The sequence below is a fragment of the Bryocella sp. genome (assembly GCF_058498515.1).
In genome coordinates, this window is the sequence record NZ_JBMHYI010000060.1 from 1 (window position 1) to 115,343 (window position 115,343).

General features: G+C 59.1%; 86 protein-coding genes, 1 tRNA gene and 3 riboswitches (1 of these 90 running past the window's edge). Of the genes, 49 read left to right on the forward strand and 38 right to left on the reverse strand.

Translation table 11 applies throughout. From position 1 onward, the window contains the following. Positions 1 to 296: 296 nt before the first annotated feature. Complete coding sequence (locus AC5E6W_RS17330; protein ID WP_491753584.1) at positions 297 to 626, reverse strand: hypothetical protein; 330 nt, start codon at positions 624 to 626, stop codon at positions 297 to 299. Between the two features lie 401 nt (positions 627 to 1,027). Further along, positions 1,028 to 2,047, reverse strand: a complete 1,020-nt coding sequence (locus tag AC5E6W_RS17335; RefSeq protein WP_491753585.1) for a LysR family transcriptional regulator — start codon at positions 2,045 to 2,047, stop codon at positions 1,028 to 1,030. Between the two features lie 291 nt (positions 2,048 to 2,338). On the opposite strand from AC5E6W_RS17335, the gene AC5E6W_RS17340 reads away from it, so the two are divergent. Next, positions 2,339 to 2,650, forward strand: a complete 312-nt coding sequence (locus AC5E6W_RS17340; protein ID WP_491753586.1) for a helix-turn-helix domain-containing protein — start codon at positions 2,339 to 2,341, stop codon at positions 2,648 to 2,650. Positions 2,651 to 2,787: 137 nt separating this feature from the next. Here AC5E6W_RS17340 and AC5E6W_RS17345 read toward each other — a convergent pair whose 3' ends face one another. Continuing rightward, positions 2,788 to 3,933 (reverse strand): tyrosine-type recombinase/integrase, encoded by a 1,146-nt coding sequence (locus AC5E6W_RS17345; protein WP_491753587.1) that lies wholly within the window; start codon positions 3,931 to 3,933, stop codon positions 2,788 to 2,790. 188 nt (positions 3,934 to 4,121) lie between these two features. On the opposite strand from AC5E6W_RS17345, the gene AC5E6W_RS17350 reads away from it, so the two are divergent. The 18 genes from AC5E6W_RS17350 (at position 4,122) to AC5E6W_RS17435 (ending at position 27,376) form a co-directional block, all read left to right on the forward strand. Continuing rightward, positions 4,122 to 4,186 (forward strand) — tRNA-Ser (locus AC5E6W_RS17350). Between the two features lie 1,015 nt (positions 4,187 to 5,201). After that, positions 5,202 to 5,395: riboswitch (cobalamin riboswitch) on the forward strand. 22 nt (positions 5,396 to 5,417) lie between these two features. Then, positions 5,418 to 6,350 carry an ABC transporter substrate-binding protein gene (locus AC5E6W_RS17355; protein WP_491753588.1) on the forward strand — a complete coding sequence of 311 codons (933 nt, stop codon included), beginning with the start codon at positions 5,418 to 5,420 and terminating at the stop codon, positions 6,348 to 6,350. After that, positions 6,347 to 7,114 carry an ABC transporter ATP-binding protein gene (locus AC5E6W_RS17360; protein ID WP_491753589.1) on the forward strand — a complete coding sequence of 256 codons (768 nt, stop codon included), beginning with the start codon at positions 6,347 to 6,349 and terminating at the stop codon, positions 7,112 to 7,114. The genes AC5E6W_RS17355 and AC5E6W_RS17360 overlap by 4 nt, the downstream gene beginning before the upstream one ends. After that, a complete protein-coding gene (locus AC5E6W_RS17365) occupies positions 7,111 to 8,118 on the forward strand; it encodes a FecCD family ABC transporter permease (RefSeq protein WP_491753590.1) in 1,008 nt (335 codons plus the stop codon). The genes AC5E6W_RS17360 and AC5E6W_RS17365 overlap by 4 nt, the downstream gene beginning before the upstream one ends. A gap of 2 nt (positions 8,119 to 8,120) precedes the next feature. Continuing rightward, complete coding sequence (locus AC5E6W_RS17370) at positions 8,121 to 12,476, forward strand: cobaltochelatase subunit CobN (protein ID WP_491753591.1); 4,356 nt, start codon at positions 8,121 to 8,123, stop codon at positions 12,474 to 12,476. Beyond that, on the forward strand, positions 12,473 to 14,197 hold the full coding sequence (locus AC5E6W_RS17375) for a VWA domain-containing protein (protein WP_491753592.1): 1,725 nt from the start codon (positions 12,473 to 12,475) through the stop codon (positions 14,195 to 14,197). The genes AC5E6W_RS17370 and AC5E6W_RS17375 overlap by 4 nt, the downstream gene beginning before the upstream one ends. A 34-nt stretch (positions 14,198 to 14,231) precedes the next feature. Further along, positions 14,232 to 14,401, forward strand: a riboswitch (cobalamin riboswitch). A gap of 58 nt (positions 14,402 to 14,459) precedes the next feature. Beyond that, a complete protein-coding gene (gene cobU / locus AC5E6W_RS17380) occupies positions 14,460 to 15,095 on the forward strand; it encodes a bifunctional adenosylcobinamide kinase/adenosylcobinamide-phosphate guanylyltransferase (RefSeq protein ID WP_491753593.1) in 636 nt (211 codons plus the stop codon). Next, positions 15,095 to 16,486 carry a cobyrinic acid a,c-diamide synthase CobB gene (locus tag AC5E6W_RS17385; protein WP_491753594.1) on the forward strand — a complete coding sequence of 464 codons (1,392 nt, stop codon included), beginning with the start codon at positions 15,095 to 15,097 and terminating at the stop codon, positions 16,484 to 16,486. The genes cobU and AC5E6W_RS17385 overlap by 1 nt, the downstream gene beginning before the upstream one ends. 36 nt (positions 16,487 to 16,522) lie before the next feature. Continuing rightward, positions 16,523 to 16,690, forward strand: a riboswitch (cobalamin riboswitch). A gap of 10 nt (positions 16,691 to 16,700) precedes the next feature. Further along, the gene (locus AC5E6W_RS17390) at positions 16,701 to 19,202 is read left to right on the forward strand and encodes a TonB-dependent receptor (RefSeq protein ID WP_491753595.1); all 2,502 of its coding nucleotides are present in this window, start codon (positions 16,701 to 16,703) and stop codon (positions 19,200 to 19,202) included. Positions 19,203 to 19,273: 71 nt separating this feature from the next. Continuing rightward, positions 19,274 to 20,320, forward strand: a complete 1,047-nt coding sequence (gene cobT, locus AC5E6W_RS17395; protein ID WP_491753596.1) for a nicotinate-nucleotide--dimethylbenzimidazole phosphoribosyltransferase — start codon at positions 19,274 to 19,276, stop codon at positions 20,318 to 20,320. After that, positions 20,317 to 21,096, forward strand: coding sequence for an adenosylcobinamide-GDP ribazoletransferase (gene cobS, locus AC5E6W_RS17400; RefSeq protein WP_491753597.1), 780 nt, complete (start codon positions 20,317 to 20,319; stop codon positions 21,094 to 21,096). Before cobT ends, cobS begins: the two co-directional genes overlap by 4 nt. After that, positions 21,093 to 21,677, forward strand: a complete 585-nt coding sequence (locus tag AC5E6W_RS17405; RefSeq protein ID WP_491753598.1) for a histidine phosphatase family protein — start codon at positions 21,093 to 21,095, stop codon at positions 21,675 to 21,677. Before cobS ends, AC5E6W_RS17405 begins: the two co-directional genes overlap by 4 nt. Further along, positions 21,674 to 22,480 (forward strand): hypothetical protein, encoded by an 807-nt coding sequence (locus AC5E6W_RS17410; RefSeq protein ID WP_491753599.1) that lies wholly within the window; start codon positions 21,674 to 21,676, stop codon positions 22,478 to 22,480. Before AC5E6W_RS17405 ends, AC5E6W_RS17410 begins: the two co-directional genes overlap by 4 nt. Further along, positions 22,477 to 23,052 carry a cob(I)yrinic acid a,c-diamide adenosyltransferase gene (locus AC5E6W_RS17415; protein ID WP_491753600.1) on the forward strand — a complete coding sequence of 192 codons (576 nt, stop codon included), beginning with the start codon at positions 22,477 to 22,479 and terminating at the stop codon, positions 23,050 to 23,052. Before AC5E6W_RS17410 ends, AC5E6W_RS17415 begins: the two co-directional genes overlap by 4 nt. Continuing rightward, positions 23,034 to 23,720: a 5,6-dimethylbenzimidazole synthase gene (gene bluB, locus AC5E6W_RS17420; RefSeq protein ID WP_491753601.1), complete on the forward strand. Its 687-nt coding sequence runs from the start codon at positions 23,034 to 23,036 to the stop codon at positions 23,718 to 23,720. Before AC5E6W_RS17415 ends, bluB begins: the two co-directional genes overlap by 19 nt. Before the next feature lie 14 nt (positions 23,721 to 23,734). Beyond that, complete coding sequence (locus AC5E6W_RS17425; protein WP_491753602.1) at positions 23,735 to 25,294, forward strand: cobyric acid synthase; 1,560 nt, start codon at positions 23,735 to 23,737, stop codon at positions 25,292 to 25,294. Beyond that, entirely contained in the window at positions 25,291 to 26,262 is a 972-nt protein-coding gene (cbiB, locus tag AC5E6W_RS17430; protein ID WP_491753603.1) for an adenosylcobinamide-phosphate synthase CbiB, read from the forward strand. The genes AC5E6W_RS17425 and cbiB overlap by 4 nt, the downstream gene beginning before the upstream one ends. A gap of 1 nt (position 26,263) precedes the next feature. Next, positions 26,264 to 27,376: a pyridoxal phosphate-dependent aminotransferase gene (locus AC5E6W_RS17435; RefSeq protein WP_491753604.1), complete on the forward strand. Its 1,113-nt coding sequence runs from the start codon at positions 26,264 to 26,266 to the stop codon at positions 27,374 to 27,376. A 205-nt stretch (positions 27,377 to 27,581) separates the two neighbouring features. On the opposite strand, the gene AC5E6W_RS17440 is transcribed toward AC5E6W_RS17435, so the two are convergent. The 16 genes from AC5E6W_RS17440 to AC5E6W_RS17515 form a co-directional block, all read right to left on the reverse strand. Beyond that, on the reverse strand, positions 27,582 to 28,301 hold the full coding sequence (locus AC5E6W_RS17440; protein WP_491753605.1) for a cupredoxin domain-containing protein: 720 nt from the start codon (positions 28,299 to 28,301) through the stop codon (positions 27,582 to 27,584). Then, positions 28,301 to 29,914: a hypothetical protein gene (locus AC5E6W_RS17445; protein ID WP_491753606.1), complete on the reverse strand. Its 1,614-nt coding sequence runs from the start codon at positions 29,912 to 29,914 to the stop codon at positions 28,301 to 28,303. The genes AC5E6W_RS17440 and AC5E6W_RS17445 overlap by 1 nt, the downstream gene beginning before the upstream one ends. Continuing rightward, positions 29,895 to 31,790 (reverse strand): ATP-binding protein, encoded by a 1,896-nt coding sequence (locus AC5E6W_RS17450; RefSeq protein ID WP_491753607.1) that lies wholly within the window; start codon positions 31,788 to 31,790, stop codon positions 29,895 to 29,897. The genes AC5E6W_RS17445 and AC5E6W_RS17450 overlap by 20 nt, the downstream gene beginning before the upstream one ends. Next, positions 31,762 to 32,502 carry a response regulator transcription factor gene (locus tag AC5E6W_RS17455; RefSeq protein ID WP_491753608.1) on the reverse strand — a complete coding sequence of 247 codons (741 nt, stop codon included), beginning with the start codon at positions 32,500 to 32,502 and terminating at the stop codon, positions 31,762 to 31,764. The genes AC5E6W_RS17450 and AC5E6W_RS17455 overlap by 29 nt, the downstream gene beginning before the upstream one ends. Before the next feature lie 406 nt (positions 32,503 to 32,908). After that, a complete protein-coding gene (locus AC5E6W_RS17460) occupies positions 32,909 to 33,736 on the reverse strand; it encodes a methyltransferase domain-containing protein (protein WP_491753609.1) in 828 nt (275 codons plus the stop codon). Positions 33,737 to 33,883: 147 nt separating this feature from the next. Further along, positions 33,884 to 35,167, reverse strand: coding sequence for an O-antigen ligase family protein (locus AC5E6W_RS17465; protein WP_491753610.1), 1,284 nt, complete (start codon positions 35,165 to 35,167; stop codon positions 33,884 to 33,886). A gap of 39 nt (positions 35,168 to 35,206) precedes the next feature. Beyond that, on the reverse strand, positions 35,207 to 35,530 hold the full coding sequence (locus AC5E6W_RS17470) for a c-type cytochrome (RefSeq protein WP_491753611.1): 324 nt from the start codon (positions 35,528 to 35,530) through the stop codon (positions 35,207 to 35,209). A 149-nt stretch (positions 35,531 to 35,679) separates the two neighbouring features. Then, the gene (locus AC5E6W_RS17475; RefSeq protein WP_491753612.1) at positions 35,680 to 36,042 is read right to left on the reverse strand and encodes a cupredoxin domain-containing protein; all 363 of its coding nucleotides are present in this window, start codon (positions 36,040 to 36,042) and stop codon (positions 35,680 to 35,682) included. 231 nt (positions 36,043 to 36,273) lie between these two features. Next, the gene (locus tag AC5E6W_RS17480) at positions 36,274 to 37,563 is read right to left on the reverse strand and encodes a hypothetical protein (protein WP_491753613.1); all 1,290 of its coding nucleotides are present in this window, start codon (positions 37,561 to 37,563) and stop codon (positions 36,274 to 36,276) included. Then, complete coding sequence (locus AC5E6W_RS17485) at positions 37,553 to 37,711, reverse strand: FAD-dependent monooxygenase (RefSeq protein WP_491753614.1); 159 nt, start codon at positions 37,709 to 37,711, stop codon at positions 37,553 to 37,555. Before AC5E6W_RS17485 ends, AC5E6W_RS17480 begins: the two co-directional genes overlap by 11 nt. A gap of 212 nt (positions 37,712 to 37,923) precedes the next feature. Next, positions 37,924 to 38,751: a WecB/TagA/CpsF family glycosyltransferase gene (locus tag AC5E6W_RS17490; RefSeq protein WP_491753615.1), complete on the reverse strand. Its 828-nt coding sequence runs from the start codon at positions 38,749 to 38,751 to the stop codon at positions 37,924 to 37,926. Between the two features lie 498 nt (positions 38,752 to 39,249). Beyond that, positions 39,250 to 40,470, reverse strand: coding sequence for a glycosyltransferase family 4 protein (locus tag AC5E6W_RS17495; RefSeq protein WP_491753616.1), 1,221 nt, complete (start codon positions 40,468 to 40,470; stop codon positions 39,250 to 39,252). A 5-nt stretch (positions 40,471 to 40,475) separates the two neighbouring features. Further along, complete coding sequence (locus AC5E6W_RS17500; RefSeq protein WP_491753617.1) at positions 40,476 to 41,816, reverse strand: lipopolysaccharide biosynthesis protein; 1,341 nt, start codon at positions 41,814 to 41,816, stop codon at positions 40,476 to 40,478. Beyond that, positions 41,813 to 43,126, reverse strand: a complete 1,314-nt coding sequence (locus tag AC5E6W_RS17505) for a GumC family protein (protein WP_491753618.1) — start codon at positions 43,124 to 43,126, stop codon at positions 41,813 to 41,815. Before AC5E6W_RS17505 ends, AC5E6W_RS17500 begins: the two co-directional genes overlap by 4 nt. Next, a complete protein-coding gene (locus AC5E6W_RS17510) occupies positions 43,123 to 43,560 on the reverse strand; it encodes a hypothetical protein (RefSeq protein WP_491753619.1) in 438 nt (145 codons plus the stop codon). Before AC5E6W_RS17510 ends, AC5E6W_RS17505 begins: the two co-directional genes overlap by 4 nt. Before the next feature lie 26 nt (positions 43,561 to 43,586). After that, positions 43,587 to 45,809, reverse strand: a complete 2,223-nt coding sequence (locus AC5E6W_RS17515; RefSeq protein ID WP_491753620.1) for an SLBB domain-containing protein — start codon at positions 45,807 to 45,809, stop codon at positions 43,587 to 43,589. Positions 45,810 to 46,076: 267 nt separating this feature from the next. Between AC5E6W_RS17515 and AC5E6W_RS17520 the strand changes: the two genes are divergently transcribed. Next, a complete protein-coding gene (locus tag AC5E6W_RS17520; protein ID WP_491753621.1) occupies positions 46,077 to 46,295 on the forward strand; it encodes a hypothetical protein in 219 nt (72 codons plus the stop codon). A gap of 466 nt (positions 46,296 to 46,761) precedes the next feature. On the opposite strand, the gene AC5E6W_RS17525 is transcribed toward AC5E6W_RS17520, so the two are convergent. Further along, positions 46,762 to 48,078, reverse strand: coding sequence for a nucleotidyltransferase family protein (locus tag AC5E6W_RS17525; protein ID WP_491753622.1), 1,317 nt, complete (start codon positions 48,076 to 48,078; stop codon positions 46,762 to 46,764). A gap of 330 nt (positions 48,079 to 48,408) precedes the next feature. Here AC5E6W_RS17525 and AC5E6W_RS17530 point away from each other — a divergent pair, with 330 nt between their 5' ends. Together AC5E6W_RS17530 and AC5E6W_RS17535 are read left to right on the forward strand one after the other, a co-directional pair. Next, a complete protein-coding gene (locus AC5E6W_RS17530; protein WP_491753623.1) occupies positions 48,409 to 49,395 on the forward strand; it encodes a hypothetical protein in 987 nt (328 codons plus the stop codon). A 2-nt stretch (positions 49,396 to 49,397) separates the two neighbouring features. Further along, on the forward strand, positions 49,398 to 49,745 hold the full coding sequence (locus tag AC5E6W_RS17535; protein WP_491753624.1) for a hypothetical protein: 348 nt from the start codon (positions 49,398 to 49,400) through the stop codon (positions 49,743 to 49,745). 227 nt (positions 49,746 to 49,972) lie between these two features. Here AC5E6W_RS17535 and AC5E6W_RS17540 read toward each other — a convergent pair whose 3' ends face one another. Further along, positions 49,973 to 50,821, reverse strand: coding sequence for an HPr kinase/phosphorylase (locus tag AC5E6W_RS17540; RefSeq protein ID WP_491753625.1), 849 nt, complete (start codon positions 50,819 to 50,821; stop codon positions 49,973 to 49,975). Positions 50,822 to 51,281: 460 nt separating this feature from the next. Then, positions 51,282 to 52,472, reverse strand: a complete 1,191-nt coding sequence (locus tag AC5E6W_RS17545; protein ID WP_491753626.1) for a putative sugar O-methyltransferase — start codon at positions 52,470 to 52,472, stop codon at positions 51,282 to 51,284. A gap of 390 nt (positions 52,473 to 52,862) precedes the next feature. Between AC5E6W_RS17545 and AC5E6W_RS17550 the strand changes: the two genes are divergently transcribed. From AC5E6W_RS17550 to AC5E6W_RS17570, 5 genes are all read left to right on the forward strand, one after another. Beyond that, on the forward strand, positions 52,863 to 53,870 hold the full coding sequence (locus AC5E6W_RS17550; RefSeq protein WP_491753627.1) for a phytanoyl-CoA dioxygenase family protein: 1,008 nt from the start codon (positions 52,863 to 52,865) through the stop codon (positions 53,868 to 53,870). 7 nt (positions 53,871 to 53,877) lie between these two features. Beyond that, positions 53,878 to 55,758: an ABC transporter ATP-binding protein gene (locus tag AC5E6W_RS17555; RefSeq protein WP_491753628.1), complete on the forward strand. Its 1,881-nt coding sequence runs from the start codon at positions 53,878 to 53,880 to the stop codon at positions 55,756 to 55,758. 82 nt (positions 55,759 to 55,840) lie between these two features. Continuing rightward, the gene (locus AC5E6W_RS17560) at positions 55,841 to 57,124 is read left to right on the forward strand and encodes a putative sugar O-methyltransferase (protein WP_491753629.1); all 1,284 of its coding nucleotides are present in this window, start codon (positions 55,841 to 55,843) and stop codon (positions 57,122 to 57,124) included. 76 nt (positions 57,125 to 57,200) lie between these two features. Further along, a complete protein-coding gene (locus AC5E6W_RS17565; RefSeq protein WP_491753630.1) occupies positions 57,201 to 57,959 on the forward strand; it encodes a DUF2306 domain-containing protein in 759 nt (252 codons plus the stop codon). Between the two features lie 70 nt (positions 57,960 to 58,029). Then, positions 58,030 to 59,061: a hypothetical protein gene (locus AC5E6W_RS17570; protein WP_491753631.1), complete on the forward strand. Its 1,032-nt coding sequence runs from the start codon at positions 58,030 to 58,032 to the stop codon at positions 59,059 to 59,061. A 322-nt stretch (positions 59,062 to 59,383) separates the two neighbouring features. Here the strand turns inward: AC5E6W_RS17570 and AC5E6W_RS17575 are convergent, their stop codons facing one another. Further along, entirely contained in the window at positions 59,384 to 61,528 is a 2,145-nt protein-coding gene (locus AC5E6W_RS17575) for a glycosyltransferase 87 family protein (RefSeq protein ID WP_491753632.1), read from the reverse strand. A gap of 283 nt (positions 61,529 to 61,811) precedes the next feature. Between AC5E6W_RS17575 and AC5E6W_RS17580 the strand changes: the two genes are divergently transcribed. From AC5E6W_RS17580 to AC5E6W_RS17615, 8 genes are all read left to right on the forward strand, one after another. Then, on the forward strand, positions 61,812 to 63,320 hold the full coding sequence (locus AC5E6W_RS17580) for a B12-binding domain-containing radical SAM protein (protein WP_491753633.1): 1,509 nt from the start codon (positions 61,812 to 61,814) through the stop codon (positions 63,318 to 63,320). 130 nt (positions 63,321 to 63,450) lie between these two features. Further along, positions 63,451 to 64,881 (forward strand): B12-binding domain-containing radical SAM protein, encoded by a 1,431-nt coding sequence (locus tag AC5E6W_RS17585; RefSeq protein ID WP_491753634.1) that lies wholly within the window; start codon positions 63,451 to 63,453, stop codon positions 64,879 to 64,881. Next, complete coding sequence (locus AC5E6W_RS17590) at positions 64,882 to 66,291, forward strand: B12-binding domain-containing radical SAM protein (RefSeq protein WP_491753635.1); 1,410 nt, start codon at positions 64,882 to 64,884, stop codon at positions 66,289 to 66,291. Continuing rightward, positions 66,291 to 67,103 carry a class I SAM-dependent methyltransferase gene (locus AC5E6W_RS17595; RefSeq protein ID WP_491753636.1) on the forward strand — a complete coding sequence of 271 codons (813 nt, stop codon included), beginning with the start codon at positions 66,291 to 66,293 and terminating at the stop codon, positions 67,101 to 67,103. The genes AC5E6W_RS17590 and AC5E6W_RS17595 overlap by 1 nt, the downstream gene beginning before the upstream one ends. Further along, positions 67,100 to 68,092: a class I SAM-dependent methyltransferase gene (locus tag AC5E6W_RS17600; protein WP_491753637.1), complete on the forward strand. Its 993-nt coding sequence runs from the start codon at positions 67,100 to 67,102 to the stop codon at positions 68,090 to 68,092. Before AC5E6W_RS17595 ends, AC5E6W_RS17600 begins: the two co-directional genes overlap by 4 nt. Further along, positions 68,089 to 69,552, forward strand: coding sequence for a B12-binding domain-containing radical SAM protein (locus AC5E6W_RS17605; RefSeq protein ID WP_491753638.1), 1,464 nt, complete (start codon positions 68,089 to 68,091; stop codon positions 69,550 to 69,552). The genes AC5E6W_RS17600 and AC5E6W_RS17605 overlap by 4 nt, the downstream gene beginning before the upstream one ends. A 20-nt stretch (positions 69,553 to 69,572) precedes the next feature. Further along, positions 69,573 to 71,516 carry a methyltransferase domain-containing protein gene (locus AC5E6W_RS17610; protein WP_491753639.1) on the forward strand — a complete coding sequence of 648 codons (1,944 nt, stop codon included), beginning with the start codon at positions 69,573 to 69,575 and terminating at the stop codon, positions 71,514 to 71,516. Then, positions 71,506 to 72,534, forward strand: coding sequence for a radical SAM protein (locus tag AC5E6W_RS17615; protein WP_491753640.1), 1,029 nt, complete (start codon positions 71,506 to 71,508; stop codon positions 72,532 to 72,534). Before AC5E6W_RS17610 ends, AC5E6W_RS17615 begins: the two co-directional genes overlap by 11 nt. A 127-nt stretch (positions 72,535 to 72,661) precedes the next feature. Here the strand turns inward: AC5E6W_RS17615 and AC5E6W_RS17620 are convergent, their stop codons facing one another. The 7 genes from AC5E6W_RS17620 to AC5E6W_RS17650 all read right to left on the reverse strand — a co-directional run bounded on the left by AC5E6W_RS17620 (position 72,662) and on the right by AC5E6W_RS17650 (position 83,677). After that, positions 72,662 to 76,147, reverse strand: a complete 3,486-nt coding sequence (locus tag AC5E6W_RS17620; RefSeq protein WP_491753641.1) for a TonB-dependent receptor — start codon at positions 76,145 to 76,147, stop codon at positions 72,662 to 72,664. 336 nt (positions 76,148 to 76,483) lie between these two features. After that, complete coding sequence (locus AC5E6W_RS17625) at positions 76,484 to 78,136, reverse strand: carboxylesterase/lipase family protein (RefSeq protein ID WP_491753642.1); 1,653 nt, start codon at positions 78,134 to 78,136, stop codon at positions 76,484 to 76,486. Beyond that, entirely contained in the window at positions 78,133 to 79,419 is a 1,287-nt protein-coding gene (locus AC5E6W_RS17630) for a spinster family MFS transporter (RefSeq protein WP_491753643.1), read from the reverse strand. Before AC5E6W_RS17630 ends, AC5E6W_RS17625 begins: the two co-directional genes overlap by 4 nt. 74 nt (positions 79,420 to 79,493) lie before the next feature. Then, positions 79,494 to 80,669: an acetyl-CoA C-acyltransferase gene (locus AC5E6W_RS17635; RefSeq protein WP_491753644.1), complete on the reverse strand. Its 1,176-nt coding sequence runs from the start codon at positions 80,667 to 80,669 to the stop codon at positions 79,494 to 79,496. 11 nt (positions 80,670 to 80,680) lie between these two features. After that, positions 80,681 to 81,469, reverse strand: coding sequence for an SDR family oxidoreductase (locus AC5E6W_RS17640; protein ID WP_491753645.1), 789 nt, complete (start codon positions 81,467 to 81,469; stop codon positions 80,681 to 80,683). 56 nt (positions 81,470 to 81,525) lie between these two features. After that, complete coding sequence (gene kce, locus AC5E6W_RS17645) at positions 81,526 to 82,575, reverse strand: 3,5-dioxohexanoate:acetyl-CoA acetone transferase (RefSeq protein WP_491753646.1); 1,050 nt, start codon at positions 82,573 to 82,575, stop codon at positions 81,526 to 81,528. A gap of 76 nt (positions 82,576 to 82,651) precedes the next feature. Then, positions 82,652 to 83,677, reverse strand: coding sequence for an AraC family transcriptional regulator (locus AC5E6W_RS17650; RefSeq protein ID WP_491753647.1), 1,026 nt, complete (start codon positions 83,675 to 83,677; stop codon positions 82,652 to 82,654). A 346-nt stretch (positions 83,678 to 84,023) separates the two neighbouring features. On the opposite strand from AC5E6W_RS17650, the gene AC5E6W_RS17655 reads away from it, so the two are divergent. From AC5E6W_RS17655 to AC5E6W_RS17695, 9 genes are all read left to right on the forward strand, one after another. Continuing rightward, positions 84,024 to 84,878 carry an SDR family NAD(P)-dependent oxidoreductase gene (locus AC5E6W_RS17655; protein ID WP_491753648.1) on the forward strand — a complete coding sequence of 285 codons (855 nt, stop codon included), beginning with the start codon at positions 84,024 to 84,026 and terminating at the stop codon, positions 84,876 to 84,878. Between the two features lie 46 nt (positions 84,879 to 84,924). After that, complete coding sequence (locus AC5E6W_RS17660) at positions 84,925 to 85,623, forward strand: CoA transferase subunit A (protein WP_491753649.1); 699 nt, start codon at positions 84,925 to 84,927, stop codon at positions 85,621 to 85,623. A 3-nt stretch (positions 85,624 to 85,626) separates the two neighbouring features. Then, positions 85,627 to 86,283 carry a CoA transferase subunit B gene (locus AC5E6W_RS17665; protein WP_491753650.1) on the forward strand — a complete coding sequence of 219 codons (657 nt, stop codon included), beginning with the start codon at positions 85,627 to 85,629 and terminating at the stop codon, positions 86,281 to 86,283. After that, on the forward strand, positions 86,280 to 87,452 hold the full coding sequence (locus tag AC5E6W_RS17670; protein WP_491753651.1) for a thiolase family protein: 1,173 nt from the start codon (positions 86,280 to 86,282) through the stop codon (positions 87,450 to 87,452). Before AC5E6W_RS17665 ends, AC5E6W_RS17670 begins: the two co-directional genes overlap by 4 nt. Positions 87,453 to 88,230: 778 nt before the next feature. After that, entirely contained in the window at positions 88,231 to 88,794 is a 564-nt protein-coding gene (locus AC5E6W_RS17675; protein WP_491753652.1) for a sigma-70 family RNA polymerase sigma factor, read from the forward strand. A gap of 32 nt (positions 88,795 to 88,826) precedes the next feature. Next, positions 88,827 to 92,039, forward strand: a complete 3,213-nt coding sequence (locus AC5E6W_RS17680; RefSeq protein ID WP_491753653.1) for a protein kinase domain-containing protein — start codon at positions 88,827 to 88,829, stop codon at positions 92,037 to 92,039. Between the two features lie 15 nt (positions 92,040 to 92,054). Then, on the forward strand, positions 92,055 to 92,417 hold the full coding sequence (locus tag AC5E6W_RS17685; protein ID WP_491753654.1) for a hypothetical protein: 363 nt from the start codon (positions 92,055 to 92,057) through the stop codon (positions 92,415 to 92,417). A 49-nt stretch (positions 92,418 to 92,466) separates the two neighbouring features. Next, positions 92,467 to 93,993 carry a hypothetical protein gene (locus AC5E6W_RS17690; protein WP_491753655.1) on the forward strand — a complete coding sequence of 509 codons (1,527 nt, stop codon included), beginning with the start codon at positions 92,467 to 92,469 and terminating at the stop codon, positions 93,991 to 93,993. 100 nt (positions 93,994 to 94,093) lie between these two features. Further along, positions 94,094 to 95,053, forward strand: coding sequence for an MBL fold metallo-hydrolase (locus AC5E6W_RS17695; RefSeq protein ID WP_491753656.1), 960 nt, complete (start codon positions 94,094 to 94,096; stop codon positions 95,051 to 95,053). Positions 95,054 to 95,401: 348 nt separating this feature from the next. Here the strand turns inward: AC5E6W_RS17695 and AC5E6W_RS17700 are convergent, their stop codons facing one another. From AC5E6W_RS17700 to AC5E6W_RS17710, 3 genes are all read right to left on the reverse strand, one after another. Continuing rightward, entirely contained in the window at positions 95,402 to 96,010 is a 609-nt protein-coding gene (locus tag AC5E6W_RS17700; RefSeq protein ID WP_491753657.1) for a hypothetical protein, read from the reverse strand. A gap of 274 nt (positions 96,011 to 96,284) precedes the next feature. Beyond that, entirely contained in the window at positions 96,285 to 98,270 is a 1,986-nt protein-coding gene (locus tag AC5E6W_RS17705; protein ID WP_491753658.1) for a M56 family metallopeptidase, read from the reverse strand. Between the two features lie 18 nt (positions 98,271 to 98,288). After that, positions 98,289 to 98,672: a BlaI/MecI/CopY family transcriptional regulator gene (locus tag AC5E6W_RS17710; RefSeq protein WP_491753659.1), complete on the reverse strand. Its 384-nt coding sequence runs from the start codon at positions 98,670 to 98,672 to the stop codon at positions 98,289 to 98,291. A gap of 168 nt (positions 98,673 to 98,840) precedes the next feature. Here AC5E6W_RS17710 and AC5E6W_RS17715 point away from each other — a divergent pair, with 168 nt between their 5' ends. Further along, complete coding sequence (locus tag AC5E6W_RS17715) at positions 98,841 to 99,959, forward strand: 3-deoxy-7-phosphoheptulonate synthase (protein WP_491753660.1); 1,119 nt, start codon at positions 98,841 to 98,843, stop codon at positions 99,957 to 99,959. On the opposite strand, the gene AC5E6W_RS17720 is transcribed toward AC5E6W_RS17715, so the two are convergent. From AC5E6W_RS17720 to AC5E6W_RS17735, 4 genes are all read right to left on the reverse strand, one after another. Further along, a complete protein-coding gene (locus tag AC5E6W_RS17720; protein ID WP_491753661.1) occupies positions 99,943 to 101,088 on the reverse strand; it encodes a hypothetical protein in 1,146 nt (381 codons plus the stop codon). The genes AC5E6W_RS17715 and AC5E6W_RS17720 overlap by 17 nt on opposite strands. 60 nt (positions 101,089 to 101,148) lie before the next feature. Next, positions 101,149 to 103,869, reverse strand: a complete 2,721-nt coding sequence (locus AC5E6W_RS17725; protein ID WP_491753662.1) for a TonB-dependent receptor — start codon at positions 103,867 to 103,869, stop codon at positions 101,149 to 101,151. Positions 103,870 to 104,017: 148 nt separating this feature from the next. Further along, positions 104,018 to 104,260 carry a Gfo/Idh/MocA family oxidoreductase gene (locus tag AC5E6W_RS17730; RefSeq protein WP_491753694.1) on the reverse strand — a complete coding sequence of 81 codons (243 nt, stop codon included), beginning with the start codon at positions 104,258 to 104,260 and terminating at the stop codon, positions 104,018 to 104,020. 482 nt (positions 104,261 to 104,742) lie between these two features. Next, positions 104,743 to 105,381 (reverse strand): Crp/Fnr family transcriptional regulator, encoded by a 639-nt coding sequence (locus tag AC5E6W_RS17735; RefSeq protein WP_491753695.1) that lies wholly within the window; start codon positions 105,379 to 105,381, stop codon positions 104,743 to 104,745. Between the two features lie 445 nt (positions 105,382 to 105,826). On the opposite strand from AC5E6W_RS17735, the gene AC5E6W_RS17740 reads away from it, so the two are divergent. The 4 genes from AC5E6W_RS17740 to AC5E6W_RS17755 all read left to right on the forward strand — a co-directional run bounded on the left by AC5E6W_RS17740 (position 105,827) and on the right by AC5E6W_RS17755 (position 113,172). Next, positions 105,827 to 108,481, forward strand: a complete 2,655-nt coding sequence (locus AC5E6W_RS17740) for an Ig-like domain-containing protein (RefSeq protein WP_491753663.1) — start codon at positions 105,827 to 105,829, stop codon at positions 108,479 to 108,481. A gap of 80 nt (positions 108,482 to 108,561) precedes the next feature. Next, positions 108,562 to 109,935, forward strand: coding sequence for a hypothetical protein (locus AC5E6W_RS17745; RefSeq protein ID WP_491753664.1), 1,374 nt, complete (start codon positions 108,562 to 108,564; stop codon positions 109,933 to 109,935). A 371-nt stretch (positions 109,936 to 110,306) separates the two neighbouring features. Then, positions 110,307 to 112,589, forward strand: coding sequence for a sensor domain-containing phosphodiesterase (locus AC5E6W_RS17750; protein WP_491753665.1), 2,283 nt, complete (start codon positions 110,307 to 110,309; stop codon positions 112,587 to 112,589). A 199-nt stretch (positions 112,590 to 112,788) separates the two neighbouring features. Next, positions 112,789 to 113,172 (forward strand): nuclear transport factor 2 family protein, encoded by a 384-nt coding sequence (locus AC5E6W_RS17755; protein ID WP_491753666.1) that lies wholly within the window; start codon positions 112,789 to 112,791, stop codon positions 113,170 to 113,172. Positions 113,173 to 113,483: 311 nt separating this feature from the next. Here the strand turns inward: AC5E6W_RS17755 and AC5E6W_RS17760 are convergent, their stop codons facing one another. Further along, on the reverse strand, positions 113,484 to 115,343 hold the 3' portion of the coding sequence (locus AC5E6W_RS17760) for a DUF6298 domain-containing protein (RefSeq protein ID WP_491753667.1). It continues 1,221 nt past the right edge of the window; 1,860 of the gene's 3,081 nt are visible here — the last part of the coding sequence; its start codon lies beyond the right edge, outside the window — the gene reads right to left on this strand; the stop codon is at positions 113,484 to 113,486.

A 115,343-nucleotide genomic window follows, 5' to 3' on the forward strand; every position in this document is an offset into this window, starting at 1 on the left:
CCTGACGAAGCAGGTTCACCACCTGCTCAGGACTATGCTTCTTCCTTCGTGCCATCACCAGCTCCTTGAGACCAAGTCTCTATCATTGGAACTGGTTCAAAAATGGCCGGGCACTCCAAAGGGACACGAGGCCCGTGCGCTGGAGCGGGCAATGCAACTCCAAGGTGTCCGCTAAAGCCGGACCGCATCGACGCTGGAATAGAGTTGAGTGCTTGGTGCCCGCGGTCGCGTGCAAGGGAATGGAATTGGCGTGCTCCTCTGCCAGTTGCAGATTCTGCGCTCTGCGGGCACACTGACTACAAAGAGAGAGTCACCCTGCCTTCGCCGCCGAAAGTCCCGACGAAGCCTCTAGCGATGTTCGCAACTCCCCACGAGAGCCACACTGAGGAGAAGCCGCTTTGCATCGACAAGTTTCCCGCAGTGACATTGTTGATCGGGTTGAGCGCCTTCGGGGTTTGCATCGGCAGAATCCCCCGACGGACGAATCCGAACGGATCGTGTACGAGCGGCGGGAACAGAAGACCAAGGATCTTCTTTCCAACCTTCGGCGAACGAGTGATCGCCCAACGCTCAGTCTGATCAAAGAGTTCGGTGAGTTGAACGCTTTGACGGTCGATGGTGCCCATCGGCTATTTGGATATGATCTTGATGCCGTTCGAGACTATGACTTGCTCTTGAATGGCGGGCGCACACATATTGAATGTTTGCATTAGGGTCTGCGCACCAGAGAAGTCCATCGTTCCCTGGGCATGCGCAACGGCAGTGAGTGTGAGAGGAAGGAGCACCGGCAATGCGGCGCGGACGAGCCGCGCGATGTGCCCATGAGAGGAGGACAGAAAGGATCCGGTGATGCCGGCGTTCCTTCGGCGGAAGAGGGACGACGATCGATGTGCCATTGAGACCTCCGGGTGACCGTGCATCAGTCACGTGATGGAGGGATCATGGCTGGCATCCTTCGCCTCGTCCAATTGTTCGTATTTATCGGGTGATTTACAGGATTTATCACTTTGCCGGAAGCCTTTTCGGCTCAGCGAATTCCATCAAGAAGTTCCAACTGAATCGGCTGGGATTTCTCTTGCAAAGTTGGCCGTTCAACCTTCGTTTCGTCGTTGGCCGACGAAGGAACTAGCGTCGCAACACTTGTATGCTTCAGAGCGTCCTTGAGAAGGCTGTTGAGTTTCTTCGCTAGGATCGGCACCGTCTTGGGGTGGCGATCATGGTGATAGATGAGAGCGGTATCCACCGTCCACCCGACGCCAGCGATGGGACGCGTGATCAAGTCGGGATCGATTGATGCTCCTTCCCGGATCAAGGTGAACCCATATCCGTCCTTGACGAGCATCAGCATGTCGGAAAGAGTGGAGCCGCGCGCGTATTCCCGGAAAGAGAGTCCCACTTCGTAGAGCAATTCGAGGAGACGAGTGTGCGCCGAGGGATGCCGCTGTGGGTCGTAGAGGATTGGTAGACGGTCCCTGAGGTCCGCCGGGCTGAGGGTGAACTTTGTTGCAAGCGGATCATTCTTGCGGATGCAGACCACCAGCCTGTCGCTCTGAATCTCCTGGATCTTCAGAGCTTCGTGCTGCAGTGGTAGCGTGATCAAAGCCGCGTCGAGTGAGCCTTGCGCTACCTCGTCAGCGAGTTGCTGCGTGTCGCCGTACATGGGATGAATCGAACATGACGGCACGATCTCACGATGGAAGTCGACCGCGCTTCGATAGAGATCAGGATTTACCTGCGGGGAGCAGCCGAAGCGGAGCTGGCGAAGTTCGCCGCGACCGATCTCGATGAGCGCGTCGATTACGTCATCACGGGTCTCAAGCAGCAGCCGTGCCAGAGCGATGAATGCCCTTCCCGACTCTGTCGGTCGAATGCGCCTGCTCTTTGACTTGTGAAAGAGCCGGATGGAGACGGTCTCTTGAAACTGCCGCGCCTGGATACTCAGGTTCGGCTGCGTTGTAAAGAGTTGCTCCGCTGCAGCGCGAAACCCCTGCTTCTCGAGGATGGCAAGCAGATAGCGGAAGTGTCTGAACTCGGCCCAATCGTACATAGAGCGCAACTCGATATGGCGATGACTTCATACGATCTGATCAGGGAAGCTCCAGGATAGAGAGCCTCCCACAGTGCCATCGTGCCCCGAGGGAGCGCTATCCACAACGAAAAACAGACACGGTGGCCAAATTTACTCTTCGTAAAGCGCGCCACTGCCTCACATCGCGAGACCGATAAATGCCATATATCGGGTGATAAATACGAACAATTGGACGGCACCCACCAACAGCCTCATGCAGGTCGACAGCGGCGTGGCCGCTTGCCTGACTCGAGTTCTAGGGGAGGTCGTATGGCTGATAGATTGTTGATCCCACGTGTTGCTGGTCGAGATCAGGCGCAGAGTCCCGGACATGCCCCGAGCGCGGAAGAGCCTCCCGTGACCAAGAAGCGCCCCGGCAGAGTAGGCCTACCCTCGCAGAGCAAGCTGCTCGTCGGCCGAGATGAAGCGGCCGAGATGCTGTCGATCAGTCCACGAGCGATTGACTACCTTATATCGACCCGGCGTCTGATCGCGCGGCGCATCGGCACTCGCGTCCTAATCCCCACAACCGACCTGGAGCGCTTTGCAAGAGCTGATCATCCGGAGCGTCTCGCCGGATGATGTAGCGGAGTAATCACTAGGAACGACGAGACATCTTCACTAATACCAACCTTTGTCTTCTGGCACCAGCACCTAGCGACAACATGCCGCGATCGATTGAGCGCCGACCACGTCACGCGGGGTGGTCTGATACCGATTCAACTCTCTACCCGGTTGAGAATAGCCATAGCGTTGTGAAGCGTCGTGTGATCCATGTGGGCGTAGCGGGCCGACATAGAGATTGTCTTGTGTCCTGCGGCTTCCTGAATGACTTTCAGGCTGACACCGGCTTGGGCCAATCTGGAACAGAAGGTGTGCCGCAGATCGTGCCAGCGGAGATCTTTGATCTTCGCTTCATTGAGAGCGGCCTCCCACCATTTCTTGTTGTCCCCTATGCCGAAGACCACATCGTCCGGTGAAGAATTCGGCCGATCGACGGCTCGATCTTTGCGTTCTAGCGAGAGCTTTCGCAATTCTTGAAATGCACGCACCACATCTGCAATCATTGGCACAGTGCGACTCGACTTGTTTTTTGTATCGCGTAGAAGGATGACCTTCTGCTTGAAGTCGATATCCCTCCAGCGGAGCCCATACTGCTCCCCCTTTCGCATTCCGGTACCGAGCGCAATGTCCAGTTCGAAGATGCGGTGAAGCAGTCTCTTCCGTCGCCGCTCATTCTGTGGACCACAGGCGTCGACCGCACTCTGTAGAACTGCGCGGAGCCGTTTCTCCTCGTCGGGTTTCAGATAACGAATGATGCCGTTATTGACCGGATGCTGACTGACATCCCGTACCGGGTTTATCTGGACCTTGTCACGCTGCTTGGCGTACCGATACACGGCCGAGAACGTTGCCTTGTACCGGTTCAGTGTCGCCGGCTTCTTATCCATCGATTCGAGCCAGTCCATGATCTCGAAAGGCCTTACCGTCGAAGCAGGTCGGTGGCCGAACTGCTTCTTGATGAGTTCGAGGCGAAAGGGCGGGTTCCTTTGGTCCTTGTAAACATCTGGCTTGCTCTTGATGTGGCGCAGAAGATCATCACAGAGTTCCGCGACCGTAACGGTCGAGACCGACAGTTCCAGCTCCGTTTTCGTCTTCGGGGCGGCTTTGGCTGTCGAGGGAACGAAGCCCTCGCCCGTGCGCTTCAAGGGCCGCGCTTTTTCGACGTAGGCGACCGCAGCGGCGCGATTGCGACCGAATGATTTGCGGACGAGCTTTCCGTCCTGCCTGTAGCGTGCGTGCCAAATTCCAGACCCCGGAATTCTTTCGTAGACTCCTTCAACGTACGCCGCGATCTTTGCCATCTAGGGCCCCTTTCGGAAATAGTGCGAAGGTCTCCTCTGGGGCAATTCTAAAGGCTAGTGTGATACAAGTGTGATACACCTTCACGTCATTCCATGCGTTTCGGTGCGACGATAACAAGGCAACTGATTGACATCTAACTGTCCTATAAACAGCGAGATGCATCGCACAGAAACGCACGGAGTTGCGCGGACTGGAAGCTGTAAAATCGCACTCCTAACGCGAAGGTCGCAGGTTGGACTCCTGCCCGGGCCACCGTCTATCCCATTCAAAATCATTTACTTGCAGCACTGACGCCGAAGTTGCAAAAGTGGCCGTTTTGGAATTGGGATACTTTTGGGATACTTTTCCAGTTTTTCCAATGCAGGCCCTTGCAACGCCCTGCCGGGCTCGTCTGTTTCACGAACAAACTCACAGTGATCCCTCCAGACAGCAAGAAGCCGCAGCGGATCGCTACGGCTTCACAATTTCACCCTCCAAACAGGACGTCGGTGCTACGCGGGGTTTGCGAGATGCTGGCCTGTCCGCGTAATCGCTAAACTTCGAAAAAGCGGGTTGCAGCAACCTCCGTAAATGGAAAGAGTCCAACCTTCGTTCCAGGTGAAAGTTCGACAGCACCGAACCTCTCGTGGCATTCAGCAGTGATGCCGAACGGGCACGTATCACAACCGCAGACACTGACATCTGATCCGTCAGTTCGAGAGGCCGCGAGTTCCTGTACTCTTCGTTCTTCCAACCGGATTGCATTCAAGTATCTTGCGATGAAGCGCGACAATTCGCTTGGATCGTCTACCCCCGCTCAGCTTAGAGCAGAATGCAAACCTCGCGACGACACCCGTCGAAGAGCTTCTACTGCTGCCCTTTCTTCAACCCAATCAAGTCAAGGACTCCCTGCATGCCTACCAGCTCTCCAAGCGCGGAAACTCCTTGCGCGTCATGGCGGAGGCGGTTCGCTGGGCAAGCGGGGAGCAAGAGTGAATACGATCAGTCCCGGCATCATCATCTATGGGCGCCGAAGGCGCGTTCGTTACGGGCAGCGACTTCCTGATGGATGGCGGAGTGACAGCTGCTTATTGGTTTGGTGACCTTGCACCGAAATAGGAATTGACTGCAAATGCAAGGAACTTCCAAATGCCCGGCCTCTTGGCAATAGAGCTTCGCCATCTGCGCACGAAGGACTGGACTCTGGAATGACAATTCAGGCGCCGGGGCAAAGAGTACAGCCGTGGATAAGGTGCGGTGTTGCTGGAGCGTTCGGCGCGGCGTGGTACTGTTGATCTTGACCCAAGGTGCCCACAGGGGGCTTAAAAGGGAAGTCCGGAGAAAAACCGGCGCGGTCCCGCCACTGTAAACAAAGATAAGTCGCTAGTTGAGCCACTCGATGGATTGATCGGGGAAGGAATAGCGACGGATACGCGAGTGTCGTCTTTGAGCCAGGAGACCTGCCAGGGGTTCAAACTGCAACTTTCTGCGGAGAACAGAAACCTTGCGCCCGAACTCTGGCTCGCTCGAACGTAACTCGCATGCTGCTGTATTGACACGCCGCCAGTTCCTCCGGAGCACTGCGTTCGCGGCGGTCGCCACGCGGCTTTCCGCCCAGCAACGACCGCATCGGATCGTATCCACCGCTCCCAGCATCACGGAGGCGCTTTTCGCTCTAGGATTGGGAGACGAGGTCGTCGGAGTCTCGCGCTTTTGCGACTTCCCTGCCTCCGTTCTAAGACTTCCCAAGGTGGGGACGTATCTTGCACCGGACGCGGAAGCGATCGCGCGCTTGGCCCCCGACCTTGTGATCCTGCAGCGGCTTTCGAGCGAGTTGACCAACCGGCTGCAAGCCTTGCACATTGCCTTCATCGAAGTTCCGCATGGAACATTAGGCGATGTCTATACCGGGATTTCTCTGATTGCGAAGGCAGCAGTTGTTCCGGAGCGCGGCAGCCTGCTGATTGATCGAATCAAGCAAGAACTGGCAGCAATTCAAACCAAAGCGAAGAAGTTGCCGTCGCCGCGAGTGCTGATGATTGTGAACCGGCGGCCCGGGATGCTTGCGGACCTGACAGCGGTCGGCCCTGAAAGCTATTTGGAACAGTTGCTGGAGGTGGCGGGCGGAACGAATGTGCTTGCCAAGCCCGGAATCCCGCTGTATCCGCGCATCTCGTTCGAAACGGTGTTGCGGGAAGACCCGGATGTGATTCTCGACGTCAGTGGCCAGCAGGAATCGGAGGCGGAGCGCCAAGCTGCCAGTTCGCAGGTGCTGGCATTGTGGCGGCAATACCCGCAACTGACCGCGGTTCGCAAACAACGGGTTCTCGTAGGTACATCAAATGCGCTTCTGGTTCCAGGACCCAGGGCTCCGGAAGCGGCGCGGCTACTGTTTGACGATCTGCACAGTTCCGGAACGAACGGGCGTGCGAGTTGAGTTCCCTGCTTGAAGTCGTTAACGTGCAGCTCTCCTATGAAAGGCGGAACGTCCTGCGCTCGGCGACGTTTCGCGCAGACAGTGGCGAGTTTCTTGCCCTGGTTGGAATCAACGGAGCGGGTAAAACCACGCTGCTTGACATCATCGCCGGCTTCCGCAAGCCGGCTACCGGAACAGTCTCGATCGCCGGTCGCACTTGCGGAGAATGGAATCTGCGCGAGTTCTCGCAGCGCGTCAGTCATCTGCCGCAGGCGGTCCGCGCCGACTTGCCGTATACAGCGGAACAGCTTGTGGCCATGGGACGATACCCCCATATGGACCGGTGGTTTGAGTCGGAGAAGGATCACAGTGTCATCCGCGAAGCCATGCTGCGGACACACTGCTGGGAGCATCGCCAACGGAACTTCGGATCGCTCAGCGGTGGCGAGCGCCAGCGCGTTCTACTTGCAGCCTGCCTTGCCCAGGACGCTTCCGTCCTATTGCTGGACGAGCCTTCAACCTTCCTTGACATTGAACAGCAGCTGCATTGCTTTACCGTGCTGCGCGAAGAAGCGAAGGCCGGGAAGTTATGCATCGCGGTGACGCATGATCTCAATCTGGCGATGACTTACTGTTCACGCATCATCGTGCTGGCGGATGGGGTTGTCGCACACGATTTGTCCGCGCCCAGGGCTCGCGAAGAGGATGGATGGCTGCACCTCTTCTCCTCTCGCCTAAGGATGGGCACCACTCCTGCCGGAACACCGTGGATCTGGTATCAATGACAACGCACGAACACAACACTGCGGCGGCGCGGAGAAGCCTTATCCTTCCGCTCTGTGTCTTCATCACCTGCGCCATCCTGCTGCCATGGGTGGGGGCCGGCCCGATCAGCGTGGCCAAAGTGCTGCATCGCCAGACGCCGGACTTCGAGATTCTGGTTCAGCTTCGCGTCACACGCACTCTGCTTGCGCTGGTTGCCGGAGGAGCGCTCTCGTTGGCAGGTTCGCTGTTTCAGGCGATGTTGCGTGATGCACTGGCGACGCCGTATACGTTGGGGATTTCCGCCGGAGCATCGCTCGGAGCCGTTGTGGTGATCGCTACCGGCTGGCAGATGATCTGGAACATTCCGGCAACCTGGGTCGGAGCCCTGGTCGGCGCGTTCGTTGTGCTGGCGCTGGTTCTGGGTGGCTTCTCCAAGCGAAGACAGATCTCAGCGTTCAGCCTACTTCTCACGGGGATCGCGATCAACAGCGTTTGTGCTGCGTGCATTATCGTCCTGGGCGGATTTGCCGGTATGTCGAGAACGTTCTCGATTGCGCGCTGGCTAATCGGCAGTGTCGATTCAACGAGCTACACTTCTCTCAGTTTCCTGAGCGTGGTTGTGGTGGTGCTTGCTGTGTTGATCGTGTCGCAGGCACGCAGCTGGAATCTGATCGCGGTGGGCGATCAATGGGCTGCATCCCGCGGCGTGCGGGTTCCCGCGCTGTTGAGGACGGGCTACATTACGGGATCCATTCTGGTCGCGGGAGCAATCGCCGTAACTGGCCCGATTGGCTTTGTAGGGCTCATCGTTCCACATCTCGTCCGATCGAAGATCAGTCCAGACCATCGCGTTCTGCTGCCGAGCGCGTTCCTCTTTGGAGGCTCGTTGCTTGCCGTCTGCGATGCTATCGGACGCGTTGTCATGCCGCCCGCCGAGATTCCAGCCGGCGCGGTACTTGCGCTGATCGGCGGACCCTACCTGGTCTGGGCCATCCGCCAAAGAAGACCCGCGGAGGAGATGTAGCTATGCCGCCAACGCATCGTCAACGTGTCATCCGTGCGGACGGAAGAGCCTTCAATATCGTCCAGCATCGCGCGCACCTGACCTACTGCTACAGCGGATGCTGCTGCGGCATCACCGAGCGCGGATATGCCGCCGTGCCCGTGGATGTTTACACGGAAGAATGGTTGAAGCGAAAAATTCGCAACGATGTGCACCTGACCAAGGGCGGATGCATCGGTCCTTGCGCGCTGGCCAATGTTGCCAGCCTGGTGTTTGATGGCAAAAGCATATGGTTCCATTCCGTCAATAACGAATGGCTTGTCCGGCAGATCTTCGAGTACATCGATTCCATGCTGAAGGCTGACCGATTCCTGCAACCTCCGGCGGAACTGACCGAATATGCCTTCAACTTCTACGACTGGGATGTTCGCCTCCCAAGCTCTTCCGATGGACTAAATCAGCTTGAACTGGCGCAGCCGAACGGCGGCATCATGCTGCTGTCGCATGCGGACACAGACATGCTCACGCTAATCAAGGCGTCCGAAACTCTTCCGGCCGAGCTGCGTGTGAGTGCGTTTTCACTGAACGCGCTGCGCACGGAAGATCAGATGGACGCGTTGATTGCAGGCGAACTTGGCAAGGCTAAAGTGATTGTAGTGCGCTGCCACGGACCGTTGAGCTGCATCCCTGGCTTCAGCAGGCTGAGGGCAGCGTGCATCGACCGCGGCCATTCGCTTGTGTTGGTGAGTGGAACCGGGGACAACGCTTCGGAGTTCGCGGAGACAATCAATGTGCCGGCGGATGTGATGCACACGGCCTCGGGGTATCTCGATTTTGGAGGTGTCGCCAACTTCGGCGAGCTCTTCCGCTTCCTGTCAGATCGCCTGATGCTTACGGGTTTCGGCTACACCCCACCAAGCCCGATGCCAGAGCACGGCATCTACCTGCCCGAGGTCGAAGACGCAACCTTCGAGGATTGGCGTGTGCGGGCGGACCCGGCACGACCGACCGCGGCGGTGCTGTTCTATCGTGCGCATCGCATGAGCGGTAATACCTCCTTCATCGATAAGCTGGCCGACGCTCTCCGAAGCAAAGGCATGAACGCGCTCTGCGTTTTCACTTCAAGTCTCAAGACGAAAGAGGATGGCCGGCCCGCCGCGTTCGCATCGATTGATGGCCACGCCGACGTTCTTATTTCAACGCTGTCGTTCGCACTCGGAGAGGTGAATACCGGCTCGGTAACAGTTGCTGGAGAGTCCGTGAACTCCTGGCAGCGACTTGGCATCCCAGTCCTGCAGGCGATTGCGAGCGGTATGCCACAGGGAGCCTGGGAGGGTTCACGCCGCGGCCTGAACTCGCTTGATACAGCTGTGAACATCGCCATTCCAGAGTTCGATGGACGCATCATTACCGTTCCTGTCTCGTTCAAGGAGCGGAACGCAGAGAATCTGTACAATGCGCACGACGAGCGCGTTGAGCGCGTCGCGGGTATTGCGGCGAGGCTTGCCGCTTTGCGGCACACGCCGAACAGCGAGCGGCGAATTGCGTTTGTGCTGACCAACTCCGCCGCCAAGGCATCGCAGGTCGGCGGGGCGGTTGGCCTCGATTCTCCGGCAAGCCTGCTGACAACACTGCGGGCGATGCGGGCGCGTCGCTATGACATCTCACCGCTGCCTGCTACCCCGGACGAACTGATGCAGGAACTTCTGCAGCACGGTACGTACGATGATCGCTATCCGCTGGATCCAGCGCAGGCGAAGCGCTTTTCGAGAGCCACTTACCGCAGGATCTTCGCTGCATTCCCGGAACGTCCGAACCGCAGAATGCAGGACTTCTGGGGTCAGCCACAGGATCGCGGCGCAAGTATCATGCCTGCGAAAAAGACCGACAAGAAGCTGCTGCCGACCATCGGCGGCAAAGTGGTTTCGATCGATCAGCAGGAGCCGTGGGGGGACGAACACGACTACCTCTTTGCGGCGATCGAGTTTGGCAACGCGCTGATCGCGCTGCAGCCGCCACGTGGCTATGGCATCGATCCTGACGCGATTTATCACACTCCGGATCTTCCGCCGACGCACCACTACGCTGCGTTCTATCGCTGGCTGGGAACGCCGCAGTCTGATGGAGGCTGGGGCGCCGACGCGATCGTGCATATGGGCAAGCATGGGACGCTGGAATGGCTTCCGGGCAAAGGCATCGGACTCTCAGGCGAGTGCTATCCCGACCTGCTGCTGGGCGATCTTCCGCTGGTGTATCCCTTCATCCTCAACGATCCCGGTGAAGGCAGCCAGTCGAAACGTCGCGCTCACGCGGTCATCGTCGACCACCTTACGCCTCCCATGACCACTGCCGAAACGTATGGTCCGCTCGCGGAACTGAATCAGTTGGTAAATGAGTACTACGCCGTGGAGAAACTGGATCCCGCCAAACTGCCATATCTTCAGCAGCAGATATGGGACTTGGTGCAGCGGAGCAACCTCAAGACCGATCTCGATACCAAAGCCATGCTTACGCGCGAGCGTGGTGATCATACGCATGAGTGGGACGATGCTCTGACTCCTGAGGGTGTTCCCACCACGCTCGCGTCGATGACCGGCAATGAAGTGGCGCACTTGATCGAGGATCTCGATGGTTATCTTTGCGAGCTCGGCATGGCACAGATACGCGACGGCCTGCACGTCCTGGGGCAGATGCCACCTCTGCCGGAGATGCTTCGCTCGCTCACGCGCCTAGCGAACCTGAGCGCGCCAAGCCTGCAGGGCGCGCTCGCTACTGTGTTCGGCTTTGATCTCCCTGTGCTTCTCGACAGGCCTGGAGGACGCCTGGAGGCAGCACGATCACTAATGGGTCAGACTTGTTACACCCACGCGGACGTGCTTGAGGTGCTGGATCGCGCGGCGTTTGATCTCTTCACCATGCTCGAGACGCTGGGCTTCCGCACCGAGGCGATTGGTGAAGTGCAACGAGCGACGCTTGGTGTCGAGACAGAAACAATCTCGCAGGCGCTGCTGTTTGCCTGCACCGAGCTGGTGCCGAATCTTGAACAGACAGGCGACGAGATTGAACACCTGCTGGATGCCCTTGAAGGCAAGTACATTCCCGCAGGACCGGCTGGTGCGCCGACGCGGGGCATGGCGCATGTGCTGCCCACGGGCCGCAACTTCTATGCTGTCGATCCACGCGCTCTGCCCTCGCAGGCGGCGTGGCGGGTGGGACAGCAACTGGCCCATGAGGCAGTAGAGCGCTTCCGGAAGGAAGAGGGCAAGTATCCCGAGATGATGGGCCTGAGTGTGTGGGGGACTTCGCAGATGCGAACGCATGGCGACGACATCGCTGAGGCTTTCGCGCTGCTGGGGGTTCAGCCGGTCTGGGATCCCTACTCGCGTAGGCTGGAAGGCGTGTCGGTAATTCCGCTCGAAGATCTAGGCCGGCCACGCGTCGATGTAACTCTACGGATCAGCGGATTCTTCCGAGATGCCTTTCCCCACCTCATCGATATGTTCGACCAGGCAGTGTCTCTCATCGTTGAGCTGGACGAACCGGCTGACAAAAATTATCCACGCAAGCACTATCTTGCCGACCTCGCAGCCCACAAAGACCTTCCGGAACATGAGGCGGATGCGCAGGCCCGCTACCGCATCTTTGGATCGAAACCGGGATCGTATGGAGCCGGAATTTTGCCTCTGATCGAAAGCGGCAATTGGAATGGCGACAAGGATTTCGCGCGCGCCTTCCTGACCTGGGGCGGATACGCCTACGGGAAGGGCGCGGATGGTGTCGATGCCCAGGGTGTCTTTGCTGAGCGGCTGAAGTCGATTCAGGTTGCGCTCCATAACCAGGACAACCGCGAACACGACATCTTTGATTCAGACGACTACTTTCAGTTCCACGGCGGCATGGTCGCCTCGATTCGCGCCCTCACCGGCAACCCGCCGAAGGCGTACTTTGGCGACAGCTCCCGCCCGGAGTCGGTGCAGGTACGCGACCTGCGCGAAGAGGCTTTGCGGGTCTATCGCTCACGCGTCATCAATCCGAAATGGATTGAGAGCATCAAGCGGCATGGCTACAAGGGAGGACTGGAGCTGGCCGCGACGGTAGATTACATCTTCGGGTTCGATGCGACAGCGCAGATCGCTCCGGACTTCATCTACGAAGGCCTCGCCGAGCACTACGCTTTGTCACAGGAGATGCGCGACTTTCTGGGAACATCGAATCCGTGGGCATTGCAGGCAATTGCGGAACGTTTGTTGGAAGCGGCTAAGCGAGAGCTATGGGAAAAACCGTCCCCGGGCACGCTGGAGGCTCTCCGGGACGTTCTGCTGGAAAGCGAGACTCTACTGGAAGCTCAGGGCGAGCGGAGGCGTGAGCCTGTCCTATGAAACATCCTGTCTATCCTTTCGCTGCCATCGTTGGACAAGACGAGATGAAGCTGGCGTTGCTGCTGGCAGCAGTGGACTGGCGCATCAGCGTCGTTCTGCGTGGCGATAAGGGCGCCGGCAAGACCACCGCTGCGCGTGGACTTGCGGCACTTCTCCCGTTACCATCTCCCTTCATCAACCTGCCGATCGGAGCGACGGAGGACCGTCTGTTGGGAGGTCTGCACCTCGAGCGAGCTCTACAGGGCGATCCTGTGCTCAAGCCGGGACTTCTTTCCGAAGCCCATGGTGGGGTGCTCTATGTCGACGAAATCAATCTGCTCCCTGCGCACCTTGGCGACGCGCTGCTCGACACTGCATCGAGCGGAGTTCACGTGGTCGAACGCGAAGGGCTTAGCGCCTCACATGCGGCCGAGTTTGTGCTGCTGGGAAGCATGAACCCTGAAGAAGGTACGCTGCGCCCGCAGCTACTGGATCGCTTCGCACTGGCAGTCGATGTCATGGCTACGCTGGATCCGGACGCGCGACAAACGGTAGTCGAGCGGCGCATCGCCTTTGAGCAGGATCCTGCGGGGTTCCATAGGGAATGGTCGGCCATGGAACAGCAACTCCGCGATCAGGTTAGTAGGGCTCGCGAAAGCTACACTAGCGTTCGTTGCTCAAAAGAGATTCTCGCGATGGTCAGTACCGCCGTGTGCGCGGCGGGAGTGCGTTCGTTGCGCGCGGACCTTGCGGTGGTGCGCGCTTCGATCGCCTATGTCGCGCTGGCCGGAGATGAAATCGTCCGCCCGGAACATGTCGAAGCCGTTTTGCCGCTGGTACTCGCCCACCGAACCCATGACCGCCCCCCGCCAACTCCACCCGGTTCCCCATCACAAGGACCTCAACTGCCGAAGGAGATGACCGAAGCAAAGGATCACCCGGTCCCCGGCGACGCGCTCGCGAGAATCTTCGCCCCGCGCAAGGTGGACGCCTTCGCGCTGCGTCCGGCGTTCCAGGCAGATGCGCGTGGGGTCAGTGCGGCGGTTTCCGCTCCGCAACGTGGCCAGGTGACTGGTGTGCGCCGAACGGAAGAACCCAAGGAGCTCGACCTTCGCGCAACCTTGACTCACACACTGCTGGACTCGGGAAACCTGCAGCCGAGGGTGCAGGACCTGCACGAGCGAATCCGCAGGCCAGCAGCGGGAACGCGATATCTTTTCGTGATCGATTCGAGCGGATCGCATGCGGCCCAGGAGCGCATGCGGCTGGTGAAGGGCGCTGTAGCCAGCCTGCTTTCGCGCTCCTTCAGGAGCGGCGATGAGGTTGCGCTCATCGTCTTCCGCGGGACTTCCGCACAGGTCTTGCTGGAGCCTTCAAAGTTGCTCTCCGAGGCCAACCGCGCGCTCGAGTATCTGCCTACAGGAGGAAGGACACCGCTGGCCCATGCGCTGGATCTCGCGAGGAAGTACATTACGCCATCGACGCTGCTCATCCTCCTCACAGATGGGCGAGCCAATGTGGCTCTTGGAACTGGCGACCCCTGGCAGGAGGTACTGGACATCGCTCGCCAGATCAAGACATATTGTCTCGTGATCGATACGGAGAACTCCTCCGAACGGCTTGGAAGGCCTCGGGAGCTCGCCGAAGCGATGGCTGCTGAATATGCACACTTGGATGTCTCGGGAGGAAATGACGAAGTCGTTGGCGCTTTACAGCGTCTTCCGCTCGCAACGGCAGGATAACGGATCGCTGCGATTGACCCGCATCCGCAGGAACGGTATAACTTTGCTATCTGGTGTTCGGGAAGACGGTGCGAATCCGTCACTACCCCGTAACTGTAAACGCTGAGAGCCTGGCATGAAGGGTCACTGGGATGAAAGTCCTGGGAAGGCCGCCTGGTTCGATGAAGCGTAAGTCAGGAGACCGGCCAGATGAAGATCGGGCTTCATTCAACTTCGCTGGGAGAGTTGAAGAGCATATCCACGCGTCATTCGATCGAATGCCGTGGCATCCGCCTATTACCAATCCCGCTCATTGTCCGGCAGCTTCGTGCGTCCGGATGCAAGGAGCGTTTGTATGCAACAACCTCAGACCACGGCGGCGGTGACGCTCGTGCTCGGCGGCGTCCGCAGCGGTAAGAGCCGGTTCGCGCAAGGCCTGGCCAAGCGTGCCAGCCGTGTCGCTTTCATTGCGACGGCAGAACGCCGCGACGATGCCGAAATGCATGCGAAGATCGAACGTCATCGCGCCGAAAGACCCTCTACATGGACGACCATCGAAGAGCCACTCGATATACCGCGAGTTATTCGCACAGCAGGGCAGGAGTTTGACGTGCTGCTTATCGACTGCCTCACCCTGTTCGCGTCCAACCTGCTGGAAGCGTGCGGCGAAGATGCTGCCAGGCTGCAAGGCTACATCCACGAGTTGTGTGCCGCGCTCAACGCTGCGCCTTGTTCCATCGTCCTCGTGTCAAACGAGGTTGGCAGCGGTGTGGTTCCGGCCTACGAACTCGGGCGGCGCTACCGCGACCTGGTCGGCGAGATCAATCAACGCGTCGCTTCCATCTCCGACACGGTGCTGTTGATGGTCGCGGGACTGCCATTGCCTCTGAAGGGTTCCCTGCCGGAGGCAACCAGGTAATGAGGGGCTTCCTGATTGCCGGCACAGCCAGCGGCGTGGGTAAGACCACAGTCACACTGGCGCTGATCGCTGCCATGCGCCAACGCGGTTTGATCGTTCAGCCCTTCAAGGGCGGACCGGACTTTCTCGATACGGGTCATCACACGCGCATTGCAGGGCGCAGCGCGCGCAACCTCGATACGTGGATGCTGTCTGCTGATTCCAATCGCGACGTGCTGTGCGAGGCCGCTCGCGGTGCCGACGCGGTGATCGTGGAAGGCATGATGGGACTCTTCGACGGTAAGGACGGTGCCACGGAAAATGGAAGCAGCGCGGAGATTGCGAAGCTGCATAAGCTTCCGGTGGTGCTTGTGCTCGATGCCGGAAAAAGCGCACGCAGTATTGCCGCTACCGTGCTTGGCTTCGAGCTCTTCGATCCAACACTTCCCTTAGCGGGTGTGATCCTCAACCGCGTCGCCAACGAGCGTCATTTCCAGATGCTGACCACGGCGATTCTTGCTTCGTGCCGGACACCCGCGTTGGGGTGGCTTCCCCGAGAGCCGCTTATCGCTATCCCCGAGCGGCATCTTGGTTTGCGTACCGCGGAGGAGTCTGACGAGGATGGCGGGGTTGAGCAGCAAATCGAACGGCTCTCGGCCCTGGCGGAGAAGCACCTCGATCTCGAAACGTTGCTTTCTCTTGAATGCGGGCTGGAGTGTTCGCCGGTCCCACAGCTTGACCCTGAGACAAGAGAACCACGCATCCGCGTTGGCGTCGCGAGAGACCGCGCCTTCTGCTTCTACTATGAGGACAACCTCGACCTTCTGCGCCAACATGGGGCCGAGATCGTGCCGTTCAGCCCCATGCTGGATGTTTGCCTTCCGGAAGATCTGGACGCCCTTTATCTGGGGGGCGGATACCCGGAACTCTATGGTCGCAAGCTCAGCGAGAACGGGTCGATGCTTGCGTCCATGCGGGCCTTTGCAGCGACCGATCGTCCGATCTATGCGGAGTGCGGAGGGATGATCTACCTGGGTCAGCAACTCACCACCACCAACGGCGAGACGTACACGATGGCCGGGCTGCTTCCGCTTGCAACTGGGTTGACCGCAAAGCTGATGCACTTCGGATACGTCACTACGGAACTTACTCGCGATTGCCTGCTCGGCGCTTGCGGCACGGTGTTGCGCGGTCATAGTTTTCACTACTCGTGCATTACGCGGACGGAGCCGATGACAACCAGCTACCGCGTGCGGTATTCCCTTTCCAATCGCGAAGAAGACGAAGGCTTCAGTCTAGGCAACATCCTCGCGAGCTACATTCATATTCACTTTCGCGCAGCGCCCGATGTGCCACGGCATTTCATCGAGGGCGTGCGCTCAATCAAAGCGAAGGAGAGGACGATCGCTTGAAATCAACTTGAGCCGATGCATCGCGATCGGCCCACAACGAAAACCAAACAGCAGGGTGCCGGGAAGAGCGGTGAGAATCCGCCACTACCCCGTAACTGTAAGCGCCGAGAGACATGCAGAAACGCCACTGGAGCTTTGCTCTGGGAAGGCAGCATGGATCGATGAAGCGTGAGTCAGGATACCGGCCCTGCTGCCACCTATCCCGAGGGGGAACATGAAAGCCGTAACAAAGCCATCAGCACGTCCCATGAATGCCGCCAAGTCGAAAGCGGCACTGCGCTCCACCCATTTGGCACTCGCATTCGTCCTCGCCATTGCCGTCATCATTTCACCGTCGTGCGCGCAGCAGCCAAAGACACTGCGAGGAACGGTGCATGATCCTCTCGGCGCACTTGTCGTCGGCGCTTCCGTGGATCTCCTGCAAGGCGAAAGTGTTGTCGCAAGTTCGACATCTGGACCGGACGGCACGTTCCATTTTGATGTTCCTGCTTTCGGACGATATCGCCTTCGGGTTACGGCGGCCTCCTTTGAGACGACGATCACGCCTCCGGTCAATGTCAGCGGGACCGAAGTGCCCCGGTGGGAGGTGACGGTTACGACGAAGACTCTTACGCAGCAGATCACGGTGACGGCCACGGGAACGCCCACGCCAGAAGCGCAGACGGGCGCCTCGGTGACCGTGATCCCCGCGGAGGATTTTCGGCTCATGCCAGAAGTACAAGACCCTCTTCGCCTCGCGCCCGGCTTGCAGGTCACACAGACCGGCCAGATGGGCGGGACCAGCGGCCTTTCGATCCGCGGCGGCGGGACAGATGCCAACAAGGTCCTGATCGATGGCGTCCCTGCAAACACCATCGGGGGGGGAGTTGAGTTCGCCAATCTTGCTAGTGCCGGCATCGGCTCCATTGAAGTGCTGCGCGAGCCGAACAGCGCTCTTTACGGCTCGGATGCGTTGGCCGGCGTGGTGAGCCTCACTTCGGTTCGAGGAACGACTCCCCTGCCTCTCTTCACCTATGCCGGCGATGCGGGCAACTTCCACACCTACCGCAATGAGGTGACTGCCGGCACGGTTTACCATCAGTTCGATCTTTACTCAGCGTTTGCGCGCATCGACACAGATAACAATCTTCCCAACGACGAGTTTCACAACGCGACGTACGCCGGCAATTTTGGCTGGACGCCGAATGCCGCGAATGACCTGCGCTTCAACGTGCGCCACGTCGTCGTCTCCGCCGGGCAGCCGAATGCTGTTGCCTTCTTCGGCGTTCCGGACAATGCCCAGCAAAAGGAACAGGACAACTACTACAGCGCCGTCTGGAACAACCAGACCAACGCGAAGTGGCACAACCAGATTCGCTATGGCGGGCTGAGGCAAAACGGAGACTTCAACGATTTTGCGATGGTTGGCATCCCCGACGGATTTGGAGATACCGATGGCGCGCCTGTCACCATTGCAGGAGCCAACGGCTACCGCGTAAGCGGGCAGGCTCTGTTTTACTTCGCAGGCACAGTTCTCTTTCCGGACCAGTTCCATACCGTCGCCAGCCGCGACTTCGTCTATGCGCAGAGCGATTACCAGGTCACGCCGCACCTTCTTGCCCTCGGCGGATTCAAGTACGAAAATGAGAGCGGCTTGTCTGGCGAAAGCGGAACGGGGATCCTCGCTGCGCCCGAGACGATTCAGCGCGGCAATTACAGCTACACCATGCAGTTCTCGGGAGAGGCGCTGCATCGTCTGTTCTATAGCTTCGGCACCGGGCTTGAAGACAACGGGCTCTTCGGCTTCGCTGGAACGCCGCGCGCTTCGCTCGCGTATTACCCGTTCCGTCCGTCGTCCACCGGCCTCTTCAGTGGCACGAAGCTCCATGGCAGCTTTGGGAAAGGCATCAAGGAGCCGAGTATCTTTCAGCAGACAAACTCGCTGTATGGCACATTGCTCATGCTCCAGGAACAGCAGATCATTCAGCAATTCAATGTGAAGCCGCTTGGCCCGGAGAACTCGCGTACGTACGATGCGGGCATCGAGCAGCAGTTTCTGGATGGGCGCGGACGTGCGGGGCTGACGTACTTTCACAATGAGTTTACGAATGGCGCGCAGAATGTGCCGCAGAACATTCTTTATCAGTTTGGCGTGCCTGCTGGTCTTGCCGCCGACTTTCCTTTCGGAGCATACCTCAACGGCGCAGCCTTTCGCGCGATGGGTGCGGAGCTCGAGACGGAGTACCGGTTCAGCAGTCACTTCTTCGCGCGTGGCGGCTACACCTATACCGACGCGGTCGTGCAGCAGTCGGTGGCAACTCCGGCGAGCTTCACCTCCTTTCCGAATATCGCCATTGGAGCCTTCGCCCCCCTGCCGGGAGCAAGGCCATTCCGCGTAGCGCCACACACGGGTTACTTTGGGATCAACTACACGCGCCCGAAATTTTATGGCTCACTCACTGGAACGCTCGTAGGAAGGCGCGACGACAGCGACTTTCTTACCGATTCGAACTTCGGCAATAGCCTTCTGCTACCGAATCGCAACCTGTTGGGCTCGTATCAGCGGATTGAACTCGGTGGCGGGTATCAGATCTCAGGTCGCGTGAACTTGTACGCCAACATTCAAAACCTGCTGAGCGAACACTACTTCGAGGCGTTCGGATTTCCAGCGCTGCCACTTACTTTCCGTACTGGAATCAAGTTGAACTTTGGAGGAGAGTCATGGACGCTGCGCTAGGAATTGCAACAGCAGGGGGCACATCCAACGGAGAACTTCCGGAATCGATCGGCCCGCAAGAAGTTGACCGTTTGGTCTCTGCAATTGTGCCCCCGAGCGAAGTCTGGCGCGGCAGGGCTCGCGCGCATCTCGATACCCTTACGAAACCCATCGGAAGCCTGGGGAGATTGGAAGATATTGCGGCGCAGATCGTTGCGATTCGGGGGGACAGCTTTGCTGAGAAAATCAGCAAAGCCGTCTACATCTTCGCGGCAGATCATGGAGTCACCGCCGAAGGTGTAAGTGCGTACCCCCGTGAAGTCACTTATCAGATGGTGATGAATTTTCTGCGCGCGAGTGCCGCCGTCAACGTGCTTGCGACGCTTCATCACGTCGCACTGCATGTCGTCGATGTCGGCGTGGACGCAGACTTCGAAGGGATTGCCGGCCTGCTCCATCGCAAGATCGCCCGAAGCACACACAACATGTTGCATGAGCCAGCTATGTCCAATGAGCAACTGGGGCAAGCTCTCGCGGTCGGCTCAGAGATGGCTGCGAGCGCAGTCGCGGCAGGCACAACGATGGTCGCCATCGGAGAGATGGGCATTGGCAACACGACTTCGGCCAGCGCGATCGCCTGCGCTCTTACGGGCGCGAGCGCAGCGTCGGCAACCGGACGTGGCACCGGCCTTAATCCCGAGGCGCATCTGCGAAAGATCAAAGTCGTTGAAGGTGTCCTTCGCAGACACTTCGAAGGCACCGCCGATCCATCGCCGGTTGAGGTGCTGCGCTGCGGCGGTGGTTTTGAGATTGCCGCCATGGTGGGCATGATCCTGTCTGCGGCGCAACATAGGCTGGTGATCGTCATCGATGGCTTCATCTCAACCGCAGCGGCAGCTATTGCCGTCGCGATGGCGCCCGCCGTCCAGGGCTATCTCATCGCCGGGCACTGGTCCGAGGAACCGGGCCACCGACTGCTACTCGATCGCCTGGGGCTGACGCCAGTGCTCACCCTGAACATGCGGCTTGGCGAAGGCAGCGGCGCGGTCCTTGCGATGCCGATTCTCGAATCGACCATGGCCCTCTACAACAACATGGCCACCTTCACTTCGGCCGGGGTAAGCGAGCGATCCCTATGAGTCGTGTAGCCCATCTGCAAAGAAGCTGGTCAGATTTCCTTGCGGCCGTACAGTTTCTCACGCGCGTTCCGGTGCCGTCGCAACCGTACAAGACCGACTCGCTCGCGCGCTCCGTCGTGTTCTTTCCGGTTGTCGGGTTAGTCGTTGGGGGAGGAGCCGCACTGCTGCATGTTGCGCTGACTCCCCATCTCCCCAGATTGGCCGCGGCCTTCGTAGTGCTGCTGTACCTCGTGGTTATCACGGGAGGTTTTCACGAAGACGGGCTAGCCGACACCGCCGACGGTTTCGGAGGCGGAACGACGCGGGAGAAGATTCTCCTCATTCTCCGCGACAGCCGCATCGGCAGCTACGGAGGAATAGCACTCACGCTGAGCCTGGTCGGCCGTCTTGTGCTCATCGCTTCGCTCCCACTCGCTCAGGCACCGCAATATCTCATTGCGGCACACGTGTTGTGCCGATGGACGACGCTTCCCCTGAGTTATTATCTAGCGCCGGCACGCAGCCCGGACTCGCAGCAGATGGACGGCCAGGGCGCACGGATCGCCCGGCTTACTTCAACGGGCACGATGATGGCCGGGACGATCTTCAGCGTTGCCGTCGTTGCTCTATTGCTGAGGATGCATGCGATCGCCCCGATCCTCAGCACCGTTGCGATCGCTATTGTTACCGGCCTTTATTACAGGAGCCGCATCGGCGGGGTGACTGGCGATTGCTTTGGGGCGACGAATCAGCTCTCTGAGATTGGCGTAACTCTGTGCGGAGCGTGGATCCGATGAACGGCCTTGTTTTCATCCGTCATGCCGAAACCGATCTCGCGGGCCGCTTCTGCGGGCACTCGGACCCAGGCATAAATGCACGTGGGCGTGAGCAGACCGACGCGATGATCTCGCGCCTCCAGACCGCCAGCTTCGACGCCGTCTACAGTAGCGACTTGCGCCGAGCCACAGAGACTGCAGCGGTGCTGGCAGACGCTCTCGCTCTTCCTGTCACCACGACGGAGCGGTTGCGGGAGATCGATTTTGGAGATTGGGAAGGCCTGACTTGGACCGAAATCGAGCGCAAGGACCCCACACATGCACGCCGCTGGGTTCAGGGCTTTCCAGCCTTGTCCGCTCCGCGGGGCGAACCAGTGGAGCGCTTCGAACAGCGAGTTCTAGCGGAGCTGGAGCATCTTCTAGTCCTCGCTGAAGGCGAGCGAATTGCGGTTGTCACCCACGCCGGAGTGATGCGCGTGGTGCTGCGAGCGCAGGGTTGCTGCAGCGAAGAGGAGACCTGGGCTGCGACCGCGTCTTACTGCTCGTCGTTCGAATGGCCAATGGGCGCGCGGGTCTGCGCCTCTAGCGAGGCAGTCCGATGAACTATGCTCCTGTTCACATTCGAGAGCTTGCTGCGTGGGGCCTCGACGAGTACGAATACCGCCCCGGATCCTACGCATCCAATGCATCGTTGCGGGCACAGTCCGCGCCGTTCGAGCAGGCAAACGTTGTGCTCGAAACTCAGACGGAAGCACTAGGCGGGATGCTTGCGCCGCATGCAGAGCGTCCGGACTTGCTCGCGGAGATGGCTGGGCTTTCGTGGTCACTGGGAATCGTCGATCTGCGTCCTCTGCTCGCGTTCCAGCGCCGGCTGTTCTTCCATCCGTCGGTGGTTCCGGTTCAAGTTCCCGCAGCGCAGGATTGGGCTGCCCTGATCGCGCTTTGCTTCGGGCGCACACGTCCGATCGAGTGCGAGACAGCACACGACTCCTCGACCGGGACGCTGCTCTTTCGTTCCAACAATCCGAATCTGCATTTGCGATTCACGGGAAATCCCACCACACCGATTTGTCTGCATACCGGGAGCCCATTCTTCGAGGTCGCGTGCTTTCGCGGCCGCTGGTTTCTCCGCGACGGATATCATCGTGCATACGCTTTGCTGACGGCGGGAGTATTCCAGATACCGGCGGTCATCGTGCACGCAGCGACGATCGAAGAGCTTGGCGCAACACAGCCATGGTTCTTTTCGGAAGAAGTACTCTTCTCGGAGGATCCGCCCCGCGTGACGGACTTCCTCAAGGACCAACTGGTCATTGCTTATGAGCGACCTCCGCTCATCAAGACATTGCGCATCACCATGCAGGAAACCCTCACACTCGCAATACCCATAGGAGAACCATCATGAGTATCTCAACGAAACGCGGCGATGGCGGTGAAACCGGGCTTGCCGGCGGAATCCGTGTCTCGAAAGCTGACCTACGCGTCGAATCCTACGGTTCCGTGGATGAACTGAACACTGTCCTTGGTTTTGCACGCAGTATCTGCCAAAACAAGGAGATTGCCGCATGGACAGAGACCATCCAGCGAACACTCTTCCGTGTTGGTTCTGCGATCGCCACTCCACCAGAGAGCAAGAAGCAGCCTCCAGCCATCTCGACGGAAGATATCGACATGCTCACCGATCTGGTACATAAGATCGAAGCCACGGAAGGAATTTTGTCGGACTGGTCACTACCGGGCGCGCATACCGAGTCTGCAGCATACGAGGTGGCTCGAACCGTCTGCCGCAGGGCTGAACGCGCGGCCGTGCGTTTCGTCGAGAATGGCGGAGTAATACAGCCGACGGTGCTGCCATATCTCAACCGGCTGTCCGACGTCCTATGGCTGTTCGGGCGGCTGATCGAAGTCAACGCGGGGATTGAATCCCGCCTGCGTCCCGAATCCAAAGGCGGCCCGAAGTGGTCAAGAGCCTGGTAGATCCGGCAGAGTTGGCCTTCAGCGAGCCCGATCGCGCGGCCGTCTATCGCGCTATTGACGCGCGGCGCGATGTGCGGCGGGGCTTCGTCGATCGCCCCTTGCCCGACGAACTGCTGCAACGGCTGCTGGCCGCTGCCCATCGCGCGCCTTCGGTCGGCCTGATGCAGCCGTCCCGCTTTATCGTGATTCGCAACCTTGCTACGCGCCAGGCCGTGCACGATATTTTTCAAGAGGCGAATGCGAAGGCCTCCGCAATCTACGCAGGGGAGCAAAGAGAACGGTACGCGGCGTTGAAGCTCGAAGGTATCCTCGAAGCGCCACAGAACCTCTGCATCGTGTGCGACAGCCAGAATGAACGCGGGCACGGGCTGGGGCGTCAAAGCGTACCTGAAACAGCCGTCTACTCGACTGTTTGCGCGGTGCAGAACCTTTGGCTCGTCGGCCGCGCGGAAGGAGTGGGCGTCGGATGGGTGAGCATTCTCGATCCCGTGCGCCTGCGAGCCTTGCTCCATATTCCTGAGCACATCCTTCCAGTCGCGTACCTCTGCCTTGGTTATGTCGACAGCTTTGCCACCGAGCCGGAGCTCGAACGCGCGGGGTGGGAGAAGCGCGTGCCGCTGCATACGGCCATCTGCTATGAGGCTTACAGGGAGAGCGAGACCTCGTGAGAGCTCGCGCCATCATGGTGCTCGGAACCAGCTCTCACGTTGGCAAGTCGCTGCTGACGGCGGCGCTTTGCCGCATCGTCGCACAGCATGGCTATCGGGTCGCTCCCTTCAAATCTCAGAACATGTCGCTGAACTCGGCGGTCACTCCTGAGGGACTTGAGATCGGCCGCGCCCAGGCGCTACAGGCGGAAGCCGCCGGCATTCTGCCGTCGGTCCATATGAACCCGATCCTGCTCAAGCCATGCGGAGACATGACGTCCCAGATCGTCGTGCGCGGCAAAATCTGGGGCAGGCTCACTGCGTCTGACTATCACCTGCGTCGCGTCGAGGAACTATTGCCGATCATTCGCGAGAGCTACGAGATTCTAGCTTCCGCAAACGACGTGATCGTGATCGAAGGTGCTGGCTCACCCGCAGAGATCAATCTGAAGCAGCACGACATCGTGAATATGCGTATGGCTGAACTCGCCGATGCCGATTGCCTGCTGGTCGGCGACATCGATCGTGGCGGCGTCTTCGCATCGCTTCTGGGTACGGTCGAGCTGCTCGAACCGCACGAACAGGACCGTATTCGCGGCTTTCTCATTAATAAATTTCGTGGCGATGTTCGACTGCTCGATCCCGGCATTCGCACGATGGAAGAACGGCTCGGAAAACCATGCCTCGGAGTTGTGCCTTATCTGCCTCAGCTCACGCTCGATGAAGAGGACAGCCTTGGTCTGCCACCGCCTGACACGGAGTCCAACGCCTGGTGGCAGATCTCTGCTGATCCAACGAGGCCCATCCGTATTGCGGTAATTGCCCTTCCTTCTTTTTCGAACTTCACGGACTTTGATGCGTTGCGCAACGAGCCTTGTGTCTCGTTGAAGCTTTGCCGCACTCCGGAAGAGATTTCCCATGCCGACGTCGTCATTGTCCCTGGGAGCAAACAAACTGCTGACGATCTGCTATGGATGCGCGCGCAGAAACTTGATGCGGCCGTGATCGATCATGCTGGTAAGGGGCCCGTGGTTGGCATCTGCGGCGGCATGCAGATGCTGGGTAAGGAGATCATCGACCCCAACGGAATGGAGCATAGCGAAACGACTCGAGGCCTGGGACTACTGGCCATCGAGACGATCATGCAACCGCAGAAGATCACTCGAAGCAGTTCCGGCCGACTCGTTGCGACTTCGCTCTTCGGCCAGCCCTTGCCATCCCTGAACATCGCCGGATATGAAATTCATATCGGCGAAACCCGCTATCTCGATGCAGCCGAACCTTTTGCTCTACTCGATGCTGACAGCAACGGGGATATCGTCCCCGATGGGTGCGTCGCTGCCGGCGGAATGGTCTTCGGCAGTTATCTGCACGGACTATTCGACGATGATGAGTTTCGGCACGCCTTTCTTCACGCCGCCCGCTCCTACTATCGCCTCTCGACTGCCATAAGGTTGGAAGACTGGAAACGAAAGCGCGAGGGCGCGTTGAACCGTCTCGCCGATGCGGTGCGGGCGTCGCTGGACCTGCGAACGATCTTCTCGTGGTCTGGCCTCACGTATAAGGCAACGCCCGAGGAACCGACGAAGCCATGAATCGCAGCCTGCTGCTTCCCTCCGCGTATCTGCTCGATCAAATTGCCGGAGATCCAGAGTGGTTTCCTCACCCTGTCCGTCTTATGGGCGCAGGAATTTCGCGCGCAGAAGCTGCACTCCGGCGCGCGGGACAAAGCAACGGCATGGAACTCGCCACGGGCGCGGCTCTCGCCCTCATCACCATTGGGGCGACCTACTGGACAACTGCGACTATCCTGCGGTTCACGCGCACGCACTCCAGCCTCCTTGGAGACGCGACGGAACTGGTGCTCGCTTGGACGTGTGTGGCTGGCCGCAACCTGGAGCAGGAGGCGACTGCTGTCACCAATGCTCTCCAGCATCGCGATCTCCCGCCCGCGCGACAGCGGGTCGCACGCATTGTCGGTCGCGACACCGCAGACCTTGATTCGCAGGAGATCAGCCGTGCAGTGATCGAGACCGTCGCGGAGAGTGCGTCGGACGGAGTGATGGCGCCGATGTTCTACATGGCTCTCGGTGGAGTTCCTCTGGCCATGGCCTACAAGGCGGTGAATACGCTCGACTCCATGATCGGCCACGCGGACTCGAGGTACTTCTTCTTTGGCAAGGCCGCCGCTCGTTTCGACGACGCCGCAAACTTTCTGCCCTCGCGGATCACAGCCCTGGCGCTCGTCGCAGCGGCGCAAATTCATAGCTGGTCCGATCCACAGGCTGCATGGCACACGTGGCTTCGTGATCGATCGAAGCACAAGAGTCCCAATGCCGGCCAGCCGGAGAGCGCGATCGCAGGTGCACTTCATGTCTCCCTCGGCGGAGATAACACCTATGCGGGTGAGCTTGTTTCGGCACAGCGCATAGGAGAGGAATTTCCTCGACCCACACCGGATCATGCCATCCGGGCGATCCGCCTCGTTGCCACAGCATCGTTAGTTGGCCTGGCGTTTGGTGTCCTGTTCGCCACCATTTCGCATTCAAAGAGGCGCGGCTGATATGGCGAACGTTGAAGCGTACCCTTTGCATGGCGGACAACTGAAACAGATCGCAGAACGCTTTGGCATTCCGGTCACCCAGCTTCTCGACTTCAGCGCCAACATCAATCCCGCCGGCCCACCGCCAGCTGTCGCCACGACCTTGCGCGAGAGCCTCGAAGATCCAGCAGCGCTGATCGAGTATCCCGACCTCCAGCTGACCGAGCTCAAACGTTCGATCGCAGACTATGCGGGGATTGGCACACAGAACCTCAACGTCTCCAATGGCTTCGTTCCGTTGCTCGAAGTCGCATTGCGTATGCTTCCCATTCGGCGCTGTTTGGTTCCAGTTCCCGCATTCGTGGAGTATCGGAAAGCGCTCGAACGTGGCCGCGTGGAGACAGTGCCCCATCCGCTTTCTCCTGACTCCGATTTCAAGTACGACTGCGACGCGATGCTTGGGACACCTGTGGACGCTATCTTGCTCGCCAACCCCCAGAACCCTTCGGGGGTCAGTTGCAATGCCGTCTCCATGCGCGAGCTTGTTGCAAGGGCGGCCACAAGAAAGAGATACGTCTTGCTGGATGAAGCCTTCGTCGACTATGTTCCCGAGCGCTCTCTCACAAGGGACATCAACGAGTTCCACAACCTGATCGTCTTTCGATCAGTCACGAAGTTTCACGGGATTCCCGGCCTGCGGGTCGCCTATGCGGCCGCGTGCTCAGCTCTCTCGACGCTGATTGGCGACAACCTGCCGCCATGGCCGGTAACGACACTCGCCGCTCGGGCGGTGATCGCAGCGCTTGGCGACCGTGCTTATGCCGATCGCTCGATCACTGAGAACATAGAGAGACGAACTCTGCTGGAGCGCGACCTAGAAGGGCTTGGCCTCTGCATATATCCTTCATCGGCGAACTTTATCCTGTTCCGGCTGCCAACAGAAATCGCCGCCGAGGACGTGTGGCGGCGCATGATTCTCGATCACGGGATTGTTCTTCGCGTCTGCACAAACTACGAGGGGCTGCAGGATCGACATCTCCGTGCCAGTGTCCGCACGCCTGGCGAGAATGAGCGGCTCGTTAAGGCGTTGGCTGATGTTCTGGCCATAGCTCGACTGCATGGCAACCACGCCTGACCGTACTCGTCGCTGCAGGTCGTGTTCAGTTGCCTGACCACTGCGAGTAGACCTTACCGGCGATGATTGCGGCTCCGGCGCCATTTCCACCTCTGCGTCGACCCAGCGATGGGCCCCCTCGCGAAACCGTATCGGTGGCTCCCAGCTACGGCTCTCGAAATCAACGAGCTATCTTCGCGTCATCTGCGCGGCGCCGCTCCGGGGCCTAATACGGCGATTTTGGGCTTTGATCATATGCCCGGCCAAACTTGTTTGTGTGCGTCATCGGGCCGGTTCCACTCATAGGAACGATCACATCGCCAAGGTCGATCGGTTTTCCGGTGACATGCACCTGTCGGGCGAACTTTTCCAGCGTGGACTGCGGGACACCCTCAACCCAAAGCTCCATCCTGTAGGCGCCGGGGGGAATATTGTGGATGACTAACAAATCATTTCCATCGGCGACTGCGTAGAGTGGGGAGGAAAGGCTGAGCACAACCGCGCTCATCTCCGGATGGATGTTGCAGAAGATATACGAGACGCCCTCTCGTGAGAAGGTAACCGACTTACTCGATCCGGCCTCGTAAAGGCCAAGATCGAAGCGTTTCCCATCGAAGAGCGAAAAAACATTGTGGAAAAACGGATCTGCGTTCGGAAACTGAATCACGCTCCCGACAGGAATTACCTGTAAATGTGGGATAAAGGTGCGATTTTTCTGCAGCAAAATGTAGCGCCCGACCTGAGGAAATGGGACGGCGGGCGTTCCGGCCAGCGGTTCGAGCCAAACAACGGCCGGAACATTGTGGTGCTTTCCCGGGCGAGGGGAAGTGAGATGAAGGCGCAACTCGGCGACGGGAGTGTCTGGAGCCGGGCCCAATGCCGACAGGTTTCCTGCCGCCAGAACGGCCGCGCTCATCATGCAAAAGCTGAGGTTCTTGAGCTTCATCAGAACTTGTATCCGACAGCTACACCGACGATATTTGTTCTATAAGGAGAGCCCCTGACAGGCCAGCTCTCCAGGTTGCGATATTCCAGGGAAAACATGAGATAGGCGGCCGGGCTAAAGATGAAATTGCCGGTATAGGTCTGATTTCTCGAGAGATTCTGAAACACCGTTCCGCCAGGGACGGCATAGCGTCGGAGCTCTCGGGCGAAATCGGTATCGAGTCCGAAGGCCGCATTGAATTCCAGCTTCTCGTTAAACCTCTCTTTCAGCTGCGTCCAGCCACCCACATCACTGAGGGCACGGAAATAGTATTCGGAGGAAACGCTATCGAGCCGATAGCCATAATCTTTGTAGGCTCCTCCGCCGAGCCCCCCCAACCCGAGTCCTCGATAGAAGCTCCCGGTCAACTCCAGTCGACCAGGAAGAGCCAAACGGGCATCGAGCGTGCCTGCCCACGCATCGAAGCGATGTCCCGATGGCAAGACGTGGGGAGCGAAGTATCCACCGACGCCAAAATGATTGCCTTCCTCATGTTGCTTTGAGCCAAGCCATGCTATGCGGGCTTCGAGTCCAGGCCAACGGCTTTGCTCCGCAGATGTGGGAAACGTCGTAGGAGAGGTGGGGCTCGAAACCCCTGAAAGTGATATCGGAGCATCCCCGACATCAATCAATGCGGCCTGAAAGCGAAGATCGTGGGAGCTAGGCAGATCGAAGTCCTGTGTCACACCCACTTGAGGATTCCATGTCCAAAGATTTCCTGACCATGCCAACGCCGGCTCCGCCACGGCCGCCAGCGATGTAGGGGTGTCGGGGCTAAAGAGCGGGCGGTCGAGGGAGAAGTACGCTTCCGTGTGATCCCATTGCAGCCCTGCGTGCGCGGTTCGGAGGCGTAGAAAGGTGCCGTTGTCACTGTAGTATCCCGTATAGGAACCCACTGTGGCGGCGGATTGGGTTGTGCCGTCGAAGTCGACGCGTAGGTCCGCATAACTGCGTGCCCCAAATACATGGGGACCAAGGGCATCAAAGCCCAGTATGGTCTGGCGTATTGAGGCTCCGGTGCTCCCGGAGCCAGGCAGAGCTATTGTCGGCGTGGCCGGCTTGTCCACGGCGTTCGTGTTCACGAAACCATTGAGTAGCACAAGGCCCGTGAGCTTGACTGGGAACTTCGATTCACTCTCCACCTTGGTCTGTTCGTGCGTTGCAATCTGCGATTCCTGGATCGCTTGACGTTCCCGGATATCGTCGATGGCGGTCGCGGTCGCCGCCGGTGGCGCGGGTATCAGAGAAGACGTTGCGGAGTCTGGCGTTGCCGAAGATGGCGGCGATGGAATCTGCTGATGCTGCGTTACTGGCAGTTGCAGGGCCTGTAATTGCCGCCGCATCTCGTCAAGTTGGCGCTGCGATTCTTCGAGTTGGCGCTGCGATTCTTCGAGTTGCGCTTGCGTACGCGCCATGGCATCAGTCAATTGCTGAACACGTTGCAACAAGACCGATTGGTCCGTGATCTGAGCATGCACAACCTTTACCGGCGCGCCGAGCAGCGCAAACAGCAGCAGCGCCTCCCGCCAACGGCTCCGTAAACCTCGGATTCTGCTAGGTCCAAACATTCTCATGTGCGGCGACCTGATCGTGACGCTTTTCCGGCGATGAGTCCGCTGCGTCTTGTTTGCGAACGTTGCGCTCCACTCTCAGTTGAAAAATCGTCTCGCCGGGGCGGGTACTGAGTAGAACGACCTCTCCCCCGTGCTCCATAGCAATGCAATGAGCGAGCGTAAGACCAAGCCCTGTTCCCTTCTGTTTCCCTTCACTCACAAAGGGATCAAATAGACTTTCTCGAACGATCTCGGGTACGCCTGCGCCGTTGTCGGTGACGCTGACGATGATATGTTCCTCCTGCGCCTCAAGTGCAACACTGACCGCACCCGGTATCAGGGCCGAGCGGGCGGCCTGACAGGCATTGAGCAGAAGGTTGTAGATGGCGCGCTCCATCTGCTTGCCGTCTACCACTGCGGAGGTTTCGCCGGCGTTGCCGTAGCACGCATTGAGTTGGACTCCCTCCGCGTCGGGATGCGCGCGCATCAGCGAAAGGGAGCGTTCGATCAATGTCGCCATCAGTTCCGGTGATCTTCTTAGGGAATTGCCAGTGCGGCTGAAGATCAACAGCGACTCGATCATGTCGGTCGTCCCAAGAACAGCCGTACGGATGTCGGCGAAGATCTCCGCTCGTTCCTCGACGGAGAGGCTTCCAGATGCCAGAAATTCGGCGTTGGCATAGACCGCAGCGAGATAGTGGCGCAGGTCGTGAGAGACTGAGCTCGCCATTCGCCCGATGGTCGCCAGCCTTTCGGACTCGAGCAACGCGCGATTGGCCTGCTGGATTTCGTCGCGCATGCTGGCGAAGGCAGAACTCAGCTGCCGCACCTCCGACGTGCCATAACGCGGGATGCGGAAGTCGCGATCGCCGAGGCCGAAGGCACGGACGCTGCGGGAGAGTTCCTCAAGAGGACGGGTCAACACACGCGAGAGAACGATCATCAGGATGCTGCCAGATAGCAGCGCCAACAGACCGGTGCTCAGGACCATGCGATCGATGCGAGCGATCCAACTTTCGGCCGGCGCGAAGGATTTGAGAACAACCAGCCGAAGCGGCGACGATGCAGTTGCGGAGAGATCCTGCGTCGCCGCAAGGAAGCGCGTGCCTCCAAAGGTAACCGCAGAGGGAGACTGAGGGGGGCCGGACAACAGTCGTGGCGTGCCTCTTAGACTAGCCTGGACCGAGGGGTCCAATGTGCTCGCGACGATATGACCTTCGCTAAGAAAGGTGGCCTCAACACCAGTGGGCTGGCTGATTTGCCGGACTGTGCGTTCGATCGAGACGCCGCTGATGACGTAGCCCAGTAATGTCCCGTCGCCATCGTTACCAAAATAGAGTGGGCGGAGGGAGCAAGCATAGAGGGACTTGCCGTTGATGAGGTAATGCTTCTCCGGAGAATTCACCAGAGTCTTCAGTTGGTTTCGAAGAGCCGCATCAGGAGACGTTCCCTTCGTATACGCCGCTATCACCCTTCCCCCCGGATCGGCCAACGCAAACAGATCCGTGCCACTAAGCTGCCAGAATTCGACAGCACCATCCTGAATGGTCAGATCATCTCCGCTGGTCATGAGGGCCTTGAGCGTGGGAAGCTCCGAGAGCAAAGCATTCTCACGATCGAGAGCGCTGAGCCGTTCAGCCTGCAGGTTTTCAAAAGTGATGACGGAATGATTTAGATCCTGGGATAAGTAATCGGTGACCTGCTCCCGCAGCCTCTGCCTGATAAGCAAAAGGCAGACCGCTGTGACGATAACCGTGACCAGGGCCATTGCGAGAACAAGAAGCACATGCGTCCGAAAGTCAAGCTTCTGACGGAGACGAGCCACCATGGAGCCGCGTTTCTGCTCGAAGGTTGCATCGGGATGTGCGTCACAGAACAAATTTGTACCCTGCGCCATAAATGGTCAGCAGATACTTCGGATTGGCAGGATCCGGCTCGAGCTTCTGCCGCAGCTTCAGTATTTGATTATCCACCGTCCGCGTGGTGGGGTACGCGTTATATCCCCAAACTTCGTTGAGCAGGATCTCGCGAGTCAGTACGCGATCGATGTTCTCGGTAAAGAACTTCAGCAACTTGAATTCGTGGGCCGTGAGGACCAGTGCCACCCCATCCCTGCGAGCCGTCATGCTCTTGAAATCGATCTCGGAGTCGCCGAAGCGGAAAACGTTCGAGGCTGCAGGCTTACGCTGTCGCCGAATGGCTGCCTGCACGCGCGCCAGCAGTTCTCGTGGACTATAGGGCTTGGTCACATAATCATCGGCGCCCAGTTCTAGAAGCAGGACCTTGTCGACGACTTCACTGATCGCACTAAGGATGATGACCGGCGTTTCGCTGGAGAGATTCTTAAACCTCTGACAAAGCTCACGACCAGAGATCCCGGGAAGAATGAGGTCCAGAACTACAGCGAGGGGCCGCTCACTGCGAAACAGGTCGAGACCAGTTTGGCCGTCGCCGGCCACTACCACGGCGTAGTGCTCGCCGGCGAAGATCCTGCGAAGCACTTTCTGCATTCGCGGATCATCTTCAATGACCAGGATCGTCCCGAGGTTGGTCGAATACGTGGGTTCAACCTCCAGATCTTCTTCCGTCCAATCGGTATCCATCACCATGAATGCAGACCTCGCTGCTTTTATTGTGGTCGATCGCGCCGGCAATATCCAGAACGAGGCTTCAAAATGACAATCGAATGACAATCTGGAAAGCTTTCGAGGCAGATCCTGCGCGGCACGCGCGGGATCGGATAAAACCGGTGCTCGAATGCGCCAAGGGCGATTTTGGGATTCGCTGGATCAGATATTGGCGATGGGACGCCGGTTAAGGACTCGGCCTTTCGAATCAGCTCCTCCGAGGTCTCCGGCCCGACACCAGGTACGGGCCGAGCCAACCGTCCGGTGAGCCTGCCAACTTCACAACCCAAGGTTCTCGGCTGCAGCGCCAGGTCTCGAAACGCAAGCGATTGCAGCGCGGTTCGCATGTATGGTGATGGCAATCCTGGATGGAATCAGCGAATGGTCTTCACTTCTCATCCTTGATGAGCACGCAAATCTGAAATGACCGGAACGATGGCCAGACGCGGAGAAGTCTCGCGATGATGCGCTTGATGGATTGCCCGCCACCGGGAATCCAATGGAAGTAGTAGTGATCCACAAGCCGCAGGCCGACATCGTATGCGATCTTGCGAAGCTCGCGCTTAGTGTATTCGCGGACATGTCCTGGATTGGTGGCGTATAGCCGCAGCCGTTCGTAGGGATTGCGGCCCGCCATCAGTAGCAAGCGTTTGCTGATATCGGCAGCGTTAGGGGTTGTGCAGATGAGCACCCCCCGCTCGGAGAGCAGAAAGCGCAGGACAGCGAAGACGAACTCCGGCGCCACGCAGAGGTGCTCAATCACCTCCGAGAAAACGATCAGATCGAAGCTGCCACATACCGGCCAATCGGAAACCTCAGCTGAGTTTAGGAGATCGAATGTAATGTGCGGCACCTCTGCCATGGGGGTCAACTCGCGGTGGCCGCCATCGTCGAGGGAGGGATCGAGGCCCAGCGTTTGGATGTTCTTGTAGAACGTCCCCAGATAAGCAGTCAGCTCACTTCGTCCGATATCGAGTACGCGCACTGAAGCGTCCGGAACCTGACGCTGGCAGAGACGCAGAATGTCCGCGAAACGAGCCTTGTGCGTCGCGAGATATGTTTGCCCCGACTCCTGACCACAGGTGATTGACTTCTCGGCTTCGAGCAGTTGGGTCAGCACGCGTCCTGCTTCCAGTCTGCCAGGGGCAGACGCGGAGCCGACCAGATTTCCGACGATATCTTGCAACGAATCCATGAATTGAGACCTCACATCCATTACTTCCAATAATTCGTGCGGGCCTACTGCAGCCAGACGGGACCAGGAACGCTGCGAATTTTGATCAGGCTTATGTCAGCTAGTGCCTCGAGATTGTCGCTTTCTGATTCCCGTTAGCGTAACTCCCCTGATAACTAAGCTTATGATCTACGAGTCCGCAGGTGCGGCATTCGCGAGCCTTGCCAGTCTGATCTCTTCGAGATCGAGTCCGGGCAGCGGTTGTCTGGCTGCTGCACAGGCCTTCTCCATCAGGAGACTGAACATTACGATCGCCCACAATGGAAGAGAGAGATCAAAGGTTTCTGTATCGGTCAGGCCGCGTATCAAGACAAAGAAAAGCATAGCGTAGTAGAGCGTTTTCAGGGGCCCAGGAACAAGCCTTCGAATCTGCAGGAAAACGCTGCCATAGAGGCCAAGCATCAAGCAGATGCCAACAGCTCCGTAGGAATAGAACTGCTGGATCAACTCATTGTGAGCATGCCTTGCCTCAAATTCTCCGAACGGTGGTATCACCTTCCACACGGAATGAAAGCCGTGCCCGATCCAGGGGCTCTGAATCGCTTCATTGAGGATGAAACCCCAGATGCCGATGCGGCCGGTTAGAGTCTCGGGGCTGTTTCCTGCACTTGTGTAGACATCGAAGTATGAGCTCAGAAGACTTGCAAATGCCGTCGCAATCACCATGGCCGCAAGGATCAGCCTGGCTTTGGTTTTCCGGCTGATGGATTTGTCATTTACGAGCAAGAATGCCTCGGCGACCAGAAACGCCAGGATCGACGTTTTGCTAAGGCTACGCAACAAGGTCACAGCAAGAATGAATGCCGAAATTCCCCACTTCCCTTGCTTCAACCGTATAAGGTACTGCAGGGGAAACAGGGCAAACGCGCAGAGATAGCCGATCTGGTTCGGGCCCAGCAACTCATCATCCCCAAGCCGGAGGTCGGAGCGCGCAGGCATGAGCCACGCAATGATCGCAACCGCGCACGCGCCCCACACGAAGCCCTTCATCAGCGCGGAGGCTACCTCATCGATCGGACCGACGCGAAACAGAAGAACAACCATTGCGACGTCAGCAGCCATCGCACACCAAAAGACAATCGCCGCCGAAAAATTCGCTGATACGGTCCACAACAAACTACAACCGGAAAAGCAGAGAAAGAGAACCACCCAGCGGACCGCAGACAGGCGCCAAATCTTTATGTCTTCGCTGACATCGCAGCCAATCGATTGGAAAGCAACCAGCACGAGCATCAGGAAGTTCAGCACCAAGCCAACTTCAACGCCTGTCTGGTCGTCTGCCCCGAAGAAGCGCACGGCAAGAACCAGGATAAAGAGACGAAAGGAAAAGAAGAACCCCGTGGCGAACGAAAGTCCCGTCGCCGCAACGAGCACGACATGCTGTTCTTGGCGATCTCCGTAATTCATATCCATAGCATTCGCCTGAGCCAGGCTCTACCGAGCCCAACGATCTCAGTGGTTGTACATGTCGGGTACGCCCTGACTGCCTGCTGGAGGCAACCGCCGTAGAAAGACGATGATTGACCAGAGCTCATCGTCGCTGAGTGTGCCCTTCGATCCCGGCATCCCCGACGGGCCGATTCCGTTGTCCAGAATCCATTTGAGTTGGCCATCCGTATAGTGCTGCACGTCCGACGAAGCGAGCGAAGGAATGGGTGGCGACATGTGAGCTACAAACGGAACACCTGTGTTTTGGCCGTCGTTGCCGTGGCACGCAACGCAGTAGTGGGAGAAGGCTTCTTTTCCATCGGCCCAGGTTTCGGCGTTACTTGGCAAAGGATTCTTCTGGCTCTTGTTTCCGATGAGCAGATGATGTTTCGCGTATGTGACGCTCTTGGTCTCAAACTTGCCCGGGGGGGTGGCTTTGCAGCCGACTAACCCGAGCAAGATGATGGCGGCAGGCAGTACGGTGGGCGCGCGCACCGCTAGTCCACCACGTGTAGAGTTAATGACATTCCGCCGTGGCCCGATCCGCAGAAGACGGAACAGTGGCCGACGAAGTCGCCCGTTTTATCCGGCGTAAAGCTCAGTTCGGCCGCGTTGCCTTTGTCGATCTTCGCATTGAGGTTAAGCTCACGGAAGCGGAGACCATGGGCTACGTCCAGGCTCCGAATGACCAGCACGACGGGCTGCCCTTTCTTCAGCGTGACCTCGCCCGGCTCATACGTGAAGCGCTTTGCTGTGACCTCGATCCTCCTGGGCGACGCCTGTGCATGATTGATCGGGGTGACAATCACCGCCACGGTGACGATGGCGAGGATTGCCAGGAGCCTGAACTTCAATTTCATGAATTCTCCTTGTGTATCGGGCGTGCTGGATAACCGAAGACATGCGCCTGGGCTCCCAGCCACGTCGAGTTCGGCCGTATCCACTGGCCATAACCAACGTAGTCAGCCACAGTCTGCGAGTTGTCATACAGCGGTTAGCGAATTGTCACGATTTCATCGCGGCTGAGCCATCACATGCCAGCTGCACGCTCACTGACAAATGAGGAGGGAGTGCTGCATACCTGGAGCGGCTTACAGTGCGTGGCGACCATCGCATACAACCACCGGCATTGAGGTCGGGGCTTGCGATCCCAACTCGCGGACAGCTTCGAAGCGGCGCTCAAACATTGAAAACGCCCAGAGACCGAAAAACAATGCGCCGACCGAGAGATAGGAACATTCATAGGGAAGCTTTCCCGTGCAGAACGCCTGTGCGGCGATCGGGGGAAGAAGCATAGCGAAAGTCGCGAGGCTGAAGATAAGGAAGATTCGACGCATATCCATGTGAACAAAGACCGAGGTGCAGACTACAGCGAGCCCCATCAACGGAAGGGTCCATTGAGGGTGCAGGACGGCCGGAAGATAGCGCAGCTTGCCCGGATTCTGATTGAGTTGACTCAAGAGGTTTGTCACTGGGTGAGGCATGAAGATTGGTAGAGTGACAACTGCAGCCGTGATCAGAACCACTCCGAGCGAGACGGCGGACCGCAGCCGCGTTGCACGCTGCAGCGTGAATACGAGCAAAGGAATAAGGAGGAGCGGATAGATGCCGCGAGAAGAAAGCGCCAATCCGAGAAAGACCGCCGAGGCGATGGAGACGTAGGGCGGCCGGTTCAACGATTTGACAAAGCAGAAGATGGCGATGGCAACGTAAAAGATGTTGGCCAGGTAGTCGCCGCCCGAAGTCAGATCACTGAGATTGGATGGAGCGAAGAGCAGAAAAACAGCTAGATACAGGATTGCAGTCGCGTGGTAGCGAAAGAAACGGACCGTGAAGTAGAAGAATAGCGCGAGCCAGAGAAAGTTCTGCCAGGCGACGTGACCGATTGCGAAGAACGGTGTAGCCAACACGAGCGCACCTGGCAATGGAGTCGGTGGATTACCCAGGAAAGTGCGTGAAGCGTATGGGGCTTGGTGGTGACGAATGGCATTGAGTTCCAGCCGTATCGCATCTTCTCGATCCGAGCGCTGATTGACCGGGTGTTTCAGCGAAAGCGGATACAGAACCACCATCGCGGCGGAAAGGACGAGATACAACAGCAGTATCCAACCCATGCCGATCTGCCGGCGCGTGTAGTTCAGGCGGTCGAGCCCGTACATCGCGAGCATGATCGAGATCACGCAGACGAGCGTCGCGATCGCGGCCTTCGGCCGCGAGAGATACTTCCATATCGGCGCGAGAGAACACAGTGCCCAAACAGCGCAGATACCTACGAGGAGCGGCAGGTGGGAACGTAGCCGACGGCCATTACCATTCTGAAATACGGCCGCAGTCTCTCCAAAGGAAACCTGAACCCCTGCAGCAGAGAGTTCACACGCCATGGAAGTCCCCGCACACCTTGTGCTCAGGGTCTTTGGCCCACTCAATCAGCACCGTTTCGCGGCCTGCTTTCGCGAGTGCTCTCGAGAGAGCCGATCCCGCCGGTCCGCCGCCGACAATCAATGCGTCGTTGCGAAGGGAAGGAGTCATGGCCACATGCCTCCACAGATGCACCAGTCCAGCTCACAAGCCCCAGCGCTTGATGGAGGCCTAACAAACATGGAACCTCATCGTCTGTACAGTGATGCCGCGGCCAAAGGTCATCCTGCAGCCGCGTTTGCCTGGCCGTTCCAAGTAGATGAGACCAGCCGGTGCATACAGCTGCACAGCGGTTGAGATATTCGCGATGCACACGGGCGTCATCATCCCACCTCAATTTTTTTTGGTGTATCGGTCGCGGCTACGTCCGCAAGGATTGGGTACCTCCGCACGCCAAGAATCTGCAACGTAATCTTCCACATGAACGCAGAATTGTTGCGGAGATATCGCTTCCAAAGACGCTTGGGATCCTGGCAAAGCCGGTGCAGCCACTGCAGACCGGAGCGTTTGATCCAATTGGAACAATCGCGAAGCCGTCCGGTGTGATAGTCGAACGCCGCCCCAACCCCTACCAGCAGCGGCACCTGGAGGCGATCCATGTATTGGGCCATGAAGCGCTCCTGTTTGGGGGTGCTGATGCCTACCCACAGGATGTGCGGCTTCGACTCCTGCACCAGCTTGAGCACCTCGTCCTCCTCTTTCGAGGTGAGGCTTCTAAACGGCGGCGTATACGTCCCTACAACCTGAAGACCGGGAAACTTGCTCTCGAGAGACTCCTTCAGCAGTTCCGCAACTCCCGGTTCTCCACCATAGAGAAATTGTCGGTAGCCTCTTTCCACCGAGAGTCTGCACATCGCCGCCATGAAATCAGGCCCACAGACCCGGTCCATGTGGGCAAAGCCCTGGAGATGTCCCACCCAGGATGTCGGCATCCCGTCCGGCGTGTTCATGAACGCATGATTCAGGATGTTCCGGAAAACGGGGTCTGATTGAGCCTCCATGACGCCATGCACGCCCGAGACACAGACGTAGCCACGGTTCTCGCCATCGATCCATCGGCGCGCCATGTCGACTGCCCTGGGAAGATCGATGGCAGAGACCTTCACTCCGAGGACATCGGCGTACTCATGATCGAATACAGAATCAGACATTGAATTCCCTCCGGCACAACGGCAAATTGAGTTGACCTGAGCACGTACTTGCAGAGCTAACCGCCAATAAACAGTGGACTGTCATACTCGTCCTCCAACCGCAAAGTCCAATAACTACGCGGCCGACACCATTGCCTTTCACACGCCAAAGCCAATGCTGGTGCCGAATATCTGCCGTTGAATGATTCAGCAGGAGTGGCGTCGATAGCAGTGCGCACGATAGTGCGGCGACGGGAGTACTAAGTCTCAGAAGAAGATTGGCCAACAGCAGCGGAAGCAGCGACTGGATCAATGCCTGAAGGGCGCGTGCCGTCTCCCGAATACGTAGCGGGCTGCCTCCGCCTGAGTGAGCACGATTACTTCGGGGAAGAAACACACCTGACAGGTCCTGCACGGTGCCGCGGAAGGCCGCCGGGGACGTCGCCCTCTTTCGAGCGGGGAGGTCGGCGAGAAAATCGAGATATCGATTGGAGAGGTAAGAATCGGGTGCAACCACATTCATCCTTCCTGCTCGGCGACGCAACGTGACTCGTTCGCTTCGATCCGCACGTAGTTCGATGGGAGGGCGAAGATAGAGGCAGAGCGCTCCATCTCGTTCTGCAGCATGCCCAGCGTTAGTAGTTGCTGGTAGGCATGCTGGTATTCGTTAGCGAGAACCTCCAGCGACAGGTGCGGAAAGCGCACCGGGTGGGGTAACGGTTTCGCGATCGCCCTGCGAATCGCATTCGCCAGTGCCTCTTCTTCGCCAACGCCGAGACGAACGAAGCTGCAGTGTGTCCCACCAACTTCGCGAAAGGCCGCGATGTCGGAACATACGACACGGCACCCGACAAGCAATGCCTCCGCGACCGGTAGTCCGAAACCCTCCGTTATGGACGGCGCCACCAGAGCCTGGCAACTCGTATAGCACCACTGCAACTCCGACTCGGATAGGCCGTGTAGTAGACGGACTCTTCCCTCGAGGCCCAGACGGGAGATCGACTGCAGAATGCGCGGAGTCTCGGGTCCAGTGATCCCCACAACAACCAGCTTCATGGCCTGGTCGACTTCAGCACGGCGCAGCAGCCGATCGAATGCCTCAATCAGCAGGACGATATTCTTGTTACGTCGATGCTGCGAAACGCTGAGCAGGAAGAGTTCGTCCTGCCAACCGTGAGGCCGCGAGGTTGTGGCGCGGTGCCCCTCCTGCGCGACGCAGTTGTAAATCCGAGTCGCCTTGGTCCAGGTCGAATGTGATGAGTATTGCCGCAGCTGCAGCTTTGTGGATTCAGAAACGCAAGCAATCGCATTGACACTGCGAAGGCATTGCCGCAGGATCAACCGGTTGACCATCACCTTGGGAAAGCCAAAGTTCTGCGGAATCTCGTAGGGGTAGAGATCGTGCAGAGTCACCAGGGTTGGACACTTAAATGACTCCGCATCCACCGGCACGGGATACGTCAGATGGACCAGGTCGGTCTGCATCTGCGCGGCAAGCACGGGGAGCTCGCGATAATACCAGCGATTGCGACTGAGAGAACTCTCTTCCATCTCCGCGACATGAGTGGTTAGACGGTCGTCAGGATCAATGCCCGCGGCTTCCACAAGCTTCCTCTGCCAGGGCGCAACCACGAGATCAATCTTTGAAATTTCGGGCCGCAGCAGAAGACACCGAACCAAATTGAAGGCATGGCGCTGGATGCCGGAGATCTCCGACGAAAATGAGGCGGCCGCAACCATGATCTTCATGACTTGAATCCCCTCTGCAGCTCATCAGGGATTGCCATGAACGGCACAGAGTTCGAGCGCTGCCGCGGTTCGCCAAGGCGGTGCAAGAGTGGCAGGTAGACCACCAGGGCGATGGCCCCATAACAGACCCTTGCGGTCGCAAGTCCGCGCAGACCTAGATGGTGCAGGAGGTAGATCATCAGCACCAGCATTACCGCCCTCCCGCTCAGGCTAAGAAGAGCGACAGTCCGGAAACGTCCTAGCGCCTGCAAGGCATAAGTGCCTGTAACCCCGAGTCCCATCAGGGCAGTGCCCAGGACAATCGGCCGGAAGATTGTCGCCGCACTGTGTGCGACCGCTGGTCCCGCCCAGATGCGAAGCAGGCGATCTCCCCAAAGGAGCAGGATTGCTGCGCCGCTGGCGACCAGAGCCAAATTGCACGCGAATGCTATTGCCAGGGTCCGCCGCAACGCGACGGTGGAGATCGTCCCGGCGCGGCCGGATAGATAGGGAAATAGAAAATGCAGGCAGGAGGCGGTGAGACCGAAGATGGGTTGAGCGATCTGGATGCTCAACGCATAGGGAGCCACTGCCAGCGCTCCGAGCGATACACCGAGGAGAATCCGGTCGAACTGGCCGAAGGCAACGCTTCCCAATGCCTGCAGCCAGACGAAGATGCCAACGCCGAGCAAGACTCGCGTTTCGCGCGGCTGGAATGCTGGCCATATCATGGCCGAACCGAGAACAGTTCGTAGCGCGCGAAATTGCAGGTATGCTCCTGCAAGGAGAAATACTCCGGTCATTAGGAGAATGCTCACCGTGCGGTGTCCGCCTATGGCGAGCACCGCCGCTGCGGCCAGCGTGAACAAACGAGTCGCCGAACTGATCCGCACCGTACTGCTGTACCGTTCAAAGGCTCGCTGCGTGCTCGCGCCAACGCTTTCGATAGAGCGCACCAAGATCAGCACTCCGGCGATGCGCAGTGAGATCAGGCACTCTCGGGCCGACGCCGTATGCTCGACAGCGATGCGAAGAGAAGCATAGGGAGCGGCGATCCACACGACTATGGCGAACGCAGTGCCCAGGACGAGATTGATACCCAGCAAGCTGCGCACCGCTGACAACATCGAGTTGCGGTCGCCTACACCCCGAAGCTCAGCAATACGTCGGAGTCCGGCATCGCAAAACCCCGATGCGATGATGCCCCCCGCGCTGATCACCGAAGTTGCGATCATCCAGAGGCCGTACTCAGCACCACCAAGTTTGTGCAGTACGATCGGCGCCACCAGCAGCATCCCCAACGGATAGGAGATGTAGTCGAGGGCACCGTAGAGGGAGTTTGTGAGATGTCTTCTCATGCGGCGCCCCGGTCTGCACCGGCGGCCGTCGCGAGGCTCCTCGCAAGAGCCGGGACAACCTCAGCCAGGAGTGTCTTCCGCGGATCGCCGGGGTGTACCTTCGACCAGTTATCCCGAACTAAGATCAAGGCGGCAGTGACCGCAAATGAAATCAACGTAAGCAGTAAAGCCAGCAGGAGACGAGGAGGGAACGACTTCTTTTCTGGAACACCCGGAGGGTCGATGACCCGAACAACCGGTATGTCCTTTGCCTCTTCAATGCGGGCCATTTCATACTGCTGCGTGAGAAGTTCAAACACGGTCTCCTGCACCTTCACTGTGCGATAGAGATCGGCATACGGAACTGCGAGGCGGGGGAGTTGACGTAAGGGCGGATAAAGTCCTCCGCTATCCACTGTGTCTTGCATGGCTCCCGCAGCCTGATCGTTCAGAGGTGCGGAGGAGCCCGTCATCTTCTGCAAAGCGCCCTGCAAGGCAGCGATTCGGGCCCCCGCCTCTCGCACGCGCACATTTCCGTCACCGTAAATCTGACGCAGCGACTGGAGACTCGACTGTTCGACCAGAATTTCGCCCTGGACTCTCGCTCCCGCGTCGACCATCGCTCGGGTCTGTTCCCGGATATCGACGGTGTTGTTCCGGCTCGAGAACGAACTCAACTCAAGCTGCGCTCGCTCTAGATCAGCCTGAACGGTATGCAAACGTTGCTCGATGAAGATACGTTCCTGGCGCGCTGCCGAAGTGCTCGTCTGCATCACAATCCGGTTCAACTCATCGAGATATCCCTGAGCGAGATCCCGGGCACGGACAGGATCCGTGTCCTCCACGGTGATCGTAATCACGCCACTCTTCTTGTCGTCCGTGATCTTGGTCGCATGAGCCAGGTGCCTGGCGGTATCGACGGCGTAGCGCGTGTGATACACATGCTTCAAATTGAAGTGGTCGATCAGATGACCGGCAACCGTACCGCTACTGAGCAGATTGACAAAAAGAGCCGTCGAGGTGTGTTCGCCCAGGAGACCGCCAGCGAGACTTCCAAGCGTCCCCAAGCCGCCGCCACGACCAGCCAATGCAGCCAGAATCATAGCGCCAGAGCCTTGCTGGTCCGGGGGCATGATGCTCGTCGACGCCTTGTACTCCTTTGGGATCAGAAAGGCGATGCCCAGACTTGCCACCAATGAAATTGCAACTACGCGGGAAAGGATTCGGCGGTGCTGCCAGAGCAGCATCGCTCGGACAGCCCAATGCGTCTGCTGTAATTCACGCAACCGGCTCGTCTCCCCCTGGGGCATGATGGATGAGCCATTCGTCATTTCGCCCTCCCAATGGGTCTGCAGGAAATCTCAATGGTGTTCGCGCCTACAGCAAAGGGACGTCCATCATCGTCGACGAGCGTTTCCGCGAAATGGCAGTTATCCCTCAAGGGCGTTCCGGACAGGGCTGTGATCCGTTGATCGAGGAACTCGACACGGAACTCCAGGTTCCGTGCTCCAGCACGCGGCAGCAGCTCCTGAGCGAATTCTTTTCTCAAACTGCGCTGAAGGACCGGCATATCGGACACCACAGACGCGGAGTCAATTAGGTATCCGGCTGCCGCCAGCCACTCGAAGGCGGGATTGACCGAGCTCCCCAACCGAACATAGGGCGATGCCATGTTCCCCCGGACTCGCTGTGGCCAGTCCTGGGCTCGGGAGAGATTGACGGATTGAAATGAGACAGCAAGCATGAGATACATCACGATGACCATGAACGTTCGCGGCATACAGGGCACAGCTACAGCGCTGCTACCGCGATGCCGGCGGTGATCGCTATGGAGGAAGCAAGTTGCGCCGTGGTGAGAAGATTTCGCCAGAACAACGAAGAGCCAAGGATCTTCTGAGGAACGACAACGACGTCTCCAGGGTTCAGCCTGGTGGAGAGCACATCGGCGTCGAACCATCCTCCCGAGTGACGCCCAATGACAGAGCCGTTGGCGCGAATGACGAAGATATCCTTGCGGTTGGCCGTCGCGTTGGTTCCTCCCGCATGGCTCAGGTACCACACAGCGGTCTTGCCAGGCGTGAACGTGAGTGCCGTGGCGTTATAGACCTGACCAGAGACGAGCACGAAGCCGGGCCGCTTGGGGATCGTCAGAACGTCGCCGCGACGCAGCTCGATGTCCGCCGGAGTATTTGCCCAGCTATCGATGTCGGAGCTGATTTCAATCACCATGCGGCCGGTGGGCGGATGGCTCTTCAACTGCTCGAGCGCCTGATCCTGTTGCGCTTTGATGAGCTGCAACGTACCCTGCGTGTCGCCGCTGCCGAGCGAGGGAGCCAGCCGCGCGGAGGCTGAGTTCGTTTCAATCTGGCGGATCAGCTCGTCACGGCTCTTTTGTTCAAGCTCCCTGACTTGGTCTCTGAGGAGCACAGCCCCTTCCGGATACGCTGTTGTCCGAAAGCCTCCGGCACGGCGTAAGATGGAACTAAGGTGCTCGCCCTCCCGGAAGCCATAACTCCCAGGAAAATTGACCTGTCCATCGATGGTCACCGACTCACCGATATCTTCCCAACCGGTGATTTGGTGGATCGTCAGCACATCTCCGGGCTTGAGTGCCACATCCGCTTTGGGGTCGGTGCCCGCGACAGCGACGCCGATCTGCACGGTAGCGAGCGCTCCCCTCACCACGTTGCCATTGACCACGGAGTAGCTGGTCAAGTCGGCGGTCTCCACCAGCGCATCGCGCTTGAAGCCACCTGCCATCCGCACTAGCTGCGAGGTTGTCATGCCCTTCGACAATGGATACACGCCCGGCCGAAGCACTTCGCCGTGGATGGTGACCTTCGGACTGTCGACTTCGTAACGTCCGAAGATCCGAATGGTGTCGAAGGGTTGGAGAGCGGGATTGTCGTTGCCAATGAGTACGTCCGGGACGTTGAAATCAATCGTCTCCGCGTGCAGGTCGGGGGGAACCAGCCGAACGATCTCTCCTCGATTTGCTGGCTCGGGCAACATATCCCGATAGCTATGCAGGACCTCGCTGAGGTGCATGCCATCGGTATAGGGCAAACGACCGGGCCTGGAGACGTGCCCCTGAAGATAGATAGCCCGCTCGCTGTACGGCAGGATAGGAGCAATCCGTATGCGATCTCCGTCCTTCACCTGGAACGCATTGATGGCAACCCGGTCGGAGTCCGGGGCTTCCCCTTTGGGCAGATCCAGCGTCACGGTTTCGCGCTTACGATTGGCATCGATGCGCTCGATGGTGATGTGGCTGAGCGCAGCCTCGGCCGTAACTCCGCCTGCGTCGTCGATCAAGGATGAGAGGGTCGATTCTCCCGACTTCAGTTCATAGATCGCGGGCCGCCGCACGGCACCCGAAATCGCGACCTGCGCTCCCGCAGGTGGCACCATCAGCGTGTCTCCGCCTTCGAAGCGCGCGCTCCCCTTGCGCACTCCATGGAGCAGAAAGTCGTATAGATCGACGTCTTCGACTAAGTGGTCGCCCCGATAATGCCGCGCGACGCGCAGTGATCCAACGGCCGTAGGCCCACCCGCGGCATACAGCGCACTTAGAGGAGTGGCCAGCGAGCTGAGATCGTAGCCTCCGGGACGCTGCACGTCTCCCACCACATACACGCGCACCGAGCGCAGCCTCGAGACGGTCACAGAAACCTGTGCGCCTCGGTACTGCTGCGTTAGCGCGCGCCTGATCATGCTTTCGGCTTGATCGAGAGGTAGACCACCGATTTGAAGTGAACCTGCATCCGGTAGAAGAATGTGGCCATCGCGATCGATGACGCGATTGAGGCTCTGCGTCATCCCACCCCAAAGATTGATGATGAGCGCGTCACCCGGGCCGACGACATAGTCCGGCCCCACGGGAACGTCCAGCGGAGTGTCGCTGCTTGAGCTCCCGCGCGGGATGGCGGAGCTATCCCGATCGAGAAAGACCTCGGAGCCAAAGCGCTTCAGCGGAGATGCCTGCTCGGGGATCTGCGTATAGAGATCACGCATCGACTGGAGATTGTATGGCGTTGTCTCTCGCAGCACTTTCGGAGCGTCGGTGGAGGAGTGGACCTCCTCTTGTCGAGTCGCTGGGCGGTTCGAACGAACACCTGCGGAACTCCTCAACGGATCGCGGGTCAACGGGAGGCGGTCAGCGCTGATCCCCGCGGTCAGGCCCGAATCCCCACCCAACAGGGGCGCGGCCCGGTTACCTCGAGCGGATGACGTATCTTGAGAGGAGTCAACGTCGGAAGATCCGGCGCCAGAAGCGGCCGATTGGAAATCACCCTGGGACACATATCCGCGCGCCCTCAAGAAGGTGGTGATACTCGCGCGAAGATCGGCGTTCGTCGCGATCTGGCTATACAGCATCTGGTCCGAGATATCATTCACGTCAACCTGCGTACCTTGCTCCTGCAGGTGGTCGGCGACCTGCGACTTAATCTCCACCACAAGATCCGGACTCTGCTGCAGGATCTGAATGATCTGATTTGACGAGAGGCTTGCTGGAGTTGCTTGCAGGTTGAAACTCGATGCTGACGTGACACCAAGGAAGGAATCTGCGCCGTCACCGAAGACTCCCGTCGTTTGAGGCGTGCTGCTTTGATTCGAGGATTGCGTAGCGCTCTGCGTCGCGGGCGGTGCCAACGGATCTTGCGCGGCTGCTGGAGACGAGAAGAATCCCAATGCAAGCAGAATCGATCCCGCGGCCAGAGCCGGAAGATGAGACCTTCTCCTCGGAGAAATATTCACGTGCATGTATCGATTGCGAGTCATAGAGTCATGGCGGCCGATCGAGAGGAGCTTCGATCCAAGCTTCACCACTAACCGTAGAGATCCAGGACAGTTCGGGTGTCATGCGTGCGTCAGTGAATTGTCATTCCTTTGTTACCGAGGCAGACATCGTGGATGAACTGGTAAGCCTCGTAATAATCGACGACGCAACGGAGGATTCGATTCGCTATACCAGCCGGCCTCTTTGCCTGCGCCAATGAAATGACTCATACATGTAACGAAGCCCCTCAACACTATGGAACCGGAGACGAAAGAAAATCAGCCGGAGCTGTAGCCTGTAGCGCTGGGCACGGTCCGTCAGGCCTTCGTCCGGCTTGCCGCGGAAGAGGGCAGGCGGCAGTGTCATGGGCATCAACTTTCGTCGAAGCGCTCGTTTTGGGAGGAGCTCCAACAGTTCCAGTTCCTCCTGCAACATGACGTACAGTTTGTTACCCGGAAAGCTCCCGAGTGCACAGCGACGACCGTAGAGTTCAACCCATAGCCGCACGGAGACGGGAAGGCAGTCGACGGTCCAGCACGTTAGAGCCTCTGGAGCGAACTCTCCCATGAGCTGAGTGATCAGAAGTGTTGCCAAACCGAGTGCGACCGGCGCATTGGAGTTGTGCCGAGCCGCGGCGCGAACTTCCTTCCAGAACACGTCGTCGTCCCGGCGAGCGACGATATGGCGCCAGAACTCGATCAAATGTGCCGTGCGGAAGAACTCGCTACAAATGTGTTTGGCCAGGTGCAGGCCCTGCCCTACAAAGAGGTCCGCAGGGGAAAGCACCGGCATCCGCACGCCATGAAACTCTAGCTCTTCCTTGCGCTGCAGCAACGACGATCGACTCTCGCCACTCGCGAGGTGCAGCTCCACGGAACGAAATGGTAACGCCTTATACAAGTCCTTCAGCGACCCGCCAGGCATGTGTCGCGTCTTGAACTCCAAGCTACTGCCGCAGCTCGCGTGAAGATAATAGCCTCTGCTCTCAAGAATCCGCCGTGCCGAAGATGCACTGCTCTCTGCGATTAAGAAGTCCAGATCGAGCTGAGATCGCAGGCAAGGGTTCGGCACCGAGCACGGCCAGAGCGTGAAGCCCTTGACCGCTGCATACGAGAGTCCTTCGCCCTGGAACTGGCGATGAATCGCGTTTGACTCCGCAATCATCTCCAACGTTCGCTCGGTATTGTCCCGTAGATTCTGTTGCAGGCGAGCAAGCGCATCGGGTGGCAGCGTCTCAGACCGCCGCAGCTCAAACACCCGGTCGAGGAAGTACAGCGCCAGGCCACTCGTATCGAGCCACCTCAACAGTCTGCGCCACTGTGAGCCGGTGAGATCCCTCAATACGGAGTATCGATCGTCTGGAAACGGGTCGCAGAACGTCAGCAATACAGCTGCCCGTGCCTCTTGGTCCGTTCCCAGCAATCGGTGTAGCGGGTCGCGTTTCATATCAACGTGGAAGGAGCCTACCAATCCGATGTGACGCGTGTACTCTTCGGCTGCCACTCCATTCCTTTCGAACGGTAACGAGCACCTTCTCGAGACTTGTCATGGCCGTGTCAGCTAATTGTCATTCGTTGGGCACAGGAATTGGTGTGTTCTACCTCTAGACCTGACCTTGCACGCTTGCCGACATGCAATCCACGTCGACAGCTGATATTGAGCGCCTCGAATCGATCGAGGTGAGAGTGACAACCCATTGACAAAGAACAGACGTTCCGGAGACACGGTCGACCGGTAGATTCCCTAGAGTGGACTTCTATGCCGCCTCCACTCGCTATGATCCATTGCTCCAAATTAGCAAGCCCAACGAGGTTCATCCTCTTTGCATTGACCATGCTCAGCGCCGCGCGAAACGGGACAGCCCAAAATACACCGCTGATCTCCGGTGGCGCTGGATTCTTCACTAACACCACCGGCGGTAGCACTAGCTATCAGCCGATCATCGCTCCGCTCGCGGCCGTCCCGATCGGAAACAACTTCCTGATTGAGTCCCGTGCCGCAATCGTCGACGAGCTTTCACCCAAAGGCGGCGACCAGCCCGGTTATGATCACAGCTTCTTCGCCGGCTTGACCTATCTTCAGGGTGACTACATCGCGACCTCGCACGTCACCGTCGTGGGCGGTACCTTCCTCACGCCTTTCGGAACCTACAATGAGCGGCTCTCTCCCATCTGGATCAATACACTCCAGGATGGTCCCCTCATCCAGTCTCTCGGCATCATGAGTACTGGCGTCAGTTTGGGCGGAATGTTGCGCGGATCCGCTATCTCTCGGAGCAAATATTCCATCGATTACGCAGCCTATTATTCCGGCAGCAGCAGCAAGCAGAACTTTGCCGCTCAACACGCTACGGGCGGTCGCGCCGATCTCCTCTTCCCGGAGAAGCACCTGGAGATTGGCGTTTCCTACGGTCGCAGGCTGCAAGGCACCCAGGAGAACTTCTACGGTTCGCATCTCTGGTGGAAGATCGGCGACACACCGTTCCGCCTGCGCTCTGAGTTCGCTCGCGGGCGTCACGCCCAGGGATATTGGGTCGAGATGGATTACCGCACCGCAGCCCACGGAGGACTGGATAGCTGGATCGGGAGACTGGAGCCTATCGTCCGCATGCAGCAGACGTTTCGCCGCGACAGTATCGTCAGCGACGGCCTGCCACTCGTGAATAACCAACGAATCGACTTCGGCCTGGACTACAACCTTCCGCACAACACCCGAGTGCTGACCAGCTACTCAAGGCAATTCTCCTCCGCGAAAGACTTCAATATCTGGGAGACAGGTATCGTGTACCGCTTCTTGTTCCCAGCCTGGAAAGGAAAGTGATCATGCATTCAAAGCATCTTCTCGTCTACATGCTCGCACTAGCTGCGCCGATGCCGGCCGCTCTCCGCGCGCAAGCCAGTGCAGCGGTGCCGACGGCTACGACTAGGAAGGCTCACACCGCACAACAGACCGCACCGGCGACTGCAAACAATTCTGCGGCGGCGCAGAACAACGCGAACCCCCAGCCCAGCGAAGGAGAGATCATCTTCCATCAACGCTGCGCCGGTTGTCACAACGCGCCAGAAGGCTTCTCGCCCAGAATCTCCGGCACCGTCGTCCGCCACATGCGGGTACGCGCCGGCCTCAGCCAGCGTGATGAAGAAGCCCTGCTCCGCTTCTTCAATCCATAGCCAATGCCAGCTGAAAGGCCTAGCGTTTCTATACCAAGGTCATTGAAGCCCGGATCGAGCAGATATAGATTGAACATGAAGACATAGATCGAAAAGCCAGCGTCAAAAAAACGCCGTAGTGAAGAATACCCAATAGCCACGAGGCCGTTTCTTTTCGGCAAACCACGCCGCAGGACTTCTCCATATCGAGACAGCCCCCGGAGGCTTATCCAGCAGCAACAGGTCCACTAGAGTGACTTCCGGACCAACTGCCGCAGGCGATCGACGCCCCATGACAGGTCACGGTATCGCAACTCGAAGACCTCGGCATCCAGCAGTCGCTCAATAGCGGCATACTGCGGTCCTCGGGTGTTTTCGGGGCCGAATAACATCTGCTGCATGAAATGCCGAGCCACATCCTTGCGATAGGGAACGAGCTTCGGCTGGCCCAACGCCTTCCTGTTCAGAAACACGATGAAGTCTACCTTAGCCGTTTGTGCGCACTTCAATGCTGGGATCATTGCGGTTTGCATTTCCACCGAAGGTTTTCCTGCGGCTCGGGGCATCATCCTCAGGCCTTCAATCTCCGGGAAAAGCGCTGCCGCGGTTGGCCGGAACCTCACCTGGTAGCAGTTGCCCGCAACCGTGCGGTCCTCTCCGCAGTTCAATAGATAGCTTCCATCGTCGGAGACATACGTCCAGCCACTGCGCGCGCACGCATACGACAGGCTGGACTTCCCTGCGCCAGAGTCCCCACACAATAGAACGCCGCGGCCATCGAGAGCTACACATCCCGCGTGCACTGGTGTCGTGTATCGCGTCGCAATACAGGAAACCGGGGTCCCGAGAAAGTAATACCCGGCGTAAAGCTTATGGCGCAACGCAGCGCGAGAGAGACAGATCTGCGCGGTGTTGTGTTCCATATCGATGATGCTGTAGTTGTCCCTATCCGCGATGCTGACAAAAAGGGGTGACATGAGCCGGTACACCGGCAAGGGTGGGCACTCCGTGGAATCACCCTCCACCACATGAACCTCCGATTTGATCGGGACCAAATCATGCTGCTGCTCGAACTTTCCCCAGAGGCTGTCAAGCACGTCGAAGACCTCAAATGAGTTCGTCTTCACTTCGACGGGAAACCCGAAGGGATAGAAGATTCTCTTCAGGGATAGCGCCGGTTTCGGCAGCTCCGGCCTGGAGAAATCCATCGCCTGGGACCCATTACACGCGCGCTCGATCTCTTGGATCGTCATATCCGGCTTCCCTCAGTTTCGGTAAACGTCAAAGCACCCTCGTGTGCAGAAAAGCAACTCTGCTGCGGTCTGAGTGTTACGGACCGCCATGCTCTAAGTTGATCGGGCCGAACGTGAACGTCGCTTACCGGCCGATTTGCATCTCGTAAACCGCGATCGGCGTTTGAGTCGCTTAACAGCAGATCTCACGGTGCTCGATTTAATACACAACGGTATTGAAACTGAGTATGAACAAGACGCGGATGCGAGTTGCTATCGATTTGTCACTTCTTTGTCCCGAATGGGTGCGCTGAACGCACTATCTTCACCGCGCACGCCGAGGCTGCGCGATCCGATACAGACATTCCACGTGATCCGCATCGGGAGCGATGTGTCGGTTCCAATTAGAGGTCCGTGTATTCAACATGGCAAACGGAATGCGCGAGGGCCCCGCGATGGCTTCTGCGATCACCCTGGAAGAGCGCCCGTTGCCTATGTAGAGAAAGTGACTCCGAGTCATCCGGACGATATCGTTCAGATACTCCACCATTAATGCTGGAGAAAGATCAGATATTGCGTGGGAACTGAAGCAGAGATTGACCGTTCCGGCAGGCAATGTGAGAAGCTCGAAGACCGGCAGCAGCAGCACATCCGCCTGCGCGATCGTCTTCGCAGTTAGCTCTACCTCACCATACAAAACAATCTTAAGTTGCGGAAATGCTTTGAGAAGATAATAAGAGGTGAGGGCGATGCTCTCCGGAACATCGAAATCGATATATGTCGTCATTGGGCGGCCGCGAAGAAGGTAGTAGGCCATCCCTCCGAAGCCACCGCCAATTTCGGCGACTGAGGCGCTCCCTGTGGGTAGCAGCGACGCGATCCGCTCTGCACAATAGTGCTGGTATTCGGAGCCCACTCGCACAAGCGTACCTTCGAGCATCACGCCGAATGGATTCCCAATGGTTGGACCAGCCAGATCGCGGAGCCCGTAGCGGCAGTCCGTTTGCTCCTTCCAGTAGTCCAGCCGGTAGAGAGCATCGATAAGATACAGACTGCGATGGAAATCCGTGGCATCGTCCCCCAGAAAGCCGTTCTTCATCCGCTGCACGGGGACTAGGCCCGTCGAGCAATCATCGCGGAAAAAATTCCGATACATTACCTGCAAAGAGTCAATATCGTTCGATCTTAAGGCCCGTATGACGGGCCCTAGAGTCAGGTCGCGGTGCTCCTGCCACCATGCCGTTGGAGCATATTTCGTTGCTGCGCCTTGCTGTCGTTCGGTCGCAAGAGAGTAGGCTCTGCAGATCCTTTGCAGAAGCGCGACATCCGAGCCCTGAAAATCCTCGTGCTCTCTGAAACCTTGGGTGAAAGCAGACAAGTTGTATCGCGAATCCCCCTTGAAATGACGGCCGCCACGATGCAACAACCTGTGGTTTATCCATGCAGTCTGCCCGATGCGCTTTGCGGATGCGAGCGTGCGAAGAGGATGGTGCAGGTGCTTCCAGGTCAGGGACATCTCGGCCTCCGTCCAGGAATGCCCTCCGAATTGTTGGTTGCTTCCTTCACGGGCCACACCTTGCCAGGCGGAACCAGCCGCCCACTCCTGCTCAAGCGTAGCGGTCTGATTTGACCGGATTGTCTCCAGAATGTCTGGATGTGTTCATTGAATTGTTCGAGCGACGAAGACGGCATCGCCGTTCGCGCATGGCTCCTCCCGCCGCAGGTCCGAGGGGTTCTGTTGCACTCTTCCGCTCCCGGAAAAGTCTGGAGACAATCAAGTGACAAAGCCTTGACAACCAATCACGGAGCTCAACGTAGGCTTTGAAACGTCTGCAAGGAATCTCGGCACATTGCGGCGGAAGCTGCGTTTGCCTAGGTTGCGACGAGCAGCGCCGCAGGGGACTGGATGAAGCCATTTCGTGAGATCAGCGCGGAGGAATTGATCGCGGAAGGCGTCCTGCGTGAGCTAGACGCCAATGGATATCTCCTCATTCGCCAGCTCATGCCAGCCGAGGACATCGAAAGTCTGTTATGCGAAATGGTGCAGATCCTATCCTCGAATCAATGGCTGTTGCCTGGAGACAGCCGCATAGCCAATCCAGACGCTGCCTGCGGCGATTCAGATCCGGCATTCAAACAGGTCTACGATAAGATTTTCAATCTTGAGGCCTTCCACCGCCTCACTCATCATCCAAAACTCCGTAATGTGATGCAGATGATCGTCGGGCCACGGCTCATGGTTCATCCGAAGCCCATCGGCCGCATCATCTTCCCGAACTGTGATCGCTTCCTGATCGATGCCCATCAGGATCATTTAGCGATCGGTGGAGACACCGCTTGCTATACAGCGTGGATGCCTCTGCATGACTGCCCGGTCGAGCTTGGACCGCTGCAGATCCTGGAGTCCTCGCATCACTTCGGCTTTCAAGAAGCCGATCCGGCTACCGGTCATATCCCAAGAAAGAAGACGCGCGGAGGCGACTGGGCTGGTGGACGGATCAACGCTGGCGATGTACTGATTTTTCACAGTTTGACGGTCCATTCCGCTTCGCCCAACACTTCCACACAAATGAGGGTTTCGCTGGATTGCAGATTTCAGGATTACGCCAGGCCCCTGAATCCGGCGAACGTCGTCTTCCCCGGATCGAAAGAACGATCATGGGAGGCCACTTATGCGAACTGGCGTTCGGAAGATCTCAAGTACTTCTGGAAACGACTCCCTTTGACTTTCACACCGTCGAAGCAGGAGCTCGCCAAGCTCATGAAGACCGATGAGTCCCCGCGCATGCGGACACGGTACCAGAACATTCTGAACCAACTCGAAGTTCAGTTTCCTTCCGAGAGCCGGGCAACCACTGATCCAGAACGGCTCCGCCAACCTATGCCGATAGCCGAAAGCTCATCCTCGACGTGAACCACCTATGAACTCCTCTTCGGATGCATCCAGACTCCGTGACCATCTCAATCCAGCGCGGGACAGCTCCAACCGCGACCACGCGGTCTGTCCCCCGTGGACGCTGAAGTTCGCTATCGCCCCGCCTGAAGTCTGGAACCTCATCAGGCCGCTGCGCTGGCTTCTCGCGGGCTGCTTCTCCCTGATGCTCGTCAGCCGCATCTGCAGTCTCGCCGTCCCGGTTGCCTTCCGTTATTTGATCAACGATGTCATGTACCAGCATCACTTCGATCGCCTCCCGTGGATCGTCGCCGGCGTCATCACGGCCACCTCCGTGCAGGGCATCACAGGTTTCATACTGGCACAGAACCTCTCCATCGCCGGACAGCGCCTAGTGTCCGACCTGCGCAAACAAGTCTGCGCACACGTAGGCCGCCTCCCTGTGCTCTTCTACGACACCAACAGCACCGGAACTCTTGCGGCCCGCATCATGAATGATGCTGAAGGCATTCGCGATCTTGTAGGCTCCGGGCTCGTCGACCTCGCGGGCGGTTTGCTGAGTGCCATCATCGCTCTAGTCATCCTTCTGCACATCAGTGTTCTGATAACCGTGCTGACGGTCTGCATCCTGCTCGGCTTCGGCTTGTTCCTCAAGAAAGCATTTGGCATCACCCGCCCCATCTTTCGCGAGCGCTCCCGGCTCACTGCGGAAGTCACAGGGCGCTTGACCGAATCGCTCTCTGCGGTTCGGGTCGTAAAAGCCTACCGCGCCGAAGCGGCCGAAGCGAAGGTCTTCGCCGGCGGCGCAGATCGTATCTTCGGCAGCTTCGTGGACACCATCACCGCGCAGTCCTACATGACGCTTGTATCCGTCGTCCTGTTTGGCGCCGTCGGCAGCCTCGTCATGTACCTCGGCGCTCTCGAAGTCAAAAAAGGCTACATAGATGTTGGCAGCTTCGTGGAGTTCATCCTTCTGCTGGCCTTCATGACGGCGCCCATTGCCCTGCTGGTCAGCGTAGGCAGTCAGCTCACGGAAGCTGTTGCCGGACTGGAACGTACCGCCGCAATCCTCCGCGAGCCTAAAGAGGATAGCGAGTCCAGCCGCACCTACGCGATCAACTCGATACAAGGCGCCGTTAGTTTTCGTGACGTCTCCTTCGCCTACACACCTGGTAAGCCTGTGCTGCATGGCATTGGATTCGACGCCGAACCCGGAACGGTGACCGCTTTGGTCGGCGCTTCGGGTTCCGGAAAGTCAACCGTCATCTCACTGATATGCGGCTTTTATAACTCCATCGACGGTCAGGTTCTTATCGATGGCATCGATCTCGCCACCGTAAAGCTCAGTAGCTATCGGGAGCAGCTCGGAGTGGTGTTCCAGGATACGTTCCTGTTCGATGGCACTATCCGCGAGAATGTGATGTTCAGCCGCCCCGATGCCGATCCGCGGCAATGGATGGAGGCTTGCCGCATCGCGCGCGTGGATGAGTTCGCGGAGCGCCTTCCCGACCGCTACGAGACGATCGTGGGGGAGAGAGGAATCAGGCTCTCGGGCGGCCAGCGCCAGCGGATCTCCATCGCCCGGGCCATCCTGGCAGACCCGCGCATCCTCATCCTCGATGAGGCCACCAGCTCACTCGACTCCGAGTCGGAAGCCCTGATTCAGGCCGGTCTGACTTCGCTCATGCAGGGCAGAACAACCTTCGTCATCGCACACCGTCTCTCCACCGTCCGCCGAGCCGACCAGATACTCGTGCTCGATCACGGAAAGATTGTCGAACGCGGAACCCATGCGTCGCTTTATGCGCTCAAGGGGCGGTACCACGCCTTCTACACGCGCCAGCACGGACTTGAAGCTAACATGCTTCTGGCTCCTGGGGAGGGCGAGTTATGTCCTATGCCAGCGTGAGACTTCGGCTGATGGTCGCCGCGCGCAACATCGAAGCTCCGCAATGCTCTTTGGCAGCCGCGAAGGAGACGATACTGTGAGATTGAACAACGTACTCCATCCACTCCAGGTTGCCAAAAGGGCGAAGGCGGCCTTCGCCACGCACCTTCACATCTGGAAGTTCGGCAACCATGGCCGGCAGCGCTTCCAGAACGATCCCCGCTATCATCTTCGCTACGTCACGCGAGGATTTGCTTCGCCCGCGTTCGCGTCTCCCGCCAACCCACCTTGCGACGATACCCGGCTGCTCGAACGAATCTGTTCTGCCTACAACGCCGCAGTCGCGCGGCAACAGGCGGCACCGCAAGCGTACGCCACGGTCCAAAACTTGGATCGCCTGCGTCAAGGCCCGCTCGGTCCATCGATTCGGGCGCTGCGCGAAAACGACACGACAGCACTGGCAGCGATGTATCGAAACTTCTATCGCGATCCTTGCTCCGCAGGCCTGCTGGCTGCTCCGGGGGGCATATCCAGAGCCTATTTTGGTGGACAGATCAAAGACATCTACCGCCGTTTCTATCTGACCCATGTGCTGTATCGCCTCGACTACTGGAAGGAGATCACTGGTGGTCGCTTCTCGCTGAAGGACCTGGCGGGCCCAGGGATCGGAAATCCTTTCGGGGTTACGATCGACGGGACGCATATCGGCGTGGGGGCTGAGTACGCCCACTATTGCGCCTATCGGGCCGCGGATCTGTTGGAGCGCGCGGCACCACAAAGAACCGTGATAGCAGAGATCGGCGGCGGCTTCGGTGCCGTCGCCTATTACCTCCTCCGCGATAACCAACCTCTTACCTACATCAATTTCGATATTCCAGAGAGAGTAGCGCTGAGTTCGTATTACCTGATGAAGGCATTTCCCCACCTGACCTTCGTGCTGTACGGCGAGAAGCCGTTGCTCTCGGAAATGATCCGCCAGGCCGATGTCGTGCTGCTGCCGGCTTTCGCCCTGGCAGATATGCCTTCCGCGTCAGTCGATATCACCTTCAGTTCGAACGGCCTGGTGAACTTCTCTCCGCACGTCTTCGGCGAAGCTCTGCGAAGCATGGCGGCTATGACAAAGCGCTCCCTTCTCTATATCGGCAATGAGAGATTCGCCGAGTTGATCGCTCTACATCTGGGGAATAAACCAGGTTCATTCACGCTAGCGGACAGCCGCGCATCGGGATGGCATAGTCACAAGGTCTCGGGGGCCGGCGTAGGCGGTGCAGCAGCTCGTGCCTCTTCGACCTTGCTCGAACAAACCTTCCACCGCAATCCTGCCAGCACGCCGATCGCCTGCGGCTCACAGAATTGTTTAGGGCGGTCCGGAGACGCGCAATGCTAAAGGCACGAGCAGTAGGCGAGACGCCGGGTGCCCTACGCGCGCACCTCCCTTACATGGCCTGTCCAAAGGAGGCACCGTGGAACTTCCCTCATTGACAGCAATAAACCGGCCACCTTCGGTACGCCCTCCACGGCGCTGGGGGAAGATCGCGCTCTGGATGGCCATCGGCGCGGCAACTCTTTCGGTAACGCTCTACAGCGAAGTGCCGTTGCTTCGACAAGCAAAGGAGCGCGCCTATCTAAGCACGATCCCCTTGATCATCGTTCCGCATGTATCCGCCGGGATCATCGCGCTTCTAAGTGGCCCTCTGCAGTTTTCTAGTCGTCTGCGCCGCCGCTATCTACAGTTTCACCGCGTGCTGGGGCGAATCTACGTAGTCTCCGTCCTGGTTGCCGCACCGCTCGCGATGGTGCTCGCGAATCATCGCCACGATCCACGCGCGATCCACTTTGTCATCGCCACCTGCTGCCAGGCAGGAACCTGGCTAATCGCTACTGTGGCCGCATTCCTTACAGCTCGCAATGGTCACATCCAACAGCATCGGGAGTGGATGGTACGCTCCTATGCCCTCACCCTTACCTTTGTGGGAACTCGCGTACTGCAGCCGATCCCAGCCTTCAACCGCCATAGCGAAGCTGGCTTCGCGATCGAGATCATCCTCATTACCTTCGCGGCCATCCTTATTCCAGACATCGTCTTCCATTGGCGACAACTGACGGTCCCGCGTATCCGCTCTTCCGCAGCGAACTCACGCGTGAGTGAAACGCCGCACGGTGAAGAAGACATCGCCACCTTGCCACGACCCACGTCCCGTCTGAAAGTTGGACAGATTTGATGACGGTCCGCGATGATACCGCCCTTCAAGCAGAACAGCTTCGCAAAACTGGTGCAGGAGGTCCAGCCATATGTCGATCAATGCCAGGCTCCGTGCAGCCTTGATGAACATCGCCCTGGGTAGGACCGCGCTCCCACAGGAGTTCACGCTAGGGCTGCCGGAACCACAGACCGAGATCACTATCTGGCTGCGGGGCGTCGGAGTGGATCGTGACGTAACCAACCACGTCTCGACGGCATGCGCCGAGCCGTTGACTATCTGCATCGGCTTCGAGGAAGAAACGTATCTAAGCACGCAGGACTGCCCCAATTTGACGCTGGTCTTCTCCGAGCGTGACGGCCAGAGACGGCTACTCGGCAAGATCGGACTGGAACATAAACGGACGTTGTCTGCTCCGCGCACTGAGCTTCTGTTCTTCGAGCCGCGCAGTTCGAGCAACTTTTGTCTGCCTAAGGCGCGACTCGCTCTTCACTACCTATTGCATGCCTACCGGCAATGGCGCAGGGATAATACGCAGGGTATTCGGATGACCTTTCTCGAGCGGCGGGCCTCCATGGTGACGTTTATCCGCCCCCATCCGATCCTGCTGGTAAGCGTCGGTGATCGCGACAATGGCAACATCTTCCCTATGAATCTTTGTGGAGACCTTGGAAGTGGCTACTTCGGCTTTGCGCTGCGCACCGAAAGAGTTGCGGGCACCCTCGTCGAACGTTTCGGTCGCGTAGCATTGAGCAGTCTGCCTGAGTCGGAAGGCTACCTGGCGTATCGAATGGCCCACAACCACACTATGGAATCCATCGATTGGAGCCGACTCCCCTTCTCTACCGGGACGTCAAAGACATTTCATCTTCCAATCCCAGAGTTCGCGCAGAGAGTGAAAGAGCTAGAGATTGTGACGTCGATCGCCATAGGAAGCCATCGATTCTTCGTCGCTCGCATCGTTGGGGACGAGAAGATAGCCGATGGTCCGGGGTTCTGCTCTATCCATGGGTTCTATCAGGCGTGGAGATTGAAGCAGAGCAACAATCGCGCGAGGGACTTTGCGCCCGCGCTGGCGAGAGACGCCTTCCACAAGCGGGAGCGCCACGTCGCCAAATCGTAGCGCAGAGTTCCCGACATCGTCCGCACAAAATTTTCAACGGAATGCAGGTTAGCGGTCCCGCTTCGTCGCCACGTAGATAGCACACTGTGCTTCGACAGCAACATCCGCGTTGACTCGCCAGCGACATGGATTCCGGAAGCCACAACGGCGCGGCGTGGATTTTCTCCGGGATTATTGTTCCTCAGGCGGATCGATCGGGGGTTTAGTAGGTGGAGGACGTCGACCGGATTGGAAACAATACGTTCGCCACTTGCTTCAGTTCGATCAGTGACGCAAGACGCCTCGTTCTATGTTGCTGTAACAACCAACTCGGTGCGTCGCTTCATGGGATCACACGCCTCCGAGATGCGGCTGTGAACCACAGGCTGCGGCCGCAGTCGGTGCCATAGACCAGCGTCTTCAAGTCGCTCGCCCAACTCGCTTCAATCTGATTGCAAGGCACGTCGGCTAAGCGTCTGGTTTCGCTGGTGAGTTCGTTACGTAGCCATAGGTTCCAAGCTCCACCCTCGAAATGGCTGTAGGCCAACCAAAGGCCGTCTGGAGAAAGCGCAGGATATCGAGACTCGCCCAGATTCAGCGCGGAGTTCCGATGCGAGCTATCGGTCAGATAGATCTGTGGCGGCCGGCTTCCCTCCGTAGCAGAAAACGCATACTCCCGCTCCGACAGAAACGACGCTTCATAGACATTCAGCTTGGGAGGAGTCAGTACAGTATCCGGCTCTGTAGCAGATTGAAAATTGTGCCTATCGATCAAGCTGCCGCGGCCATGATCGTCGCGCACAAACGCCATGCTCATCCGATCCGCCGACAGCATCGGAGAACGGGCATCCGCGATGATCGCATGCAAGGGATCTCGTAGGTCCACCACATTGGATTGGAGATCGAGAGCTTTCTCCACCCAGGTTCGACCCGAATCAAAGGCAAACCCCAGGTCGTCGTTTGAGGTGAGATCGCCGCGCAAGACGGTCCCCTTTGCCTCTTCCAAGTGGTACCCCGTCGGGGTAAATGCGAGGAAGTCCACCTCTGCATCCGCAACTTTCGGACCTGCCATGAGCAACGCCTGCGTTGGAATTGGAAGCCGGTAGGCGTACTCTTCCCGTGCAGTAGTTTCCCGTCGAAGCGTAGAGCGTGCGCCGAGCACTGCGCTGACAATCAAGACGGCGGCCCAAACGTACCGGCTCCAATCCCGCCGCGAGGAAATGCCCCCCCCATCGACTAACAGCAGAAAATAGATGGCGGCGAGAAGCCCCAGCACCAAGGGCACTCTCGGAACATAAAGCAGAATCGCGGGGCCCCTCATTCGCTCGGGCACCCCCAAAGGAAACCCGATTCCGATATAGGCGATGACTAACACGATGAGCCACCCATAGCGCTTCTGCTCCAGGAGCATAGCGGCCAACACGCACACCGGGAACGCAAGGAGCAGGAAGTTATAGGAAGCGGGTATGGTGGAGATCGCCAGCGAGGCCACCAGTAACGCTGACCACTCCAGCATGATGCGGCGTCGGTTCAGGGCTCTTAGGTCGATCAGCAATATTGCCGGCGCCAACGCAAGCAGCGGTAGGGTGGGTTGGAGCAGCGAGTACCACAACACAGAGTTGTGCCAGGGGTGTGGGTTCCACTGCGGTTCCGAGAGAAATAGATAGTGCAGAACGCTGGAGATAGAGGCGCTCGCCATCGCATACGGTGGAAGGCCCTCCCCGTGAAGAGTCCAGGGTAGGATTTCCTGCAAATAAGTACGATGCACGGTCCATCCAAAGATGGCAATGGACGCTGCCATCGCCGCGATCCCGGTAACTGCGCCAGCAAACAGCGCCCGCCACGCTTGGCGCTGCAGAAACCAAACGAAGAAGAGCACCGGAAAGATCTTGCAAACGGCAGCCACGGAGATCAACCCACCCGCCAGCACTGGCTTCTCCGCGAGATAGGCCCAACACGCTGCCACAATCAGTAGAAGCAGCAACACGTAGAACTGGCCATATAGAAGATTCCGATGCAGTGGGAAGCTCAACGCGAAGGCTAGCCCAACCCGCCGATACGGCAACCCCGTCATGGAGTGCAATAACCAGCAAAGGGGCGCCAGCAGCGCAAGATTCACGAGGATCCAAACGTGCTTGGCCGCAAGCGGCGGCAATTGCGTCAGAGGCCACATAAACAGCGTGGAGATTGGAGTGATCGGTAGAAGACCGATTACGTTGACATCTACAGCTCGATGATCTTTCTCACGCTGCAGCCACACCCACTCATACATGCGGCTGGTATCGAAGCCTTCGCGGGCCAACCTCGCCGACATGTAGTAGTTTGGGAAATCCGTATTCAGCTTGCCCCATGCGCGCGGTAGCGTATGCACTCCCAGGTAGAGAAGCAGGAGCAACAGGACACCACGCTCTAGCCAGCACACAACACGTGCGTTTCGGGAATGAATCACCTCCTCATCGTTCACGGAGAGGCATCGGGCGATTGTCATTAGCCTGTCATTCTGCGGTCATTCGATTGTTGCCCGCGCTGCTCCGATAGTCGCGCGGCCTAAAAGCGGTCTGTCCGGCCCCCTCCTCTGCGATGCGCACTAGCTCGCGAACTCGCCATCGAGGACGGTGGCGATCTTCGCCAGCCTGGCGAAACATACCGCGATACCATGCGCTCCGGAACCGCTCTTATTCCCCGCAACAAGATGACACTTAGTCGACAATCTGGTGACAATCTGGCTCGCCCCTACTGGCTATCCTTGCCAAAGTATCGGCGGCCATCACATGCGTACATCACGAAAAATTGTCTTCTTTTTCCCGTCGTTCGCAAGCTCCGAAGCAACGGCTCCGCTTGGGATTCTGGCGGTGGCGACCCCCCTGATTCGCGCCGGTTTCGAGATCGTCTTGATCGACTCGACCATCACTCCAGACTTCAAGAAGCGCGTCCTGGAAGAGGTGAAAGACGCTCTGTGTCTGGGTGTTTCGCTGGTGACGGGCCCGATGATCCGCGAAACGGTGGAGATCGCCAAAGCAGTCAAAGCATGGGATCCGGACTTTCCGGTGGTGCTGGGCGGCTGGCATCCTTCCTTGCTCCCGAAGCAGACTCTCGAAGCGCCTTACCTCGACTACATCGTTCGTGGACAGGGCGAAGATGCCTTCTTGGAACTCGTGCAGCACCTCCAGGCCGGTTCTGCTCCCGACTTCGTCGCAGGCATCGGCTTCAAGCGCGATGGCAAGCTGATTATGACTCCCGAGCGAGCGCTGCGCCCACTGGCTGAAATGCCGCCGAAAGCCTACCAGATCGCCGACTTCGATGCCTACGAACGCAAGTGCGGACGCCGCTGGGCGATGTATACCTCCAGCCTTGCGTGCCCCTTCAACTGCGCTTACTGCACCAACGCCGGCGTCTACGGGCGCAAATGGAACGCCCTATCCCCGGAACAGTTCGTCGAAGAGACCGTAGACTTGAGCCGCCGCTATGCGCTTGAAATGATCTGGGTCGTCGACGACAACTTCCTCGTGGATATGGATCGCGCTCGCGGAATCGCGGAAGGATTGGTTCGCGAAAACTCGCACTTCCAGTGGAGCATTCAAGCGACCAGCAACGTGGTCGCACGGCTTACCCCGGAAGATCTACGCATGCTGCACCGCGCCGGACTCCAGCAGATTTGCCAGGGTGTGGACTCCGGCTCGCCCACCGTGCTGAAAGCGATGAACAAGGACTGGCAGGATTTCGAATCCATTTACGAGAGCGCAGCCCGCTGCCTGGAAGCCGGAATCCGCCCCTCCTTCAACATCATCTTCGCTTTCCCGGGAGAAGGCCGAAAGGAACGGCGAGAAACCATCGACTTCATGATGAGCGTCTGCCGGAGGTTTCCCGGCGCTGAGTTCTGGACCAACATCTTTACGCCCTACCCAGGCTCGCCGATCTTCTCCAAAGCGACCGACCTCGGAATCGAGCTCCCAGCCACGCTCGAAGCCTGGGCGGACTACTTTCCGCGTTACACGCGCCTTCCATGGCTCGACGGGAAGGAGCACACTCGCCTGCAGGTCACGCGCGACTATCTCAGGGTGGCCTTCGATCGCATCCCTATCGGTGCCGACAATCGCGGCAAGATCACGCGCATCGTGCAGAAGGGCATCTCACTTCCCGCGCGATGGCGACTCGATCACGACATGTATCACGCGCCCGTGGAACTGTGGCTCAACAACAAGCTGAAGCGCTACACCGCGATGAAACCCGCAGTTGACGCGAAACGTCTGGCGAATACGCCGGCAGAGGCCGCGTGCTAAGCCTTGATTGCCATCTGGCGCGCACGGTTGGCCGCCGCCCAAGTGGCTCGAAGTTCAGAGGTGACTCTTGGTAGACATTCTCCTCACCCACTCCTATCACCTGCCGTACGACCAGAAGCAGGTTCGGAAGATGCAGCCCTATCGTCCGCTCGGCACTTTATATGCGGCCGCCGCTCTTCGTGCGTCCGGATTTTCCGTAGCGCTATTCGACACGATGCTGCTGAATCCAGAAAAGGAGTTCGCCACCTTCCTGGAGGAACACAACCCGCGCACGGTAGTCATCTACGAAGACGACTTCAACTTCCTTACGAAGATGTGCCTTACTCGGATGAGAGAGGTCGCATGGCACATCACCGAGGTCGCCAAGCAACGTCACCTTCCTGTCGTCGTTCACGGCTCGGATGCAACCGATCACCCAGACCTTTTTCTCAGCCACGGAGCCGACTACGTGTTGCGCGGTGAAGCCGAGCAGACGCTGGTCGAACTCTGCAGCGGCCTGCTCCAGCAAGGTCCATCGGCAGAGATCACTGGCCTCGTGCACTCCGGCACCAACGGCAAGGCCATCTACAGTACGCAGTCACTCTCACAGAATCCGGATTGGACGGCGTTACCACAGCCGCCGAAGGACTTGATAGATTTTGCTCCCTACCGCAATGCCTGGGTGGAGGCGCATGGATACTTCTCCGTCAACATGGTTTCGAGCCGAGGTTGTCCCTATCACTGCAACTGGTGCGCAAAACCGATTTCCGGCAATAAGTTCCACTTGCGTTCTGCCTTGACCGTGGCGGAAGAGATGCGGCAACTCAAGGTTGAGGCACATGCCGACCATATCTGGTTCGGCGACGATGTGTTCGCGCTGAACCGGCACTGGGTGCAGGAGTTCGCTTCGGAAGTCACCCGCAGGGACGCCGCGCTCCCCTTCAAAATCCAGTCCCGTGCCGATCTTATGAGCGAAGAGACGGTAGCGGCGCTCCGAATGGCGGGCTGTGCGGAGATTTGGATGGGCGTTGAGTCGGGTTCGCAGAAGATCCTCGATGCCATGGACAAGGGCCTCCGGCTCTCAACTGTCCGAACCGCTCGGCAACGTTTAAAAGAAGCAGGCATTCGGGCATGCTACTTCCTGCAGTTCGGCTATCCCAGCGAAGATTGGCAGGACCTGCAGGAGACGATCGCCTTCGTCCGCAGCACCCGACCCGATGACATCGGCATATCGTTCTCATATCCGCTTCCCGGAACGGTCTTCTACGAACGCGTCCAGGCCCAGCTCGGCGCCAAGCGTAATTGGGCCGACAGCGATGACCTTTGCATCATGTTCCAGGCCGAGTACACGGGTGAGTTTTACCGCGCAGTTCGTAATGCGCTGCACGCCGAAGTCGACACCTGGAACTCCTCCAACAAAGACGCGGATTCTGTGACTCGCCTATGGGACGAAGTCTTCGCCCTTGAGCCATCCAGCAGAAATCCCAACGCACTCGTTCTGCCCACGGAGTCCATAGCCGACACAGCGCAGCTGACCAATTTCATCTCCATCCATCAACTAACCGGGACAACGGGGGTATAAATGCAGGAATTGCTCCTCACTCACGGCTATTTCCTCTTTGAAGATCCCAAGGAGCGGCAGATCATGAAGCCCTACGCTCCGTTAGGCATCCTCTATCTTTGCTCGCATCTCCGCAACCGCGGCTTCGATGTCGACGTGTTCGATACCACCTTCTCCAGCCGCGAAGACTTGTTCAAGCACCTGCGCTCGGAGAAGCCTTCAGTGCTCGGCATCTATGCAAACCTCATGACCCGCAGCAACGTCGTCGAGATCTTGGCCGTCGCCCTCGAAGCCGGCTGGACAACGGTCGTCGGCGGTCCCGAGCCCGGTGCCTACACGCTTGAGTATCTCCAGGCAGGCGCACGATTCGTCATCGCCGGCGAGGGCGAAGTGACGATGGAGGAGTTGCTGCTCGCGCTGCGCAGCGGCGAACACGACTTCGCCAAGGTCGCCGGCCTTTCGTATCTCGATTCCGATGGGAACTTCCATCAGAATCCGCCGCGCGGTCAGATTCAGGATCTCGATCTACAACCTTGGCCCGCACGCGGCGCCATCAACCTCCATCGCTATGTGGATACGTGGCGAACCCATCACGGCAATGGGTCGGTGAACTTCATCACGGCACGCGGCTGCCCCTTCCGCTGCAACTGGTGCAGTCATCAGGTCTACGGACAGTCGCACCGTAGACGCGACCCCATCAAGGTCGTCGACGAAGTAGAGTGGCTCCTCGGAGAGTATCGCCCAGATATGGTCTGGGTCTCCGACGACGTCTTCACGATCAACCACGCCTGGTTGCGGAGTTATGCCGCTGAGATGAAACAACGCGGCATCCGAATTCCCTTCGAGTGCATCTCACGCGCCGACCGCCTCAGTCCCGAGATGATGGACATCCTCGCAGAGCTTGGCTGCTTCCGCATGTGGATCGGCTCGGAGAGCGGATCCCAGCGCATCCTCGACGCCATGGACCGCGGCGTCAAGATCGACCAGGTGCATAAGGCCGTGGAAATGTGCCGCGAGCGAGGCATTCAGAGCGGAATGTTCCTGATGTGGGGTTACGAAGGAGAAGATCTCGACGACATCGAGGCGACCATTCAGCATGTCAGCGCCTCCAAGCCCGACATCTTCTTCACCACGGTTTCCTACCCTATCAAGGGAACGCCCTATTACAACCGCATTGCTTCCCGTCTAATTCAGATCGGGCCATGGGGAAAGACCTCCGATCGCGAGCTGAAGATCGAAGGCCGCCACTCTCGAGCCTTCTACGCGCACGCCGACAAAGTGTTGCGCGACGAAGTCGCCCTGGCCCGCATGCTCAACAACCCGAGCGCCCCCCAGCAGGCGATCGATCCGCACGAAGCCACCCTGCTGCGGCAGAACATCGCAATCGAGCGTGCCGCCTTGCTTGCCACATACGCCGAGGTGGAGCAGTAATGCTGAACACTCTCGATGACGCAGCCGCCGGCCTCGCGTTCGACCGCCTGTCTGCTGCTTACGATTCGCTCTTCACTTTCTCCGCGATCGGAAGGTCGCAGCGAGAGGTCGTGTGGAAACACGCGCTGAACGTGTTCGCCAAGGGTAGCCACATTCTCGAACTGAACTGCGGCACAGGAGAGGATGCTCTGTTCCTTGCTGGAGCAGGAATGACCGTCACTGCGTGCGATGCATCGCTGGGCATGATCGACCGGGCTCGTCATAAAATTGCTGCCGAGGCGTCCGGAGCTCGCATTGCCCTCTTCGCATTGCGCAGCGAAGAGATTGGCAGCCTGGACGAATCGTTGCGCTTCGACGGCGTCTTCTCGAACTTCTCCGGCCTGAATTGCGTCTGTGACCTCAACAGCGTGGCACAACAGCTTGCCGGACGGCTCGATCCGGGAGCCCCGCTCCTGCTCTGCCTTTCCACCCGCTATTGCCTCTGGGAAGTCGCCTACTTCCTCCTTCGTGGAGATCCCCGCAAGGCCTTACGTCGCTGGACGGGCGTTTCTCAGGCGCGTTTTGGCGACCTTGAGTTCCCGGTTTACTATCCCACCGTCGCTCAATTTTGTCGCGCTTTCTCGCCCCATTTCCGTCTCGTCTCGACCACCGGCATCGGCATCGCGGTACCGCCCTCCTACGTTGAAACATGGATGGCACGCCACCCGGGTCTGCTGAAGCTCCTCGGCAATATCGATGACGTCGTGCGCTCCTCACCGTTGTTTCGCACCTGCGGCGACCACATGTTATTGCATCTGGAAAAGGTGGGATGATGCAAAGCGCCATCAAACAACCCACCATCACCTCCGCTGTCACGATCGCTGGATTACACCCCCAGTGTTCGCGTTGTGGCAGCTCTCAATTGTCCTCACAAGATCAAGGCCAGCAAGGGCTGGCCTGCGTCAACTGCGGTTTCCACCTGGATTTGGACCAGGGAATATGGCGAGCATTGCCTGAAGACAGGCTGACATATTACTCGCAATTCATCGCCGACTATGAAAGGATTCGCGCCGCCGAGGGCCGCGGCAGCGAGAGCGCCCAGTATTACCTGTCGCTGCCTTATGTGGATACTTCAGGCCGCAACCAGACGCAATGGACGATCAGGGCTCGCACCTTTTCCTATCTCGTGAAACGCATCTTCCCGCAACTCGCGGCCGCGGCAGGCATCGGCGCGCGCGTTCTGGATGTGGGCGCCGGCAACGGGTGGATGAGTTATCGCCTCGCGCAAATGGGCTTTCGTCCCGTAGCCGTCGATCTCTTGATCAACGACCAGGACGGGTTGGGAGCCGCGGAACACTTTCGCAATCATCTGCCCGAGATGTTTGTGCGCGTACAAGCAGAGAGCACGCGACTTCCATTCGCTTCGGGCCAGTTCGATGCCGTGATCTTCAACGCCTCTTTCCACTATGCGGAGAATTTCGAGGCCAGCCTCTTAGAGGCGCTTCGCTGCTTGAGGCCGGGCGGCGTCATCATCATCGCTGACTCGCCCTGGTACTCACGGGAGGGTAGCGGCGAACAAATGCTCGTCGAGCGGCGAGCAGCGTTCCTATCGCGCTTCGGCACGCGTTCGAACTCCATTTCCAGCCTCGAATTTCTTACCGATGCCAGGCTTAACCAACTTGAGCAGGCGCTGCATCTTCAATTGAATCGTCATGCTCCCTTCTACGGTCTGCGGTGGATGCTGCGGCCCTCGATCGCACGCTTGCGCGGTCGCCGTGAACCTGCGCGTTTCCGTATCTATATCGCCAGGAAAACCTCATGATTCTCCTCTTCCATCCACGCGCCACGAAGCCTCGCAACTGCCGCCTCCCGCTCGCGGTGATGGCCCTAGCGGCCGTCCTTGAAGGTCGCGAAGAGTACGAGATCGTCGACGGCAACCTCGAAGATAACCCGGTCGAAGCCATCCTGAAGCTGATTGATGCGCATCCTGTCGAACTGCTGGGCGTATCGACCATGCCGGGCCCGCAGATGGTTGCCGCCATGGAAACCTCGCGCGAGATTCGCAAACTCCGTCCCCACGTGAAGATCGTCTGGGGCGGCTACTTCCCATCGATCTACCCGGACGCAACGCTGAACGCCAAATATGTCGACTATGCGGTGCGCGGCCAGGGCGAGGACACGCTACTCGAGTTGATCGACGCCATCCGCGGCAAGCGCACGCTTGAGTCGATCCGCGGACTTTCGTACAAGGACACCTTCGGTCTGCATCGCAGCAACGCCGAGCGACCGATGAAAGGGCCGGACAGCTTCCCCTGGTCGCCGTTTCATCGCTTGCCGGTGGAGAAGTACCTGCGACCCTCCTTCTTCGGCAAGCGTACCGCAGTGCATCATGCCAGCATTGGGTGCCCCTTCAACTGCAGCTTCTGCGGCGTCCACGCGGCCTACGGCCGCGACGAAAAGATGGAGTCCCCCGAGCGCACCGTCGAAATCCTCAAGCATCTGATCGATCGCTACGGTGCCGACTCCGTTCAGTTCTACGACATGAACTTCTTCCTCCGCGAAGATCACGCTCGCAAGCTCTGTGAGCTCATGATTCCGCTCAATCTCCGCTGGTGGTGCGAAGGCCGTGTCGACATCATGTCTCGCTACTCTGACGAAACGATGGCCGCTATCGCCAAGGCCGGTTGCACGATGATCTTCTTTGGCGCCGAGTCCGGTTCCGACTGGGCACTCGAGGAGATGCAAAAGGGTATCACCACAGATCAAACTGTGACGATGGCCAGGCGCACCCGCGAATTCGGAATCATTCCCGAGTTTTCGTTCGTCGTCGGCAATCCCAAAGATCCGGAACGCGACACGCGCGAGACGCTGAGCTTTATCCGAAAGCTGAAACGCATCAATCCCGATTCCGAAATCATCGTCCAGCACTACACACCCACCCCGCAGAAAGGATCGATGTATGGCGATGTCGACGACAAGATCTCGTTCCCCGATAACCCCGCCGAGTGGGCCACAAAGCGCTGGATGGACTTTACGCTGCGTATCGACACCAGCTCCCCGTGGTTGAAGCCCACAACGAAAACGCTCATCGACGACTTCGAGCTTGTAGTTGCCTCGCGCTGGCCGACAGTGCAGGACATACGTGCCCCCAAGTGGAGCCGCATCTTGCTCAAGACTCTGAGCGCATGGCGCTACACGCTGAAGGTCTACAGCCATCCCGTCGAGCTTGAGTGGGCTCACAGCTTCATTAATCTTCGCAAACCCAAGCGGGAGAGCCTGTGAACCCATCCAACGAGTTCGCAATGACACCAGACAACGCGGGCGCCTTTGCGGCCTGGGCGGAAGTTTACGACCAACAGGCCAACCCGCTCCTCTCGCTGGAAGAGCGCTATCTCGCGCGTCTGCTGCCGGAGTGCAAAGCGAGACATGTCCTCGATGTAGGCTGCGGCACCGGACGCTGGCTGACACGTCTCGCGCGCTGCGAACCGGCCTCGCTCCTTGGAATGGACAGCTCCGCGAGGATGCTTGACCTCGCCCAGGCGAAGCAGCTTCCCAACACTGCACTCCAGTACGGCGCACTTCCTTCTCTCCCCGTTCCATCCTCTAGTGCCGATCTCGTACTGGCTTCGTTCGTGATGAGCTACGTTGAAGACCTTGGACGAACCGCAGCAGAACTGGCGCGTGTCACGCGAGCAAATGGCGACCTCTTCATCTCCGACCTGCACCCGCAAACCTCTGTCGCCCTCGGTTGGAAGCGGGGCTTCGATGCAGACGGACAGAGCTTTCGCCTGACAACGCAAACGTGGCCACTCACGCGCTTGATCGAAGAATTCACTTCGAACGGCTTCGGCCTGGCAGCACACATCGAACCTCCCTTCGAAGAGCCGGAGTACGCGCTGTTCCAGGCTCGCTGTAAAGAAGAAGCTTGGCGGCAAGCTACTGGCAAGCCTGCAATCTACATGCTTCATCTGCGCAGGCTTCCTCTCGCCACACCCCGCCCGGTCACGCCGGTCTCCACGGGTGCGCTCTCGCTGCAAGACGCACAATGCGCCCTTGGTGCAAGGGAACGCCTAACTGCATCAGTGAGCGTCGATCGCGGATCGGTCGCCTCCATCACTGGGGAAGCATCACCACGGGCCGGCAACACGCCCAGCATCGATCTCCGCGGCTACCTTCTCTTGCCCGGACTCGTGAACTCGCACGACCATCTGGAGTTTGCGTTGTTTCCTCGGTTGGGGTCGCCTCCTTACCAGAACACCACACAGTGGGCGCATGATATCCGGGCTAATGCAGAGGAGACGATCGCTCTCCACAGACAGGTCCCGAAAGACATTCGGCTCTCGTGGGGCGGCATTCGCAACCTGCTCTGCGGTGCGACCACCGTATGCCAACACAATCCGTTGCATGCAGCTCTTCAGGACGATGGCTTCCCCGTTCGTGTAGTGGCAAACTACGGCTGGGAGCACTCGCTCACATTCGCAAAGGACATTCCTGGCGCACTGCAGCGCACCAGCGCCGGCCACCCGTTCTTCATTCACGCTTGTGAAGGCATTGACGACGCCTCCGCTGAGGAGCTCAGCGCGCTCGACGACATCGGCGTTCTGAATGAACGCAGCATTCTCGTTCACGGTCTGGCGCTCGATGACCAAGGTACGGATCTGCTGAATGCCCGCCGCTCTGCGCTGGTCATCTGTCCCTCATCGAATCAGTTCCTTTTTCAAAAGACGCACACCTTGGAACGCTTGCGCTCCATCGAGCGTCTCGCCCTCGGCAGCGACTCCCCTCTCACCGCCAATGGCGACCTCCTCGACGAGCTTCGCTTCGCTCACGCCGCGTGCGGTCTCGGAGCCGATGAACTCTACGGCATGGTCACGGACCGGGCCGCGGACATTGTGCGGCTCGATCGCGGCGAAGGCACGCTGCGCGTCGGCGCCGTGGCGGACTTCATCGCAATCGAGGCCCGCCCAGGGACCCCTGCGGAAGTACTCGCCGGAGCGAGTTGGCGCGACGTCGAACTGGTGTGCGTGGGTGGCCGCGTCCATCTCGCATCACAGAACATCATCGCCCGCCTGTCGCCGGAGCTCAGACAAGGCCTCGCCCCTCTTATGGTCGAAGACACGCTTCGCTGGCTTCGTGCCCCCATATCCGCGCTGCTTCAGGCCGCCGAGAACGTTCTTGGAATAGGCAATGTCCGTGTCGGCGGTCTGCGTGCTTCGCGCGCTGACGGGTGGCTCGATGCCAGTTGAACTCACGTCATCGCTTCGGCCAACGCTTACCCTGCCGCACAAGCTCCACTCTCTGCCAATCCTGTTGCTGAACGTGCATGAGAACTGCAACTGCCGCTGCTTCATGTGCGACATCTGGAAGCGACCGCCAGGAGCGGAACTTGATTCAGAGATCTTTACGCGTCACCACGACTCCATCCAAGCCCTCGGTGTCCGTCAGGTCGTGCTGACCGGTGGAGAACCTTTACTCCACTCGAACTTTGACGCGCTATGCAGCTTTCTCAAGAGCTGCGGCGTCCGTGTCACGCTGCTGTCGACAGGTCTGCTCATTGCCAAGCACGCAGAAAGCATAGCGGCGGGAGTCGATGAAGTCATTATTTCCATCGATGGTCCGGAGGCAGTCCACGACCAGATACGGCGCGTGAAGCGCGGCTTCGACCTCATCCGCCTCGGTGTATCCGAGCTACGCCGCCATCGGCCAAACATGCCCATTCAGGCCCGCAGCACCGTGCAACGCGCCAACTTCGCATTCCTGCGCGAAACTGTGACAGCGGCAATGCGCATAGGCTTCGATTCCATTTCGTTTCTCGCAACCGACGTCTCCTCCCACGCATTCAATCGAGAGCTCATCTGGCCTGGAGAGCGGCAGAACGAAGTCGCTCTCTCCAGTTCAGAAATTGCCGGCCTCGACGCTGAGATCGAACTGCTCATCGATCAGTTCAGTGTGGAGATCGCTTCGCGCTACATCGTGGAGTCGCCTGCGAAGCTGCGCCGCATCGCCCGCCGATTTCGCGAGCACCTGGGAGAGCTGCCGCCGGAATCGCCCCTCTGCAACGCTCCTTGGGTTTCCGCCGTGATGGAGATCGACGGATCCATTCGTCCCTGCTTCTTTCATCGCAAGATTGGGAGCGTGGTAAGTGTGTCGCTCGAGGAGGCCATCAACTCCGAAGAAGCGCAGGAGTTCCGCCGCACTCTGGACGTTGCCCGAAACCCAACGTGCCAGCGATGTGTCTGCTCGCTCAACTACTCGCGAGCATAGCCCGAGCAGGTGCGGCTGGTCGTTGCCGGCCTTCCCCATTGAAGCCTCGAGACTCTCTTCACAGATTGATTCGCCTTTTCCGGCCTGGACCGCCCGTGCAAGATGGCAGCAGAGATCATTGTGATCGTCAGAACGCAAACCTCAGTGCGAATTGAATGATTCTCGGATTCGTGCTCATCGAGGTGATCTGGCCGAAGGACGTTCCCGAGGGAGCATAGGAAAGGTTCGGCAGGTAGAAGTTCGGGTGGTTGGTGGCATTGAAGAAATCCGTGCGGAACTGCACATTCGAGCCGTCCTTGGGCCAACTCAGCTGTACGGCCTTGATGATCGAGATATCGGCATTGATCTGTCCAGGTCCCCGCAGAATCCCATTGGGAACATTGCCGAACCCGGTGGCAACACCGTCGTTGCCGATTACGGCAGGGGTCGTAAGGCAAGCGGTGTTGATGTAGTCGTTCACTCGTTGACTTGCCGATCCCTTGGTCGCGAGGCTGTTCTTGTTGCATCCCGCAGCGTAGCTCGGCCGATCGCCGTTAATCCCGTACACGTTGTTCGGGTTGTTGTAGCCGATGCTCACCTGCTGACCGTCCTGCGCCACGATCACGGTCGCGGCAGTCCATCCGCCGAGTGTTTCTCCCACAAAAGAATGGGCGTTCCCGGGGGTAGGCAGGTGATAAAGCGCCGACAGTACGAAGCGCTGTGGGCGGATGTAGGGTTCCGGGCCATAACCAGCGCTGTGAGCATGCAGATTGTTCTGATCGCCGCTCGGACCGTACTCGTTCGACCCGAGGGTGAAACCGGGCACGGGCGTCAGAAGTTGCGCCAGCGTGTAAGACGCCTGATATTGAAGCTTGTTTTTGTAGTTCTGTGATAGCGATACTTGCAGAGAATCGTACCAAGCTTGGCCCTCGGTTCCGAATTCATACATCGAGGCCGTCGTCCATCCCAAATAGGGTGCGCGCTGCGCGACGTTTGCTACCGTGTTTGTCGTTACGCCGCGGATCGGGTTCGATGGCGACGCAAGATTCGCCTGGTTGATCGACCTGCCCAGAATTTCATGTAAGCCACGCGCTCCGGCGTAGGCGACGTCCAGGACCGCGCCGCTCGGGATCTTCGTTTGCAGACCAAGGCTGTAATGATAGACCGACGAAGGCCGGAAGTCCTGCGCGAGGGAATCCAGTGTCTGTGTAGTTGTCGGGGAATACGGTGTGAAGGAAGGCAATACCGGAGACGGCGCGAAGGGCGCAGCATCGGTCGCATACGCGTTCTGCGTCCCGATCAGGGTGCGGAAACCGCCGAAGGGCTGCTCCGAAGAAAGTTGCACATTCAACTGCCCTTCAGGTGTCGCGTGGTAGAGGCCTATGCCACCCCGAAGATCGAAGCGATCGGAACCGGGCAGCAGCCAGGAAAATCCGAAGCGCGGGTTGATGGTGTCCTGCCCTTGCCCCTTAATCCCGAAGGTGTTACTTCCCTTGACCACTCCGGTGGGGAGAGCGGCGGAGCCATGGTAGTTCGAGGCAACTTCGTAACCGGCGTAACTGCCGCCCGCAGGAGGATTGGGATCGATGTCGGCCACGATTACATTGCCGGTGAGCCCACGGGCTTCACCAAGATCGCCGATGTGGTCATAGCGTAGGCCCAGGTTGAGTGTAAGGCGCTTGGTGATGGAGTAGTTATCCTGGATATAAGCGTCGGCATCCTTGTAGCGCCAATCGCGGACTTTATCTCCTACACTGTCCGCCGACTCATAGATGTTGCTGTAGGGAATCCCATAGGGCGCGTAACTCTGTCCAATCAGGAAATCCGCCCACGTCAGTGGAATGACATACGCCTCATAGTTGAACTTCTGCATATGGTCACGCCCGTAGGCGAAACCGCCGCCGAAGGTGAGACCATGCTTTCCCTTAACCCAGGATAGAGCGTCCGCGATGTTGTACTCTTCCTCGAAAAATGCCAGGGCTGAAGAGGTACCGGTCTCGAAGCCATCATCGGCAATCAAAATGTTGGGAAACGCGTTCTCGTCTGGAGGAACACTCATGCCCAGGCTCGAAAACGTGAACCCATCGTTGTAGTCCTGATTCGAAGTCGTCCGGTGCATCCCGAGCAGGAACTGATTTACTAAGTGTGGACTAATAACAAAGGTTTCGCCGATCGAGGCCACGTCGAAGCGCTCCGGCGTGAAGAGTGGAAAGCCTTCCGTGCTGAAGATCGTGGTCGATTCCTGGTTGCTGATCGCGTTAAAGTAGCGAACCTGGAGCTTGTTGCGCTCGGAGTACAGGTAGTCGCCGTCGACCACGAATTGATCTTCATTGAAGAATCCGGGGCTGCTCAGGAACGAAGACCCCTGGACTTCGAGCGACTTGCTCCTGTCGATCGTCTGCGGTGTCGGGATGAGGTATTGGCCGTTGGGCAGCTTTGTCTGGAGCAGCGCCGCAGCTTGCGGAGCGATGTTCGAGCCGTTGGCGAGGATGGTGCCGAAGGCCGGGCCAAGATAGCCGTAATCACCCGCAAAGGTCGCTCCCAGTCCTGCCAGTGAACGGTCGTTCGTCAGCGGCGGAAGATTGTCGAATTTGTGGTTAGTTGGATCAAGGCCGTTCTCCTGCCTCGTTCCCTGATAGGAACCGAAGAGCAGGAGCTTGTTCTTAATGACTGGACCACTTGCGGTAAAGCCAAATTGGTTTTGCCGCAGAACAGGACGTCGCTGACCCTGACGCTTTGCAAACCAATCGTTGGCGTTCAAATCTTCATTGCGCAAAAACTCGAACACTGTTCCATGAATCTGGCTGGTACCGCCCTTCGTGATGACGTCCACGTCGGCTCCGGCGTCGCGGCCTGAGGTGGCGTCAAAAAGGGTGGTTTGCACCTTGAACTCCTGGATGGCATCGGGATTGGGCACAGGGATGCCCGCCGTAAATCCAGCGGAACTCTGGATGTCATTGACCGGGAGCCCATTCATCTCGAAGTTGTTATCAACCGAAGTGCCGCCCTGGCTGATAATGCTGCCACCTGCGGGGCTGCCCGGTGCACTGCCACCGCCTCTTCCCTCCTGGCCCGCGTTGTTGACCTCCTGGGACACGCCTGGGTTCAAGCCGACGATCTGCGTGTAGTTCCGCGTCACCAGGGGCAGATTCTCCACCATCTCGGCGTCCGTCACGCGCCCTAATTGACTGGATTCCGTCTCCAGATCCACGCTCGAAGAGACCACGGTCATCGTCTCTGTCACCGTGCCCAACTCCATTCGTATGTTCAGTGCCGTTGTCTCCGCAACGATCACCTGCACGTCTGGCGAGGACGCCACTTTGAAGCCCTGTTTCGTGGCTTCGAGCGTATATTGCCCCGGCGGAAGCAGAGAGAGGCGGTACTGTCCGTGAGAGTCAGTCCGAGCGGTCTGCGCGTAGCCCGTCGCAAGTTCCCTCACCTTGACCTCGGCATCCGCCAGCATCGCCGTGGTGGGGTCCGTGATTGCGCCACTGATGGCGCCGGTTCCACCGGTCTGCGCAGAAAGGCAACCGCACACAGAAAATAAGCAGCATAAGACGAGCGCGATGAGTGCGGAACGGTTGTTCGACGCAAATTGCTTTTGGGCGGATTTCATCATGTGGGGATAACGCATCTACTTCGCCTCTTCGAATGTGGCCTCTTCAAATCTGGCGAATAGTAAAGAAATAAAAGTAGGACAGGACAGGTTCTGAGGAGACATTTTCATGTCATTTACCGACACCGCGCCTGCAAAAGAAACTCGATCGCTTTTGGCAGCTAAGTCGACAGAGCATAGCGGGTCGGACCGACGTCGAACGACGCGTCGGTGTGGCGACTCCGGCACAAATTCCCCAAGCCAAACGTGTACAGAAGGGCTTTGCGACAACGAACTCCTATCCCTTCTCGAAAGAGGTTTCATCCACACGGCGATTCACCACTCTGGCTGCAGCGGCCTGCACCGTTCATCGCATCATGGCTCGCACTGCGCCTGCTGAGGCGGAAGTTTGGGTGAATACAAGCCAACATTCCAGATCCATGCAATCTCCCCGCTCGCGCGACGCCGACAGACAACTTCTTCATTGAACTCATACATGCCTGGCAGGAGATGATCGGATGGCCTCGGACCTTCTTCGAACGCCATGTAGGCGCCCGTGGGTCCGAACACCGGCCAGTCCGGTTCACCGGCTGCCTGTGGCTGGCCCGTCCGCGCGAAGGAGGTCCAATAACCAATCATCGCGTCCGAGAGCTTCCGCTGCTGCGGCGTGTCAGGAACCTTTGGCCAGAGCGGCGGTGTCGCACCGAACGTCCCGAAGACATAGGGCAGTTCGCTGGCATGAAAGCCGTGCAGATTAGCGGTCTCTTCAGCCGGATAGCCATGATCGAAGAAGTAGAGGAACGATGGCTGCCCGACCGCTGTTTGTTTTCTCACCAACCGCTGCGCCGTCCATCCATACAGACCATCTCGCGTGGTCGCCAGGATGCTCTCCTGCATGTTGGTGCTGGGATAAAGCTGCAGGAATTCCTTGGCGAGATCGAGATACCGGTCGCGAATGATAGCCTCATACTCTGCGGCACTCGCAGGAGGAGGTGGGGCGAGAACCCGCAACGATCGGATCTCTCCGCTGTTGAACCCAGCGAGCAGCGGCACATGCGACTGTTCGCCACGATCGAAGACATCGACCAGTTGACGCAGCATCAGGTGCCCATCGATCGTGCCCCACGGCGCATACCCGGCTGGCGGCGCAGCATTCGTCAGCGTAGAGGCATCCATTGCCCGCATCGCCGCGATATTTGGAGCTTTGAGCGCGACAGCCAGATGCGTTCCACTCTCTTCGGCGGAGGCCGAGCCGAAGCTGCGCTGCTTCAGTTCGGGCGTGGAGATCATGTACGCGCTCTCCAGAATGGCCTTCGCGAACAAACCTTGCGCGGGAGGCGAAGCCATCAGGTACATGACGCTGAGCGCCCCTGCTGATTCTCCTGCAATCGTTACATTTGAAGGATCTCCACCGAAAGCACCGATATTGCGCCGAACCCACTGCAGTGCCTCGATCTGGTCGAGCAAACCATAATTGCCCGACACCCCCAACGGCGACTCACGGCTGAGATCGGGATGCGCAAGCCACCCCAGAACACCCAGACGATAGTTGATTGAGACCACAACGATGCCCCGATCCGCCAACCGCGAGCCGTCATTGAGCGGATCCCTGCTCGATCCCGAAGTGAGAGCGCCGCCGTGTATCCACAAAAGAACTGGCGCATTGTGTGTTTCTTTGGGCGTCCAAACATTCAGCGTGAGGCAATCCTCGCTCATCGGCATCGGATCGGTCACATACACGCTTGAGAGTTTGGATGTCGGCTGGAAACATGCCGGCCCGAAGCTAATTGCCCTTCGGACACCCGGCCACCGCGGCATCGGGATAGGTGGCTTCCATCGCGCCGTGCCAACCGGCGGCAACGCATAAGGAATGCCTTTAAACTCACGAAGATTGCCTTCGATCTTGCCCTCGATAACGCCCGCCGGAGCGTCTACGATCGGATGGCCTTTCTCGGCACCATGCAAAGGCATGGGACTGATGCTGACCGCGACTGCGGTCCACATAAGCAAACGACGAAATAGGATCATTGGACTATATCTCCATCGGAACGGGATTCATTTCGAAGTACGCGCGCCAATGCCAGGAAGAGCAAGACCGCCACAACATACAAAGGCGCGAGCAGGTACAGTGCGATCTGCAACGAGTGATGAGGATGGATTGCGTGGAAATGGTCGCTGGCCGCACCCACAAAAGTGGGGCCAAGACCAAGGCCGATTAGGTTCATGATCAGCAGGAGTAGTGCGCCCGACATGACGCGTTGATCTGGCCTGACTTCCTCCTGCACCAATGTCACCGCCGACGTGAGATAGAAGTAATTCAGAAACATCGTAAGGGTGAGGAAGATCAATGCGAGTCGCCAGGTGGGCGACCAGACAAACGCAAGATAAAACGGCAGAGCAAGACTCAGCGAAGCCGCGGGCACCAGGGCATACGCCTGTTTCGAACGCCGTGTGAACCGGTCGATCAACGGGCCGGCGGCGAAGATTCCTCCACCCATCCCGATTGCGACAACCAGCGCGTAATATACGGCGACCTGGTTGAGCTTCATCCCTTTTTCACGCATGAGAAAGAGAACTGCAAAATTTGTCAGACCATAGGTGATGAATTGGTTAGCTCCGCTGGCGAGTGCCACAAGCATCAGCGATGGCCGAGTGACGAACATTGCCAGTGTCTGCCCGAATCCCGCCTTGCTTCCGCCCCCCGGGTGGGACGTCCGATCCAGGCCTCCGCGGCGGGGTTCCGGCACCAGGACGACAACGCCGATCGCCACAAAGAGACCGGCCGCGCCCAGAAACACAAAGGCATAGCGCCAGCTGAAAGCAGCAGCGATCGAAGCACCGAAGGCGATGCCCAGCGCCGCTCCAATCGGTGGTCCGAGGTTGTAGAGGCCCAACGCTCTGCCGCGACGACCGGGTGGAAAATAGTCGCAGATGATCGAATACGATGGGGGAACACCGCCGGCCTCCCCGAAGCCCACCGTCATATAGCCGATGGCGAACTGCAGATAGTTAGCCGCGCCGCCACAACACATGATTGCCGCACTCCAGATCGCACAAGCGATCGCTAGGACCTTCGATCTGTTCGTCTTATCAGCAAGCCACCCCACGGGAATCGAGATGCTGCAATAGAAGAGCGCAAAGTAAAGGCCGCCAATACGTCCCAGCTGACCGTCCGATACATGCAGGCTGTCCTGGATGGGCTTCGCAAGAATTCCTGGCAATTGCCGGGAGAGGAAGTTCAGGACATACACCAAACAAAGCATGCCAAGCGCAATCCAGGCGCGCCGCCCCGGTGGCGCTGGTTGTTGCACAGTCTCCTCAACGGCATGTACTGGCGGTCCCACTGGCGATATTGTCTTCGTAACCATACTCACCAACTCCTGCCTCAGAGAACCTCGAACAAGCCGGCTGCGCCCATGCCGCCGCCCACGCACATGGTCACGACGACGTATCGAACTCCTCGGCGACGTCCTTCGATCAACGCATGCGCCGCCATGCGATTGCCAGACATGCCATACGGATGGCCGATGGAGATGGCACCACCATCGACGTTTAAACGATCATTGGGGATACCCAGCCGGTCACGGCAATAGACCACCTGCACGGCGAAAGCCTCGTTTAACTCCCAGAGCCCGATGTCGTCCATCTTGAGATCGAAGCGCTTCAGAAGCTTGGGAACCGCGAAGACCGGGCCGATGCCCATCTCGTCAGGCTCTGTGCCGGCAACCGCCATGCCACAATATCGGCCCAGTGGTTCAAGCCCGTGCGTAGCGGCTACATTCGCCTCCATCACCACGCATGCCGACGCCCCATCAGATAGCTGGCTCGCATTGCCTGCAGTGATGAACCCGTCAGGCCTCACCGGCTTGAGCGCACGGAGACCTTCCATGTCCGTGTCAGGGCGATTGCCTTCATCGCGAATCAACGTTACTTCCTGCAGCGACGTCTCGCCGGTGGCCTTGTCGGTCACGGACTTCATCGTCCTTACAGAAATGATCTCCGCGTCGAAGCGGCCGGCTGCTTGGGCTTCGGCCGTTCGGCGCTGCGACTGCAATGCATACTCATCCTGCTGTTCCCGTGAGACACCGTACCGCCGGGCTACGACCTCAGCCGTGTCGATCATCGGCATGTAGATGTCAGGGTGCAGCGCAACGAGCGCTGGGTCCGACCCAAACCGGAGCTGCTCCGTCTGCACCAGCGAGATGGACTCCATGCCGCCAGCCACGACGATATCCATTCGGTCGATGACGATCTGCTTCGACGCCATGGAGATGCTCATGAGGCCTGACGAACATTGCCTGTCCACGGTCTGCCCAGCGACGGAGGTCGGCAGGCCTGCAGCCAAGGCCGCCGTGCGGCCTATCGCATGCTGAAGCCCCTGGGGCATCGCCGAGCCGATAATGCAATCGTCGATCGCGTCGGGCTCTACTCCCGCGCGTGCCACCGCAGCACGAATAGCGTGAGCCGCCAGCGTTGGGGCAGGAGTGGCGTTGAATGCCCCCTTGTAGGCACGGCCAATCGGAGTTCGTGCTACGGAAACAATCACTGCATCACGGCTCATCTCACGCACCACTACAAATACTCGATATTGCCATCCACGCCGATCGTCTGCCCTGAGATATTGCGACCCGCCTCCGAACACAGGAACAGACACGTGAGCGCCACATCATCTGCAGTCACCATGCGACCTAGCGAAATTCTCTTAAGGTACTCAGCCCGCATCTCAACCTCGTCGAGTCCCTCCAAAGTAGCGCGAGCACTGATGACACCGTCCATTCGCGGACCTTCGACGATGCCTGGCAGTACAGCGTTTACCCTGATGTTGTCTGGGCCGAGTTCGATGGCGAGCGACTTGACAATCCCCACGACCGCCCACTTCGTTGCCACATAGGGCGTTCGCCATGGGATGCCTGCACGCCCCGCAACGGACGAAATGCAGATAATGCTGGCAGAGTTGGACTCCCGCAGCATAGGCACAGCATGATGCAGACAACGGTACTGGCCGTTGAGGTTTACGTCGATCGTACGCGTCCATTCTTGTTCTGAGATCTTCTCTACCCCAGCAGTCGGGCCCGCGATGCCGGCGCAGTTCACCAGGACATCCAGGCCGCCGTATCTGGCGCGCTGTGTTTCGAACAGCGCTGCCACCTGCGCAGCATCGGCCACGTCGGCGTGGGTCGCCTCACACGACGGCGAGCACTCCCGGAAGGCGTCCAAAGCCTTCTCGTCAATATCGCAGATATGGATCTCCGCACCAGTCTCGGCAAAGGCAGAGGCAATCGAGGCTCCAATGCCGGAGGCGCCCGCGGTCACCAGGACCCGCAGTCCTCTGGGGGGATACAACCGATCCTGGAACGTCATCCTTGGTTCATTGCTCATGAAACTTCTTTCCGGTTTCGGGGTACATGCCAGAACAATCACGCAAAATGGACATTCTCAGCGCCTTTCAGATGCAGCATCTCCCTGACCTCCGACGGTGTGGCGATTTCAAACGAAAGCTCTGCAAGAATGCGGCGGATCTTTTTTACCTGCTCAGCATTGCTCGTCGCCTTTACGCCAGGGCTGAGATAGAGATTGTCTTCCAACCCCACTCGCACGTTTGCTCCCATGATGGCCCCCATGGTTAGGAGTGACATCTGATGGCGCCCAGCGCCCAGGATGGAGAGATGGTAGTTCTCACGTCCGAATAGACGATCGGCCGTCGATCGCATGATGAATAGGTTCTCCGGGTCCGCCCCCAGCCCCCCGAGGATGCCGAAGACAGCCTGGATGAAGATCGGCGGCTTGATCACACCGCGGTCGATGAAGTGCGCAAGGTTGTAAAGGTGCCCAACGTCGTAACACTCGAGCTCGAACCGTGTGCCGCTTTCCCCTAGATTGGCAAGAATGTACTCAATGTCCGCAAACGTATTCTTGAACACTGCACTCTTCATGCCTTCGATCTTCGGTTTCTCCCACTCATATCGCCAGCTTGTGATCCGTTCAGCTACCGGATGGATGGAAAAGTTCATCGATCCCATGTTCAGCGAACACATCTCCGGCTTGGCCTGGAGCGGATAAGCCAGCCGTTCCTCGATCTCCATGTTGGAGCTGCCGCCCGTCGTAATATTGACGATCGCGTCAGTTCGCGCTGCCACACCGGCGCAAATCTTCCCGAACACCTCTGGATCCCCCGTGGGCTTGCCATCCGCAGCGTCTCTGGCATGTAGATGCACAATCGCTGCTCCAGCCTCCGCAGCTTCCACGGCGCTATCCACGATTTGGCAAGGCGACGCGGGGAGATACTCCGACATGGTCGGAGTGTGGACGGAACCGGTGACAGCGCAGCTTAGGATGATCTTGTTTTTGCTTTTGGCCATCGTCGGTCTCAGTAGGATCAAGAACCGAACGATCATAAGAAGCAGAAGACAACATGCGACAGGTTGGCAGCGGACATTCTGCTGTCGTTTTCTGACACGACTGCTCATAGGTCAACGACGGCCTCGAACACTGCCTGGTACTCCAGCCGGCGTCAAAGGCGTCGCGACGATTCATCCATGTTGATCAAGCCCGAAATCGTGCCGGCGTGCTGCCCGTCCATCTGCGAAACGCATGACGGAAATTCGCTGCATCGCTGAATCCCACGAGCTCTGAGATGTCGTCGATACTCAACTTCGTAGACCGGAGGTACTCGCTTGCGAGGTTGCACCGCACGTCATCGAGGATTTGAGTGAAAGAGGTGCTCTCGGTAGTGAGTCTTCGATTGAGCGTCCGCACGGTCGTTCCGATCCGCCTCGCGACACCCTCCATGCTGGGCGAATGTCCAGGCGTCGATGCGATGATCTGATACACCTCGCCGGAAACCCCAGTCGATGTCTTGACTTCACCAAGGATCCGATCACAGGTATCCTGCAAGATCTTCGAGGTGAGACCGTGCGCCATGCGTGGTTTCGCGGAGAGGATCGCTCTTGGATAGATAAGCTCCGACCTTGGCTCATCAAAGCTCACCGGGCATCCGAGATAGCGCTCATAGAGATGCGTATGCTCAGGAGCCGAGTACGACAGTGCCGCACGCACAGGCAGGTACGAGTCGCCTTCGACAACGGCCCGCAGATGCGTCGAAAGCTGGGTCAGCTGTTGTTCGATGAGAAAACGTAGCAACGAGTCAGGATGCGTGACCCCAGCATCCATCGGGAAGACCCACGAGACATACTCACCCTCCTCACGCCACGACATGGACAGGAGCGGGGTCGCGAGCTGGTGGTACTTGACCGCTACATGGAAGTACTCGCGGATCGTTGGACTGCACACCAGCGCAAACCCATACATCCCATAGGCCGACAATGGAATGCGACTGCCCGTACGAAAGGGCGTCTCGGCGGTCTTCGAGAGCTGGAGAGCATTCCGGCAGACCGTAATGTACTGTCGGACGGACGTGCGGGTCTCCGGATCCCCGATACTTTCCGGCGTCAGACCTGTGCCAGACAAGCTTGCTTCAAGCTCAATTCCCTGCTCTGCAAGAACCTCGACGAGCGCCGCTACCTTGTAGGGCGCGTACCGTTTTTCGCTCCAGAGGGGAAGTTCCATCATGCCAACGCCTTGTCCTAAAAGAACCCTCTTGTGTCAGAATCGAACCTGTGCAGCTCAATTGTGCATCATTAGCATTCCGTTCGGGAAATGTTTTCGCGGAACCATGCTCCGAGTCACTCGAGAGATCGGTCTTCGCCGCAAATCCCTGTCGCAGAGCATCGTTTCGATGGTCTGAAGGGAGTGCGCGCGCCAAAGAATCATGGAATCTCGGATCGACTAAGCACACCGTGGACACGCGTCGATCCGCATCCGCGTTTGCAAAGGGAGCAGGCGGGAGCGAGACTTCTTTGAACTCAGACCGGAGCCGTGTGTCGGAGTTCGTAATCGCAAAGGAGCACATGCAACGATGACAGAAACAGACATCGCCACGCCCGAATCGCCATTCACGCTCAGCGGCAAGTCAGCCATCGTGACTGGAGCTGGACGAGGAATCGGGAGAGCAATTGTGCGGCGCCTCGCATCCGCCGGAGCCAACGTTCTCGCATGCGATGTCGATCAGGAGGCCTTACGCGAGATGAAGACATCCCTCGGCGACTCCGAGCGAATCGCAATCGTTCCTGGCGACCTGATGCAGGCCGATGTTCCGCAGCAAATCGTGGATGCTGCTCTCCAGGCCTTCGGGGCGATCGACATCGTCGTCAACTGCGCTGGCTTCAGCTGGGATAGCGTGATCCAGAAGACATCGGACGAGCAGTTTCTGGCCATGTTGAACATCCATATCCTTGCGCCCTTCCGTCTCTTGCGTGCGGCTTCCAGCTACCTTCGGGAGACCGCCAAGCGAGAGATAGCCAGCGGCCAGCGCGTGATGCGCAAGGTCGTGAATATTACCTCGATCTCCGGCACCGTTGGGAACGCCGGGCAGGCCGGCTACGCCGCAGGCAAGGCCGGAGTGATTGGGCTGACGAAGACCCTGGCCAAAGAATGGGGCAGGTACAACATCAACGTGAATGCGGTCGGCTTTGGCCTGATTCAGACTCGCATGTTGCAACCCCTTAAGCCTGAAGGAACGATCCACATGAGCGGCAAAGAGATTCCAATCGGCGTGCAGCCCGCGATGCTCGACTCCTTTGCAGCCGCATGTCCACTGGGCCGCCTGGGTACCCCCGAGGAAGCAGCCGGTGCCGTACTCTTCTTCTGCTCCCCACTCTCCGACTACGTCACAGGTGAAGTGTTGATCTGCGGCGGCGGATATCACTTCTAATGTGCAGAGCAGAGAAGCTGCGCCAGGAATAAGGACCAAAGGGCACATGAACAAGCTATTCAAGTCTGCGGAAGAAGCGCTGAATGGAATCACGCGCGACGGCATGCTCCTTGCCGTCGGCGGCTTCGGCCTGTGCGGCATTCCAGAGATGTTACTTGGGGCGCTTCGCGACAGTGGCGTGCGCGATCTAACCGTCGCCAGCAACAACGCCGGCGTGGATGGATGGGGTCTTGGCCTCTTGTTAGAGAGCAAGCAGATCCGCAAGATGATCTCCAGTTACGTCGGCGAGAATGCCGAGTTTGAACGCCAATTCCTTCAAGGGGAGTTGGAGGTAGAGTTCTCGCCGCAGGGAACGCTCGCCGAGCGAATGCGTGCGGGAGGCGCCGGCATCCCCGCGTTCTACACGCGCACAGGCGTGGGCACCGTCGTCGCAGAAGGAAAGCCGACGATGCAATTCGATGGCGAAACCTACATTCTCGAACGCGGCATTCGTGCGGATCTGTCGCTCGTAAAGGCCTGGAAGGCCGATACACGCGGAAACCTGATCTATCGCCGCACGGCGCGCAACTTCAATCCGGCTGCCGCCACCTGTGGCCGCATCACGATAGCGGAAGCAGAGATCATCGTCGAGCCTGGCGAGCTTGATCCCGACGCGATTCATACGCCCGGCGTCTATGTGCATCGTCTCGTCCACAATCCAACGCCTGAGCGCCGCATCGAGCGTAGGACAACACGGAAGGAATAGCGCATGCCCTGGACAAGAAACGAGATGGCGGCGCGTGCCGCGCTCGAGTTACACGATGGCTTCTATGTCAACCTCGGCATTGGCATGCCCACGCTGGTCGCCAACTACATCCCTGCCGACATCACGGTTGTGCTCCAGTCGGAGAACGGCATGTTGGGTATGGGGCCGTTCCCGCTCGAGAGTGAGGTCGACGCGGACCTCATCAATGCCGGCAAGGAAACGGTGACCTATGTCCCAGGTGCCTCCTTTTTCTCCAGCGCTGACTCCTTCGCGATGATTCGCGGCGGGCACATCAACCTGGCCATCCTTGGCGCAATGGAGGTTTCAGAGAGCGGAGATCTCGCTAACTGGATGATCCCCGGGAAGCGCGTCAAGGGGATGGGTGGCGCAATGGACCTCGTCGCCGGGGTAAATCGCGTCCTCGTAATGATGGAGCACACAGCACAAAACGGTACGCCAAAGCTTCTCCGGACTTGTACGCTGCCGCTCACAGGAAAGGGCGTCGTGAAGCGCGTCATCACTGACCTCGCGGTGCTGGATGTTACAAGTGACGGCTTTGTCGTGCGCGAACTGGCGCCCGGAGTGACCGAGCAGCGGCTCATCGCAACCACTGCCGCGGCGCTTCGCTTTGACTTGGAGAAGGTGGGGGCGAAGTCATGAAGGCCTTCATCCTCGCGGCACGCCGCACCCCTATCGGCTCGTTTCTCGGCGCCTTCAAGGATGTCCCGGCTGTCGATCTTGGCGTCGCAGCAACGGCTCCGTTGCTGCAGACGGTCCAGGGTAGCGACATCGCTGACGTCATCGTGGGCAACGTGCTCCAGGCCGGCCATGGCATGAACGTTGCCCGACAGATCGCTCTGCGCGCGGGCCTGCCGCACACCGTCCCAGGACAGACAGTCAATCGCGTGTGCGGCAGTGGCATGCAGGCCCTGGTAAGCGCCATCCAGGGCATCGCCGCAGGGGATGGGCACCTATATCTCGCAGGCGGCACGGAAAGCATGTCGCGCGCGCCATTTCTTTCTATGGACATGCGGACCGGCCGCAAGATGGGAGATGTTTCCCTGCTGGACAGCCTGACGCACGATGGCCTGACCGACCCCACGCACGGCTACCACATGGGCATCACGGCGGAAAATATCGCGGAGCGCTGGGGCATCACGCGCGAAGAGCAGGACGCCTTTGCGCTCGAGAGTCATCGCCGCGCCACAGCAGCCGTTTACCAGAAGGCGTTTGCCGGTGAGATCGTGCCCATCGATGTCCCAGGCCGCAAAGGAACCGTGCATATCGAGAGCGACGAGAGCATTCGGCCCGACACGAGCATGGAAGCCCTCTCCAAGCTTAAGCCAGTGTTCAAGCGCAATGACGGCACGATAACTGCCGGTAACTCGAGCGGATTGAATGACGGAGCGGCGATGCTTACAATCGCTAGCGAAGAGTACGTGGCGGCGCACCGACTTTCGCCCCTGGCAGAGATTCTGAGCCACGCAACGATTGGCGTCGACCCTGCGTTCATGGGCATCGGTCCTGCAGCTGCCGTGCCGCTCGCCTTGAAGCGCGCCGGACTCCACATACAGGACATCGACCTCTTTGAGTTGAACGAGGCCTTCGCCGCACAATCCCTGGCCGTCGTGCGCGATCTTGGCATCGATGCAGAGCGGGTCAACATGTCAGGTGGCGCCATCGCGTTAGGCCATCCGATCGGCGCCTCGGGTGCCCGTGTGGTCGTTACGCTGGCGCATGCGTTGCGCAGGCACAAGAAGGAGTCAGGCGTCGCCAGCCTTTGCATTGGCGGCGGTATGGGAATCGCGCTCGTTCTCCGCGCATGCTAGGAGCGGACACCTTCACCAGGGTCGCCAGCAACCCATAGTTCGAACCTTGATGAAGATTCTTCGGCGCTACCGTAAGTAGCACTTCGAGCACTCCGGCATTCACTACGCCGCCGCGGCGATGGAAGCGCCCTGTACCACGGGCAGGAAATCGTCGTGGTCGGGGCCGGCAACTCAGCCGGTCGCTGCTTTCTTCCTCTCGCACTATGCCTCCCCCTGTGTACCTAATCGTGCGCGGAACGAGTGTGGAAGACACGATGTCTTATTACCTGGTGCAGCGCATCGCCAGGTCTCCGGCTATCTCCATCCTCGTGAACTGTGACCCTGTCTGCCTCGAGGGAGACGGTCAGCTCGACCGAGTGTCCTGGTGTTGCCACACCACCGGCGTCACCGGCGATCACGCGATCTCCAACGTCTTCGTCAGGATCGGATCCAACCCAGGATCACGTAGCTATGCCAAGACCTCGCCACCGACAGCCCCTTCGCAACCAACCAGAAGGGCGTCTACGCCGTCGGCGATGTGAGATCGAACTCGGTGAAGCGGGTCGCCTCCGCAGTCGGCGAAGGTTCCGTCGTCGTCTCCGAGATTCGCAAATACCTGTCCGTTGCTGCAGCGCATTCTATCTTGGATCGAGTGCAACGCCCGTAGCAGCTCGCGGATCGATTTCAGCGAAGGCGCAGGAGCTTGAGGAACTTCGATCCGAAGATTGCCCCAGGCCCGAAAGGCCCGGTGCTATGATGGCCGCATCGATTCAACACTCCGGTCAGGGCTAGTGCGTTCATGGACCCCGGGAATCCCGAAATCACACAGATACTGCAACATCTTGTGCAGGGAGACCCCGCGGCACACGATCAGCTGATGCCTATCGTGTACAAGGAGCTTCGCAGGATCGCGGGGGCACACATGCGCCGTGAGCGCGCCGAGAATTCCCTCCAGCCCACCGCTCTCGTGCACGAGGCCTATCTGAAGCTTGTGGGGATGGAACGGATCGAGTTCCGCGACCGCGCGCACTTCTTCGCCATGGCCTCCCGCCTCATGCGGCAAATCCTGCTCGACAAGGCGCGCCGTGACAGCGCAGACAAGCGTGGAGCTCTCATCCGCAGTGTCGTCACCGACGAGGGTCTCCTCGCCGCGCAGTCCCGCCCAGTCGATCTCATAGCTCTCGATGACGCGCTCGCCGAACTCGTCAAGTTCGACAAACGCAAAGCCGACATCGTCGAGATGCGCTTTTTCGGTGGTCTCTCTGAAGACGAAATCGGCTGCGTTCTCAACATCTCGGCCCGCACCGTCAAGCGCGATTGGCGTGCAGCGAGAGCATGGCTGTACAACGCATTGGCTCCATAACTCGCAGAGTGTTCCGCCGAATTGACGTTGCCATGCACCCTGAACGATGGGAAACAGTCAACCAGATCTTCGATGACGCTCTGGATCGGCCTCCAGCCGAACGGGCGGCGTTCGTCCGCGAGGCCTCCGGAGGCGACGACGAGATCTGCTCCCAGGTCGATGCCCTCCTGCGTGCCGACGCGCAGGCAGCTTCATTCCTCGACCACCCTGCTGAAGCGCATCTGGCTGGTCTCGCCTCGACTCCCCCACCATCAGACCTCCCGCATGGAACGATCCTTGCAGAGCGCTTCGAAATCATTCGCTTTCTGGCCGAAGGCGGCATGGGCCGAGTCTACGAGGCCTTCGATCGCGAGCTCCGCATCCCAGTCGCGCTTAAGCTGATCGGACCGGAAGTCTCGAGCCGCGCCGAGGCTTTGGAACGTTTTCGGAGAGAGATCACCATCGCCCGCCGCGTCGCCCACCCCAATGTCTGCCGCACCTTCGACTTCGGTCGTGCGCGATTCGAGGGCGCCGACATCGTGTTCCTAACCATGGAGCTGCTGCGCGGCACCACATTGCGAGATCACCTCTTGGCTCACGGTGCTATCCCCGTCGAACCCGCGCTGACGATCGCGCGACAGGTGGCGGACGCGCTCGAAGCTGCCCATGACCTCGGTGTCATCCACCGCGATATCAAGCCCAGCAATATCATGCTCACCGGTATCGAGGCCAACTCGCTCAAAGCCGTTGTCATGGACTTCGGCCTCGCACGGCTTGAGATGGTCGCCGACGCGGCAAGCGACAAGGAACCTACCCTCCTTGCGGTGACACAAGCTGGCCTTCCGCTCGGCACACTGGCCTACATGGCACCCGAGCAGATCGAAGGCTTGCCCGCGACGCCCGCGACGGATGTCTACGCGTTCACCCTTGTGCTTATCGAAATGCTCTCTGGCCGCCGCGTCTTTCGCAGCGACAATCCGCTGAGCGGCCTCGCGCAGCGGCTCAGCGGATTCGTGCCCCTTGGCGATTTGCTGCCGTCCACCATCCCCTCGGCATGGCTCCCCGTACTCACGACCAACCTTTCCCCGGATCCCGCCTGCCGCCCTCCGCGACCACGCGCGCTGCTCGACGCGCTGGAGGCCGCCTCCCCTGAGACTTCGTCTGCGTCCACACCCCCGCCACAGCACAATCGCTCACCCTGGCTCAAGACTCTCATCACCGCAAGCGGTACCCGCGCGCAACGCTTGCGTCTTGCGGCAATCATCCTTGGTCTCGCACTCCTCGTGTCCCTTTCCTGGCTGCTGCTGCGCCTTATGTATCGAGACATCCCAGCAGCCGTCGCACAGGGAGCTGTCATTTATGTTGCCCCTCTCGACAACCACAGTGGCATCCGCAGCCTGGACAGCCTTGGCACATTCCTTTCCTCAACGCTGCAACAGTCCCAGCAGGTCCATTCGCTGGAACCCATAAGAGTCGAAGAGGTTCTTCAGTCGATGAACCGGAACGCTGACAACCCGCTGGACGTCATGACCGCACGCGAGGTCGCCATGCGCGCCGGCGCTGTACGCATCATCTTCCCCTCGCTCAGCTTGTCGGGAAACATCGTGACGCTCTCCATCCGAATGGAACAACCCGATCAAACCCCCACCCGCCCCCGAGCTGCCTGGTCAAAAACCTTTCAGTGGCCGCTGAGAGACCACGGGCCTGCCGTCGATCCCCAGGCTCTCACCGCAGTTCGCACCGCCGGTGACTGGGTGCGAACCAAGGCTGGCGAATCCGCAGACGACATCGCGCGCCTGGACATTCCCCCTGAAGACGCCACCACATCCAACTGGCAGGCGCTCGAGGAGTACACGCTCGCCGAAAAATCACTGAGCGCCGGCAAACGCAAAGAGGGCATCATTGGCCTTCAGCGCGCCACGCAGATCGATCCTGAATTCGCACTTGCATCCGCAAGATTAGGCGATCAACTCATGGCCGCCGGCAGCTGGGCCGAGGCACTGGCCGCATACCGCCAGGCTATGAGCACCGCCGGACGGCAGCGCCTGACTCGCTATGAAATGGACCGCGTTCGCGGCATCTACGCCATCGATACGCGAGACGATGCCACCGCAGTGGCGCAGTTTCGAGATCTCTCGTCCTACTATCCAGAGGACTGGCTAGCGTGGTTCTATCGCGCCGCACCGCTGCTGCGCCTCGGAAAGTATGCGGAAGCACAGGCATGCCTTGAGCGCGCACTCGCACTGAAGCCCGGGCAGCGGAGCGTGCTCATTACTCTCGCATCGTTAGCCCTCATCAACAACGACCTCGCCCAAGCGCAACACTGGATCGACGCACTTAAATCATCCGGGCAGAGGCCGGACGCGGCCTGGGCCGGTGCCGAAGCCGCATTCGCTGAGGCAAATGCTCAAGACGTCCTCGTCCAGGTGCACCTGATGCGCCAGGGGACCGATCGGGATCGAACCCTCGTGAGCTACCTGCTGGAGAGCGATCTGCAGGGTGAGGTCGGCCACCCCGACCGTTCCATCACGGCTCTGAACGAAGGCCTGCACGCCGCAGAGACATTGGGTGACGACGCGGAGAAGGTGCTGTTTCTCATGGAACGCGGCTCCGTGGGATGCAGGCTCTCGCAATGGGATGCCTGCATCGAGGATGCGCGTGCCGCTCTCACATCTGAGCGTTCCCCCAATGCCGCGCTGCTCACATCCCAGTTCCTCGCGCGATACGGCTTCTTCGCCCCGCCACACGTGCAACGCCAGATCGACGCCATCCTGCAGTTGGCAGAACCGGCGGCCGATGGAGACCAGCCCGGCCCGCTCTTCGAGATGGCTCGACTCCGAACACGGGCCTCGCGTGAGTTGCTGCACCACGACTGCGGCCCTGCTCTCCGTGACTTCCAGCAAGCTGCGCACATCGATGCCCCAGCGGTGTCCCATGAATATCTCGGCGATGCCTATGCTCTCTGCGCAACCGTCGAGCAGAACCGGGAAAAGGCTTCTTCCCTGCGTCAGCAGGCAGCGGACAGCTACGCATGGGGCGCCTTCCATCCTACTTTTCTATGGTACGAGCCAAACCGTCACCCCCCCGGCTCGGCCACAGATCAGCTTCAGGCCTGGCTCGCGCTCAACCGCACTCCTGATCCCCGCAACGAGGCCGCCCGGCAGAGGCTCCTCGCACTCCGCGGCGATCAACCTGCGGAGGACCTCTCACGCTTACCCTTCGGTCTGCTTTCGCCAGAACGCAAACCCCAACCCTCAACCAATTGAACAAGGAGGAATCTCATGCCCATCGTATACAAAGGCCTATACGGCGATGCGCTGCCGGCGAACACCACCGCCGTATCCGTCACGGACGATAACATCGGCCCACTGCTCAAGGTATGGCTGCTTCTCGTCACCAACACGGCGTTCTGGGAGCCGAGCGCCGGACCAGGATTAACGGCTGAGCAGAAGGTCGACTTCTCCGCCGCCATTGGTGCCCATCCCGTCACCATCGACGCGGTCGTGGGGCTAATTCTCAACAACAGCACGCTGCAGGCTTCCGTCCATGCAGCCGCTGGCGTCTTCCAGACGATTGTGAAAACGGCAGACTACGAACCGCAGCCATGTCCCAACTCTGCGGGCACAATCGCTGTACTGCGCTAGCCGATGGATCCAACCAGAGAAGCAAAAGCGGTATCCAAAGGAGATCACCGTGCCCCGATTGAGCGAAGTCTTCGCAGGACTTACCGTTCTCCTTGCAGGTGCGGCAGGGTTTCACTTCCTGTCGCACCCCTCTGGCCGGGCTGTCCCGCCGCCTCCGCCTGAGGTCAACACGGGCTATCCACTCCCAGACAACGACGTGACGCTACAGATGCAAACAGGAACCGAAGACGATCTGCGTCTCCATGCCTGGAGCGTTCTGCAAAGCCTCGTCGGCACGGGCGACATCGCCGACTGGGACGACCGGTCCGGCAAACCACCATGGAAGAACAAATGCGACCTAGGTCTCCTGGGAAATAGCTGGATCTGCAGCTATGCCTCGGGAGTAGACGCGACGGCCGCACACTTCATTCCACACTACAAATCCGGCAGCCATTCCTGGTCTGGCGTCGAGACCGCTGTCCAGCTGCGTCCCACCCAGCCACCCACGAGCAAGGTCGCGCCCAAGGACACAGCGTCTTCGAGCGAGCTGGCCTCCGTCTTCTATAACCCGGCTGCGGCAAATTTCATCTCCACAAACTCCCTCAACAATGAAGCGGCACTCGAACAATTCAGCACCGGTTCGACGGCATTCCCCACCAACGCCGTCATCATCAAGCTCATCTGGGGCTTCGCATCCGTGGCGCCCGGGGCAAATCCCAGTGGCCCGGGAACACTTCTGAAAATTGTCAACCCTCCCGACTTCCAGCATCCCGACCAATTCAACTTCGCCAATCCGGGCTCCAAGCCGTCATCCGGTCTTCCTCTGCCGTCCGACTCGAATCCAAACTGGGTCAGCATCCAGCTCGACACCGACGAAACCCATGGATGCGTCGTTGCAAACGTCGCAAACGGCGACTCCATACCGGTGAACTGCTTCTATCACCATCCCTTTCAGTGCGAACAGATTGTTGCCAACAATGCTGGCGAAGTTCCCACCACCTTGAGATCGTGCGTCCCGGGGCAACAGGTGACCGCCTATCTTCTCGGAGTCCATATCATCACCGCCGAGCAAAGGAACTGGTTCTGGAGTACGTTCTGGTGGTCGCCGCAGCCGCTGGATGATTGGGCACACCACGACCAGCCTGCTGCCGTCGCATCGCTAGGTCCGTGGGGACACTATGACATGCTCGCAACGGCAAGTCAGCCTCAAGTTAACGCCGGGACGGTGAGCGACATCGCTTATAACCCCTATCTCGAAGGGCTTCGCGAAAACGGTCTCACCTCAAACTGCATGTATTGCCACCAGATCGCGGGGTACCAACGCGGCGGTCACGGCAATCCTTCAGTCGCCAATAATTCAACCCTCGGATCGCCCTCACCCTGCGTCTACGGCGGCCCGCCTGGACCCTGCCCCGATACACCATTTACCGCCCCCTCCGGCGCATACATGACCAGGTTTCTCTGGACACTTGCAAACGCTCAGGACCCAAATATCGTCAAGAACGGCCAGACGGCCGGGGGTCCTCAAATTGCAGTCGCGGCCTCTAGATCGCGCCGAACTCGCTCGAGGGTCGTGTACCGCCTCGTTCTCCCGTAAATGCCGGGAAGTCCACCAGCGTTGCCCTTTGCACCAAAGGCCTCCTGTTCGCTCGCCTCTTTCGCCGCTTTGCAGCATCTATATCCTCGAGCGAATCGCGATGCCAAGAGACCTACCCTTCTGGATGATCAAGCTGCGTCAGCTCTGGCGGCTGGTCCGTGAGAGCCACGAGAACCCCATAGCCGGGGACAGTACGGTCCCGGTGCCGGTTAGCCCCGATCAAACAGCCGTCACCTTCATCGGTCACTCTTCCTTCCTGCTGCGCATCGCGGGTCGCGCCCTCCTCGTCGATCCCGTCTTCGCCACCAGGCTGATTCTGCTGCGCCGTCAACGGCGGCCGGGCATCCTGGTCCGCGACCTCCCTCCCATCGACGCCATTCTGCTCACACACGCACACATGGACCATCTCAACCTGCCGTCGCTCCGGGCAGTAGTCCGCGAGATGCGACGTCGCAGACTTCCCGCACCCGTTGCGATCGTTCCGAACGGCGTCGAAGACCTCATTCGCAACATTGGCTTCAGCGAAATTCGTTCGCTTCGCTGGTGGGAGTCGACGCTCCTCGAAGGTCTCACTATCACTGCCACGCCCGCCAAACACTGGGGCGCGCGCATGTTCAACGACACGCACCGAGGTTTCGGCGGCTATACCATCGCGGCTCCCGGCTCGCCCACGTTGTATCACTCAGGCGATACAGCCTACTTCAACGGCTTCCATGAGATCGGCCGTCGCTTGCGCCCTGACGTCGCGCTTCTGCCCATCGGAGCCTATTTTCCGGATAGCTACCGGGCTGTCCATACCAGCCCCGAGGAAGCTCTGCGCGCGTTCGTGGATCTGGGTGCGCAGGTGATGATCCCCATGCACTACAACACCTTCCGCCTCGGCCGCGAGCCCATGTCCGAGCCGCTTCCCCGTCTCCTCGCCGCCGCCAACCTCGCAGGCATCGAAGACCGCGTTCAGCCGCTCGAAGAAGGCGAAACATGGTTGGGGTTGACGCTTGCGGAAAAGCCAGCGCCCGAGCTGGACGTCAGGAGCTCCGCGAATCACTTATTTGCAACTTAGGAGCGATCGCCGCTGAAGAACGCCGCGATGGTCACATCACCCGTGTCGCCGCGATCACGCGGATGTCGTGAGCCCTCGAATCTGCAACGCCCCTCACTGCAGTTGAAGGCGAAGTCCCAGGACGCCGTTCGAGCCCGTATAACCAACCTCCTCGCAATGCTGTCCCCAGAGCCGGCAGATTGCCCCGCGCCGGGCGTCCAGAACTGCGCAAGATGGTAGCGGACGGTTGTGTGCGGTCGCGAAATCATCGCAGACAAGGAGACGGCGAAGCACAGAGCGGCGGCGATCAGCTTCGTTGGGTACATCATTCCTCCCTGTACTTTCTTCGCGTTCGTCACATACCGCAGGTCAGTTATCGAGCTTGAAGATCTTGATCTTGATCAGGCTCGCGAGCGTAAGGTTCTGCAGCCCTCGGGCGCGCATCCGATCGACAAACGGCCGGTCAATCTTGAAGATCGACATCTGGATCAGCTCCTGCTCCGTCGGCTGGAAGCCCATCGCCCGCGCTTCTCTTGCCTTCTCCGGAGTCACACCGATGGCTTTCATCTCCGTAAGCTTGCCTGCGCTAAGTTCCGGGTAACCCGCAGCGGCCATCGCATGCACGTACTCGGCATCGACATGAAGAGCTCGCAGGCCGGTGAGCTTATTCGTAGTCAGATCGATGATGCCAAGCGCCTTCATCTCCTCGGCCCAGGCTGGTGTAATGTCCAGCATCAGGAAGCTGAGCTGCTTGCGCGGCGTGATGCCGTCGAATCCCAGCGCATCCATTACCTGCGGGTAAGTCTCGCTCGCGGTGAAACGAAAGCGTCCCGAAAGCACACCATCGTGGACGATTCCGTCGCACACAAGGTCGCCTGCATCACCCGTAATATTCGCAGCAAGCTTCCCACCCTCGCCCTCAAGCGCCTGCGGAGACACTCCCTCCCACCGGCTCCATTCCAGGTGGGAGTTGGACATCTCCATGCAACCTCTAGTGTCCTTCTCGCAATTGCTCTCAGACAGTGTGACCTGTGCCGTACTTGGTTTATCGATCCGCTGGGATATCGAGACCATGCAGAGACCGGACATCGCCTGTGCAAGGCAGCTCCCCGACGAAGCAAGAACAAGAACAGCAGCTACAAAATGTTTCATGGCGATCCTCACAGATGGTTGCAGTTGAAAATGCGCGCAGCTCTCCTCTGTGGTCCGAAGACCAAAAAGGAAGTCCGCAGGGATTGCGTTTGAGAAATTGTTAGTTGAGCAGGCCCGAGATCTTCAGTTTGTTCAACTTGTCCAGGCTGGTGCTGTTGAACCCGTTCGCCTTGGCTTTGCTCACGAAATCGGCATCGACGTGAAAGACAGCGGCCTGGCGTACGGTATGGTTATCCGCATCCGGGAAGGTCGCCTTCAGCCACTTCGCATAGTCGGGCGTCATGCCCTGAGCCTTCATCGAGATCAAGTCGCGCGCCTTCGTCGAAGAAAAGCCCGCCGCCGCCATCTCGCGGGCATACTCCGGCGTAACGCCTACGGCCTTCAGACTCACTGCTTCGTGCAGATCCGCCGGAGCAAACCCACTTGCCTTCATCGCGGCAATATATTCCGGCGTCACTCCAACAGACTTCATGCTGACCACATCATGCATCGTCGGCGTACCCAGCCCCAGCGACTCGAGCGACCTGGCATACTCCGGCGTGATGCCCATGGACTTGACCGCGACCACGTCGTGGAGGCTTGCCGGAGCCAGGACCGTACACTTCAGGCTCGCAATATATTCAGGCGTTACTCCCATCGACTTCAGCGAAATCAGCTCGCGAAGCGTCGGAGTTCCGAGCCCAGCCTGCGCGATACCCCTCGCGTACTCCGGTGTAACACCCACCGACCGCAGCGCGACGATCTGATCCAGGTCCTTGTTCAGATCCAGCGGATAACCGGCATCCCGCATCTTCTGCAGATACTCAATCCCGCTGCCTTGCTGTTCCGCGTTTTGTTCAAATGTCGGAGCCGGCACGGGCCGCGGATTCGCCATCGGCGCCGAAACGGGGGCCGGCATCGCGGCAGGCTCCGGCGAGGCAGTCGGCTCCGGTAGCGCCGCGACCTCCGCAGGCCGCGCAGCAGCCGTCGGCGCCGCAACAGCCACCGGCGCTGGACTCGCCTCAACCGCGGCATCCGCCTGCCTGTTTTCGGACCTCATGCCATGCGCCAGCTGCGGAACGATGTACAGGCCCATCAATACCATCGCAACTGCCGCCATCCGTACACCACTCATCGATCTCGGCTCCATCGCTCTCTCCCCCATCACCCTTCGAATTCGATTCAAAAGCGTTCCACCCTCTCCATGCAGTCCCAATGCAAGCTGCAGATGTTGCGCACGCTGTTCTTCCAGACGAAGCAGCGCTTCGGCATAGACCACAGGGGCGCTGCACGCCTTGGCTGCGACCTCATCGCAGCACACTTCGCGAAACTCCCTCGCCCGCCGGCTCACCCACCACACCGCCGGCTGGAAGAAGAAAAGACATTCCACCGAAGTCTGCAGCAGGTTGATCAGGTAATCCCATCGCCGCACGTGCGCCAGCTCGTGGGCCAGCACCGCCTCCAGTTGCTCCGGTGCAAGCGATGTCACGGCGCTCAACGGAACCAGCACCACCGTCCGCCAGATGCCGAAGACCATCGGTGAAATCACCTCGTCCGAAACCCGCAACACAATGCGCCTGCTAAGTCGAAATTGACCGACCAGCTTGTCGAAGCTGGTCCGCAGAGTTTCCGGAACCATCTCCTCAGCCCGGCGCCTCAAGGACTGCAGCTTCCACCAGCTGCCTCCGGCACGTAGCGCAAGGAGCAGCACCCCGGCCAGCCACAGGCTGTCGATGCAAGGTAGCAGCGGGTCCGCATGCTCCGCCACCCACAACTCGCCATTGCTCACCACGGGCGCTGCTGCCGGCAGTCGTTCGATCAACACCGTATGCATCGCGCCCAGTTGCGACACGGCAAACTGCTGCGGATCGGGATGCACGTGCGAGACAAGCTGCTCCTGCTCCGCAAAGGTCGCGAAGAACACCAGCGGCATCAACGCCAGCGCGCCCAGTGCAATGCCGTATCGCACCGAAGCTGCTGCCCACACGCTGCATCGGTCGACCAGCGCGTAAACAATCGCGATGGCCGTGCTCTGCCAGCAGAAGTGCAGCAGTGTCCAGCCCAACGCGACCATATCGCCTGTTTGGATCTCGCCCAGAACCTGCATGGCGTTGCCTTCCCTTCCCTAGGAACGTTTCCGCGCAATCAGCTTGCGAATCTCGCTCAGCTCTTCCTCGCTGGCCGGCTCCATCTCCAGCGCCCGCAGCGCCAGCTGACCTGCACTGCCCGCAAAGAAGCGGTCGCTCAGGTCGCGCAGGAACCGCTGCTCCGTCTCTTCCTTCGCCACCGCAGCGCGATACACATGCGCGCGCTCGGAATCGTCGCGGAAAACCAGCCCCTTTTCGAGCATGATCTGCATCAGCTTTTGCACTCCGGTATACACCAGGGGCCGTCGTTCGTTGACTGCCACGAATACATCCCGCACCGTCGCCTGACCGCGCTCCCAGAGGATGGACAGCAGCTCCAGCTCCCCCTCCGTCGGCTTCGGAACTTCCGTCGATTTCTTCATGAGCCCGACAATATCCGAAGACCTTCGTAGATGTCAACGAAAAGTTTCGTACGAATATCTTCGCTACATCCCTGCTGAGGAAAATGGTCCCTCGAACGAAGGCAGCCCCGGCCACTGTCCGAACCGCAATGGAGGGCGACTGCCATACCTAGTATCCTGATAAGCGGCATGGCATATCCCACAAACAACCTCCGAATCGCGTCCAGCAGAGTCGTCATCCCTCCCATCTTTCTTGAAGAAGAGATGCCCCTCACGGAGAACGCTTCGCGCACCGTCTTCGAGGCGCGCCGTCAGATCGTCGACATCCTCAACGGTGAGGATGATCGCCTGGTCGTCGTGGTCGGCCCATGCTCCATCCACGACCCCGCCGCCGCCAGGGAATATGCGGGTCTCCTGAAAGCAGCCATCGCAGAGCTCTCGAGCGATCTCATGATCGTCATGCGCGTGTACTTCGAAAAGCCACGCACCACGCTCGGCTGGAAGGGCCTCATCAACGATCCCTACTTCGATGAGTCTTTCCGCATCAGCGACGGCCTGCGCATGGCGCGTCGCCTTCTCCTCGACCTCGCCGAGATGGGCGTGCCCGCCGGCACCGAGTACCTCGACATGATCTCGCCACAGTACGTCGCCGACCTCGTGAGTTGGGGCGCCATCGGCGCGCGCACCACCGAGAGCCAGGTCCATCGTCAACTCGCCTCCGGACTCTCCTGCCCGGTCGGCTTCAAGAACGGCACCTCCGGCAACGTGCAGATCGCGATCGAAGCCATCCTCTCCGCCAGTCATCCGCATACGTTCCTCGGCACCACCGAGACCGGCCAGTCCGCCATCCTTCTTACCTCCGGCAATCCTGACTGCCACGTCATCCTCCGCGGTGGCCGTCAGGTCACCAATTTCGACGCAGCGTCGGTCGCCTCCACCGCGGCCCAGATGGAGAAGACCGGTGTGAAGCCCCGCATCATGATCGACTGCAGCCATGCCAACAGCGGCAAGGATCATCGCAAGCAGGCAGCCGTGTCGCAGGCCGTAGCCGAGCAAGTCGCAAGCGGCGACCACCACATCATGGGCGTCATGATTGAGAGCAACCTCGTCGCCGGCTCGCAAAGCCTCGTCAACGGCAAGGCTCCTGTCTACGGACAAAGCATCACCGATGCCTGCATCGACTGGCCCGAGACCCACACCCTACTGCGGGAACTCGCCGCCGCAACAGCGCGACGGCGAATCCACCGGACCAAAGATGAAGCAATCGCCGAAACCGTGACGTCGTTGCCGGTTACGGGTGAGCCGTAAGCACGACCGTCCCATCCTTGTTCACCAGCTCTTCCGTCATCGTCTTGCCGTTGAGCCATGCAGGAGTCGAGAAGCCCAACGTAAGCACATTGCCAGTCGTCTCACCCGCACCAGCATGCCCACTGGCGATGACCTTCTTCTTGCCCGTCATCAGTGTCGTCTCCACCTGGTGTGCGCTCGGCGAGAGCGGCGTCGCAAACTGCAGCGTCAAAGCGTGCTTCTCGCCATCTCGCACGGGGGCGAAGCGCGCCTGCTCAATGCTCCAGCCAGCATCCGTATGCGTCGCGATCAGCGTGCAACGAACCCCCGGCTGAAACCGGTCCGTCGACGTGAGTGTGACGTGAACTCCATCCATCTTCTCGATGCGGATGGAACGATGATCGCCACTCTCTCCATCAAGCTCCCAGTTCGCTCCAACCGCAATCGCAGCGGGAGCGGAGGTAACGGTCCACGTCTGATGTCCAGGCGTGAAGACCAGCGTATGCGCGCTCTCAGTAATCGCCCCTCGATAGGGCACGAAGAAGGGCGGGTGGCTGTACTCGGTCCACACCGCTGCAGTGCTGACCGTCGCGCCGATCTGTAGCGCCGTTCCCTCACCTGCCAGCGCCCCTTGCTCACGGTAAGCGAAGATTGGAATCTTCGTGTCGGGAAAAGGATTGAGACCACTGCCCTGCTCAGAGATGTCTGATCCCTGCACGAAGCGCCACTGCAGCGGCGAGCCATCCGCAATGGTGAAGCGAACGGTTGTCACGCCACCTACGGCTTCCGTGTCTGCCGCTTCAAAGGCAATGGCGGCCTTGTGCGTCTCATCGCCAGGAGCGGCGCTCGCGATGAGAGCATCGCTGCTCGTGTAGTGGACACGCTTGCCCGAAGCCCGCTCGGTCAACGTCACATAAAGCAGCGGATGCTTGCTGTCGCTAGGATCAACGTCCAGTTCGATCATTGCGTAAGGCAGTTCCGGCCCAACAAACTGCACGAACTGCACCGGCCAATACCGATAGTTCGTGATCAGCGGAAGCAGTGGTGGAGATATCTTGGTCGACCCCGCTGACTGAGCCGCGAGAGGAGCCGGTGTAAGTGAGAACGTAATAAGCGCTGTGAGAACGAAGCTGGAGGTAAGCCGATTCATGATCTTCTCCTGATGAAGTTGTGTTGAGGTTCTCAGAGCTCCCGTCGGCCGAAGCGATCGCTAGAAGCTGTAACGAAGCCCTGCTTCAACGCGGCGGCCAGGGTCAGACTGATACGCTTGCCCGAAGAACGGCGAGCCCAGCACGCCTCCGACAGCAAGCACATTGTTGTGGTTGAGCAGGTTGGTGGAACGCACGTTCACCGCCAGCGCCCGTCCCTCTTTGCCCGCGCGATTCGGCAGGGCGAAGCTGTGGCTCACGTTGGCATCGAGATGTACGTTCCACGGCAGCGTTCCTGCATCGCGTCCCAGCGAGGCGCCGGTGCCCTCTGGTGACAGCGGACCGAAGCGGGTTTCATACACAGGAACGCCTACATTGCTTCCCTCGGTCGCATACACCGGGCGATCGTTGAACACACCGTCGCTGTTGTTATCGAAGCCAGTGGTCACGTTGTACGGCTGACCCGAAGCCGCGTTGAACTGGAACGAGAGGTTCACCGCGTGAGGCAGCGCATAGTTGCTGAACGCAATCACCTGGTGGGTCGCTTCCCACGATGGCCGCGCCATCTCACCACTGTCCGAGCTGCTGCTTTGGGGGAAACCCGTCGCCGAGTCGGCGTTGCCACGCAGATCCATGCGGACATATCCGGCAAAGATCTGCAGGTGCTTCAGGCTGTGTTGATCGACCCCGAGGAAGACGACGTTGCCTCCAAGCCGTCCACTCTGCTGAAACTGATAGAGATTGAGGTTCGGCACAAGAGGCCGCGCTCCCGTGGGCAAGCCGTCGAGCGGCGCATTGATATTGCGCGACCGCAGCACATCCCACGCGTGTACCAGGTAGACGTTCCCCTGTACATGCCAGTGCTGCGGAAAATCATGTTCGATGCCAAGATGTGACTGCAGCGACGGCGTCTGCGAGATCCCGGACAGCGGCGCACGCTGCGTGGTGATCGTGGACGTACCCGTCAGCGGAGAACCATACACCGGGCTCCCAATCTGCAGGATGCGCTGGATACTGCCGTCGAGTTCGTGGGCCGTCATCGCCGTAGCCAGATCCACGGTCCCGTAGAAGATCCCGGTGCGCGCATGGAAGACAGTCTTCTGCTTGCGATCCGGAGCCCAAGAAACACCCAGTCTCGGACCAACGTTCCCTACCGTTGCGGGCTCGTTCTGCATCGCCCAGCGAACACCCACAGCGAACTGCAGCCGAGGACGAAACTTCCACTGGTCCTGCGCGTAGAGGACCGCCTGCAGCTGGTTCAGTGAAACCTTGGGCGTGCCGAGAGTCACGTTGAACTGCGTCGGTGTGCCACCCGGCAGGCCGAGCAACGCGCGCCGATACTGCTCCAGGCCGGTGATCGCAACCGTCGTTCCCGATCCATCCAGCGCGGGTGCATTGCCGCCACCGAAGATGTAGCTCCCATTGAAGCCCGCGGTCGCAGTGTTATTCAGCGAAACATCCAGTAACTGGATACCCGCCTTAAGATTGTGCTTGCCACGCGTATAGAGCACATCATCGTCGAACTCGAGGTCGCGCTCATGAGTCTGTTGCGGCCCTGTAGTAACGCCTCCACCAGTGAAGGCCCCGGCCACCTGCAACGATGGCGCGTTAGAGTTCGGAGTATCGGTACGATACGTCCACGTATAGCCAAGCCGCGTCTCGTGCAGTAGCGAGGGAGAGATCGTCTGCAGGTTCGCCACTTGCAACGCTTGCTCCGACTGTTGACTGTTGTAGCCAGCCTCGGCAAGCACCGTGCCACCGACGCCTTGGTTGGTCAGGCCCTTGACGTTCGCCGTATACGTCACAGTCAGGTTGTTCTTAGGGGTCGGCAGGAAGCCGAGGCGTGCACTTCCCTCCCATAACGATTGAGGAGCATCGACGTTCGCAGACACACCGGTCTGATTACCGCTCGCATCCAACGTCAAGGCATCGACCGCTGCGAACTCGCTGATCTGGCGATGCTCCAGAGCCAGCGCAAAGTCGGAACGATTCTTCGCCAATGGGCCGCTCAATTCAAAACCGTAGCGCTGCTTCCCAATCGCAGCGCGAGCCGGCGAGAACGGGTCCTTGGCATTCAGAAATCCCGCACTCTGCGTCGTGAAGAGCGCGCCATGCAGACGCGATTGCCCAGGCTTCGTATAGATCTCGATACGGCCTCCACGATAAGGCGGACGCGCATACTCCGCCGAGAAGAGATCGGGGTTCACACGGATGAACGAGATCGCGGACTTCGGTGGAATCTGGCCACCATTCTGAAATCCATCCACCGTCACAATCGCTTGTCCAGGCGCGCCTCCAGCCGCAGCCGCGAGTATCTGTAGTTGCCTCGCGAACTCATCCGGATCATCCGCCATCTGCGCCATGTCGCTGGCGCCCAGCGTCTGCGAGCCCGCGATATCCTGGCTCTCGACGCCACCTGCATCCACCGTCGCGTTGACCTCTTCCATCACCGCCGACGGCCTTAATCGCACTGCCACCAGCTCCGGTACAGAGCCAATCTCGATCACTCGCGTGGCCGCTGAAAAGCCGGGCGAGTCGATCGTTACGGTGTACTTTCCTGCAGGAAGACAAGGCGTCGCAAAGCGGCCATCGCGACCGGTCTTAAGCGTCACATCGCTACCCTCAATCGTTACGCTTGCGCCCACGATGAGCGCTCCCGTCGCATCCATCACGACGCCAACGCCGCGGCCGGTGCGTTCACCGCATGGCGACTGGGCCGTTACATAAGTGGAGTAGAGAACCCCTGCCAGTAGAATGCTGGAGAGGACGAGTCGATGACGCATCGGCATTGAGAGCTCCTTGCACCGCGATGAAAGCGGTTTACAAGGACCATGCTCATGTGCGTCGACTCGCAAATATAGTGCCAACTATCAGCCCTGTAATATGACGCCTGTCATATGACATCTGTCATAGACATCACATGACATTGGCTCAGGTCCCCTCTGGTTCCGGGCCGCGAGTGGATGCCAGCGGAAGGCTGAGTCGCACCGCGCGCTGGGTGTGTGCGGATTCATAGATCGCTTCGATGATCTTGATATCCTGTAACCCCTCTGCGCCGGGAGTATGAGGCTGCTGATTGCGAAGGACGCAGAGCGCCATGTGGTCCATTTCCAGCGCGAACTGGTCCTTCTCGTTGATCCCCGGTTCGAAGTCAGTAGCATGACCATCGAGCAGCCTGTTGTATTACAGCTCGAGTCCGCTGTAGCCAAATGACGGAGAGAGCTGAGCCCACCCTTCGCTGCATTCCATCCGGGCGAACGAGCTGCGGTGCGCAGAGTTGCAGGCCGCCACCAGTCCAAACGGAAGCGCAGCGTAAAGTTGCAGGACGATTCGACCTCCGCAAAGCCCGGGTCAGTGGCCGATTCCTCAACTTCAACTTGGCTTAGTTTTTGGGTTTTGGGTCAAGCTGAGCGTGCCCTCGTCGTTGTCCTGGAGCGCAAGGCTGATCGACGCTCCGGCGAAGCTGAGCAGTCTGCCCCCACCTGGAAAGATCGTAACGATACGATCCTTCGGCTCCTTCACCGTCCCGTCGATGAGGCAGCCGAAGTCGTCGGTATCTCCGTGAGCAGTAGAGAGCCGAATGGATCGGTAGCCCAGCGTAGCTCGACTGCAGCTCAAAGAGCGACTCGGGCTCAGTCGATGTCCCTTCGCCGCCGCTAGTCGTGCAGAACGACATTCAAAAGCGATTTATGCACGACAATGCGGCTTCCGTACTGGATGAAGCCTAGCTTCCTGAAGCGGTTCATGAAGAAGCTGACACGCGACCTTGTCGTTCCAACCATCGCGGCCAAAGCTTCCTGACTGATCTTCGGAATGGTCAGTTCCGGTTCGCCCGGCTGTCCGAATTCGGCCATCAACAGCAGGATCCGCGCCAACCGCTTCTCGCACGAGTTAAATAGGTGGTCGACAAGATCGGCCTGCGTCCGCATTCCGCGAGCCAGCACGGCCTGGAAAAACATGTCGGAAAAGGCGGGTTCTGTGCTCTGAACCCGCACCATCTCCGCCCGATCGATCTTCAACACACTGCAGGCGGTAATCGAGGTCGCGGAGGCCAGGTGCGCCCCCGGGATGGAGGCCATCGACGCCTCACCGATGAAATCGCCGGTTGCAACAACAAGGACTGTCGCTTCCTTGCCCGCTTTTGACACAACGGTAAGCTTTGCGCGTCCATGTTGGAGGTAGAAGACTGCGTCAGCCGCAGCGCCCTGGGAGAAGATGAGTTCATCACGCTTCAACCGCGCGATCCTGCGTCCCGCCCCAGCGTTGGCGAGAAACGTGAGGCAGTCGAAGGGCATAGTGGCATTCAGTTCCAAAGGGTGATCTCCCGTGAGTCGTTGAGCAGGATGGAACAAAGCTCAGTGATGAGCTTGTTCTGATTACGTCTGTACTCTGCCCTTGGATGTAGACCAGGAAACAGTTTTGCCGATGGAAACGTCGCTTCGCCGTTGAACTTTAGTTGTGTCGAAGTCGTGAGCGGGCGAAGGGCTCCCTCGCTTGTGGACGCGCAGGAACACATGTCTGCGTAGCAAGACATTGAGCATGCGCGCCACGCGGGACTCTCGAAGGGGCTGTTTTTGTCTGATGCACAATAAGCGGGTTGGGACTACCACGAAGTTGTCATTGTGATCTATATTGCTCAGTTTCGGATCGCCGCTGTTTTCTAAAGTCTGACTTGAATCGCATGATCCATGCGGTTACGGTAGACGACCTGCGGGTCGAGAACATGAGGCATAACAATACATGCGCCACACAAAAGTCCTTGCAATCGGTCTCACCGTATTGCCGGCGCTGATTTTAGCGATCGGATGTTGCACACCGGTCACCACAGGGCTGGCAGCACCTTCCGTGGTCCTCATCACCCCAACGGCCGCGAGCACAGCCGCTTGCCCAAACACCGCCGTTACCGCCAGCTTCAGCCAGACGATGAACCCGGCTACCATCAATAGCTCTACTTTCACGCTCGGTACTGGCGGAGCAACTGTTGCCGGAGTGGTTGCCTATAACGCCACCAGCAACACCGCCAGCCTCACTCCCACCGCTCTCCTGATCGCGGGCGCGACCTACACCGTGACAATCACGACCGGCGCAAGGAACACCTACGGCACCGCACTCGCCGCGAACGTTACCTCCAGCTTCACCGTCGCAGCGAATGGCTGCAATCCTCCTCCCGTGGTCGCAGCTGTCACGCCCCTCGCGTCGTCGACAACCGCTTGCCCGAATGCGACCGTCTCCGTAACCTTCAACGAGGCGATGAACCCCGCGACCGTCAATGCAACGACGTTCACGCTGGCCACAGGTGTGACCGGAACGATCTCCCACAACGCAGCGAACACAACGTTCACCCTCACACCGTCCACTCCGCTGCTGGCAGGCACGACCTACACGGGAAGGGTCTCCCAGGGAGCCCTGGACACCTTCGGCAACTCGCTCGTCGCCGCCTACAGCTGGACCTTCCTTACCGCGGCAAATGGTTGCAACCCTCCCCCAGCCGTGCTCGCTGTAACGCCGATCGCCGGCTCCACCACCACCTGCCCCAACGGAACGGTGACCGCCACCTTCAGCGAAGCGATGAATCCCGCGTCCATCAACGCCGCTAGCTTTACGCTGTCTCCCGGCGTCGTCGGAACGGTCTCGCACGATGTGACCAACCGCATCTTCACGCTCACGCCTTCAGCGAATCTCTCCGCTGGCAAGGTCTATACCGGGCAGATCTCGACAGCAGCGCAGGACACCTTCGGCAACTTCCTTCCTGTCGCCTTTGTGTGGACCTTCACCACCGCAGCCAATGGTTGCAACCCGCCGCCGACCGTCACGGCTGTAACGCCGGCTCCGAACGCCGTCGCTGTCTGCCCCAACTCCGTCATCACGGCGACCTTCAACGGCCCCATGAGCCCGCTGACCCTCAATACCGCGACCTTCCTGTTGACTGGCCCTGGGACAACGGCCGTCACCGGTGTGGTGAGCTATAACGCGACAACCGATCAGGCCATCTTCGCTCCAGCCACAGCCCTTGCTCTCAACACGACCTATACGGCGACCCTTACCACCGGAGCGCAGAGCCTCGCCGGTGTCGGCCTCGCAGCCAACTACGTGTGGAGCTTTACAACAGGCCCCTCCAGTTGCCTGCCGCCAGCGCCACCGATCTCGGTCACTCCCGCAGCAGGAAGCATCGGCATCTGCAACAACACGGTTGTCGCTGCCACCTTCACCGAGGTGATCAATCCTGCCACCGTCAACGCTCTCACCTTCACGCTGACAGGGCCTGGTCTGACACCTGTCGCCGGCGTCGTCACGGCCAATACCGCGGACAAGGTCTTCACGTTCACGCCTTCGGTTGCCCTGGCTCTGAGCACAACTTACACGGCGACTCTCACCACCGGCGTGCAGGATCCCTTCGGGAATGCGCTGGCAAGCAACTATACCTGGACCTTCACCACGGGAGCCACCTCCTGCACGGCGATTCCGCCAGCTGTCGTTGCGGTAACGCCACTCGCCGGAGCCATCGGGACCTGCAGCAATTCGCTGGTCACCGCGACGTTCAGCGAGGCGATGGACCCAACGACCCTCACCACCGCGAGCTTCTTCTTGGCTCCTACTGCGGCGGGAACGGTCACGATGGATTCGACCGACAAGATCGCAACCTTGACACCGTCTGCGAATCTCGCCCTCAGTACGCTCTATACGGCAACCATCACCACAGCAGCGAAGGATACCTCCGGGAACTCGTTGGTGGCTCCCTATACCTGGAGCTTCACGACGGGGAACCAGATATGTCAGCCACCCGTTGCTCTGGGTACGGCAGCGAACTTCGTCGTCCTCGCCGCTTCTACCGTCACAAGCACCGGACCGACGGTCATCTCGGGAGGCAATCTGGGTCTCAGCCCAGGAACCGCAGTCACTGGATTTCCTCCAGGAGTCCTGATTGCTCCTGCAATCATGGACATTACAGACCCCATCGCAGCGCAGGCTGAGCTGGACCTGACGACCGCCTATAACTACACCGCCGGTCTCCCTGGAGGAGCCTCGCTGCCTACGGACCTCACGGGCTTGACCTTCACGCCGGGTCTGTACAAAGCAACCACCTCCACCCAGATCTCGAGCGGAAATCTGACGCTCGATGCTCAGGGAAATCCCAACGCGGTCTTTATCTTCCAGGTTGCGAGTACGCTCACCACGCTAGGCACGACCCAGGTCGTGCTTGCCGGCGGAGCCCAGGCCAAGAACGTCTTCTGGCAGGTCGGGAGCTCGGCGACGCTGGGCACGAACTCGATCTTCGAAGGGACCATCATGGCGCTGACCTCCGTCACCCTGGACACGGGCGCAACGCTAACGGGCCGGGCACTCGCGCTCAACGGAGCCGTCACCCTCGACACCAATATCGTGACGGCACCCTAAACCAGGGGGGAGGACTCCAGTCGCGAGTCCTCCCTTGCACCGCGCCAGAGTCATCGCTTCACGGTCCGGAGGATCTACCCATGACATTGAATCTATCGTCCTATCGCCGCTGTACCCGCACCGCCTTATCCATCCTGGCTGCGACGCTCGCTTTGTCGTCAGGAGCCATCGCGCAGCAGGCCCCGACACCGAAGGTCGAACTCTTCGGCGGCTACTCCTTTTTCTATCCGAACAGCACTCTCACGGGCACGCTGCCTGGCGGCATCACTCCAGTCAGTAGCTGCCTCTGCGATATCCCGCGAGGAGCTGGGGTGAGCGCAACCTATAACTTCCTTCCCTGGCTCGGCCTCACCGCCGACTTCAGTGGAAACTGGGCGCCACATGAGGTGACACCGTCCGACAAGATCGCGAAGTCATCCTTCTATAGCCTCGCCGCTGGACCGAAGTTCACCTATCGCTCGCGACACTTCGCCCCCTTCGCTGAAGCACTCTTTGGCGAGCAGCGGCTAACGCCGGAGTTGTTCCAGCGCAGCGACTCCTTCGGAATTCTCGCCGGCGGCGGCCTCGATCTCCCCCTCAGCCGTCACATCTCGATCCGTCCCATCCGTGCAGACTTCGCCTACTCGAATCACGCCTTCGGCATCAATCCTGCCAACGCAGCAACCGACGTGCGCGGGGTGCGCCTCGAAGCCGGGGTCGTCTTCCTCTTTGGCGGAGCTGCCGCTCATCCAAAGATGGCTCCCGTAGAAGCCCCCGCCGCTCTGCCCGCCGTAGCCGCCGCTCCCGCGATCGTCTACGCCGCTCCAACCATCGTCTGCATGGCGCAGCCTTCGACGATCAACGCTGGTGAGACCTCCGCCATCACCGCGACAGGCAATAGCCCCCAGGGCCTGCCGCTCAGCTACAGCTATAGCTCGAACGCCGGAACGATCAGCGGAGCTGGCTCTACGGTCACGTTGATGAGCGCCGGTGCCTCGGCAGGCGTGATCGAGGTGATCTGCAATGTCACCGACTCACACGGTCAGATCGCATCGCAGACGGTACCAGTCACTGTCGTTGCCTTGGCGATGGCGCCCAAACCGTCTCCCCGCGATCTCTGCTCCATCAGCTTCGCGCGCGATGCGCGCAGGCCGGTGCGTGTCGACAATGAAGCGAAGGCTTGCCTCGACGACATCGCGCTTGCGATGCAGCAGCAGTCGGACTCCACATTGATCATCACCGGTGATGCACAATCGGGCGAACCCGGTCGGAATCGCCGCGCCGCGGAGCGCGCAATCAACACAAAGGTGTATCTCGTAACCGACCGGGGTATCGACCCGGCGCGTATCACCCTCTATACCGGAATACAGGACTCGAAGAGCGCCACCAATGTCCTGGTCCCCGCGGGTGCTGTCGCGGATACAAGCTCGAAGTCTGTTATCGACGAGTCCACAGGGGGACATCGCCGACCCTAATCCAACCGCTGCAACGAAACTGCCGCAGAGCAGATAGGCTGTACGCAATGGGCCCCTGAAATTCAGGGGCCCATTGCGTTTGGCGCCTCAAGGAGAACACCATGCCGCTATCGCACGACGATCTTCTGAGTTCCGACCTTGCGGAGTCGGACCGCCTGTTCTCTTTGGAACGATATTCGGATCTTGTCACCACCAACGAACCTATCTTCGACGCCCTGACGGCGCTCGGTGCCTCCCTCTTCGACGCTCCGCTCTGCCTCATCACACTCACAAACAGCCATCGTAAGTTCTTCAAATCCGCCTATGGCATCACTGTCCGCGACCTCTCGCAGGCCGAAGCCTTCTGCAATGAAATTCAGCCAAGCGATGAGTTGCAGGTAATCCTCGATGCTGCGAAGGACTCCCACTTTGCCGACAAGAAGGATCTTCTTCGCGATACTGGGATCCGGTTTTATGCGGGCATCGCTCTGTCCAGCAATGACGGCGCGAATCTCGGCACCTTCTGCGTTTTGGACGTCGCCGAACAGAGGGACTTCAGCCCGAAAAAGCGCGAGGCTCTGATCAACTTCGCCTTCCTTGCTTCCCGCGCCATCGAGGGAAGGCTGTTGGCCATTCAGATCGCCAGAACGGAAGCCGCGATGGTCGAGGCCTCGAGCCGGGTCAGGCAAATCCTGGAGGCCACCACCGACTCCGTCTTCCTGGTCGATCAGGATTGGAACCTCACGTTCCTGAACGAGGTTGCAAGAAACAGGTTTGCGCACGGGAAAGATCTGATTGGAAGCACCATCTGGACGATGCTTCCCTCACCACGGGGCGAACCCAGCCACGGGCAGTACCGGCGTTCCGCCCGGGATAGATCCACGCTCGCCTTCGAAGGAGTCCTCGAGGGAGAGGATGCGATCTTCGAGGTCAAGGTGCAGCCCAGTGGCAAAAGCCTCGCCGTATTCGTCCGGGACATCACCGAGCAGCGTGCGACCGAGCTCGCACTACACAAGATCGAGGAGCGCTACAGAATCGCAACAGGCTCCGTCACCGAAGGCATCTGGGATTGGGACCAGGTCACCGGTATCGCCTATTTTTCGGAACGCTGGCAGCTCATTGCCGGCCTTCCCGCCACTCCCTACACCGGAAGCATCGAGCACTGGATGGAGCGCCTTCATCCCGAAGACATGAAGGCCTTTCGTGATGACTTCAGCAGACTCTTGGCGGGTGTCACCTCCGAGTTCAGCCACGAATATCGTATTCGGCACGAAGACGGAACCTGGCGCTGGATTCTCAATCACGGAACCGTGATCTGCGATGAAAACTACAAGCGCGTTCGCATGGCCGGTGCCATTAGCGACAACACCGCGAAGAAGTCCACCGATCCCCTGTCCGGCCTGCACAATCGTATGTCGCTCTTGGAGCATATCGATCGCCAGATCGAACTCCAGGTACGTGGCGGACCAACCTTCGCCGTGCTCGCCGTGAACCTGGATGCCTTCAAGAGCATCAACGAGCGATTCAGCCACATCGTGGGCGACCATGTGCTGCTTGAGGTCGCGCGCCGGCTCAACGCCTCTCTGGAGAATGCATCGCTCAGCATCGCGGCTCGCACCAGCGCCGACGAGTTCGTCATCTTGCTGCACGGCATTACCGAGGTCGAGGATGTTCGCACCTATGTGAATTTTCTCCAGGCAGCGGTGTCCAGTGCGATCGACATAGAGAGCCAGCAGATAAGTGTCACAGCCTGCATCGGTGTCGCCATGGGCGACGAAGGCTACCTCAGTTCCTCCAAGATGCTCGAGAACGCCGAGATGGCGCTCCATCAGGCTAAGAGAGAAGGCGCGGGCCGCTGTGTCGTCTTCGGAACCGACCTCAGAAATCGCACCCGCAAGAGAATCCAGCTGGATTCAGACCTTCGCCACGCAATCGACGCCAACGAGTTCGTCCTCCACTACCAGCCAAAGGTTCTCCTCAAAACCGGGGAGATCATCGGCCTGGAAGCGCTCGTGCGGTGGAATCATCCCACCTACGGCATCGTTTCGCCCGCGGACTTTATCCCCCTCGCTGAAGAGAGCGGCTTAATCCTTGATATCGGCCGCTGGACGCTCGTCGAAGCCATTCGTCAGCTTTCGGAGTGGCGATTCTCAGGACTCTTCAAGCCTGATGTCACCATGTCGGTCAATCTGTCGGCCAAGCAGTTTGAAGACCCCAACCTCCTTCGCCATATCGTGGAATCACTGGCGCAGAACGGCTCCAGCCCTGGCTGCCTGTCCCTGGAGATCACCGAAAGTGCATTGATTACAAACATTAATCACGCACGCGAGACCATGAACGAGCTCCGCAAGATTGGCGTCGGACTTGACCTGGACGACTTTGGAACTGGCTATTCCTCGCTGAGCTATCTTCATGGACTTCCTTTCGACTCGGTCAAGATCGACCAATCGTTTATCCGCCAGATCTCAGATTCCGAGGAAAGCCGCGTCATCGTTCGATCGATCATTCAACTGGGAGAATCCCTCAACCTGAATGTCATCGCCGAAGGAATCGAGAATGCAGAGCAAGCCAAGAGGCTCTCCATGCTGCACTGCCATTACGGGCAGGGCCATTTCTATTCCAGGCCGCTTCCCGCCGCCTCGATGGCCGCCCACGTTCGCCAGCGTGCGAACTGACCACCCGTCAGACGGTCCAGCAATGGGAGCCAATACCTAAGTAGCATCGACGACAGCATGGCCTTGCACGCATACTGTCGAGGACGAAGTGTGCCGGAAAAGACTCCGTTGAGGACAAGGTCGCGTCAACCGCGCCGCTTCCCACGCCATCTCAAACTTAGTCAAGATGCTTAGTGAACGTCAGCCGCCGGAGCCACTGATGAACGAAGAACAAATCCGCGCGACGTTGGACGCTCACTGGCGCGCCTCTGCAGACGGCGACGCTGACGCGGAGCACGCCATCTACGACGAAGACGCTATCTGCGACTATCCCCAATCAGGCGAGCGAATACTCGGACGAAAGAATCTGCAGGCTCTCCGCAGCCATCATCCTGGGAAGCCGTCGGGATTCCAGGTCAAGCGAATTCTAGGGAGCGGCGACCTCTGGATCACGGAGTACACCATCACCTACTTGGGGAAACCCGCATACACGGTGAGCATCATGGAGTTCCGCGATGGCAAGGTGATTCATGAAACACAGTACTTCGCCGATCCCTTCGAGGCACCGGCCTGGCGCAGTCAGTGGGTTCAGCATCCGGTATAACTCCTGCCGGGGACCCGAATCGTCTCCGCAGCGTTGGTTCTTTCGCTAACTGGAACGTGCCTACGCCGTATCGCTTGAGCAAACTCCGGCAGATCGTGACAATCGGCTTCATGCTGTCCGGCGTGCCGCCCGCATTTCCTGGATCGCCCTTCTCTCCGCCATGTTCCGTCTCGCAGGCGACGTCACGCCCGATGACGCAACCCAGAGCCTCGGATCCCCTGCGGCCGATGTCGTAGAGGTACTGGCCAGCCGCGCCACATTGTCCGGGACCGATGGCGCACACATCCCTGATAGCTTTCCTTCGGTGCTCGTTACTCAGGCCGGAGCAACAGAAGCCAGGGCTGATCTCCAGGCTTGTTGAACGCCTGATTTGCGGACGCGGCAATCGTCCCCGCATCCTTGCTCTCGCCAGTCGCAGGATCGAACCAGAGTGCACGATATCGTGACGCCGGAAGTGCTGCGGAGAGCGTAATGACACTGCCGCGGAGCGAATACAGGAGCACAGGATCGCCCGCCGCTCCCGCAAGCACCCAGGTGTCAGCCGGGTCCGCCACGAGACCATCTTTCGGTGAAAGCTTCATCAGGCTCGCAGCGAGGTATGTCGCGACGAACCGGTCCACCACACGGCGCGCGTCCTCGCGGCGATTCGCCGAAGGCGCTGCTCCTGCGACCGGTGCCCCGCCGGTCGGAACTCCAGGCCTAGCCCCAGGAGCGCTCTCAGCCATGGCTACGGGATCCGCGGCGCGTGGAGGCGTCGGCGGACGGCCCCCCACAAGCGCGGACTCTGACGCCGCTCCACCCATCAGTAGCGGCATGGGGCCTGCACCCTCTTCCATGGGCATCAACGCAATGTTGGGATACTTGTCGCGATACTCCCTGACCTCGCGGTAGACCTGCTGTGGCGTGGTCGCCGGCGGCGTATCGGAGTATCCCGGAAACTCCGCCTGGATCTGCTCGCGGAAGGCACGGTTGATCCCCGAAGGCGGCGCCCACAACGTCCCGTCCGGCCGGTACTCCCAGTAGCGCATGTCGACAATCGCAACCTGCTGCGAGCGTACGGGATCGGTGAGGATGGCGTCGGTCGTGGCCTTGCTGGTAATCAGCGCAATGCGGATCTTGCGGCCATGCTTCTGCTCCCACTCCCGCGCCACGTCCTGGAAGAACTGCTCGAACTCCAGCGGCCCCGCATACTGGTACGCCATGCTGAAGACGATGTTCGGCTGGTCGGCAAGCTCGTCAAAGGTGTGCATCATGTACGCCCGATGCAGCGCACGCAGCGGAGCATAGTCCGCAGAGAAGAACTCATTGCCCACATCGTTCCGGTTGTGTGGTTTGAAGGGTGGCGGCTCGGGCAGACCGGTGTCGTTCACGTTGTTCGCGGGCCGCCAAGGATAGTCGATCCAGTGTGGCCCAATCTCCAGCACATCATGATCGTTGTAAAGCTCATAGACGACCAGAAACCCCTGCGCCGCCGCCTGCCGCGCAAACTCACGATGCCGGTCGAAGTACCACGGGTTGTAACGCGAGACATCGAATCGCGAGAGTCCGTCCCACGCGAAGCCCTTGCCACTGCGCTCCCACGGCATCTCGTAAAACGGAGCCCAGACATTGCCGTCATCGCGCCGCTCTACCGTATGTGCATCGCGACGATGCTCGTACCAGAGCCCTGGCGTCACCTGGAACGTAACGATGTTGCGCGCCTTCAGCCGCGCGGCAAACTCGGTCAGATCCTCGGTCTCGCCGGGCCCAGTAACACCGGGCATAAAGCGTGTGACGCTCGATCCCGTCGAGGCCACCGCAGTCAGTGGAGAAGTGTCACCACGCCACCAAGCCTCGCCCTGCGACGGTCCCCACATCGTCTTACCCTCAACGACGAACCTGCCATTGACGATCTCCACCGTGTGCACCGGCAGTGGAATCTCAGGATGAGCCTGGATGTCGGCGACACGAAACTCAGCCAGCCCCGCGCGCGACTGCGGAACTGGCGGAGGCTCCGCAAGCGCGACACCACTACGCGCCTTCAATTCCGACTCATACAGCGGTCGTGGATCATTCACCACGAAGTTGGGCGCCCCCGGTGGACCGATCGCATCGACACTCTGCGCGCTGGAGTTCCACAACAAGGAATTTGCCGCAGTCCATCCCGCACCCTGCGCTCTGCCAAAGTCCAG

What these genes read in the sequence shown, in the direction of transcription:
- kce (WP_491753646.1), bottom strand. Translation starts at nt 82,575, where the DNA reads ATGAGCAGTCGTGTCAGAAAACGACAGCAGAATGTCCGCTGCCAACCT.
- AC5E6W_RS17725 (WP_491753662.1), bottom strand. Translation starts at nt 103,869, where the DNA reads ATGCGTCATCGACTCGTCCTCTCCAGCATTCTACTGGCAGGGGTTCTC.
- AC5E6W_RS17480 (WP_491753613.1), bottom strand. Translation starts at nt 37,563, where the DNA reads ATGGCGTGTGAACTCTCTGCTGCAGGGGTTCAGGTTTCCTTTGGAGAG.
- AC5E6W_RS17735 (WP_491753695.1), bottom strand. Translation starts at nt 105,381, where the DNA reads ATGCCCTTCGACTGCCTCACGTTTCTCGCCAACGCTGGGGCGGGACGC.
- AC5E6W_RS17365 (WP_491753590.1), top strand. Translation starts at nt 7,111, where the DNA reads ATGACAACGCACGAACACAACACTGCGGCGGCGCGGAGAAGCCTTATC.
- AC5E6W_RS17670 (WP_491753651.1), top strand. Translation starts at nt 86,280, where the DNA reads ATGAAGGCCTTCATCCTCGCGGCACGCCGCACCCCTATCGGCTCGTTT.
- AC5E6W_RS17500 (WP_491753617.1), bottom strand. Translation starts at nt 41,816, where the DNA reads ATGAGAAGACATCTCACAAACTCCCTCTACGGTGCCCTCGACTACATC.
- cbiB (WP_491753603.1), top strand. Translation starts at nt 25,291, where the DNA reads ATGAATCGCAGCCTGCTGCTTCCCTCCGCGTATCTGCTCGATCAAATT.
- AC5E6W_RS17695 (WP_491753656.1), top strand. Translation starts at nt 94,094, where the DNA reads ATGCCAAGAGACCTACCCTTCTGGATGATCAAGCTGCGTCAGCTCTGG.
- AC5E6W_RS17715 (WP_491753660.1), top strand. Translation starts at nt 98,841, where the DNA reads ATGGCATATCCCACAAACAACCTCCGAATCGCGTCCAGCAGAGTCGTC.
- AC5E6W_RS17755 (WP_491753666.1), top strand. Translation starts at nt 112,789, where the DNA reads ATGAACGAAGAACAAATCCGCGCGACGTTGGACGCTCACTGGCGCGCC.
- AC5E6W_RS17595 (WP_491753636.1), top strand. Translation starts at nt 66,291, where the DNA reads ATGCTGAACACTCTCGATGACGCAGCCGCCGGCCTCGCGTTCGACCGC.
- AC5E6W_RS17685 (WP_491753654.1), top strand. Translation starts at nt 92,055, where the DNA reads ATGCCCATCGTATACAAAGGCCTATACGGCGATGCGCTGCCGGCGAAC.
- AC5E6W_RS17425 (WP_491753602.1), top strand. Translation starts at nt 23,735, where the DNA reads ATGGTGCTCGGAACCAGCTCTCACGTTGGCAAGTCGCTGCTGACGGCG.
- AC5E6W_RS17485 (WP_491753614.1), bottom strand. Translation starts at nt 37,711, where the DNA reads ATGACTCCTTCCCTTCGCAACGACGCATTGATTGTCGGCGGCGGACCG.
- AC5E6W_RS17740 (WP_491753663.1), top strand. Translation starts at nt 105,827, where the DNA reads ATGCGCCACACAAAAGTCCTTGCAATCGGTCTCACCGTATTGCCGGCG.
- AC5E6W_RS17640 (WP_491753645.1), bottom strand. Translation starts at nt 81,469, where the DNA reads ATGACGTTCCAGGATCGGTTGTATCCCCCCAGAGGACTGCGGGTCCTG.
- AC5E6W_RS17375 (WP_491753592.1), top strand. Translation starts at nt 12,473, where the DNA reads ATGAAACATCCTGTCTATCCTTTCGCTGCCATCGTTGGACAAGACGAG.
- AC5E6W_RS17370 (WP_491753591.1), top strand. Translation starts at nt 8,121, where the DNA reads ATGCCGCCAACGCATCGTCAACGTGTCATCCGTGCGGACGGAAGAGCC.
- AC5E6W_RS17530 (WP_491753623.1), top strand. Translation starts at nt 48,409, where the DNA reads ATGCTCAGCGCCGCGCGAAACGGGACAGCCCAAAATACACCGCTGATC.
- AC5E6W_RS17440 (WP_491753605.1), bottom strand. Translation starts at nt 28,301, where the DNA reads ATGAAGCTCAAGAACCTCAGCTTTTGCATGATGAGCGCGGCCGTTCTG.
- AC5E6W_RS17455 (WP_491753608.1), bottom strand. Translation starts at nt 32,502, where the DNA reads ATGGTGATGGATACCGATTGGACGGAAGAAGATCTGGAGGTTGAACCC.
- AC5E6W_RS17345 (WP_491753587.1), bottom strand. Translation starts at nt 3,933, where the DNA reads ATGGCAAAGATCGCGGCGTACGTTGAAGGAGTCTACGAAAGAATTCCG.
- AC5E6W_RS17405 (WP_491753598.1), top strand. Translation starts at nt 21,093, where the DNA reads ATGAACGGCCTTGTTTTCATCCGTCATGCCGAAACCGATCTCGCGGGC.
- AC5E6W_RS17605 (WP_491753638.1), top strand. Translation starts at nt 68,089, where the DNA reads ATGATTCTCCTCTTCCATCCACGCGCCACGAAGCCTCGCAACTGCCGC.
- AC5E6W_RS17495 (WP_491753616.1), bottom strand. Translation starts at nt 40,470, where the DNA reads ATGGTTGCGGCCGCCTCATTTTCGTCGGAGATCTCCGGCATCCAGCGC.
- cobS (WP_491753597.1), top strand. Translation starts at nt 20,317, where the DNA reads ATGAGTCGTGTAGCCCATCTGCAAAGAAGCTGGTCAGATTTCCTTGCG.
- AC5E6W_RS17545 (WP_491753626.1), bottom strand. Translation starts at nt 52,472, where the DNA reads ATGTCCCTGACCTGGAAGCACCTGCACCATCCTCTTCGCACGCTCGCA.
- AC5E6W_RS17465 (WP_491753610.1), bottom strand. Translation starts at nt 35,167, where the DNA reads ATGGATATGAATTACGGAGATCGCCAAGAACAGCATGTCGTGCTCGTT.
- AC5E6W_RS17710 (WP_491753659.1), bottom strand. Translation starts at nt 98,672, where the DNA reads ATGAAGAAATCGACGGAAGTTCCGAAGCCGACGGAGGGGGAGCTGGAG.
- AC5E6W_RS17660 (WP_491753649.1), top strand. Translation starts at nt 84,925, where the DNA reads ATGAACAAGCTATTCAAGTCTGCGGAAGAAGCGCTGAATGGAATCACG.
- AC5E6W_RS17570 (WP_491753631.1), top strand. Translation starts at nt 58,030, where the DNA reads ATGTCGATCAATGCCAGGCTCCGTGCAGCCTTGATGAACATCGCCCTG.
- AC5E6W_RS17460 (WP_491753609.1), bottom strand. Translation starts at nt 33,736, where the DNA reads ATGGATGTGAGGTCTCAATTCATGGATTCGTTGCAAGATATCGTCGGA.
- AC5E6W_RS17615 (WP_491753640.1), top strand. Translation starts at nt 71,506, where the DNA reads ATGCCAGTTGAACTCACGTCATCGCTTCGGCCAACGCTTACCCTGCCG.
- AC5E6W_RS17655 (WP_491753648.1), top strand. Translation starts at nt 84,024, where the DNA reads ATGACAGAAACAGACATCGCCACGCCCGAATCGCCATTCACGCTCAGC.
- AC5E6W_RS17700 (WP_491753657.1), bottom strand. Translation starts at nt 96,010, where the DNA reads ATGTCCAACTCCCACCTGGAATGGAGCCGGTGGGAGGGAGTGTCTCCG.
- AC5E6W_RS17620 (WP_491753641.1), bottom strand. Translation starts at nt 76,147, where the DNA reads ATGCGTTATCCCCACATGATGAAATCCGCCCAAAAGCAATTTGCGTCG.
- AC5E6W_RS17675 (WP_491753652.1), top strand. Translation starts at nt 88,231, where the DNA reads ATGGACCCCGGGAATCCCGAAATCACACAGATACTGCAACATCTTGTG.
- AC5E6W_RS17535 (WP_491753624.1), top strand. Translation starts at nt 49,398, where the DNA reads ATGCATTCAAAGCATCTTCTCGTCTACATGCTCGCACTAGCTGCGCCG.
- AC5E6W_RS17515 (WP_491753620.1), bottom strand. Translation starts at nt 45,809, where the DNA reads ATGCGTGATCTCTATACGCAGATCCCCGAGCAGGCATCTCCGCTGAAG.
- AC5E6W_RS17680 (WP_491753653.1), top strand. Translation starts at nt 88,827, where the DNA reads ATGCACCCTGAACGATGGGAAACAGTCAACCAGATCTTCGATGACGCT.
- AC5E6W_RS17705 (WP_491753658.1), bottom strand. Translation starts at nt 98,270, where the DNA reads ATGCAGGTTCTGGGCGAGATCCAAACAGGCGATATGGTCGCGTTGGGC.
- AC5E6W_RS17625 (WP_491753642.1), bottom strand. Translation starts at nt 78,136, where the DNA reads ATGATCCTATTTCGTCGTTTGCTTATGTGGACCGCAGTCGCGGTCAGC.
- AC5E6W_RS17390 (WP_491753595.1), top strand. Translation starts at nt 16,701, where the DNA reads ATGAAAGCCGTAACAAAGCCATCAGCACGTCCCATGAATGCCGCCAAG.
- AC5E6W_RS17610 (WP_491753639.1), top strand. Translation starts at nt 69,573, where the DNA reads ATGACACCAGACAACGCGGGCGCCTTTGCGGCCTGGGCGGAAGTTTAC.
- AC5E6W_RS17335 (WP_491753585.1), bottom strand. Translation starts at nt 2,047, where the DNA reads ATGTACGATTGGGCCGAGTTCAGACACTTCCGCTATCTGCTTGCCATC.
- AC5E6W_RS17410 (WP_491753599.1), top strand. Translation starts at nt 21,674, where the DNA reads ATGAACTATGCTCCTGTTCACATTCGAGAGCTTGCTGCGTGGGGCCTC.
- AC5E6W_RS17650 (WP_491753647.1), bottom strand. Translation starts at nt 83,677, where the DNA reads ATGATGGAACTTCCCCTCTGGAGCGAAAAACGGTACGCGCCCTACAAG.
- AC5E6W_RS17510 (WP_491753619.1), bottom strand. Translation starts at nt 43,560, where the DNA reads ATGGTCATCGTGATGTATCTCATGCTTGCTGTCTCATTTCAATCCGTC.
- AC5E6W_RS17590 (WP_491753635.1), top strand. Translation starts at nt 64,882, where the DNA reads ATGCAGGAATTGCTCCTCACTCACGGCTATTTCCTCTTTGAAGATCCC.
- AC5E6W_RS17600 (WP_491753637.1), top strand. Translation starts at nt 67,100, where the DNA reads ATGATGCAAAGCGCCATCAAACAACCCACCATCACCTCCGCTGTCACG.
- AC5E6W_RS17720 (WP_491753661.1), bottom strand. Translation starts at nt 101,088, where the DNA reads ATGAATCGGCTTACCTCCAGCTTCGTTCTCACAGCGCTTATTACGTTC.
- AC5E6W_RS17580 (WP_491753633.1), top strand. Translation starts at nt 61,812, where the DNA reads ATGCGTACATCACGAAAAATTGTCTTCTTTTTCCCGTCGTTCGCAAGC.
- AC5E6W_RS17585 (WP_491753634.1), top strand. Translation starts at nt 63,451, where the DNA reads ATGCAGCCCTATCGTCCGCTCGGCACTTTATATGCGGCCGCCGCTCTT.
- AC5E6W_RS17385 (WP_491753594.1), top strand. Translation starts at nt 15,095, where the DNA reads ATGAGGGGCTTCCTGATTGCCGGCACAGCCAGCGGCGTGGGTAAGACC.
- AC5E6W_RS17490 (WP_491753615.1), bottom strand. Translation starts at nt 38,751, where the DNA reads ATGTCTGATTCTGTATTCGATCATGAGTACGCCGATGTCCTCGGAGTG.
- AC5E6W_RS17555 (WP_491753628.1), top strand. Translation starts at nt 53,878, where the DNA reads ATGAACTCCTCTTCGGATGCATCCAGACTCCGTGACCATCTCAATCCA.
- AC5E6W_RS17635 (WP_491753644.1), bottom strand. Translation starts at nt 80,669, where the DNA reads ATGAGCCGTGATGCAGTGATTGTTTCCGTAGCACGAACTCCGATTGGC.
- AC5E6W_RS17745 (WP_491753664.1), top strand. Translation starts at nt 108,562, where the DNA reads ATGACATTGAATCTATCGTCCTATCGCCGCTGTACCCGCACCGCCTTA.
- AC5E6W_RS17445 (WP_491753606.1), bottom strand. Translation starts at nt 29,914, where the DNA reads ATGAGAATGTTTGGACCTAGCAGAATCCGAGGTTTACGGAGCCGTTGG.
- AC5E6W_RS17340 (WP_491753586.1), top strand. Translation starts at nt 2,339, where the DNA reads ATGGCTGATAGATTGTTGATCCCACGTGTTGCTGGTCGAGATCAGGCG.
- AC5E6W_RS17330 (WP_491753584.1), bottom strand. Translation starts at nt 626, where the DNA reads ATGGGCACCATCGACCGTCAAAGCGTTCAACTCACCGAACTCTTTGAT.
- AC5E6W_RS17450 (WP_491753607.1), bottom strand. Translation starts at nt 31,790, where the DNA reads ATGGCGCAGGGTACAAATTTGTTCTGTGACGCACATCCCGATGCAACC.
- AC5E6W_RS17575 (WP_491753632.1), bottom strand. Translation starts at nt 61,528, where the DNA reads ATGACAATCGCCCGATGCCTCTCCGTGAACGATGAGGAGGTGATTCAT.
- AC5E6W_RS17415 (WP_491753600.1), top strand. Translation starts at nt 22,477, where the DNA reads ATGAGTATCTCAACGAAACGCGGCGATGGCGGTGAAACCGGGCTTGCC.
- AC5E6W_RS17435 (WP_491753604.1), top strand. Translation starts at nt 26,264, where the DNA reads ATGGCGAACGTTGAAGCGTACCCTTTGCATGGCGGACAACTGAAACAG.
- AC5E6W_RS17505 (WP_491753618.1), bottom strand. Translation starts at nt 43,126, where the DNA reads ATGACGAATGGCTCATCCATCATGCCCCAGGGGGAGACGAGCCGGTTG.
- AC5E6W_RS17665 (WP_491753650.1), top strand. Translation starts at nt 85,627, where the DNA reads ATGCCCTGGACAAGAAACGAGATGGCGGCGCGTGCCGCGCTCGAGTTA.
- AC5E6W_RS17550 (WP_491753627.1), top strand. Translation starts at nt 52,863, where the DNA reads ATGAAGCCATTTCGTGAGATCAGCGCGGAGGAATTGATCGCGGAAGGC.
- AC5E6W_RS17475 (WP_491753612.1), bottom strand. Translation starts at nt 36,042, where the DNA reads ATGAAATTGAAGTTCAGGCTCCTGGCAATCCTCGCCATCGTCACCGTG.